Below are 115,343 nucleotides of genomic sequence, written 5' to 3'. Positions count from 1 at the left end.
GCACCTATCCAGAAATAGGCACCGGGGCAGGCTTCCAGCATGCAGGCAAAATCTTCCGACGCCATTGATGGGCTGGTTTCCCAGTGCACCTGTTCTGTCGGCAGTAATGCCAGCGCGCAGTCGCGAACCTGCTGTGCGGCGGCGGCGTGATTGCAGGTCACCGGGTAATCGGTCAGGTAGTCAATGCTGCCGTCAATGCCCAGCGGCGCGGTAAAAGTAGTGACAAAGTCGTCAATCATGCCGCGCACCCGGCTACGCACATCGGCCTGCAGGCATCTTAGCGTGCCGCGAAGCACCACGCTTTCCGGGATAACGTTAATGGCTTCGCCGCCATTAATTTGCGTGATGCTGACTACCGCAGAGGAGAGCGGCGACAGGCGTCGGGCCGGGATAGTTTGCAGCGCAAGAATGAGCTGCGCGGCGGCTACGATCGGATCTGCGCCGTTTTCCGGCATCGCCGCGTGGCAGCTTTTCCCGCGCAGCGTAATTTCGAAAGCGTCCAGCGAAGCCATCATGGGGCCGCTGTTCACCGCCACATGACCGACCGGCAGGCCTGGCCAGTTATGCAGGCCGTAGATAGCGTCCATGGGAAACAGCGTAAACAGGCCGTCGGCGACCATTTTTCTGGCACCGCCCAGGTTTTCTTCCGCCGGCTGGAAAACAAAATGCAGCGTGCCGCTGAACCGCCGCGTGGCGCTGAGATGTTTCGCCGCCGCCAGCAGCATGGCCGTGTGGCCATCGTGTCCGCAGGCGTGCATCACGCCAGGCTGCGAGGAGCGCCACGGCGCATCGCCCAGCTCGGTGATGGGCAGGGCGTCCATATCCGCACGAAAACCGATAGCGGGACCGGGACCGTTCTCCAGCGTGCCCACCACGCCGGTGCCTGCCAGGCCCGTATGCACCTGCAAACCAAACTCGCGCAGCAGCGCCGCTACGCGCTGTGAAGTCTCATCTTCGTGATAGCCCAGCTCCGGCCTTGAGTGAAACTGTCTGCGCCATTCAATGGCTTCCTGAATCAGCGAAACGGGGATCATATCTTCTCCTTTGCGGACGATAAGCCGGAAGGCGAGCGCGGCACTGCTGCCTGACAGGTATTTTTCAAAAGTGAGGGAGCTCAGAGCAACAGGTTCTCTATTTCCTGCCAGTTTTTAACCCGCCTGTAGCCGGTTACCTGCAGGTTGTGCGGAGCGCTATAAAGGATGCCTTCTCCGCAAAACCCTGTGAAATTATGAGCGTTATCATCAATCATATAATCCGCATTGATAATGCTTTTGTTGCCGCAGAACACAATATTACTGGGTTTGATGGCCGGGAAATGGGTATTTAACCAGCGGAATTTTGCATTAAACGAAGAGGGCATCTGCATGGCGGCCGTGGTGATAAAAATCTCGTAACGATGGCTTAGCGCCTCAATCACGCGCTGGCTGTCGGCAATGACGCCCAGATCGCCAAAAAATTCCGCGTCTTCGCTGACCCGGCTAAAAATCTCCTGCAGCATCTCGGGCTTTTCCTCTGCCAGGCTGAACAGATTGAATTCGCTGTGCGCCAGTTCCAGCGAGAAATGGCGGTTAAACGTGGCGACCATTTTAGGATGGAAATCGGCAATGACCTCATCCATATCAATAGCAATTCTCTTCATTATCACTCCATGATGGCTTTCGGGATGCATAACATCATACCAAAAAAAGGTGCGCAGCAGGGTTTCCTGCTCGCGTTGAAAAGCAGAGCTGCGCGTCTAAAAACAGCGCGGGGCGTGGCCGTTCACTCAGGCTTTTCGTGGCTGCGGCCGCTTACGGCGCGGCCGCCAGCATATCTGCGCCAGGCTGCCCGGCGAGCTTGCCTGATAGCAATGCTGTATAAGCTAAAAGAAAGCGATCTAAGCCGCCCTGTACAAGGCGGCACAGAACGGCTCAGGACTGGCGCGCGTCCGGCCGTACCAAATCAAAACGTAAATCGTCGCTAATGGCGTAATAGGCGCTGGGGCCGCCCGCCCGCAATATAGGGTTGGCTTTCGCCGTCTGATAGATGCCGTTTTCCAGCAGCTTGTGATCGATATGTATCGCCACCGCTTCGCCCAGCACCAGCCACTGCTCCAGCTTGCCGCCGTCGGCGTCTTGCAGCTGGATAACCTGCGTCAGCTTGCATTCAAAATTCACCGGGCTTTCGGCTACCATGCTGACCGCTACCTGCGTGCCGGGAATGGGCGTCACGCCGGAAAAAGCGAATTCATCCTCGCCGCGCGGCAGCGAAGCCGAACTTTCATTCATCGCCACGGCCAGCTCGCGGGTAGCCAGGTTCCAGACAAACTCGCCTGTTTCCACGATGTTCGCCACGCTGTCTTTCCAGCCCTGGCTGGAGAAACCAATAATAGGCGGCTTATAGTTAAAGCAGTTAAAAAAGCTGTAGGGCGCCAGATTGCGCTCGCCGCTGGCGCTTTGGGAACTGATCCAGCCGATGGGACGCGGGCCAATAATGGCGTTCAAAGGATCATGAGGCAGACCGTGGCCAAGACGCGGTTGATAAGTATGGCGGGAAGAGGACATCTGAACTCCTGATAAAGGGATAGTTATTACATAGTAGCCGCTTCGCCGTGGGAAAAAAGGCGGGAATTGTTTACGATCTTTACCGCAGCAGGTATCTTACGCGCCTGCAGATAAGAGAGCCGTTCATGAAAAAGATTGTCGAAAAAACCCAGCTTCATCCCCGTAACCGCCATCGTGGCCGCTATGATTTTCCTGCCCTGATTGCCAGTCATCCGCCGCTGGCGGAGTTTGTGGCGGTTAATCAGTACGGTGATGAATCGGTGAATTTCGCCGATCCGGCCGCGGTAAAAATGTTAAATCAGGCATTGCTGAAGCATTTCTATCAGGTTGAACAGTGGGCGATCCCGGATGGTTTTCTTTGTCCGCCGGTGCCGGGCCGGGCTGACTATATTCATCATCTGGCCGACCTGCTGGCGGAAGATAACCGCGCCGTCGCGCCGCGCAATATTAACGTGCTCGATATCGGCTGCGGTGCCAACTGCATTTATCCGCTGATTGGCTATCGGGAATATGAGTGGCGCTTTACCGGCAGCGAAATCAATGAAGAGGCGATGCGCGCCGCTAACGCCATTATCGCCGCCAATCCGGGCCTGAATCGCGGTATTCGCCTGCGTCGTCAGAAAAATACGCAGGCGATTTTTCACGGCGTTATTCATAAAAACGAGCAGTATCATGCCGTGCTGTGCAACCCGCCGTTTCACGCGTCCGCCAGCGAAGCGCAGCAGGGCACCCAGCGCAAGGTGCGTAATCTCGGTCTGGATAAAAACGCGCCGTTAAATTTCGGCGGCCAGCAGGAGGAGCTGTGGTGTGAAGGCGGCGAAAAAGCCTTTATCAGCCGCATGATTAATGAAAGTGTGGATTTTGCGAAACAGTGCGTGTGGTTTACTTCGCTGGTGTCCCGCCGCGAAAACCTGCCCGAGCTGTGGCGTGCACTGGAGCAGGTCGATGCGGTGGCCGTACGCACCGTGGAAATGGCTCAGGGCCAAAAGCAGAGCCGTTTTATCGCCTGGACCTTTATGGAAAAGACGGCTCGCGAACGCCAGATGAGCCGTCTTTAATACCGCCAGTACGGCCGTCCGTTACTCCGGCGCAGGCAACGCAGGCACAGCGGCGGCGGCGTCCAGCCCGCTGCCGTTTTGCATGACCTGCACCGTTGGATGCGGCGCTTTGATCCCCGCCGCATCAAAATGCTTCTTCACCCTATTGTCGAGCGCGAAACGCACCGTCCACTGCTTCAGCGGTTGGGTAGTAAAGGAGACGCGCACGGTAAAGGCCTGGTTGGTCAGCCCGACCAGTCCGGCGAAATTAGGCTCGCCAATAACCATGCCGCGAATGGTTTCGTCCTGCATCAGTTCGTCCACCGCCTCGTGCAGCGCGGCATTCACCTTATCGCTGTCCTCACTGCGATCCACATCGTAATTCGCCACGAAAGAGCCAATGCCGCGCACGAAATTGGCGAAGGTGGTGATCGAAGACCAGGGGATAATATGGTAAGCGCCGGTATCCTGGCGGACGCCCACCGAGCGGATTGACATGCGCTCCACCGTGCCGGTAATGGCGCCGATAGTGACCAAATCGCCCGTGTTCATTCCGTTCTCAAACTGAATAAAAATACCGGTAATAATATCCTTAACCAGGGTTTGCGAACCAAAGGATACCGCCAGGCCCAGCGCGCCTGCGCCCGCCAGCAGCGGCGCGATATTCACGCCGATTTCCGACAACAGGATCATGATAGTGATGGTACTGATGACCACGGCCAGCGCGTTGCGAAACAGCGTCAGCAGTGTGCGAGTTCTGGCGCTGGGCATCGGCCTGCCGTGAGAATCGGAAGCGAGACGGCTCTCGATCAGACTGGCAAGCAGTGTCCAGCCCACCGCCGAGAAAAACAGGATCATGACAATACGGATGATCACATCTACCAGCTTCACGCCTGCGCCGACCGTCAGCCAATGCCAGAGGTCGAAAAGATTCCAGGCGTTCAGCAGCAGTAGGCAGACGGCAAACACCGTCAGCGTACGCGCCAGCTTCAGCATCATGGAAACCCAGCCGTTCACTCTTTTTTGTAGCTCGGGATAGTTGCGACGCAGCTCTGGCGAGAGAATAATGGTTTTTGAGATCCAGCGGCTGAGAACGCCGGAAATCAGCGCGCCCAGCCCTATTATTGCCAGCGAACGCACGGTAGCGGACATCATAAATCTGAGGCTGTCGCCGGGGTTAAAGATCGAGAGCAGAAACAGCGCGATAAAATAGGCGCTGGCAAGCCAGTGCCAGATGACGGCGAAAGCGCGGATAAACAGTGAAAAAAAGCTCATCGAGCGGTCGGCCAGCTGAACCAGCGCCAGCTGCACGGGGCGGCGGTTGCGGAAAATCAGATAAAGCGCCCACCCGGTGATCAGACACATCAAAACCAGGTTAACCAGCGCCGCCGCCTGCACGTTAACCTGATTAGAAACAATAGGCACGATAACCAGCAGTCCGTAGCCGATAACGCTGCTCAGCCAGCTTAGCCGCGTATTCCAGTAGTTAGCGCGCTCGTCAGAAAGATGGAAAAAACGCAGCTGCGGATAGCGCGGGCAGAAAATCAGCCGCAGGATCGCCTTGAAGAATTCAATCAGTGCAAAAGCGCTTAAGAACAGGCCCTGCTGGCGGGCAATCGTCCTGCTACCGGCATTGAGCGTATCGCTGAGCATCTGGCCGACAAACAGCGCGATGCCCAGCAGCAGCAAATCAATGATAAACGCGCCCAGGATCATCGCCGGGAGGTGCAGCCAGCTGGTGCGCTCGCTATTTTTACGGCGGCCCCATGACCCCATGCGGCGATAAAGCGGCGTCGCCGCCCGGCAGAGCAGCCAGTAGAAAGCGAACAGGGCGATGGCCAGCATCGCAAAGTGGCTCAGCGCGTTATAAAAAGTTTTTGGGTTAAAGGTTTTATGAGGAGCGTTAACGATATTGCGGTGGAGTTTTTCTACTTTACCCAGCACCTCGCTGCCAAACTGACGGCTGACGTCGGTGACGCTTTCCAGCACCGTTTTATCTTCTTCTTCATCCGGCGGCGTCAGCACGGGATCTTCAGTTTTAGCAGTGCTTTCGGAAGCGCTCCGTAGCTGGTTAATCAGCTCGGTTCGCGATTGATCATTTTGCAAAATGTTGGCCAGCGCGGCGTAGGCGGCTTTTTTCTCTTCCAGGCTCGGTTCGCCGGAAGCATCGGCCGCGGGTTGCGACCGGGACGCCGCAACGGCGGCGACAGGCAGGCTGACGGCCTCAGCCTGACAGCAAAAAACAGCAGCGACTAACGGTAGCCATCTGAACATACAGCGCCAGAAGGGCGGGGTTCCCGACATCATATTCTCCTTTAACGGCGCAAAGAAACGTCGAGCAGCAAGTATAGCCGGACAAAGAAAAGGAGAGAGGTGGGGGAGGGTTTTTTAAGAGCGGGCCGGGAAAGCGGGGCGGCCTGACCGCCCCAAGAGATCAGGAGACGTGCTGTAAGAATTCCTGCAGGCGTGCGCCCGGCGGGTTATCAATCAGCTCTGCCGGATCGCCGTCTTCCGCAATGCGGCCTTTATCGATAAAGATCAGGCGTGAAGCGACTTTCTTCGCAAAGCCCACTTCGTGCGTCACAATAACCATGGTCATGCCTTCTTCCGCCAGGTCCTGCATTACCTTCAGCACTTCATGACGCAGCTCCGGATCCAGCGCGGAGGTTGGCTCATCGAACAGCATCATCTTCGGCTTGACCGCCAGCGCGCGGGCAATGGCCACACGCTGCTGTTGGCCGCCGGAAAGCTCCGACGGGAAATGGTGCGCGCGTTCGGCCAGGCCGACCTTGCCCAGCAGCTCTTTTGCCAGACGCTGCGCATCGGCTTTGCTGGCGCCGCGTACGCGGATTGGGCCAAAAGCGACGTTATCCAGCGCGCTCATCTGCGGGAACAGATGGAACTGCTGGAACACCATGCCCGCTTCCTGGCGGATCAGGCGATCGTCTACTTTAGGATCGTTGACCTTCAGCCCGTCCACAATCAGCTCGCCGGTGGTGATCTCTTCCAGCTTGTTAATGCAGCGCAGCAGCGTGGATTTGCCGGAGCCGGACGGCCCGATAATCACCACGACCTCGCCCTGTTTAATAGTCAGATCGATATTATGCAGAACCTGCGTTTCGCCAAAATGTTTGGAGACGTTTTTAAATTCAATCACAGGATCTTCATCCTTTTTTCAATGCGACGCAGAACAAAGCTCAGCACCAGCGTAATAAACAGATAGATAACGGCTACGGCGCTCCAGATTTCCAGCGCGCGGAAGTTACCGGCAATGATTTCCTGGCCCTGGCGAGTCAGCTCCGCCACGCCGATAACGATAAACAGGGAGGTATCCTTGATGCTGACGATCCACTGGTTACCCAGCGGCGGCAGCATACGGCGCAGCGCCAGCGGCATGATAACGTAGCGCAGCGTTTCGCGACTGGAAAGACCCAGCGCCAGACCGGCTTCACGAAAGCCCTTATTGATTGACAGCACGGCGCCACGGGTAATTTCAGCGATGTAAGCGCCGGAGTTAATCATGATGGTGACCACTGCCGCGCTAAAAGGGTCGATGCGCAAATCGTTAAAGGCCATCGGCAGCGCAAAATAGATAAACATCACCTGCACGACAATCGGCGTGCCGCGGATCAGTTCAATAAAGACCAGGGCGATATTACGCGACAGCCAGCCGCCGTAAGCGCGGGCAAAACCCGCTATAAGGCCGATAATCAGGCCGCCAATCAGGCCGAGGACGGATATCCACAGCGTCAGGCGGGCGCCCTCGAGCAGGGCCGGAATAGATGGCCAGATGGCGCTCCAGTCAAACTGCATTCTTATTTCTCCGGATCAAAACCATATTTCGTTGGTGTGGAAAACGCAGGCGCACAGCGCGCCTGCGAAAAGTAAAAGCGATTATTTAGGCTCGGAACCGAACCATTTTTTATAAATTGTGTTGTAGGTACCGTTTGCACGCAGCGTTTTCAGCGCGCCGTTTACTTTTTCACGCAGCTCGTCGCTGCCTTTCGGGAAGGCGATACCGTAATCCTGCGCTTCGATCGATTCGCCTACGGCTTTGAACTGGCCTTTGCCTGCGGTGTTAATGAAGTAAAGGATGTTTGGCGTATCGTGCAGCACGGCGTCCGCACGGCCCGTGCCCAGCTCCATATAGGCATTATCGATATTAGGGAACTGGCGCAGATCTTTGGTTTTGATGTGCTGCTTAGCGTAATCCACGGAGCCGGTGCCGCTTTTCACCGCAACGACTTTGCCATCAAGATCTTTCAGACCCTGAATTTTGTCGTTATTGGCTTTGACCATCACCAGCAGACCGCTTTTGTAGTAGCTGTCGGAGAAATCAATCGCCTGCTTGCGGGCGTCAGTGATAGTGATACCGGCCAGCGCCAGATCGACGTTACGCGTCTGCAGACCCGGAATGATACCGCTAAAATCCATTGGTTTAAGGGTATAGTCCAGCTTCAGTTCCTTCGCGATAGCCGCCCACAGCTCCACATCGAAGCCCACATATTGGTTACCCTGTTTGAACTCAAAAGGAACAAAGGCGGTATCGGTGGCGACAACCAGCTTTTTTTCTGCGGCGGTAGAAGAGACGGCAAACGCCAGCGTCAGCGCAGCCAGGGAAAACTTAACAAGTGACTTCATCTTTTTATCCTTATTGCAGTCGGACAAGCGCCTTGTCCGATTGAATGCCAGCAGCCATATGAAAAAACTATGCCAGGTTTTCAAAATATATTGAAAACAGCACGTTGAGTCAATTTAACAGGGATAATTACGCCTTAAGTAGCGCGATGCACCATAATGAGGCACCAAAACAGTGCGCTGGTTTCATTATGGTGCAATCCAGTTTTAACCTGGCGGAGGATAAAAAACAAAGTAAAAAAGGAAAGGGTGCGAGAGCGCTCGCGTGATTAACGCAGCTGGCTGTCTTTACTGCCGCGGCGATTAAAAAGCGTCGACTGCTGCTGTTTGTCTCGCTGTGCCTGGCATTGAATACAATATTGCACGCCGGGCAGGGCCAGACGGCGAGCTTCAGGAATGGCATCCCCGCACTCTTCGCAATATTTTGCGCTGGCGCCATGATGAATGGCGCGCCGGGCGCGATTAACGGCATCTTCTACCGTTGAGTCGATCTGTTCCTGTACGGCATCATCACGTGCCCAACCACTGGCCATCGCTTTCCTCCATATAAGAAGAGCAGATGAAAGGCCTCATCTGCTCGCAAACCACGCTATGAAAAGTGGGGCTACTGAGCGCAGCCCGCATCGACTTACTCGATGTTAGATTCGATAAACCACAGGAATTTATCCAGGTCGCGGGAAGCGGCGGTAAAGATATCTGCGGTGTCTTCGTCTTCAACTTCACTAATCGCTTTACGAGTATCGTTAGCGACAACGGCATAGCGTTCTGCCAGCGCTTTAAGGTGATCCTGAACGGTATGAATGTTCAGCGGATAGCTTTTCAGCGGAGTGCGATCGTTCACTACCTGAGTGGTGCCCAACGCCACGCCGCCCAGCTGGACTACGCGCTCTGCAATGGTGTCCTGATGATCGGTAATCGTAGTGCGGAAACCGTCCAGCATTTCGTGTACGCCAATAAAGTTAGCGCCGCGCATATTCCAGTGCGCCTGTTTGGTAATCAGGGACAAATCAATGAATTCCGTTACCAGACGATTCAACACCTCAATGGTGGCTTTCTTTTCCTCATCGGCCACGTTGTTGCGGGTGTAATGCAGATCGGTCGCAGTCGTTTTTACCAGTTTAGCGGTACTCATCATTAATATCCTCTTAATGGTCAGTTGTCCTGAATGTACCGAATAAGTATAGCAGCGCTTTTCAACATTGCCATCACGATACTGCCTATCGCACAAATAGTAGCGGCCTTAGGGTTTAACTGACTGGTATTAAAGAGGAATAATTTATCGAATGCGATTAATAAATATTCTCATTTAGATTGATAAAGATAAATGACTGATAAAAAATAGATTTTTAATTTATCGTTTCGTTACAAATTGCGTAAAAAACCCTGTTAAAAAGCCACGATTTATTAAATTGGCTCAGAATTATCCGAGCCATATATGACATATTCCTTTTTTAACAGACGCCTCTTTAAATTTGTCTGCCGGGATAAACTTTTCTGAATATAGCTATTCACGCAGCTCGCTAATCGGAACGACTTTTTGCTTAGCGGGACGCAGACTCAGCGTAGCGCCTGCCGAGGCGATAATAATCGACAGCAGGCCCAGCCATTGCGGCAGCGTCAGCAGCTCGCCCAGGAAAATCATGCCGGAAAGCGCGCCCATGGCCGGCTCCAGGCTCATCAGTGTGCCAAACGTCCTGGCCGGCAGCCGGGTCAGCGCGACCATCTCCAGCGTATAGGGGAACGCGCTGGAAAGAATGGCGACAATAAGCGCAACCGGTAAAACTGCCAGGTTCCAGACGCCGCTTTCGGCAAACGTAAAGCCAACAGGGACAAAGACCAGCGAAGCGATCAGCGATCCCATGGCGACGGTAGCAGGGCCGTGCTCCGCTCCTGCGCGTTGGCCGCTCAGAATATAGATGGCCCAGCAGGCACCAGCCAGCAGCGCAAAAAATGCGCCTTTGGGATCGATGCCCGACATGCTCTTGCCAAGAGGCAGCAAAAGCCACAGCCCAAGCAACGCCAGCGCCACCCAGAGAAAATCGCGAGGCTTTCTCGACCCCACCAGCGCCAGCGTCAGCGGACCGACAAATTCCAACGCAACGGCAATGCCCAGCGGGACGGTACGCAGCGCCAGATAAAACGTATAGTTCATGCCGCCCAGCGCCAGGCCATACAAAACCAGAGGTACTACGCGATCGCGGCTGAACCGCAGCCGCCAGGGTTTGAAGATAAGGCAAAGAATAAGCGTGCCCAGCCCAAGACGCAGGGCGGTGATCCCCGGTGCGCCGACTACCGGAAACAGGGTTTTTGCCAGCGCGGCCCCGCCCTGAATTGAGGTCATGGCGAGCAAGAGCAGTAAGACAGGAAACCAGATTGAAGAACCGCGTGAAGAGGGAGACATCCTTTTGACCAACCTTATTTGTCCATCGAACGGGAGAAAAGTTCCCCGAAGTGTACCAACAGATTGTGCAAACCAGGCAAAAATGGCCTGGGAAAACGTTAAAGAAATTCGAAAAATTCGTCGCCAGGCGCACGCAGACGGGTAAAGAAGTGTCAGTTTAATTAAGATTTATCTCAATGAACAAATTTTTACATTGCTGGTCAGGCGAAGCGGCAAAGAGAGAAACATAAGTAAAAAGAATGAGATAGAAAGAATCATTAACGTCCTGTTACACCAAACATTGTCTTGGACAACAAAAACGGGGCAGAGTTTCTGGCTGAGGTTTGTTATATTTTCAGCGTTGTCAGGAGATAAGTACTTTCACATTTGAGGTGGTTATGAAAAAAATTGCATGTCTTTCAGCACTGGCTTGTGTACTGGCAGTTTCTGCTGGTTCAGCGATGGCACAGAGCACAGTTTCCGGTGGTTACGCACAAAGCGATATGCAGGGCGTGGCTAACAAAGCTAACGGTTTCAACCTGAAATACCGCTACGAAAACGGCAGCGATCCACTGGGCTGGATCGGTTCTTTCACCTACACCGAGAAAGATCGTACCGACGCTGGCGTCTATAACAAAGGCCAGTACTACGGCATCACCGGTGGTCCTGCTTACCGTCTGAACGACTGGGCCAGCATCTATGGCGTGGTTGGTATCGGTTACGGTAAATTCCAGCAGAACGCACCAGCGCGTGACAAGTCTGACTCAAGCGACGTAGGTGTTTCCTACGGTGCGGGCCTGCAGTTCAACCCAGGCATCGAAAACGTTGCTCTGGACGTTGGTTACGAGCAGAGCCGCATCCGCAGCGTAGACGTTGGCACCTGGATTGCTGGTGTTGGCTACAGCTTCTAAGATTGCCTGAAACCAGCTTCGGTTGGTTGATAAAAAATCCGCCCACGTGGCGGATTTTTTTTATGGCTGAATCAGCCGCCGGGATTTTTTTCTGCTGTCAGCATCTCCAGCAGCATCAGCCGTAGCGTAAAAGGCGAACGACAGAGCAGCTGTAGTAAAAGTGGTTTTTTCATGGTCTCCTCCGTTCGCTTTATGTACAGGTATAGCACAGGCTATAATTCGTAGCCAGCGCTATTGCGCGAGATTTTGTGCTTCCGTGCGCTTCGTTTACAATGTGGCACCATCAGGCTGATGCGAGCGCCCGCACGCGCCAGAAATAATAATGAGGAAGCTGAATGAGTCGTCGCGCTAAAACCGCAGTGCCTGCGCCACTGAAAGAGATAGAAGAGCATGTCGAAGGCTTCCGTCAGGTCCGTGAAGCCCATCGGCGTGAATTAATTGATGACTATGTTGAGCTGATTTCCGATCTGATCCGTGAATTTGGCGAAGCCCGCCAGGTTGATATGGCGGCGCGGCTCGGCGTTTCCCAGCCTACCGTTGCCAAAATGTTGAAACGCCTGGCTACGGTTGGACTGGTCGAGCAGGTTCCCTATCGCGGCGTGTTCCTGACTGCTGAAGGAGAGGCGCTGGCGGAAGAAAGCCGCAAACGCCACCATATTGTGGAAACGTTTTTGCTGGCGCTGGGCATCAGCCCTGATACCGCCCGCCGCGATGCGGAAGGGCTGGAACATCACGTTAGTGACGAAACCCTGGCTATTTTTCAGCAATTCTACGAAAGCCGTCAGTAATTTCCTCTCAGGTGAGTCCGTATGGCAACGCTGCTCAGGCCTTTTTTGCACGATCGCTTTCTGCATCTGTTAATTTTACTGGGCCTGCTGCTGGCCTGCTTTGCGCCTTTCTCGCTGCGGCAGCTGCCTGCGGCGGTGGACTGGTCGACCATACTGACGCTGGGCGGGCTGTTGATGCTGACCAAAGGCATCGAAGCCAGCGGTTATTTCGACGTGTTGGGACGTCGCCTGGTGCAGCGCTTTCAGTCAGAGCGTTCGCTGGCGCTGTTTCTGACCGCTGCCGCCGCGCTGCTGTCCACTTTCCTGACCAACGATGTCGCACTCTTTATCCTGGTGCCGCTGACGCTGACGCTGCGTCGCTACTCCTCGCTGCCGATCGCCCGGCTGGTCATCTTTGAGGCGCTGGCGGTTAACGCCGGATCGCTGCTCACGCCCATAGGCAATCCGCAAAATATCCTGCTGTGGCAACACGGCCACGTCGGCTTCGCCGGTTTTATCGGCCAGATGCTGCCGCTGGGCGGGGCGCTGCTGGCCAGCCTGCTGCTGCTTACCGCCGTCAGTTTTTCGGCGAAACGGATCGAGCGCTCGTCACATTCGCCGGAAACGCAATGGCAGCGCTCGTTGCTGATTGCCAGCGTCGTGCTCTATTTGCTGTTTATTATCGCGCTGGAGATGGGCTATGCGGGCTGGGGCGTTCTGCTGGTATTTGGCGTTTTCCTGCTGATGGCACGCCGCACGCTGCTGGCGATCGACTGGAGCCTGCTGGCGGTATTTATCGCCATGTTCGTGGATGTTTTTCTGTTAACCCGACTTCCCGCTTTACAGCATCTGCTCCAGCAAATTCCGCAGCTGCCGGAGGGCGGGAAATATCTGCTGGCGATCGGCCTGTCGCAGATTATCAGCAACGTGCCGGCTACTATTTTACTGCTGGCGAATCTGCCAGCCAGCACGCTGCTGGCCTGGGCGGTGAATATCGGCGGTTTCGGGCTGCTGCCCGGTTCGCTGGCAAACCTTATCGCGCTGCGGATGGCGAAAGATCGCTCTGTCTGGCTGCGTTTCCACTTCTACTCGCTGCCCATGCTGCTGTGGGCGATGGCGCTGGGCTGGGTGCTGCTTTTAGGCATTGATGCGCTGTAGCCTGAATCTTTTCTGACTTTGTAAAGAAACACTGGCATTTGTCAATTTAGGCCCTATGTTTATAACAGCGTGAATCTTGCGGGCTCGGCTTGAGCCCGCCGTAACCTGATGAGAACTATGGCTAATCAATCAAATTCTTCCTCAGATGATGACCAGCGTCATCCGCAGAATAATTCGCAGTCTGACGACCAAAACGACAAACCGCAGCAGGACGACCAGCAGCAGGACGAGGGCCAGGCGGAACGTAAACGCCCCGGCAAAAAGCCGCTGATTATTCTGGCGATTGTGGTGATCGTCATGATTATTGTCGGCTTTTACTTCTGGTTTACCGGCCGCAATATAGAAACGACGGACGACGCCTTTACGGAATCGGACGCCGTGACTATTGCGCCTAAAGCCTCCGGCTATGTCACTAAGCTGCTGGTTACCGATAACCAGCGGGTGAAAAAGGGCGATCTGCTGGTAGTTATCGATCCGCAGGATACCCAGGCGCAGCGCGATCAGGCTCAGGCCCAGCTTGGCCTGGCCGTGGCGCAGCTGCATCAGGCGCAGGCTTCTCTGGCGCTGTCTAAAGTGCAGTATCCGGCGCAGAAAGATCAGGCGCTGGCGCAGCAGGCCAAGGCGGAAGCTAACTTCCTTAACGCTCAGGAAGATTACAAACGCCAGCGCGGCGTCGATCCGCGTGCAACCTCGCAGCGTAATATTGATGCGGCCAGCGCGCAGTTAAGAAGCGCGAAGGCCGAGCTGGAAAGCGCGAAAGCGCAGGTAGAAGTCGCTTCGCAAATCCAGCTGCAAATTCGCCAGCAGGAAACCAACGTGGAAGCTCGTCAGCAGCAGGTCGAACAGGCCAAAGCGCAGCTGAACACGGCTAACCTCAACCTTTCCTATACAGAAGTGCGCGCGCCTTACGATGGCTTCGTCACTAAACGTAACGTGCAGGTCGGCACGCTGGTTCAGGCTGGCACCTCGCTGTTTTCGCTGGTTTCGCCAGATGTCTGGATCACCGCCAACTTTAAAGAGTCGCAGCTGGAAAGAATGAACCCTGGCGATAAAGTGCATATTTCCGTGGATGCCTGGCCGGATATGAAGCTGGAAGGGCACGTGGAAAGCATTCAGATGGGTTCAGGCTCCCGTTTCTCTACCTTCCCGTCGGAAAACGCGACCGGCAACTATGTGAAAATTGTCCAGCGCGTGCCGGTCAAGATCGTTATCGATAAGGGACTGGATCCGAACAAGCCGCTGCCGCTGGGGCTGTCGGTGGAGCCTGAGGTAACAGTGGAATGAGTCAAAGCCAGAGCTGGCAGCCGGCCAGTAACCCCTGGCTGGTCGCGATGACGGTGACGCTGGCGGTGTTTATGGAGATCCTGGACACCACCATTGTCAACGTGGCGCTGCCGCACGTCGCCGGTTCGCTCTCATCCAGCTATGACGAGTCAACCTGGGTGCTGACCTCCTATCTGGTGGCGAACGGCATCGTGCTGCCGATCTCCGCCTTCCTCAGCCGCGTATTTGGCCGCAAGCAGTTCTTTCTGATCTGTATTGTGATGTTTACCGTCTGCTCTTTCCTGTGCGGCATCGCTACCGAGCTGTGGCAGATCATTCTGTTCAGGATCCTGCAGGGCTTTTTCGGCGGCGGCCTGCAGCCGGTACAGCAATCGGTACTGTTGGACTACTTTAAGCCGGAAGATCGCGGCAAGGCATTTGGTCTTTCCTCTATCGCCATTATCGTCGCACCGGTGCTTGGCCCGACGCTGGGCGGCTGGATCACCGATAACTACAGCTGGCGCTGGGTATTCTTTATTAATATCCCGGTCGGCATTCTGAGCGTGCTGGCTATCTATCAGCTGCTGGAAGATCCGCCCTGGGAGCGTAAATGGGCCAAAGGGAAACTGAATATCGACTATATCGGTATCGGTTTAATTACCCTGGGGCTGGGCTGTTTGCAGGTCTTTCTCGATCGCGGCGAAGATGACGACTGGTTCAGCTCTAATTTCATTATGACCTTCGCCATACTGAGCGCTATCGGGCTGGTCGGCGCGGTTTACTGGCTGCTCTATGCCAAAAAGCCGGTGGTGGATCTGCACGTGCTGAAAGACCGCAACTTTGCCGTCGCCAGTATTCTGATGTCCGGCATGGCGGCTATTCTCTACGGTAGCTCGGTGGTGATCCCCCAGCTGGCGCAGCAGGATCTGGGCTATACCGCCACCTGGTCAGGGCTGGTGCTTTCGCCCGGTGCGGTGCTGATTGTGCTGACCATTCCGCTGGTGCTGAAGCTGATGCCGATCGTCCAGACGCGCTGGATTATCGCCTTCGGTTTTACCTGCCTGTTTTTCTCTTTTCTCTATTCCGCGAAGCTGACGCCCAATATCGATTTCACCACGCTGGTGATGATGCGCAGCGCGCAGACCATCGGGCTGGGTTTCCTGTTTGTGCCGTTAACGACCATTGCGTTCGTGACTATTCCACAAAAGCTAAATGCGGATGCGTCAGCGCTGTTCACCATGTGTCGTAACGTGGCGGGTTCGATAGGCATTTCGCTTTCTACGGCGATGATTACCGAGCGGGAACAGGCGCGTAGCGCGCACATGGTGCATAACATGACGCCGCTTAACGAGCCGTTCAATCTGACGGTAGAACGCTGGGCGCAGGGGGTCAGAGACTTTACCTCAGCGGTGGGCGATCCGATTACGATAGCGACAGGGCAGGTCTATAAAGAGATGATCGTCCAGGCGCGTATTCTGGCCTATATCGACGTTTTTATGGGCCTGAGCATTGTCGCTCTGGTTCTTATTCCATTTTGTTTACTGCTGGCGCCGATTAAGAGCGAGGGCAGTGCAGGAGCACACTGACATGAACGTTTCTCCTTTATTTACGCGTTCGCGGCTCGGCGTGCTGCTGGTTGCGGCTATTACGCTGTCGGCCTGTAGCGTCGGGCCGGACTACCGGGCGCCGAAACCGACCACGCCCGCTGCTTTCAACTCGCTGGCATCGGATCGCGCGTCTCGTCCCCAGGCCACCGTCACCAATCCGGGCTGGTGGAAATCGTTTAACGATCCGCAGCTAAACAGCCTGATCGATCGCGCCATCGTCGGCAATCTGAGCCTGCAGCAGGCTGTTTTGCGCATCGCCGGTTCTCGTCAGCAGCTTAATCAGGCTCGTGGCGCATGGTTCCCCTCGATCAACGGCGCCGCCTCGGCACAGCGCCAGCAGCTGGGCCTGAAAGGCGAGCTGGAATCGAAAGGCGTTTACAGCCAGCTGGATGAGGTCAGCGGCGATACCGACGTTCGCTCGGCGCTGAACGGGCTGACCAAGCCGGTCGGGCTTTACCAGGGTAGCTTCGACGCCTCCTGGGAGCTGGATCTGTGGGGCAAAGTCCGTCGGCAGGTTGAGGCAGCAGGCGCGCAGCAGCAGGAGTCACTGGAAAGCCGTAACGACGCGCTGGTTTCGCTTGAGGCTGAGGTGGCCCGCACCTATTTACAGCTGCGCGGCGCGCAGCTGATTAGCCAGACGCTGCAAACGCAGATTGAAGTGGCGCAGCAAACGCTGGAGCTGACGCAAAGCCAGCAGCGCAACGGCCTCGCGCCTCAGATGGACGTGGAAAACGCTCGCGCCCAGCTGCATTCTCTGCGCGCGCAGCTGCCGCAGTATGAATCGCAAATGCATCAGGCGATGAACGGGCTGGCGGTGCTGATCGGCAAGCCGCCGGGGGCGCTGGATGCCGAGCTGGCCGCGCCGAAAGCGATGCCGGCCTTGCCAAAAGCGGTATCGGTGGGTCTGCCGTCCACGCTGGCGCGCCGGCGTCCGGACGTGCGTCAGGCGGAAGCGAGACTGCATGAGGCGACAGCCAGTATTGGCGTTTCCGTCGCACAGCTGTTCCCGGATTTCTCGCTGACCGGGCAGTTCGGAATGCGTAATACCGACGCCAGCTATCTGGATAACTGGAGCAGCCATTTCTACAGCTACGGCGCCTCGGTCTCGCTGCCGATTTTCCAGGGCGGCAGGCTGGTTTCTGGCGTAAAACTCGCCAGAGCGGAGCAGGCCAGCGCCGCGCTTGGCTATCGGCAGACGGTTCTGACCGCCTTGCAGGATGTGGAAAACGCGTTAGTCAGCTATCGCACCGATCAGCAGCAGGTGGAAGGGCTGGATCAAACGGTTGACGCGCTGCAAAACGCCTTCGATTTGGCTAACGACAGCTATGGCAAGGGGCTTTCTTCGTTTATCGACGCGCTAACCGCGCAGCGCCAGCTGGCTCAGGCGAAGCAGCAGGCCGCATCTGCCAGGGTGCAGAGCAGCCTGGATCTGGTCGCGCTCTATAAAGCGCTGGGCGGCGGCTGGGAGCTTTATCAAAACGTGCAGCTGCCGGACTACTCCGTTTTCGGCCCCGCAGAAAGCGGCGATACGCCTGCGGGCTGAGACCCTTGCCCGACCGGCGGTAACGCAACGTCGCCGCCGGTCGCCTTACCTGGTTTTGCCCGTTCCTGCCAGTGCCGCCTTTTATGAAAATATCTGCCTCGCCTGTTACAGACGTGTTTCCCTCCACGCTCGAAATGCTTAACGGTCATAAACCGCTCACGGCAAAATTATCCGATGCTTTTTCATTAAAATGAAATAAAAGTTTTAGCTAGATAAGGGCGCGCTTTTCTGTTTTAACCCAGACAGGGTAGGGTGTGGCGACAGGTTGCGCCCCACTTATGATACTTGCGTCACAAAATCAGCGATGCGGTGAGAGCTATCCCGCAAAATTTAATTTTCATTGTTATTTTAAATGAAAGAAATGCACTAAGTTAAGAGCCTGGAGAACACACCAGGCGCCACTTTATTTCTGGCGGCCTGACCTGCGAATAACGAAGAGGTCAACATAATGCCTAAAGAACAATATCTCACGCCCAATCGGGCCTCGGGGCCTAACAGCACGTCGCGAACGGAACCCTTCGTCAAAGTGATCGCCGTTATCGCCACGCTGGGCGGCCTGCTGTTTGGTTACGACACCGGGGTTATTTCCGGTGCGCTGCTGTTTATGGGCACGGAGCTGCATCTTACGCCATTCACTACCGGCCTGGTGACCAGTTCGCTGCTGTTCGGCGCTGCGTTCGGCGCGCTGATTTCCGGTCATTTCGCCGCGGCAGCCGGGCGGAAGAAAATCATTATCGTTCTCGCCGTCATTTTCGCCATCGGCGCACTGGGAACCTCACTGGCACCTGATGTGCACTGGATGATTTTCTTCCGCCTGGTATTAGGCGTGGCGGTAGGCGGCGCGGCGGCAACCGTGCCGGTCTACATTGCCGAAATCGCGCCTGCCAACAAGCGCGGACAGCTGGTTACGCTCCAGGAGTTGATGATCGTGTCCGGTCAGATGCTGGCCTATATTTCCAATGCCGGTTTGAACGCGGCCTGGGGCGGCGAGCAGACCTGGCGCTGGATGCTGGCGGTCGCTACCGTACCCGCCGTAGCGCTCTGGTTCGGCATGATGTTTATGCCCGATACGCCGCGCTGGTACGCGATGAAAGGACGTCTGGCGGAGGCGCGCAAGGTGCTGGAGAGAACCCGTGCCAAAAGTGACGTCGAGTGGGAGATGACGGAAATTGAGGAAACGCTCAGCGAAGAGGAAAACAAAAACAAGCCCAGCCTGAAAGAGCTGCGCAAGCCTTGGCTGTTTAAACTGTTTCTTATCGGGATCGGCGTAGCGGTGATCCAACAGCTTTCCGGCGTAAACACCATTATGTATTACGCGCCTACCATGCTGAAGGCGGTGGGTATGAGCACCGACGCTGCGCTGTTTGCCACTATCGCCAACGGCGTGATTTCAGTACTGATGACCTTTGTGGGGATCTGGCTGCTGGGCCGTTTGGGACGCCGCACCCTGACCATGATCGGTCAGTTCGGCTGCACCGCCTGCCTGCTGTTTATTGGCTGCATCAGCTATTTTATGCCGGAAACGGTCAATGGCCAGCCGGACATGATGCGTAGCTATCTGGTATTGCTGGGCATGCTGATGTTCCTTAGCTTCCAGCAGGGCGCGCTGTCGCCGGTCACCTGGCTGCTGCTTTCGGAAATCTTCCCGACTCGCCTGCGCGGGATTTTTATGGGCGGCGCGGTATTTGCTATGTGGATTGCCAACTTCATTATCTCGCTGGTTTTCCCGATGCTGCTGGCCACGGTAGGGCTTTCCGGCGCGTTCTTTATCTTCGCCTTTATTGGCCTGTTTGGCGCGGTCTTTGTTATCAAATGCGTGCCGGAAACGCGCAACCGCAGCCTGGAGCAGATCGAACATTATCTGCATGACTGGCTGAGTAACGACGTTGAGACACGAGCCGTACGATCGCCGGAACGTAAAGCGGAAAGTCATTAGCGAAATCGGGAAGCTTCAGCGGGCGGCGGTGTATTCGCCGCCCCTTTTTTTTGGCATACTATGCGCTGATTTATTCCCCCATCGTAAATGAAAGGCAATCCTGTGCTAGTTTCCAGCAACGTCACCATGCAGTTTGGCAGTAAGCCGCTGTTCGAAAACATCTCTGTCAAATTTGGCGGCGGCAACCGCTATGGCCTGATCGGTGCCAACGGTAGCGGCAAGTCCACCTTTATGAAAATTCTCGGCGGCGACCTGGTGCCGTCTGCGGGCAACGTGTCGCTCGATCCTAACGAGCGCATCGGTAAACTCCGTCAGGATCAGTTCGCCTTTGAGCAGTACTCGGTGCTGGATACGGTCATCATGGGCCACGGCGAGCTGTGGGAAGTGAAAGAAGAGCGTGACCGCATTTACGCGCTTCCGGAAATGAGCGAAGAAGACGGCTATAAAGTGGCCGATCTGGAAGAAAAATACGGCGAAATGGACGGTTACACCGCAGAATCGCGCGCTGGCGAACTGCTGCTGGGCGTGGGGATCCCGCTGGAGCAGCATTACGGCCCCATGAGCGAAGTTGCGCCGGGCTGGAAGCTGCGCGTGCTGCTGGCGCAGGCGCTGTTCTCTAATCCAGAGATCCTGCTGCTTGACGAACCAACCAACAACCTGGACATCGATACCATTCGCTGGCTGGAGCAGGTGCTGAACGAACGTAACAGCACCATGATTATTATTTCGCACGACCGTCACTTCCTGAATATGGTCTGCACCCATATGGCCGATCTGGATTACGGCGAGCTGCGCGTTTATCCGGGCAACTATGACGAATACATGACGGCGGCAACCCAGGCGCGCGAACGTCTGCTTGCCGATAACGCCAAGAAGAAAGCGCAGATTAACGAGCTGCAATCTTTCGTCAGCCGCTTTAGCGCCAACGCCTCTAAATCGCGTCAGGCAACTTCCCGCGCCAAGCAGATTGATAAAATCAAGCTGGATGAGGTGAAGGCCTCCAGCCGTCAGAACCCGTTTATTCGCTTCGAGCAGGATAAAAAGCTGTTCCGTAATGCGCTGGAGCTGGCAGGGCTGACCAAAGGCTTCGATCAGGGCCCGCTGTTTAAAAACGTTAACCTGCTGCTGGAAGTAGGCGAAAAGCTTGCGATTATCGGGCCGAACGGTATCGGTAAATCCACGCTGCTGAAAACGCTGGTGGGCGAACAGCAGCCGGATAACGGCACGGTTAAATGGTCAGAAAACGCCCGCATCGGCTATTATGCGCAGGATCACGCGCATGATTTTGCCAACGACCTGACGGTGTTCGACTGGATGAGCCAGTGGATGCAGGAAGGGGATGACGAGCAGGCGGTACGCAGCATTCTGGGTCGCCTGCTGTTCAGCCAGGACGATATCAAAAAGCCAGCGAAAGTCCTCTCCGGTGGCGAAAAGGGCCGTATGCTGTTTGGCAAGCTGATGATGGAAAAGCCGAACGTGCTGATTATGGATGAGCCGACCAACCACCTGGATATGGAATCCATCGAGGCGCTTAACATGGCGCTGGAGATGTACGAAGGCACGCTGATTTTCGTTTCGCACGACCGCGAGTTCGTCAGCTCGCTGGCGACCCGCGTGATTGAAATGACGCCGGGCAAAATCCACGACTTTACCGGCAACTACGAAGATTACCTGCGCAGCAAAGGTATCGCCTGAATTAAATAAAAAGGCGGGGCATCTGCTCCGCCTTATTGGCCCGGTAAGCTATCGGGTCAGATTTTCAGGATCGCGGTTTTAACAAACCACAGAAGAACGGCCACCAGCGCCGGTATCATCAGCGTCCAGGTGATCCTGCTGTTGATATCGTTAAACTTCTCAAACATTCGCTCGAATTTTTCATCTATTCGCTCGAATTTTTCGTCTATTCGCTCGAATTTTTCGTCTATTCGCTCGAATTTTTCATCAATCTTTTCAAATCTGATATTAGTGCGCGCTTCGCTGGCCGCTATCTCTTTTATCAACTCGGCTCTGAGTTCCGCCACGTCCGTTTTGGTGGCAAAATTTTCTGAACGGGCCGTAAGCACGGCAAGATCGAGTTTTATTTGTCGCGTATCTTCTTCAAGTCGCTCGACGCGCTGTTCCAGAATATCCATATTTTCTCCGTTTCCTTCGTCCTTATGCCAGACATCACTCATGTCAGACGGGCATAAATAGCTACCCATATCCCTGTTCCTTGTGTCCTGTAAGCTACGCCAGCGGGGCGAGATAAGCAAAGGGCTGGCTGGTATTGGCGCGTAAAGAATAAAGGATAACAGCGCAGAAAAAGGTGAAGGTGCGCAACTATTTGATGTTTTCTGGAAATTACTGGAGTATTTCTACTCTATTCCTTCCGGCTAATTTTGCCTGATAAAGCGCTTTATCCGCCTGGCCTATCAGCGTCTGGCGATCTTCCGGCTGATTGCTCTGCATCACATGGAGACCTATGCTGATAGTCACTACTTTAGCCGCGCTTTCGCTGTTACGATGTGGGATCTCCAGCGCGGCAACGACTTCTCTTATCCTTTCCGCCACTTTCATCGCCGCCTCCTGGCCGCAATCGGTAAGGATCACCGCAAATTCCTCGCCGCCGTAGCGTGCGATCAGGTCATCGGAGCGAAGCCCAATGTTCAACAGGGCGTTGCCGACGTATTTCAAACACTCGTCGCCGGCCAGATGGCCGTAGGTGTCGTTGAACCGCTTAAATGAATCCACATCTATCATCAGCAGCGCCATCGGCGAACGCAGCTTATTGGCGCGCTCCAGGCTGCGATCCAGATAGAGGTCGAACTGGCGGCGATTCGCCAGACCGGTAAGGCTGTCCACCAGCGCCAGCGTTTGCAGCGTACGGTTTATCGCCGTCAGCCGGTCGCGCGCCGTCGCCAGCTCCTCCTGATCGCGGATAGTATGACCAACATTACGCAGCAGCAGCCAGCCCAGCGCGGCAATCACCAGCAGCAGCAGCGCGCACAGCGACAAATAAACCACCAGCTCGGCCAGCCAGGCCTGCACCAGCTGCTTTTTGTCATAGCCGACGGTAATCACCAAGGGATAGCGTTTCAGGCTCGCATAGCCAAAAATACGTTCGACGCCGTCAAGCGCGGCTTTGTAGCTTGCCGTTCCGTTGGAGGAAGTTTTTAACAGATGCGTAAACAGCGGACTGTTGGCTATGTTGCGGTTAAGCAGATTATCGACAAAAGGACGAACGTAAAGAATATTGCCCGTATGGGTCATCAGCGCCAGCAGGCCTTTGTCACCCAGGCTGTAATAGCCAAAAATCTGCCGAAAATAGTCGATGCGCAGCGTAGCCAGCAGCACGCCGCGAAAAGTGCCGTCGCGGTTGTTCAGCCTCATTGAAACGGGAATAACCAGCTCGCCGGTGGTGCGGCTGCGAATGACCTCATCGATATGCAGATCCAAATCGCTATGCTGCTGATGATATTTAAAGTAGGCGCGATCGGCATTATTGCTGCGCTGGTTAAGCATTTCCTGAGAAGTCAGCACCCAGTTGCCTGCGCGGTCGTAGACAAACAGGCCGTGCAGCTGCGGCAGCGAAGCTTTTCGCTCCATTAACAGCGTGCGCAGGTAGTTTTGCCGCTCGGCGTCCAGACCGACCAGCGTAATACGATCGCGTAGATCCTGCAGCGTCAGCTCGACCGGCAGCAGCGTATCTTCGGCTTGTCGTGACAGCGATTGTGATAAATTCCGGGCGTTATTTTGAGTTTCATTCACAATGCGCTGCCAAATACTGTAAACCACCCATCCGTTCACCAGCACAACGGCACAGCCTATCACCAGCAAAAATACAACCAGCAGGCGACGCAGACTCTGCATGCTGACATCCGGTTGCGGGTGATGCTCCTCACTCATGCAATACTCCCTGGCGCGACATTCGCAGTGATCTAACTATAGCGGCAGCCGGAAGAATGGCTTGTTTTTACAGACTAAGCGGGCAAGTAATGAGCGCGCCGTTGCAAAAAAAGGCGCGCTAAGAAGGTCAGCCGCCGCAAACCTCGCAGCAGGGGTCTTTGGCAAGCTTAAGCGTGCGGAACTGTAATGTCATCGCATCATACATCAGCAGTTTTCCCGCCACGCTGTCGCCATATTTGCTCAGCAGGCGGATGGTTTCCATCGCCTGGAGCGAGCCGATGACGCCGACCAGCGGCGCCATCACGCCCGCTTCCACACAGCTGAGCGCGGCATCGCCAAAGAGGCGGCTCAGGCAGCGATAGCAAGGCTCCGCTTCCTGCCAGGTAAAGACGCTAATCTGGCCTTCCATGCGGATAGCCGCGCCGGAAACCAGCGGCGTTTTGCTGGCGAAGCAGAGCCGGTTTAGCTGCTCGCGGGTCGCCACGTTATCCGTACAGTCCAGCACCACGTCATGCCGGGCGATCAGATCGGCCAGTTCTGCCTCTTCAAGCTGGCGATCGATGCTTTCCAGCACGATATGCGGATTGATTTCACCTAGCTGACGGCGCGCGGAGTCAACCTTCGGCAGGCCAACCTGCGCATCGCGATGCAGGATCTGCCGCTGCAAATTAGAAACGGACACGTGGTCAAAATCGAGCAGCGTCAGATGGCCCACGCCAGCGGAAGCCAGATAAGGGCTGGCGGCGCAGCCTAAACCACCCAGCCCAACGATTAATGCTTTTGCCGCCTTCAGCGCTTCCTGGCCGTCGAAATCGAAGCCGCGCAGCACAATTTGCCGGTTGTAGCGCAGCATCTCTTCGTCGCTCAGTTCCGGTTTCATTACCCCTCCAGCAGACTGTTGAACGGCTCAACTTCCACCCATTCCCCGGCCTGTACGTTGCCGCGATCGCGCTCCAGCACGATAAAGCAGTTCGCCTGGCTGAAAGAGCTGAAAACGTGCGAACCCTGCGGGCCGGTGCTGCTGACTTCCAGCTCGCCCAGCGCGTTGCGCGACAGTTTGCCGCGCTGAAAATCGAGCCTGCCCGGCGTTTTTTTCAGGCTGCTGGCGCTTTTCACCCGCTGGCGCGGCGGCAGCGCGGCAGCGGTCAGGCCGCTAAGCTTCGCCAGCAGCGGCTGCACCAGCTGATAAAAGGTCAGCACCGCGGAAACAGGATTGCCCGGCAGGCCGCAGAACCAGCTGTTTTGTAGCCGGCCGAAAGCAAAAGGTTTGCCCGGCTTGATCGCCAGCTTCCAGAAGCCGATTTTGCCCAACTCTTCCAGCATCGCTTTGGTGTAGTCTGCTTCGCCCACCGAAACGCCGCCGCTGCTGATCACCACGTCGGCCCGGCTGTCCGCTTCAATAAAGGCGGCGCGCAGCGCGGCCTGATTATCGCGAATAATGCCAAGATCTATCACCTCGCAGCCTAGCTTTTCCAGCATCAGGCGCACGGCAAAACGGTTAGTGTCGTAGATCTGACCGGCGGCCAGCGGTTCGCCGACCGGCTGAAGCTCATCACCGGTAGAGAATACCGCCACGCGCAGCCGACGTTTAACGGCCACTTTCGGCACGCCCAGCGAGGCCAGCAGCGGCAGCTCCGCCGTGCCCAGACGAATACCTGCGCTCAGCACGCTGGCGCCCTGAGCAATATCCTCACCGGCCAGGCGAATATTCTGCCCGGCGTTGACCGTGGCCAGAAACTTCACCGCTTCGCCAGCCTGTTCGGTTTCTTCCTGCATCACCACGGCCTCCGCACCTGCCGGTACAGGCGCGCCGGTCATAATGCGAATGCAGCTGCCGACCGGCCACTCGCCGCTAAAGGGCGTTCCGGCAAAGGCTTTCCCGGCGACGGGCAGCGGATTTCCCGTCGCCAGGTCGGCCAGGCGTACGGCGTAGCCATCCATAGCGGAGTTGGCAAAGGGGGGAACATCAACAGGAGAGATAACGGCGGCGGCGGTAATTCTGCCCGTGGCCGCGGTCAGCGGCACCGTTTCGGTTTCTGCAACCGGCGTGACGCGATCCAACATGGTAGACAGCGCGTCGTCAAGGGAGATAAGTCCCGCAGTAAAAGCTTCCATAACGTCCTCGGCATGCCCGACAGCCGGGCAGGCGTATACAATCAGATGGCAAATAGTATGGCGTGAATTATTGACGCGGTCACGTAAAGCTACCAACAGGTTATAAACCATAAGCTTTCGTTATTACCGCCGTACCCACTTTCCGCTTTACATCACTTTACAGCCTGCCTATAGTCAAAAACGGTCACAATTTGACAAAACCATTCTAACACAGTGTTTTTCTTGCCGATTTGGCACGCAGGGTAAAAGGATTATGAGCAGAGCAGCAATCGTCATCCATGGCGGCGCTGGCGCTATTGCCCGCGCCAGCCTGAGCGCGGAAAAAGAACGGCTTTATATCGAGGCGCTTTCCGACATCGTCGCCAGCGGACAGGCTATCCTGGCGCAGGACGGCAGCGCGCTGGATGCGGTAACGGAAGCCGTGCGTCTGCTGGAGGAGTGCCCGCTGTTCAATGCGGGAAAAGGCGCGGTCTTTACCCATCAGGGCACCCATGAGCTCGACGCCTGCGTGATGGACGGCAGATCGCTGGAAGCGGGCGCGGTCGCGGGGGTCAGGCAGGTACGCAATCCGGTGCTGGTCGCGCGTGCCGTGCTGGAGAAAAGCCCGCACGTGCTGTTTATTGGCGAGGGCGCGGAGCGGTTTGCCGTTGAGCAAGGCTTCGCGCCGGTGCCGCCCGACTTCTTTTCTACGCCGGAACGCTACGAGCAGTTACAGCGAGCCTTAAAGATGCAGCAAACCATGCTGGATCATGACGGCGCGGCGCAGGCGTCCGACGATCCGCTTGACCCCGATCGTAAATTCGGCACCGTAGGCGCGGTGGCGCTGGATCGGCACGGCAATCTGGCGGCGGCTACCTCAACAGGCGGCATGACCAACAAGCAGGCCGGACGCGTCGGCGACTCGCCAATTGTCGGCGCGGGCTGCTACGCCAATAACGCCAACGTAGCGGTTTCCTGCACCGGCAGCGGTGAAGTTTTTATGCGTACGCTGGCGGCCTACGACATCGCTGCCCTGATGGAGTACGGCGGCCTGTCGCTTAAGCAGGCCAGCGAGCGCGTGGTGATGGAAAAAATCAGCGTGCTGGGCGGCAGCGGCGGCGTGATAGCGATAGATCGCGAAGGCAACATTGCGCTGCCGTTTAACAGCGAAGGCATGTATCGGGGTTTTGGCTACGTGGGCGATGCGCCAAACGTGGGAATCTATCGCGAAGAATAGGGAGTCAGGATGGCCAGTGGATCCGATCTGTCCGCCGGACAGGTTTTGTCGGTCAAAAACTTGAGCGTCAGCTTTGCGCAGGAAGGCGACACCGTGCAGGCGGTGAAAAACCTTTCGCTTGAGGTGCAGCGTGGCGAAACGTTGGCGATAGTAGGCGAATCCGGCTCGGGAAAATCCGTCACCTCGCTGGCGCTGATGCGGCTGGTGGAGCAGGGCGGGGGACGCATCGACAGCGGCGAAATCTGGCTCCGGCGCCGCAACGGCGAAGCGATCGATCTGCTGCGCACGCCGCAGTCGGGGCTGCGCAGAGTACGCGGCGCGGATATGGCGATGATTTTTCAGGAACCGATGACCTCGCTTAACCCGGTCTTTCCCGTCGGCGATCAGATCGCGGAATCGATTGTTCTGCATCAGGGTAAAAGCCACCGCGAGGCGCTGAAGGAAGCCGAACGGATGCTGGATCTGGTGCGCATCCCGGAGGCCAAAAACGTGCTGGGCCGCTTTCCGCATCAGCTTTCCGGCGGCATGCGTCAGCGGGTGATGATTGCGATGGCGCTCTCCTGCCGTCCGGCGCTGCTGATTGCCGACGAACCCACCACGGCGCTGGACGTCACCATTCAGGCACAAATCTTACAGCTGATCCGCGTACTGCAAAAAGAGATGCAGATGGGCGTTATTTTCATCACCCATGATATGGGCGTGGTGGCGGAAATGGCCGATCGCGTGCAGGTGATGTATCGCGGCGACGTGGTAGAAACCGGGCCGGTTGAGGCCATTTTTCAGCATCCGCAGCAGGATTATACCAAAGCGCTACTGGCCGCGGTGCCTAAGCTGGGCGCGATGCGGGGCAGGCCTTTCCCGGCTCGTTTTCCATTGTTAATGGCCGACAGCGAAACGGCGCAGGAAAAACAGGATACCGTGGTGAGCGACGCGCCTCCGGTGCTTCAGGTGCGGGATTTGGTGACGCGGTTCGATATACGCAGCGGCATTCTGAATCGCGTCACGCGGCGCGTTCATGCCGTGGAAAAGGTCAGTTTCGATCTGCGCGCGGGTGAAACGCTGGCGCTGGTTGGCGAATCGGGCTGTGGGAAATCCACCACCGGTCGTTCGCTGCTGCGGCTGGTCGCCAGCCAGGGCGGCACCATCACCTTTAACGGCCAGCGCATCGACAACCTTACCGGCGCGGCGCTTTCTCATCTGCGGCGCGATATTCAGTTTATCTTTCAGGATCCCTACGCTTCGCTCGATCCACGTCTGACGGTTGGCTTTTCTATTATGGAGCCGCTGCTGGTGCACGGCGTGGCGAAAGGCAAAGAGGCCGAGGCGCGCGTGGCCTGGCTGCTGGAGCGCGTCGGCCTGCTGCCGGAACACGCCCGGCGCTATCCGCACGAGTTTTCCGGCGGCCAGCGCCAGCGTATCTGCATTGCGCGAGCGCTGGCGCTTAATCCAAAAGTGGTTATCGCTGACGAATCCGTTTCCGCGCTGGACGTTTCGGTACAGGCGCAAATCGTCAATCTGATGATGGATCTGCAACGGGAGTTTGGCATCGCCTTTCTGTTTATCTCTCACGATATGGCGGTAGTGGAACGGATCAGCCACCGCGTGGCGGTGATGTACCTCGGGCAGATCGTTGAGATAGGTTCGCGCCAGGCGGTATTCGAAAATCCCCAGCATCCCTATACGCGTAAATTAATGTCTGCCGTGCCGGTAGCCGATCCGCAGCATCGCCGTCGCGAACGGGCGCTGCTGGCGGATGAGATACCCAGCCCGATTCGGGCTATCGGCGAAGAGCCTGAAGTCGCGCCGCTGGTAGAAGTCGGCGCGGGGCACTATGTCGCCCGTCATGCCGTCGGCGGCGTCTGAATATGCTGCATAACAAAATCACTGGAGAAAAAGCATGATTATTGAACGCAAGCTGCTGTTGGCTGCCGGGATCCTGAGCAGCCTGACGGCGATCCCGGCCTGGGCGGCAAAAGATGCGGTGATCGCCGTTGGCTCTAATTTCACCACGCTCGATCCTTATGACGCCAACGACACGCTGTCGCAGGCGGTCGCCAAATCTTTCTATCAGGGCCTGTTCGGCTTTGATAAAGAGATGAAGCGGATTAACGTGCTGGCGGAGAGTTTTGACGCCAGCAAGGACGGCCTGACCTACACCATTAAACTGCGCAGCGGCATCAAGTTCCAGGACGGCACCGATTTCAACGCTGAAGCGGTGAAGGTGAATCTGGATCGCGCCAGCAACCCTGATAATCACCTCAAGCGCTACAACCTGTTTAAGTCGGTGGCGACCACGGAAGTGATCGATCCCACTACCGTGAAAATTACCCTGAAACAGCCGTTCTCCGCTTTTATCAACACGCTTGCCAGCCCGGCAGCGGCGATGATTTCACCGACTGCGCTGAAAAAATATGGCAAAGAGATCGGCTTCCACCCGGTGGGCACCGGCCCGTACGAGCTGGAAACCTGGAACCAGACCGATTTTGTAAAGGTGAAAAAATTTGCGGGCTACTGGCAGGCTGGCTATCCGAAGCTGGACAGCATTACCTGGCGGCCGGTAGTGGATAACAATACCCGTGCGGCAATGCTGCAAACCGGCGAGGCGAATCTGGCTTTCCCGGTGCCTTACGAGCAGGCCAAACTGCTGGAAAAAAACAGCAAATTAGATTTGGTGGCCACGCCTTCCATCATGCAGCGCTATATCAGTTTTAACGTCACGCAGAAGCCGTTTGATAATCCCAAAGTGCGCGAGGCCATCAACTACGCCATCAATCGCCAGGCGCTGGTGAAGGTCGCCTTTGCCGGTTACGCCACGCCGGCCACAGGCATCGTGCCGCCATCGATTCAGTATGCGCAAAGCTACCCGCCGCTGGCGTACAACCCGGCGAAAGCGCGCGAGCTGCTGAAAGAAGCGGGCTATCCGAACGGCTTCAGCACCACGCTGTGGTCTTCGCATAACCACAGCACGGCGCAGAAAGTGTTGCAGTTTACCCAGCAGCAGCTGGCGCAGGTAGGCATTAAAGTTACGGTCACCGCCATGGATGCCGGCCAGCGCGCGGCACAGGTTGAGGATAAAGGGCAGAAAGAGAGCGGCGTGAAAATGTTCTATACCGGCTGGAGCGCCTCGACGGGCGAAGCTAACTGGGCGCTGACGCCGCTGTTCGCCACGCAGTCCTGGCCGCCGACGATTTTCAATACCGCTTTCTACAGCAATCCGCAGGTGGATAAAGATTTAGCCGATGCGCTAAACACCACCGACGCTCAGAAGAAAGCCTCGCTCTATAAAGACGCGCAGGATCGCATCTGGAACGATCGCCCGTGGGCGCCGCTGGTGGTGGAAAAGCTGGTTTCAGCCAATACCAAAAACCTGACGGGCTTTTATGTCATGCCGGATACTTCGTTCAGCTTTGAAGAGGCCGATCTGAAGTAACCGCTCCGGCGGCGCCAGGTGTGGCGGGCGCCGCCGTGAACGTGTCAGGAAACCTATGCTTAACTATTTTATTAAACGACTGCTGGGCCTGATCCCCACTTTGCTTATCGTGGCGGTGCTGGTCTTTCTGTTTGTGCATATGCTGCCGGGCGATCCGGCCAGGCTGGTGGCCGGGCCGGAAGCGGACGCCACCGTCGTGGCGCTGGTACGCCAGCAGCTGGGCCTGGATCAGCCGCTGATTCAGCAGTTCTGGCATTTTATCAGCCAGGCGATACGGGGCGATTTTGGTCAGTCGATGGTTTCCCGTCGGCCTGTTTCGGCGGAAATCGCCCAGCGTTTTCTGCCCACGCTGTGGCTGACGCTGAGCAGCATGGTCTGGTCAGTGATTTTCGGCATGACTATTGGCATCGTCTCGGCCGTCTGGCGCAATCGCTGGCCGGATCGTATCGGCATGACGCTGGCCGTTTCCGGCATCTCTTTTCCCGCCTTCGCGCTGGGCATGCTGCTGATGCAAATCTTCTCCGTGGAGCTGGGCTGGTTGCCTACCGTCGGCGCGGATGGCTGGCGCAACTATATTCTGCCTTCCATCACTTTGGGCGCGGCCGTTGCCGCAGTGATGGCCCGTTTTACCCGTGCCTCTTTTGTGGAGGTGATGCAGGAAGATTACATGCGTACCGCGCGGGCGAAAGGCGTGCGCGAAACGTGGGTGGTGATCAAGCATGGTCTGCGCAACGCGATGATCCCGGTCGTCACCATGATGGGCCTACAGTTCGGCTTTTTGCTGGGCGGCTCGATTGTGGTGGAGGTGGTGTTCAACTGGCCGGGACTGGGGCGCCTGCTGGTGGATTCGGTAGAAATGCGCGACTACCCGGTGGTACAGGCCGAAGTATTGCTGTTTTCACTGGAATTTATTCTTATTAACCTGGTTGTCGATATGCTGTACGCGGCGATTAACCCGACTATTCGCTACAAATAAGGACGGGCGATGAAAAACTGGCGACGTAGCGCGGCCCTGGCCGCGATGCCAACGATAAAACAGCATCGCGTACGCACGCCGTGGCGGGAATTTTGGCGGCGCTTTCGTCGCCAGCCGGTGGCGATGACGGCCGGCCTCTTTATTATCCTGCTGATTGCGGTTGCCTTTGTGGCGCCCTGGCTGGCGCCCTTCGACGCGGAAAACTACTTTGATTACGATCGCCTGACGGAAGGGCCATCGGCGATGCACTGGTTCGGCGTCGATTCGCTGGGCCGCGATATTTTTAGCCGCGTGCTGCTGGGAACACGCTTATCGCTGATTTCCGGCTTTTTTTCGGTAGCGATCGGCGCGGCCATCGGTACGGTGCTGGGGTTGCTGGCGGGCTATTATGAAGGCTGGTGGGATCGCATTATTATGCGCATCAGCGACGTGCTGTTCGCTTTCCCCGGAATTTTACTGGCGATTGCCGTGGTCGCTATTATGGGCAGCGGCATGGCGAACGTGGTTATCGCCGTGGCTATTTTCAGTATTCCTGCCTTTGCGCGTCTGGTGCGCGGTAACACGCTGGTGTTGAAACAGATGACATACATTGAATCCGCCAGAAGCATTGGCGCTTCAGATGTCACTATTATCCTGCGCCATATTCTGCCGGGTACGCTCTCCTCTGTGGTGGTCTATTTTACCATGCGTATCGGCACCTCGATTATTACCGCCGCCAGCCTCTCTTTTCTGGGGCTGGGCGCGCAGCCGCCGACGCCGGAATGGGGCGCGATGCTGAACGAAGCGCGCGCGGATATGGTGATGGCGCCGCACGTGGCGATTTTCCCCAGTCTCGCCATCTTTTTGACCGTGCTGGCATTTAATCTGCTGGGCGACGGGCTGCGCGACGCGCTGGATCCTAAACTGAAAAACTGAGCCATGCTGGCGTCTTTTTCTTTTCCTGTGCCAGGCTTACCTCTTTACCCAGAGGTGGGCCGTGAAGGAATTTGATTACGAGCAGGATTTTAAAACCATCGATTTTCGTCAGCATCCTGAGCTTTATCAGGTTGGGCGCGGTGAACAGGGCGTCCTGATGGTCGAGCCTTATAAAGGCGAAATATTACCGCACTGGCGTTTCAGAACGCCCGCCATTGCGGAAGCCTCGGCTAAAAAAATTATGGCGCTGTTCGAAGAGTACCGTGCAAAAGATGATTTTGTCGGTATGGACATGGCGCGAAAATTTATTCAGATGGGCTATACGCGAGCCAGGCGCTACGCCAATCATAAAGGCGGCCGCAAATATGACGAAGATCGGCAGGTACTGCCTTATCACGTGAATGAAGAGAAAGCGGAAGCGGCGGCTATTTTTAAAGTCTGGTGGGATAAGATCCGTGAGGACGAAGATTACCTGAAACGTAAAAAAGCCCATCAGACGAAATATGGCTAACGCGGTTAAACGTTAAAAGGCCGCGGTTAAGCGGCCTGAATACAGCATTATTTTTCCAGCGGAGCGCCCGGCTGGATCTGTTCTTTCTGCGCGCCGGAACCCGGTCTGGCCGGGCCAAGGATAGGTTCCTGTCCCAGGATGTCCGGTTTCTCTTTCGCGGTAAACTGCCCTACGCCGTCGTAGGCCGGGCCTTCACTCCAGCGGCCTTTCGGCAGCGGTTTATCCAGCGAAGTGTTCAGACAGTAATAAGAGTGCTCCTGCGCCTCCTCCGACTGCGGGAAGCTGTTCGGAACAGGCATAGACGCACCGATACCGCCCATATCCTCAATTACCGCCAGCCACTGCTGCTGGTGCATGGTATCGCGGGCAATCAGGAAAGAGAGGAAATCCTTCATGCCTTTGTCTTCCGTCAGGTTATACAGGCGGGTTGCCAGTACGCGGCCGGTAGCCTCTGCGGTAACGTTAGCCAGCATATCCGCAGCGACGTTGCCGGAAGCGTAAATGTGACTCATATCAAAAGACATCCCGTTGGCGTTGACGGGCATGGCCGCCAGGCCTGACGACAGAATATGACGCGGATTCATGCCGCCCAGGATAGCGTTAACTACCGGATCCTTTGCCGACTCTTCCTGATAGGAGAGCGGTGCGCCTTCAAGGTTAAGCGCGACGGCGTGACCAAGCATTTCGATATGAGCCAGCTCTTCGGTAGCGGTGGAGATCAGCAAATCTTTAATGCGTGGATCGCCGCGAGTCCCCATCGCCTGGAAAAAATATTGCATAGCAACGCGTATTTCCCCTTCGACACCGCCGATGGCCTGCTGCAACAGCATGGCAAATTCTGGATCGGGCTTGTCGACTTTTACCGGATATTGCAGTTTCGATGAATGATGAAACATGTTTTCCTCCTGGTAGATTACGTTAGTTAAGCAACGCAATAAGCCTGGTAGAAATTGGTAAAAATGGGAAGGCAAACACGATAGATTCTCATTTACCCACACCGGATGCCCAGAAAACAAGCAGATACAGCGCGCGTCAAAACGTGGCGGAAAGCAGGCATGGCGCTGAAAAGCGCTTAAAACCGAACGGAATATTCCAGATAAGCCTCCCCGCAAAAACAGACTTTTCTGAAGCCTGCAGCGCGTCACAAATCTTCAGGCGGGATGATTAACAGCGGTCAGCTACAACAGGCAACGAGTTTAACCCATATAACTAACTGCAGCCGGTTTCAGGCAGGAAACTGTCAGGCGGAAGGGAGAGTCATAGCATAAACGATGGTTTTGAAAGCCGATTAACTGTACCGGGTTTAAGACAGGATATCAGACAGAATAACCGGCAATCAGGAGGGTTAGCCTCAGCATAAAAGACGGCTCTTAAAGCCGACCAACTGTACCGTGTTCCAGGCGGAATAACCGACAAGCGGAAGGGATAGCCTCCGCATAAACAACGGTTCTGAAAGCGGGCGTGCTGCGGATTATTTTAGCCGGAACATCAGCCACCCGATCAGAGTGACAACACGCTATAACCCAGCCAGTCCATGGCCGATTACTGCTGTTATGCCGCTGCGCCTTTTGGCTGTGCAGCAAGATGCGCTGCCCACAGGTTAGTCACCCATTTCACGCCTTTAGCAGTAAAGCGAGCCTGTGAAAAGGCGTGCAGGTTCTCGCCTACGCTGGTGCGCACCGTAAAGTAGCCCGCCTGCACATGGTGCTGCTGCGGCATCAGCGTGCCGTTGGCGCGGTACATAATATTGCGTTCAAACAGGAACTGACGGAATTCAGGTTCTTTCACCTTCAGCATTTTGCAGAGCTGGCGAAAACCCAGCGAATCTTCCACCTGCACAAAGCGGTCAAAAAACTCCGCCTTTGGGGCGAAAAGGGCAAGCTGCTGCTCGGCTGCCTGGCGCTGTTCAAACTGTTCGGCCCAGGCACGCGCCGCCGCTGCGGGATTGGTGAAATCCGGCAGGCGAGTACTTCTCTCGCGTTCCTGCCAGCTGTCCAGCGCCTGGGTGATAAACGCGGGCGCAAGACGCGCCACAGCCAGTAACGAATCGCGCTTGTTCAGGCAATACTCCTGACGCGTTTCGCCGTCACGCTCGTAAACACCAATCGTCAGCGGTTGAGAAAGACGCTGGGTGGTTTCCAGCGTTTTGATCAGCCGTTTTACTTCGCCGTGCGGAATACCAGCTAACTGAGCGATTTCCCGGCTGCTCATCGTGACCGATTGATTCAGCGAGCTGAGGTTTTCTGTCGAAATCATCATAGGTTTTACCCCCAAGCTTTTCAAAAGACACCCGAGCGGGCAGTAGAAATATTATACAGTTGCCTGTTTAAATATCCAGTACTTTTTTTAAGCGATCGAGTTAATTGAATCTGCTATCAATTTTGAATTTTTGTAAAGGTAGCCCGCCTGAAAAGCATCTCCACTAGAGTTATTTCAGCCCCTTTTATCTGGAGAAAAAGTATGTCCCGACTGCTGCAAACTTGCCTGCTGAGCGCCTCGCTTTTGACCATGGGAACGGCTGTGGCCGAAGAAGTTACCGTGACCGAACTCCAAAAAGGATTAGATCATCCCTGGGGCATCGCCTTCCTGCCGGAGGAGCAGGGATTGCTGATCACCGAACGCGGCGGGCAGCTGCGCCTGTGGCAGCAGGGAAAGGGGCTGTCGGCGCCGCTGACAGGCGTCCCCAAGGTCTGGGCCGAACGACAGGGCGGCCTGCTGGATATCGCGCTGGCGCCTGATTTTGCGCAAAGCCGTCGGGTCTGGCTCAGCTATACGGAAGCAGATAAAGAGGGACGTGCCGGCGCGGTTGTAGGTTATGGCAGGCTGAATACAGCCCATACCGGGCTTGAGAGTTTTCGCGTTGTACTGCGTCAGGAACCGAAACTCTCAGGCGGCGCCAACTTAGGTTCACGGCTGGCTTTTGATGACAAAGGCTATCTCTACATCAGCTTTGGCGATAATTTCCAGGCCGCGACGGCGCAGGATCTTAAAACGCTTACCGGCAAAATTGTGCGGCTGAAAGCGGATGGCAGCGTGCCTGAAGATAATCCATTTGTGCAGCAAAAGGACGCACGGCCTGAAATCTGGACATACGGCATGCGCAATCCGCAGGGGCTGGCGCTGAATCCGACGACGCGGGAAATGTGGGAAAATGAGCACGGCCCGCGCGGCGGCGATGAGATTAATCTTCTGCGTAAGGGAGAAAACTACGGCTGGCCGCTGGCGACCTGGGGCATAGATTATGGCGGCGACAAAGTGCCCGGTTCTCAGGGCGGCGAAGCACCGAATACGGTTCAGCCGCAGCTTTACTGGAAGGTTTCGCCTGCGCTCAGCGGAATGGCGTTTTATCAGGGCGATCGCTTTCCGGCATGGAAAAACTCGCTCTTTATCGGCGCGCTGAAAGACAAAAGTCTTATCCATCTGACCGTGGACGGCGAAAAGGTGACGGAGCAAGCCCGCCTGCTTAAGGATCGCGGCGAGCGCATTCGGGACGTGCGCACCGGCCCTGACGGCTATTTGTACGTATTAACGGATGAAACAGACGGCAAACTGCTGCGCATTGCGCCGAAATAAAACCGGCCGAGGGGCCGGTTTACCAGGGAAAGCGAGGGCAGCCCGCTATTTTATCCAGCGGCACACTTCCCAGCCGCGCTGTAGCGCCAGCTGATAGAGCGGCTCTGCTGGATTAATAACGTGGGCGCGATCGGCACGTTCCAGCAGCGGCAGATCGTTAATGGAATCGCTATAGGCCCAGATTTGCGTAAACCGCGCGTCATCCTCTAGCGCCAGCCAGTCCGTCAGTCTGGCCGTCGCATCCCTGCCGTTATTGCCTACGCTGCAGGGGCGGCCGCTGTAGCGATCGTTGACGATCTCCACGCCGACAGCCAGCGCGCCATCTGCGCCAAGCTGCTGCGCGATAGGCATCGCCAGATGATCGCCGCCTGGCGACATCACCATCACTTTATCGCCACGCTGCTGGTGCCATGCCAGCTTTTCGCGCGCGGCAGGATAGAGGCGAGGCAGGATATCGCGCTGAATAAAGCGCCTGACCCAGCCGGCAACGGTAAGCGTACCCATGCCTGCCAGCGGCGTTAGCGTCGCCTGCATATACTCCTCTGCCGACAGCAGGCCCTCACGATAACGAGCCATTAGCGCTCTTTCCTGCTCTACCAGCACGGCCGGCGCATACCCTTGCGAAACCAGCCAGCGGCACCACAGGCTGGCGCTGTCTTCGCAAATAAGCGTTTCATCAAGATCGAACAGGGCTAAATCCATCATGTTGACTCCACCAAGAGACTGAATTCAGATTAGCGGAGTTTTGTGACGGACTTAACAGCCTGCTGCAAAATCAGACTAACGCCCCTGTGGCGCGGTGAGTTTCTCTAATAAATTTTAAAAAACTTTACTGAATCAAGGTTCTTTTTAGCGGCCATAAACGCTAGCGTAAAAGACCCTTCGCCCGTAAATGCGACAAGCTTTTATTTTTCATAAGGATAGCCAGAAACCGCCATGACCATGATGCGCCTCTCCGCCGGAATTCACGCTGCCACGCTCCCTGTTTTGTTGCTCGTGGCCTCTTTTAGCAGCCGCGCAGCGGAAGCCCCTGTGCCGCCACAGGTTGAGGCCAAAGCCTGGATCCTGATGGACTACTACAGCGGTAAGGTACTAACCGCATCCAATGCGGACGAGCGCCACGATCCGGCCAGCCTGACCAAAATCATGGCCAGCTATGTTATTGGACAGGCGATGAAAGCGGGAAAAATTCACGATGACGATCTGGTCACCATCGGCCAGGATGCCTGGGCTACCGGTAACCCTATACTGAAAGGCTCTTCGCTGATGTTTTTAAAGCCGGGCGATCGCATTCCCGTCGCCGAACTGAACAAAGGCGTGGTGATCCAGTCCGGCAACGATGCCAGCATCGCGCTGGCGGATTACGTGGCGGGAAGCCAGGACGCCTTTGTGGGGCTGATGAACAATTACGTCCAGGCGCTGGGGCTAAAAAACACGCATTTTAAAACCGTGCACGGGCTGGATGCAGACGGCCAGTACAGCACCGCCCGTGATATGGCGCTGCTTGGCCAGGCTTTGATCCGCGACGTGCCGGCGGAATACGCGCTGCATAAAGAGAAAGAATTCACGTTCAATAATATTAAACAGCACAATCGTAACCGTCTGCTGTGGAGCACGAATCTGCAGGTAGACGGCATCAAAACCGGCCATACCGCCGGAGCGGGAAACAACCTGGTCGCTTCAGCGACGCAAGGAGAACAGCGGCTGATCTCCGTGGTGCTGGGCGCAGCAACCGACGCCATACGCTTTCGCGAAAGCGAAAAACTGCTGACGTGGGGTTTCCGTTTTTACGAAACTATCACGCCGATAAAAGCCGACAAACCCTTTGCTTCGCAGCGGGTCTGGTTCGGGGATCGGAAAGAGGTGCGTTTGGGCGTGGCGGAAGATGCAGCGATAACCTTGCCAAAAGATCGGGCAAAGGAGCTGAAAGCGAGCTTTACGCTCAACGAGCCGCAGCTGACGGCGCCGCTAAAGAAAAATCAGATCGTCGGCACCATTGATTTTCAGCTGAACGGTAAAACTATTGAGCAACGTCCGCTGGTGGCGATGGATGAGGTAAAAGAGGGAAGCGTGTTTAGCCGGATGTGGGACTTTGTGCTGATGAAGCTGCAAGGCTGGTTCGGCAAATGGTTAGGCTAAGCGCTTAATATCGACATGCTACGGCGCCATCCGTGGCGCATCCCTGGTCAGAACAGGTCGTAAGCGATAGCCGAAATGGCGATCAGGCCTGTCAGCACCACAAATACGTTGCTGATTTTCCCGCTGTACTGGCGCATCGACGGCACCTTGTTAATCGCGTACATCGGCATCAGGAAAAGCAGCACGGCAATCACAGGCCCGCCCAGCGTTTCAATCATCCCCAGAATGCTGGGGTTTTTGGTTGCTACCAGCCAGGTGGTCAGAAACATAAAGACTGCCGTTATCCGGTTCAGTTTGTTTTCCGCCGGCGGCTGGCGGAAAGTCCTGGCGATCAGGCCGTTAAAGCCTTCGCGCGCGCCCAGATAGTGGCCCAGAAACGATTTGGTGATAGCGACCATCGCGATCAGCGGCGCAAGCCAGCCCATCAGCGGGGTATTAAAATGGTTAGCCAGATAAGAAAGAATAGAGATGTTCTGCTCTTTCGCTTCCGCCAGGTTTTCCGGCGACAGGCTAAGCACACAGCTGAAGACGAAAAACATCACCGTCACTACCATCATCAGATGACTGCGGGCCAGAATGCGCGCGCACTTTTTTGCCGCGTTATCGCCATATTCCTGACGCTTTGCTACCGCAAAAGCCGAAATAATCGGTGAATGATTAAAAGAAAACACCATGACCGGGATAGCCAGCCAGAGCGTCATCCACAGGCCCTTGCTGCTGCCTTCCGCATGATGAAAAATCGTGCTGTTCCAGTGTGGGATCAAAAATAGCGCCAGCGCCATCAGCACCAGGACAAAAGGATAAACCAGCACACTCATGGTTTTAACGATGGTCTCTTTGCCGAAGCGCACGATTGCCATCAAACCTGCAATCAAAATCAGCGACAGCAGCGCTCTGGGCGGCGGCGACAAATGAAGCTGATGGGTGATAAAGCTCTCGACGGTGTTGGTGATAGCCACGCTATAAACCAGCAGGATAGGATAGATAGCAAAGAAATAGAGCAGGGTAAGCAGCGTGCCCGCGCCCGCGCCGAAATGTTCTTCCACCACGCCGGTAATATCCCGATCGCCGCGTCCGGAGAGTACAAAGCGACAGAGACCGCGATGAGCGAAAAAAGTCATAGGAAAAGCGAGAGCCGCCATAATAAGCAGAGGAATCAGCCCGCCGATACCGGCATTGATCGGTAAAAACAGCACGCCAGCGCCGATAGCCGTGCCGTACAGGCCGAGCATCCACGTGGTGTCGCTTTTGCGCCACTCTGTCGACGCGTCCGTTGACGGCAGCGTAGCCGTTTTAGTGGATTCCATTGACAATCTCCCGGTTGAAAATAGTGAGCTAAATAACCTGAACGTAAAGCAGGAAAACGGCGCTCGTCAGCGTAATTAACTACTCTGGCTGAGGCGAGCAACACTCTACCACCAGAAAAAGAAGAAGAAAGGGAAAATTAGAAGGCAGAGATCTCAGATAAAGGGATTACTTTGCGTATTTATAGCGCGATCGTCTGAATGGAAAGGTGAGCACCATAAGAAGTGCTGAGTGGAAGCGGTTACTATAGTCATTAAAACTAAATCTGGCCGCTGCGCGATTGGTTAAATAATGCTCTCTCACGAGCATTTACAGTATTTATGAGTTTTATATAAATAAATCAATAACTTAAAATTAAGATTCAATGCGTAGGGCTAATTTTATTCATTTGCGCAACGGACGAATAAAAAGCGTTTATTATTTCGGCCTGTTGCGCAATATTGTGTCGATAATTTAAGCCGTTGCTTCGGCCTGATTATTACACTTAACCTGGCAAAGTATTATTCACGCACCCAGCCTTTGCGAATAGGGAAAGCAAATAAGAGGCGGTAAAGCGAAGAAATATTATGCAATAAGCGCCGGCCGCAAAAATGCCACGTAACCTGCGCCACCAGGCAGGAAAGCATCCCCAACAGCAGGCCGCCCAGCATATCCATTGGCCAGTGAACGCCCAGGAAGATGCGTGACCAGGCAATTGCCAGGCCGGCCGCCAGCAGCACTACGCCTGACCAGGCGCGATGCCAGCAGAAAAAGGCGATGGCAAAAGTGAAAATAATGGTGCCGTGATTGCTGGGATAGGATTCCGTCGCGTCGTGCGCAAGAAACTGATGGCCCAGTCCGATAACAAAGGGGCGTGGATGAGGATACAGGCTGCCAATCAGCCAGGATACGGTTAAGGCGCAGGCCAAAGCGATAGCGGTTTTCAGGACCAGCCGGCGCTGCGAGCCAACCTGACTTCTCGGCCCCCACAGCCACAGCGCGACAATAAGTACGGGCACAATGGTGATCAGATCGCGAGCCACCAGGGTAGCCAGCGATATCAACCAGGCGGGCGTGTCGGGCGTGGCGTTAATCCAGAGAAACAGCGACCGGTTTAGCGCTTCCAGCATGGTTATTTCCTCATCTCGTTCAGCGGTACCTGACGTACCTGAAAGTAAAAACGGGCCGGTGAGGCCTTAAAGTGTCGCAATCTGCTCAGAGGTTTGCGCGGCGGCCAGCCCGTCACGGCATCCCTGAAGGCAGCCGCATAAGGTAGAAGCGGCCCAATAAAAGTTAAATAGGCTCGCTCTTAATTCCGTTAGCGGTTGTGGTTTCGTTAAGGATTGAGGACAGAAAAAGGGGAACAGGCAGGAAACAGCGGAAAACAAAAAGAAAAAAACCCGTCAATCATAAGATTAACGGGCTCCACAATCTGGGGATTTCAAAGAAAAGCAGTGGCATTAATTATGACTGCGGGCACCAGCAAAAGTTCGCAAACAATCGGAAATTATTTTAGCCACCCATCATTGGCCAGATCAGCACGATTAACGTTCCGGCCAGCGTGAGCAGGACGTTAGCGATAGCGTAAGTTCCCGCATAGCCGAGGGCCGGAATATTGCTGCGGGCCGTGTCGCTGATAATTTCCATGGCTGGCGCGCAGGTGCGAGCGCCCATAATGGCGCCAAACAGCAAGGCGCGGTTCATTTTCAGTACCCAGGCGCCAAAAACAAAGCTGATCACCACCGGCAGCAGGCTGACCGTCAGGCCGGCCGCCAGCATCAGCAGACCGGTATCGCCCATGCCGTGCGAAAGACCGCTGCCCGCGCTTAATCCTACGCCCGCCATAAATACCATCAGGCCAAACTCTTTCACCATCGTTAAGGCGCCCTGCGGGATATAACCAAAGGTCGGATGGTTCGCCCGCAGAAAGCCCAGCATGATCCCGGCGAACAGCAGGCCAGCCGCGTTGCCCACGCTAAAGCTGAAGCGGCTGAACTGAAAGGTGACCATGCCCACCATCAGCCCGATAATAAAGAAGGCGCAAAAGGCCAGCAGATCGGTAACCTGGCTGTGAATAGAGATAAAGCCGATTTTGTCAGCCACCGACTTCACCCGCCGCGCTTCACCGCTGATTTGCAGCACGTCGCCTTTGTTTAAAATAATGCTGTCATCAATAGGCATTTCAATCTGGCTACGGATCACGCGGTTCAGAAAGCAGCCGTGATCCGTCAGCTTGAGCTGGCTGAGCCTTCTGTTCACGGCGTTATTGTTTTTGACCACGATCTCTTCGGTGATGATGCGCATATCCAACAGATCGCGATCGAACACCTCTTTGCCGTTGCGGAAGCTGGGGTCAAGACGGGAATGCGCATCCGGGTAGCCCACTAATGAAATCTCGTCTCCCTGCTGCAGGACGGCATCGCCGTCAGGATTGGCAAGAATGCCGTTGCGGCGGATACGCTCTATATAGCAGCCGGTTTGCCGATAGATGCCCAGCTCGCGCAGGTTCTTACCGTCAATCCAGGCGACCAGCTCCGGCCCTACGCGATAGGCGCGGATCACCGGCAGGTAAACCTTGCGCTGTTCGGCATCCAGGCCACGCTCGCGGGCAATCTGCTGCGCGCTGGTCGGCAGATCCTGGTGCTGAAGCCGGGGAAGATAGCGTGCGCCGAAAATCAGGCTGACCAGCCCGACCAGGTAGGTCAGCGCATAGCCCAGGCTGAGGTTGTTCTGCGCCTGGCTCAGCATCGCACCGCTGGGATAGGTATGGCGCAGCGTGTCGCCAGCCCCCACTAATACCGGCGTGGACGTCATTGAGCCTGCCAGCATACCGGCGGTCAGACCGATATCCCAGCCAAAGAGTTTGCCCAGCCCCAGCGCAATCAGCACCGCGCTGGAAACCATGACCAGCGCCAGCATCAGATAATTTTTGCCGTCGCGGAAGAAAATAGAGAAAAAATTCGGCCCGGCTTCCACACCCACACAAAAAATAAATAACATAAAACCGAGATTAAGGGCGTTGGGATTCATCGTAAAATGCTGCTGGCCAAGCAGAAGAGAAACAACTAAAACGCCAATAGAATTACCCAGTTGGACTGAACCCAGGCGTAATTTACCCAGACAGAGCCCGAGCGCCAGTACGACGAATAATAACAGAATGTCATTTCCACTTAACAAATCTGCGACGTTTATATTCACGGTTTAACTTCTTGTTTACTAGTAACATGTTGAATTAAAGGGTGTTTTACGCTAAATTTATTGCACTGCCATCAGAGCAGCGGCAACATTCAGGAATTTCCGCGAATTACAGCCCAGAGCCAAATAAAACGGTCGTCATTTTAATCGCTTCACGCTTTTTCAGCCAGTAAAAGCCATGGCTTTTGTTTATTTAGAACAGGGAAAATCAGTCCGGCGTCATTCCGGCCAGGTGATAACAACAATTACCGAGAGAAGATCCTATTATGTTTAAGGGTATGTCCTGGACAAGCGTAGCGTTTAGTTTTGTTCTCTACAGCATCGTTTTTCTGGCGGTACGTTACGGTATGGTCATAGAGGGGACGGCCTGGGCACAGGCGAGGCCGGGCCTGTTGATGTTTACTCTGCCGGGCGCTATCGCGGCGCTGACCTCAAAAGAGCACCCGCTGACGATAGCGTTATTGGGCGCTTTACTGGCTACGCCGCTTTGCCTGATTTTTCTGCACTACTATTCGCTGCACTATCACGCACCGTTGCAGGAGCTGGCTTTTGATACCAGCGCGATATTCTGGTGCGGTTCCGGCGCGCTGGCCGTTATGCTCTGCCGCACGCTGTTCTGGCATTCGCACAGCTAAGCGCGGCAGGCAAAAAAAAGAGGGCCGCATGGCGGCCCTCTTTTTTATCATCCCAACAAAAGTCAGGAACAGAAAGTCTTACTGGAACAGGCCCAGGTTTTCTTTGGCGTAGGCTTCAAAATCGGTGCAGCCGCCAATGTGAGTCTGGTCGAGGAAAATCTGCGGTACGGTTTCCACCGGTTTGCCCACGGTTTTTTCCAGATCGGCTTTGGTGATGCCTTCAGCGTGGATATCCACGTAGCGGAAGTTAAAATCTTCACGCTCTTCGGTCAGTTTTTCAGCCAGTTCTTTAGCGCGGACACAATAAGGACAGCCAGGACGTCCAAAAATTACGGCAAACATAGGGTTCTCCTCAAAGGTCAGATTTAGTGTGATGTACATCACAACTTATCATGTAATGGCGCTTATCATGCCCACTTCCGCAGGTGAAAGAAAGAAGGAATTACCTGTCGTTTCGATTCGTTTCATCTATATAGAGATAAACCGGTTACGCTGTATGAACGCTTAACACCCAGAGACGGAGGCGGTATGGGCGGTTTAACCTTCAGTAACATGCCTAAACCAGTGCTGATTGCCGAGGCGCTGGGCGGAATTATCCTGCTGCTCTCTTACTTAGCGCTGCATCAGGTGCTACCCTTGCCTGCATCTTTTTCCGGAGCCTTTGCTGCCACGATCCTGCTTATCGTTGGCCTTATGATGATGCTGCCCGCCGCCATCGTGATGATGTGGCGTACGGCGAAAGCAATGGCGCCGGAGCTGTTTAACTTGTCTGAAAAATCCTCACCAGGAGAGAAGCATGACGCCGACTATTGAGCTACTTTGCTCCCACCGTTCTATCCGATCTTTTACTGATCAACCCATCGGCGAGGCTGAACGAGCAGCGATTATCGCGGCCGCGCAGGCGGCTTCCAGCTCCAGCTTTTTGCAGTGCTCATCCATTATCCGCATCACCGACAAAGCGGTGCGTGAGAAGCTGGTCGAGTTGACCGGCGGACAAAAATATGTTGGCCAGGCCGCCGAGTTTTGGGTTTTTTGCGCCGATTTTAACCGTCATCAGCAGATCTGTCCGGAAGCGCAGCTGGGCCTGGCGGAGCAGCTGCTGCTGGGCTGCGTGGATACCGCGCTGATGGGGCAAAACGCGCTGGTGGCCGCAGAATCGCTGGGGCTGGGCGGCGTTTATATCGGCGGCATCCGTAACAGCATCGCCGAAGTCACCGAGCTGCTGGGTCTGCCGAAGTTCGTGCTGCCGCTGTTTGGGCTGTGCCTGGGCTGGCCTGAGCAGATCCCGCAGTTAAAACCCCGCATGCCGGCCGCTATGCTGGTTCACGAGAATCGCTATCAGCCGATCGACCCGGACACGCTGGCCGCTTATGACGCCCAGCACGAGGCGTATTATCTGACGCGTGAAAGCAACGCGCGGCGTGAAAGCTGGAGCGAACATATCCAGAAAACCATTATCAAAGAAAGTCGTCCGTTTATGCTTGATTACCTGCATAAGCAGGGATGGGCAACCCGTTAAAACCCTTTCGGAGAAATCGGGTGAAAATAGCGATTCTTTCCCGGGACGGCTCGCTCTATTCCTGCAAGCGGCTGCTGGCAGCCGCCCAGCTACGCGGTCACAGCGTTGAAGTTATCGATCCGCTGTCCTGCTATATGAATATCAATCCCGGATCGTCGGCCATTCATTACCAGGGCAGGCAGCTGAGCCATTATGATGCGGTTATCCCGCGTATTGGACCGGCTATCACCTTTTACGGCACGGCCGTTTTGCGGCAGTTTGAGGTTTGCGGCAGCTATCCGCTTAACGAATCGGTCGCTATCACCCGCGCGCGCGACAAGCTGCGTTCTTTGCAGCTGCTTGCCAGGGAAGGCATTCCCATGCCGATTACGGGCTTTGCGCATTCGCCGGACGATACCAGCGATCTGATCGAGATGGTGGGTGGCGCGCCGCTGGTCGTCAAGCTGGTGGAGGGCACGCAGGGCATCGGCGTGGTGCTGGCGGAGACGCGTCAGGCGGCCGAAAGCGTGATTGACGCTTTCCGCGGCCTTAACGCGCATATTCTGGTGCAGGAATTTATCAAGGAAGCCAGAGGCAAGGATATCCGCTGCCTGGTGATCGGCGGCAGGGTAGTGGCGGCTATTGAGCGGCAGGCCAAAGAAGGCGAGTTCCGCTCGAACCTGCATCGCGGCGGCAAAGCGCGCAGGGTGGAGATCACCGACAGCGAGCGCGAGATCGCCGTGCACGCGGCGGCGACGCTGGGTCTGGACGTGGCGGGCGTGGATATTTTACGCGCCGAGCGCGGGCCGCTGGTGATGGAGGTTAATGCTTCACCGGGCCTGGAAGGCATCGAAAAGACCACGGGGAGGGATATCGCCACGCAGATGATCGCCTGGATTGAGCAGCAGGCGAAGCCTGGTTTCTGTCTGAAAACCGGCGGTTGACCTGATATTTACTACACAGTCGTGGTGTTCAGGGGCTTTTTTACGTAAGCTAGGGCGCAATTTTAAGGCAGTAAGAGACCAATTACATGGATTCACTCGTCGTTCCCGATATCGAGCTTTTACGACGTTGGCTGGATCAGCAGAGCATCACCTGGTTTGAGTGCGATTCCTGTCAGGCGCTTCACCTGCCGCATATGCAGAATTTCGACGGGGTGTTTGATGCCAAGCTGGATCTGGTGGACAACGTTATTCTGTTTTCCGCGCTGGCGGAAGTCAAACCCACCGCACTGATCCCGCTGGTGGGCGATCTGTCACAGATCAACGCCAGTTCACTGACGGTGAAAGCTTTCGTTGATATTCAGGATGATAATCTGCCCAAGCTGATTGTCTGCCAGTCGCTTACCATCACGGCTGGCCTGACCTATGGGCAGTTCGTGCATTTTATGAAGCAGAGTGAAGAGCAGATCTCAATGGTAGTGATGGAAGCCTTTGCCAATCATCTGCTGATGATGAGCGAAGAGGAAGATCGCGGCGAAATCATCGCTTCACACTCTATGCTGCACTGATTTTCAGTCACTATTTCAGGGCCTGGCGGCCCTGACGGACGCATATCTCCCTGTTTAAGGCCGCATCCGGCCGTTTCCTTCATTTTTCCCCCGCGCTTTTCCCGCTTTTATGCTGGCTCAGGGCCGTTTTTCCCCTATTTTCTGCGCCGTTTTCCCGCTCCCGGCTCGCTTGCATAGAGTAAAACCAGGCGAATATCGATAAAAGGCGTTTTTTGCGCCCGGCTCTGGTCTGGCCTGCATTGTGGGACTATCCTTGCGAAACTGCATTTTGTGTGCAAGGTCGCAGCAGGTATAGGTTTTTTCTATTTAACAGCGCGGCGGCTAATCCTTACAGTAAGCGAAACGCCGTTGGCCCGCTTTTAGCCGTAATTATCTCTGTTCAGGAGGATGGAAAACATGTTCAACCAGCGTAAAAAATGGTTGTCAGGCTTGGTTGCTGGCATGGTGATGGCGGTTTCAGCTGGCGCCACGGCGGCGGATAAGACGCTGCACGTCTATAACTGGTCCGACTATATTGCGCCCAATACCGTGCCTGATTTTGAGAAGCAGAGCGGCATTAAAGTCGTCTATGACGTGTTCGACTCCAACGAGGTGCTGGAAGGCAAGCTGATGGCCGGCAGCACCGGCTACGATATCGTGGTGCCATCCTCCAGTTTTCTGGCTCGCCAGCTACAGTCCGGCGTGTTTCAGCCGCTGGATAAGAGCAAGCTGCCAAATTATAAAAACCTCGATCCTGATTTGCTGAAAAAGGTTGAGCAGCACGATCCGGGCAACAAATACGCCATTCCCTACCTTTGGGCCACCACCGGCATTGGTTATAACGTCGATAAGGTGAAAGCCGCACTGGGCAAAGATGCGCCGGTTAACAGCTGGGATCTGGTGCTGAAGCCGGAGAATCTGGAAAAACTCAAAAGCTGCGGCGTCTCTTTCCTGGACGCCCCGGAAGAGATTTTTGCTACCGTTCTGAACTACCTGGGCAAAGATCCTAACAGCAGTGATGCCAAAGATTATTCCGGCGCGGCGACCGATCTGCTGCTGAAGCTGCGTCCGAGCATCCGCTACTTCCACTCTTCGCAGTACATTAACGATCTGGCGAACGGCAATACCTGCGTGGCTATCGGCTGGGCGGGCGACGTGCTGCAGGCGAAGAATCGCGCTGCCGCCGCGAAAAACGGCGTGAACATCGCCTATAGCATTCCAAAAGAGGGCGCGCTGGCGTTCTTCGATATGCTGGCCATTCCTAAAGATGCGAAGAACATGGATGAGGCTTATCAGTTCCTGAACTATCTGATGGAGCCAGCCGTGATGGCGAATATCTCCAACAAGATTTTTTACGCCAGCGGCAATAAAGCGTCGGTGCCGTTAGTGGAGGCCAGCGTACGCGACAATCCGGGCATCTATCCCAACGCGGAGACGATGGCTAAATTGTTTGTGCTGAAAGTCCAGGATCCGAAACTCGATCGTGTGCGCACGCGGGCATGGACTAAAGTTAAAAGTGGCAAGTAGCTGAAGCCTCACTGAGTTAGCACAGAGGCGACCCCGCCTCTGTTTTCTTTTTATACGGCATGACCGTTTAAAAGCGCCGGAGTGTAATGGAAGTGAACGACGCGATCCCTCGTCCGCAAAAAAAAGTCAGCAGGGCGGTTACGCCGCTGCTGGAAATTCGCAATCTGACCAAGTCCTTTGACGGACAGCACGCGGTTGACGACGTCAATCTGACAATTTACAAAGGTGAGATCTTCGCGCTGCTGGGCGCTTCCGGCTGCGGCAAATCCACGCTGCTGCGGATGCTGGCCGGGTTTGAAGCGCCTACCTCCGGGCAGATTATGCTGGATGGCCAGGATCTCTCCCACGTGCCGCCCTATCAACGCCCGGTCAATATGATGTTTCAGTCCTATGCGCTTTTTCCGCATATGACGGTAGAGCAAAATATCGCCTTCGGCCTGAAACAGGATCGGCTGCCCAAGGCTGAGATCGCCGAGCGCGTCAGTGAGATGCTGGCGCTGGTGCATATGCAGGAGTATGCAAAGCGCAAGCCGCACCAGCTTTCCGGCGGACAACGGCAGCGCGTGGCGCTGGCCCGCAGCCTGGCTAAACGCCCTAAGCTGCTGCTGCTGGACGAGCCGATGGGCGCGCTGGATAAAAAACTCCGTGACCGGATGCAGCTGGAGGTGGTGGACATTCTGGAGCGCGTTGGCGCGACCTGCGTGATGGTTACTCACGATCAGGAAGAAGCGATGACGATGGCCGGACGTATCGCCATTATGAATCGCGGCAAGTTTGTGCAGATCGGCGAGCCGGAAGAGATCTACGAGCATCCCACGACGCGCTACAGCGCCGAGTTTATCGGTTCAGCAAATATTTTTCAGGGAATGCTGCGCGAGCGCCAGCCAGACGGCCTGATTATCGACAGTCCAGGCCTGATCCATCCGCTGAGGGTTGATTCCGACGCATCCATTGTGGACGGCGTGCCTGTACACGTGGCGCTGCGCCCGGAAAAAGTCATGCTGAGCGATGAAGTGCCCGCCGATGGCTGTAACTTTGCCGTGGGCGAAGTGGTGTATATTGCCTATCTGGGCGATCTCTCCATCTACCATGTGCGCCTGCACAGCGGCCAGATGATCAGTGCGCAGTTGCAGAATGGCTATCGCTTCCGTAAAGGGGCACCGACCTGGGGAGACGAAGTCCGCCTCTGCTGGGATACGGATAGCTGCGTCGTGCTGACGCAATAAGGGGAGGCGTTTATGACTCAAGTTACTGCGTCCAGACGTCCGGCATTGCTGAACAGGCTGCGCTCAAGCCGCAAGCTGGCGATCGCGCTGCCTTATCTCTGGCTGGTCCTGCTGTTTCTGCTGCCGTTTCTGATCGTGCTCAAGATAAGCTTCGCCGATATTGCGCGAGCTATCCCACCCTATACGGACCTGTTCAGCTGGGCGGATGGTCAGCTGACCGCGGTGATCAATTTTGGCAACTATCTGACGCTGACGGACGATCCGCTCTATATCGATGCCTATCTGCATTCGCTTCAGGTGGCGGCAATTTCTACCGTAGCCTGCCTGATTATCGGCTATCCGCTGGCGTGGGCCGTGGCGTACAGTTCGCCTTCTACCCGCAATATCCTGCTGCTGCTGGTGATCCTGCCTTCCTGGACCTCCTTTTTGGTGCGCGTTTATGCCTGGATGGGCATTCTGAACGATAACGGCGTGCTGAACCGTTTTCTGATGTGGAGCGGCATTACCGATCATCCGGTGGCAATCCTTTATACCAATCTCGCGGTCTATATCGGCATTGTCTACTGTTATCTGCCTTTTATGGTGCTGCCTATTTACACGGCGCTTACCCGTATCGACTATTCGCTGGTGGAAGCCTCGCTGGATTTAGGTGCCCGTCCGCTGAAAACGTTCTTTAGCGTGATAGTGCCGCTGACCAAAGGCGGCATTATCGCCGGCTCCATGCTGGTGTTTATTCCGGCAGTCGGCGAATACGTTATCCCGGAACTGCTCGGCGGCCCGGACAGCATCATGATCGGCCGCGTGCTGTGGCAGGAGTTCTTTAACAACCGCGACTGGCCGGTCGCCTCGGCGCTGGCGGTAATTATTCTGCTGATCCTGATCCTGCCTATCATCTGGTTTCATAAGCATCAGAACAAAGAGCTGGGAGAAAAAGCATGAGTGCTTTGCCGACCGTGCGCTCCCCGTGGCGTATTGCAATCCTGATAGTCTGCTTTTTCTTCCTGTACGCGCCGATGGTGCTGCTGGTGGTCTATTCCTTTAACTCATCGCAGCTGGCCGCCTGGGAAAGCTTCTCGCTGCACTGGTACAACGTGCTGTTCCACGATGGCGCGATGATAAGCGCGGTCACGCTGAGTCTGACCATCGCCGCGCTGTCGGCAACGGCCGCGGTGATTTTGGGCACGATGGCGGCGGTAGCGATCGTCCGCTTCGGCCGCTTTAAGGGATCAACCGGCTTCGCCTTTATGCTTACCGCACCGCTGGTGATGCCGGACGTGATCACCGGGCTGTCGCTGCTGCTGCTGTTTGTGGCAATGGGCAATACCTTTGGCTGGCCTGGCGATCGCGGCATGCTCACTATCTGGCTGGCGCACGTTACTTTCTGTACGGCCTATGTAGCGGTAGTGATCAACGCCCGTCTGCGCGAGCTGGACCGCTCTATTGAGGAAGCGGCAATGGATTTAGGTGCCACGCCGCTGAAGGTCTTCTTCGTGATCACCGTACCGATGATCGCGCCCGCGATCGTCACCGGCTGGCTGCTGGCCTTTACGCTGTCGCTGGACGATCTGGTGATTGCCAGCTTCGTTACCGGGCCGGGCGCGACCACGCTGCCAATGCAGATTTTCGCCACCGTGCGGCGCGGCGTTAATCCGGAGATTAACGTGCTGGCGTCGCTGATCCTGTTTGTGGTGGGTATTGTTGGCTTTATTGCCTGGCGGTTTATGGCGCACGAAGAGAAACAGCGCATTCGGGATGCGCAGCGCGCGCAAAAAGGTCACTAACGGCAGGCCGATCAGGGACGATCGGCCTGGCGGCGCCGCCAGCCTGAATGGCGGCGCCGCCAGCCTGAATGGCGGCGCGACTAGCCTAAAATCTTTATCACGCAGGCCTTAAAGATTTTTACCCCGACCGGCAGCGCATCCAGGTCAAAACGCATATCCGGATGGTGCAAACCCGGCGTCAGGCCGGTGCCCAGCCCCCAAAACCCTGCTTTGATTGCCGGACGCTGCACGGGATAGTGGAAGAAATCTTCACTGCCCGGCGTTGAGCGTACCGGCATTAACGCCGCTTCACCCAATACCTCTTTGATCGCTTCCGCCACCAGCGCCGTCATCTCCGCATCGATCTCAGCGGCGGGCATCGCTTTCAGCACTGCAATTTTAGCGGTAGCGCCGTAGGCCGCCGCGCTTTGCGTTATCGCTCGCTCCACCCGACTTTGCAGCTGCGTCATATCCTCGTTTTCCGCCGCGCGCAGGTCAAACACTACGCGGGCCGTGTCGGGAACGGAGTTAGTGACGCCCGCATCGCATAAAAACCGGGTGGCCTTGGCGCTCCAGCTTTTACCCGGCGCCATATGCACGGCGTTAACAGCCTGTACGGCGCTGACCGCGGCATCCAGCGCGTTGATGCCCAAATGCGGCCGCGCGGCGTGAGCGGTTTGCCCACCTATGGTGGCTTCAAAAGTGACGCAGGCGGAATAGTACATGGCGGGGATCGCGGTGCCGACGGCGCACTCCTCCGCCGGACGAAGATGAAAGCCCAGCAGCATATCCACATCCTCGACCGCGCCGCCTGCTACCATTGCCAGCGCGCCGGTGCCCAACTCTTCCGCTGGCTGGAAAATGAGCTTCAGGCGGCCTCGTTTAACTGCGTTCTCTGCTTTTAGCTCCTGCGCGGCGGTCAGCACCACGGAAGAGTGCGCGTCGTGCCCGCAGGTATGGCGCGCGCAGGCCTCGCCGTCGATGATATGCCCCAGCGCGTCCATATCGGCGCGCAGCGCCAGCGTTGGGCCGGGTACGCCGCTGTCGAGCAGGGCGACGATACCGGTTGTGCCGTTGACGTTTTCCGTCACCTGAAACCCGGCAGCTTTCAGCTGCTGACCCAGGTAAGCGGAAGTCTTAAACTCCTCAAATCCCAGCTCCGGGATTTCATGCAGAAAGGCGTAATGTTCCAAAACTTTTAACACGATAAAGCCTCCATTAAGCGATAAAACGCATCACCAGCATGGCGATAACGGCATTCAGAACGCTGGTCAGCATCAGTAGCGGCCAGTGCTTTTTCGGCACGTCGGCCACGCCCAGCAGGCGACCCATATATTGCAGCTGCGATCCCATCAGAAAGATGGCCGGCGCCAGGATGGTAATATCGGCGCCGGTCAGCACGCCTTTCGCCAGTAGGCTTACCGCCACGCCGGTTCCGGCCGACGACGAAAGCCAGGCGGTAAGCAGCACCGTCACGGCTTCGCCCGGTAGCCCAAACAGGCCCATTACGGGCGCAAAGACCTTGCCGATAAAGGCCATCACGCCCAGCAGGTTAAGCATCTCGGCAATCACGTACGCCATAATGACGTTAGGCATTAAATTATGAATAGCGATATGAAACCCTTTGCGCGCGCCAACCACGAACACATCAAAAGGATTATGGGAAACGGCAACGGGCGGATTATTTTTCATGCTGGAAATCCTGCTTATAAACAGTAGCTAACACCAGGCGCACCACGGCAGCGCCAACAAACTTTAATACAAACATCAGCACCAGCGGCACCAGCACCGGGACGGAAAGCGAGACGAACAGCGCCGAGCCAATGGCAAAATAGTTGTTAATCAGCCCCGCGCCGGAGTATTGCCAGGCGGCCATAATCACCACGTCCTTTTTACCTATCTGTTTCTCATCGTGCAGCTCTTTGGTCAGCGCCGCGCCCGCGTCGGTGCTTTGCAAATCGGTGATCAGCGCCAGCCCGCAGCGGCCCGGAATGCCGAGCAGGGGTTTTAACAGCGGCGTCAGCAGCTTATGAGCGGCGCGGATGGCGCCATAGTGGGTGAAGATTTCCAGCAGGCCCAGCGCCAGCATCACCGTCGGCACCAGCGAAAGCGCAAACAGAAAACCGGCTTTAGCGCCCGTGCCGCCCTCACCGAGAAAGGTGGCGCGCGCGGCATCCTTAATGGTGCCGAACTTGCCGCCGAGGGTGGTGAAGTCAAACGCGCCCAGCCATTTTGCCCCTTCCACGTTTAAAAACAGGCCGGAAAAAAAGAGAATAGCCACGATCAGGGCCAGATAAGCGCCAATGCCTGGCGTCCAGTTTTCACGAGCTTTTGCCGATCCAGTCTCCATTTCTGTCTCCCGAGTAGCGATCCGAAAAATCTTATCCAGTGGCAATTGTGCGTAAACTGGACTAAACATAAATTGCTGCCAATTCAACAGGTGAGAAGCAGTTATCGTGCCAGGAAAGAGGATCGAGCAAAGAAAGCCTCGCGCTTTCTTTTTCTCTGGCGCTAACGAAGCGACAGCCGTGGCCGAAAGCACGGCAAACGAGGGCAGGGGAACGCTGCACGGGCATACCTGCACTAAAACGGAGCATGGACGGGAGAAAATGATGTCAGAGGTGCTGAAACAGGAGCCAGCCTGCGAGATCCCCGTCCCGGTGGTGGTGGCGGCAATCGCTATCATTATGACACGCTGCCTGAGCGTCGCGCTGGAAGTGCATGAAATGGGGCTGAATACGCTGCTGAATGTTATCCATCTTGCCGCGCAAAGCTGGAGCGCCACCCTGATATTTATCGCCAGCCAGCTGCTCTTTTTTATTGAGCTACGCTGTGCGCTTGCGCTATTGCATGGCCGCCGCTGGGGACGTCTGGGCTACGGCTGTTCGCAGCTAATAGTGATCGGTTATATGCTGATGGCGTCGGCGGGCTGGATCGGCCCGGAAATATTTTCTTTACACGGCGAGCAGGGGCATCTGCTGCTCTCGCAAAAGCTGCCTGACCTGCTGGTGCTGGGGCTGCTCTTTTTCCCTGCCAGCAGCCGGGAATTTTTTCAGCAGCGCTGATCCCACAGTGGTACAATCCCCGCCCGCTTTTGTTTGACGAGATTTGACATGCACTGCGCCCTTTATGATGCCGATCGCTGCCGCTCCTGCCAGTGGCTGGATCGCCCCTATTCGCAACAGCTGAACCAGAAGCAGTCTGAGCTGCAACAGCTTCTGTCCGCGCAGGCGGTCAGCGAATGGCTGCCGCCGGTCACTTCGGCGCAGCAGGGTTTTCGCAACAAGGCGAAAATGGTGGTCAGCGGCAGCGTGGAGCGCCCGCTGCTCGGCATTGTGCATCGCGACGGGACGCCAGTCGATCTTTGTGGCTGTCCGCTTTATCCCGACAGCTTCGCCGCGGTATTTGCGCAGCTGAAACCCTTTATCGCCCGCGCGGGTCTGACGCCGTATAACGTGGCGCGCAGGCGCGGCGAGCTGAAGTTTATCCTGCTGACGGAAAGCAGCCGCAGCGGCGAGCTGATGCTGCGCTTTGTGCTGCGATCCAAAGAGAAGCTGGCCCAGCTCACTAACGCGCTGCCCGCCCTGCAGGCGCAGCTGCCGCAGCTGAGCGTGATTTCAGCCAATATTCAGCCGGTGCATATGGCGATTCTGGAAGGCGAAGAAGAGATCCCGCTAACGGAAAATCAGGCGCTGGCCGACCAGCTGAACGACGTGCCGCTGTGGATCCGGCCGCAGAGTTTTTTTCAGACCAACCCGGCGGTAGCCGCCTCGCTGTACGCTACGGCAAGAGCATGGGTAAGCGAGCTGGGCGTCAAAAGCATGTGGGATCTGTTCTGCGGCGTAGGCGGCTTCGGCCTGCATTGCGCCACGCCAGAGATGTCGCTGACCGGCATTGAAATCAGCGCGGAGGCCATTGCCTGCGCTAAACGGTCAGCGGAAAAGATGGGGCTGGAGAAAGTCAGCTTCGCCGCGCTGGACTCTACGGCGTTTGCTACCGGCGAAGGCAGCACGCCCGATCTGGTGCTGGTCAATCCGCCGCGTCGCGGTATTGGCGCCGCACTCTGCGAGTATCTGAGCCGCATGGCGCCGCCGTTCATTCTTTATTCCAGCTGCAACGCGCAGACCATGGCTACCGATATCGCCCGCCTGAGCGAATATACCCTTGTTAAAGTGCAGCTGTTCGATATGTTCCCGCATACCGCGCACGGCGAAGTGCTGACGCTGCTACGGCATCTCTGACTCGGCGGGCAGGTCAGCCGCCGGGCCAAGCCAGCGCTGCTTCAGCATGTGCAGCGTACCGTCATCGCTCAGGCTTTGTAGCGCGCCATTCAGCTGCTCCAGCAGCGCCTTATCGCCTTTACGTACCGCGATACCCAGGCCTGCACTGAAATAGCGATTATCCGTAATCGGCTTGCCTACGGCGTCCAGGCCGGGATTGCTTCTCAGGATGGTCTGCATGGAAGGCGTCTCGCCAAAAATGGCGTCGAGCCTGGCGCTGCGGATATCCAGAAGCGCATTCTGATAGTTGTCGTACGCGACAGGAATGATATCCGGCCACGAACTTTGCAGCCAGGCCTGTAAGGTTGTGGCATCGGCGACGCCAACGCGCTTGCCGCGTAGCTCCGCTAAAGAGGCGTAGCGGCCTTTAACCGCAATCACCATGCCGGAACTTTCCAGATAAGGCTGGGTGAAATCCGCCTCTTCCCGGCGCTCTTCGGTAATATCCAGGCCGGAAATCACCGCGTCATAGCGGTTGAATTTTAGCGAAGGCAGCAGGCGGTCAAAATCATTATTGGTAAAGAGACACTGCCGCGCTATTTTTTCGCACAGGGCTTTTGCCAGCTCGATATCAAACCCCACCAGCTGATGCCCGGCATTCAGGTAGACAAAAGGCGGATAGGTCGCCGAAGTGGCAAAGCGAAGCGGGCCGCTGGCCAGCGCGTTGGCAGCAAATGCGACAAGCAGAAAAACGCAAACCTTAAGCATGTCTCCGGCCCTTGCGTGAATATTATCGGGATAGTATGACGGCTGCCGCCGCGGCGTTATGCGCGGATTAACTGACGGTTAAGCGCTGTTATTTGGCGAATGCCGACGACCGATGCCGTCGGCATGGTTTAGCTACGGCGCTCGAAAGCCAGCGCTCGTCGTTCTATCAGGCGCATCATCAGCGTCAGCAGGCCGTTAACGCACAGGTAAATGACGCCCGCTGCGGCAAAAACCGTCACGTCGTAGGTACGCCCGTAAAGCTGCTGTCCCTGGCCCATCACTTCCATTAGCGTAATGGTATAAGCCAGCGAGGTGCTCTTAAATACCAGTACCACCTCGTTGGAATAAGAGGAAAGCGCGCGTTTAAACGCGTAGGGCAGCAGAATACGCAGCGTATCTTTACGGTTCATCCCCAGCGCGGCACAGGATTGCCACTGACCGGCAGGAATAGCTCTGACCGCGCCGTAAAACAGCTGGGTGGTATAGGCCGCGCTGTTAAGCGAAAGCGCGAGCAGGGCGCAAAGCCATGGCTGCGACAGCCCGTTCCATAGCCACGGGATCGCCTGAATGGAAGGAAACTGTCCCGGCCCATAGTAAATCAAAAAGATCTGCACCAGCAGCGGCGTGCCGGTAAACAGCGTAATATAACCGCGCACGACCTGGCTTAGTACCGGGATCTTCAGCGACAGGATCACCGTGAACAGCAACGCCAGCAGCAGCGCCAGCAGCAGCGAGGCTACCGTCAGCGTCAGGCTGGTATGCAGCCCTTTCAGCAGCTCGGGTAAATAGCTCAGCATCCGTTATTCCCCTGCTCAAAACGGGTGGTACGCGCTTCGATACGCTTTAAAACCTGTTGGCTGAGCAGCGTGATAATTAAATAAATCGCCGCCGCCACCATGTACCAGGTAAAAGGTTCCTGCGTGCGTGAGGCGATGCTTTTGGTTTGCAGCATAATATCGTTGACGCTGATCAGCGATACCAGCGCCGTATCCTTCAGCAGCACCAGCCACTGGTTGCCCAGGCCCGGCAGCGCGTGACGCCACATTTGCGGCAGGATCAGACGGAAGAATATCGCCGGCGTTTTCATGCCCAGCGCCTGGCCCGACTCCCACTGTCCCTGAGGCACCGCCTTCAGCGCGCCGCGCAGCGTCTGTGAAGCGTAAGAAGAATAAAGGATCGACAGCGCGATAACGCCGCAGAGAAACGGGCTGACGTCGAAATTTTCAATCGTCATCTGTACCGGCAATGAAGCGAAGCCCAGATGCAGCGTAAAGCCGTCGGAAAGCGTCAGTAACAGCTGCGAGGCGCCAAAATAGACGAACAGCACCACCAGAATTTCCGGCAGCCCGCGAAACAGCGTCACCAGCGCGGTGCCGAGCCAGGCCACCGGCCGCCAGCGGGCGGACTCCCAGACGGCGAAAATCATCGCCAGAATCAGGCCTGCGGCCAGCGCAGAAACGGCAAGGCCGACGGTCATCCCGGCGGCGCTTGCAAGAGGATAAAATTCGTTCATTCCGTTATTGCTGGAACCATTTGCTGTAGATGGTTTTATAGGTGCCGTCGGCTTTCACTTTATCCAGCGCGGCGTTGAATTTGCCCTGAAGCTGGGTGTTGCCCTGGCGCAGGGCGATACCCAGTCCGGTGCCGAAGTAGTCTTTGTCGGTGACTTTCTCGCCAACCGCGGCCAGCGAGGCGTTCTGCTTCAGCCACTCGTTAACCACCGCCGTGTCGCCGAATACGGCATCAATACGGCCGTTTTTCAGATCCAGAATGGCGTTCTGATAGCTGTCGTAAGGCACGGTTTTCACCTCCGTCAGTTTCTCGGTCAGGTATTTCTGGTGCGTGGTGCCGTTCTGCACGCCGACGCGTTTGCCTTTCAGCGCGGCTACGTCAGCAACTTTGCCTTTCTGCGCGATAAATAAAGCGGAATTATCGTAATAGGCTTTGGTAAACAGCACCTGTTTTTCACGCTCGGGCGTAATATCCATTCCGGCCATCACCGCGTCGAAGCGACGGAACTTCAGGCTTGGGATCAGGCTGTCGAAGGCCTGATTGGTAAAGGTGCAGGTCGCGTCCATCTCTTTACACAGCGCGTTCGCTAAATCGACATCAAAACCCTGAATTTTGTTGTCGGAATCGACAAATTCAAAAGGAGGATAGGAGGCTTCAGTAGCAAAACGGATGGTCTGCGCGGCGCTGGCGCTCAGGCTTACACCGGCTAACAGCGCGGCAAGTACGATTTTTTTCATCATTATGTCCTGCATCAGTGCGAAAGATAATTGGCAAACGCTTCGGTTTGCGGCTGTGTAAAGCGGCTGGCGTCACCCTGTTCCACGATATAACCATTCTCCATATAGACGACGCGGCTGGCCGTTTTGCGCGCCACTTCGACCTCATGGGTAACGATCACCTGGGTGATATTGGTTTCAGAGAGTTCCTGAATAATCGCCACGATCTGCGCCGTGATTTCCGGATCCAGCGCCGCCGTTGGTTCATCAAACAGCAGCACGGCCGGTTCCATCATTAATGCGCGGGCGATAGCAACACGCTGCTGCTGTCCGCCGGACAGGTGCAGAGGAAAACGGTCGGCGAATTTGGTCAGGCGCAGGCGTTCCAGCAGTTTTTCGGCACGAGCCAGCGCCCGATCCTTGCTTAATCCCAGCACGCGGCAGGGCGCTTCGATCAGGTTCTGCATCACCGTCAGGTGCGGCCAGAGATTGTACTGCTGGAACACCATGCCAACGTTTTGACGCAGCTCGCGGATAGCCGCGTCGCCCGGCGCTTTGCTGAAGTCGAAATGGTGACCGGCGATCCCCAGCGTGCCGGAGCGCGGCATTTCCAGCAGGTTCAGCACGCGCAGCAGCGAGCTCTTGCCGGCGCCGCTTGGGCCGAGCAGCACCAGCGTTTCGCCTTCCGGGCAGGTTAGCTGAATATCAAAAAGCGCCTGATGGGCGCCATAAAAGCAGTTTACAGCGTTTAGTTGAATACTCATGCGCAAAAAGTGAATAGCGATTAGTTCTGCGAATCTTAACGTTGACGGCATAGTTATGCAATCAGCGCGGCGAAAAATTCGCTTATGCAGGCAAGTTAACTACAAGGCTAGCACAAAATGAGGGAGGCTGGATGAAAATGCAGCAGGGGAAAGAGGCGCACCGCTCGTCGGCGGTGCGCGGAAAACACTATCGCAGCAGGCGCTGGCTGAGGGAGCCGCCTTCAATATGCGGCGCGGGGCCAAGATAGCGCACGTCGTCCACCGCCCAGCAGGTGCCCTCATGGATCATCAGCACTTCATCCTGCCAGCTTTGCGGCTTGTCACCGTCGCGGCTGAGCTTAACCCGCAGCGGAATATTGCGCGCGTCGTGGTTAGGGATTGACGATGAATCCGCTACGCTCGCCGAGGTGGCGCCCGCCGCCTGGCTTGAGAAGATATCCCCGCGCAGGGTCGCTTCTTTTTGCGGATCGCTATCGGCCTTCAGCAGCGTCTGATAGAGCCTGTCGCTGAGGTAAGGACGATATTTAGCCAGCTGGGTGGCGTTCGGCAGGCCCTGAGCAGGCTGCTCAAGGCGCAGATCGTAAAACGCCTGGGCAACAGAATCCGGGCCGCCTTCGACGCAGGGAGAGGTGCGGCTGCCATTATCCTTAAAGACGGGTTGTACCGTGGTACAGGCGCTGAGCAGCAGCGCCAGCGGAGCCAGAGCGGCAAGCTGTAACTTCATCTTGATTTCCTTATGGTTTCTGGATGGCGTTTTTTAGCATAAAGTATAGCTGGTCTGCCTGGCCATAAGAGCTAAAACCCTGGATTGAAGTTAAGGAGAAAATCATGCAATTTTCCACTACCCCAACGCTGGAAGGCCAGCCCATAACGGAATACTGCGGCGTCGTGACCGGCGAAGCGATACTGGGCGCCAATATCTTCCGCGATTTCTTTGCCGGCATTCGCGATATCGTCGGCGGCCGTTCCGGCGCATATGAGAAAGAGTTACGCAAAGCGCGCCAGATAGCCTTTGCCGAACTGGAAGAGCAGGCGAAGGCCATGGGCGCGGACGCCGTGGTCGGGATTGATATCGATTACGAAACCGTTGGCAAAGACAGCAGTATGCTGATGGTCAGCGTCAGCGGCACCGCGGTTAAAACACGCCGTTGATGCGCCTGCTGACGGCGCTGGCGGCGGCCATCGTACTGAGCGCCTGTACATCCGGTCTGGAAAAACAGAATGGCTACGTAGTGGATACGCGCCACGCCGCTTACGGGGCTCGTCCGCGTATTAAGGTGCTGGTTATTCACTATACCGCTGAGGATTTTCCCCGCTCGCTGGCTACGCTGACCGACCGGGAAGTCAGCGTGCACTATCTTATTCCGGCCAAACCCTTCCAGCATGGAAAGCAACCGGTGGTGCTGCGGCTTGTGCCGGAATCCGAGCTGGCGTGGCACGCGGGCATCAGTTTCTGGCGCGGCGCGACGCGGCTCAATGATACCTCGCTCGGTATCGAACTGGAAAATCCGGGCTATCGCCGCACGCCGCAAGGGCGAGCCTGGTATCCTTTTTCCCGCGAGCAGATGGCCGCGCTGATGCCGCTGGCGCGGGATATCACCCGGCGCTACGGTATTCGCCCGCAGGATGTCGTCGGACACAGCGATATCGCGCCGCAGCGCAAGCAGGATCCCGGCCCGCTGTTCCCGTGGCGCTGGCTTTATCAACAGGGCATTGGCGCGTGGCCGGACGAGGCTCGCGTAAGCTATTACCTGGCGGGAAGAGCGCCTGGCCAGCTGACGGACAGCGGGCATCTGCTGTCGCTGCTGGCGCGCTACGGCTATGAATCGACGCCTGATATGTCGGCCACGCAGCAACAGCGGGTGATTGCCGCTTTTCAGATGCATTTCCGGCCCGCTGACTATTCAGGCGTGGCGGACGCGGAAAGCGAGGCTATCGCCGAGGCGCTGTTAGAAAAGTATGGCGGTTAGTCCGGCTGGCTGGCCAGAAACGCTTTCCATTCCGCGACCACTTTTTCCAGCGCCGGACGATCGACATCCAGATGCGTGACCAAACGCGTCACCGCGCCGGTATGCAGAACGATGCCTTTGCCACGCATCCAGGCTTTAAGCGGCTCAGCCTGATGTGCCGGCAGACGCACAAACACCATATTGGTGTTCTGACTGGAAACCTGCACGCCAGCGGCCTTTAGCTGCGCAGCCAGCCAGGCGGCGTTATCGTGATCGTCCTGGAGCCGCGTGACGTTGTGCTCCAGCGCGTAAAGCCCGGCCGCCGCCAGAATGCCCGACTGCCGCATGGCGCCGCCGGTCATTTTGCGCCAGCGCTTCGCGCGCTCGATATAGTCTTTGCTGCCGCACAGCAGCGAGCCGACCGGCGTACCCAGACCTTTCGACAAACAGATTGTCAGCGTATCGCAATACTGCGTAAGATCGCGCAGCGTGACGCCCAGCGCCACGGCCGCATTGAAAATGCGCGCGCCGTCCACATGCAGCGCCAGCTTATGGCTGCGCGTGAATGCCCAGGCTTCCTGCAAATAGGCCAGCGGCAGCACTTTACCGTTATGGGTGTTTTCCAGGCTCAGCAGCCGGGTCATTGCAAAATGAAAATCATCCGGCTTGATAAACTGTTCGACCACGTCCAGCGGCAGCGTACCGTCTTTTGCTGCAAGGATCGGCTGCGGCTGAATACTGCCCAGCACCGCCGCGCCGCCAGCTTCATATTTGTAGTTATGCGCCAGCTGGCCGACGATATATTCTTCGCCGCGCTGGCAGTGGCAGAGCAGCGCCACCAGGTTGGCCTGGGTGCCGGTCGGCAGAAAAAGCGCGGCCTCTTTCCCGCTGAGTGCGGCCGCTTTGGCCTCCAGCGCGTTAACCGTAGGGTCGTCGCCATAAACATCGTCGCCGGTTTCCGCCGCCATCATTGCGGACAACATCGCGGCGGAAGGGCGGGTTACCGTATCACTGCGTAAGTCGATCACCGTTGCGCTCCTTAAAGGGCAAAACGGACGCCGCAGCGTCCGTGAGACAGACCAATGTTTTACCGCAGCCAGTTGGTTTTAGCCAGCTCGACCACTTCGTCGCCGCGACCATTGATCAGCGCGCGCAGCATATAGAGGCTAAAGCCTTTCGCCTGCTCCATCTTGATCTGCGGCGGCATCACCAGCTCTTCGCTGGCGGTGACCACATCCAGCAGCACCGGGCCGTCGTGCGCCAGCATCTCTTCGATGGCGCCGGTCAGCTCGGAAGCGCGCTCCACGCGAATGCCCTTTACGCCACAGGCGTTGGCGATATCGGCAAATGCCGGGTTTTGCAGTTCGGTGCCGTCGGTCAGATAGCCGCCGGACTGCATTTCCATCGCCACAAAGCCCAGCACGCTGTTATTAAACACCACCAGCTTCACCGGCAGCTTAAGCTGTGCTACCGACAGGAAATCGCCCATCAGCATAGAGAAGCCGCCGTCGCCGCACATCGCTATCACCTGGCGCTGCCTGTCAATAGCCTGCGCGCCCAGCGCCTGCGGCATGGCGTTGGCCATGGAACCGTGGTTGAACGATCCCAGCAGACGACGTTTGCCGTTCATTTTCAGATAGCGTGCGGCCCAGACGGTAGGCGTGCCGACGTCACAGGTAAAAATCGCGTCTTCGCTGGCCAGCTCGCTAAGCTGCTGCGCCAGGTACTGCGGGTGGATCGCCTGTTTGTCATTGGCGGTCGCCAGCTCGTCCAGACTCTTTCTGGCTTCCTGGTAATGCTTCAGTGCCTTATCCAGAAACGCGCGATCCTCTTTTACTTCGAGGCGCGGCAGCAGCGCGCAAAGGGCGGCCCGAACGTCGCCGACCAGCGCCATATCCACATGGCAATGCGACCCGATACTGCCCGGATCGATATCAATCTGGATAATTTTCGCTTTTTCAGGATAAAAAGCGCGGTAAGGGAAACGCGTTCCCAGCAGGATCACCGTATCGGCATTCATCATGGCGTGATAGCCGGATGAAAAGCCAATCAGGCCGGTCATACCGACATCGTAAGGGTTGTCGTACTCAATATATTCTTTGCCGCGCAGCGCGTGAACGATGGGCGCTTTCAGCGTTTCCGCCAGCTGCACCACTTCCGTATGCGCGCCCGCACAGCCGTAGCCGCACATCAGCGTGATATTTTTTGCTTCATTAAGCAGCTGCGCCAGCTTGTCCAGTTCGCTGGCGGGCGGCTGCACGATAGGGAACTGCGGCGGATACCATTCGGCGCGAGCGTTTTCCGGCGCGGGCTGTAGCGCCACGTCGCCAGGAATAACCACGACCGACACGCCCCGATTGATAATAGCTTTACGCATCGCGATGCCCAGCACCTGTTGCAGCTGCTCGGGATTGGAAACCAGCTCGCAGTAGTGGCTGCACTCTTTAAACAGCTCCTGCGGATGCGTTTCCTGGAAATAGCCGCTGCCGATCTCGCTGGAGGGAATATGCGCGGCAATCGCCAGCACCGGCACGTTGTTGCGGTGGCAGTCGTACAGGCCGTTGATCAGATGCAGGTTGCCCGGCCCGCACGAACCGGCGCAGACGGCAAGCTGACCGCTGATTTGCGCTTCGGCCCCGGCAGCGAAAGCGGCGACTTCCTCATGACGAGTCGGCATCCATTCGATGGTGCCCATGCGGTTCAGGCTGTCGCTCAGCCCGTTAAGCGAGTCCCCGGTTACGCCCCAAATGCGTTTTACGCCGGCGTTTTCAAGTGTTTTCGCCACCAGTGCGGCTAGCGTTTGCTTCATTTCTGCTCCTTTAAAGCTTTAATCAGTGTCCCGAAGGGAGAGATCTTCAGCAAAAAGCATAGTCGAGGCTGAGCAAAGGGTAGGGCATTATACGGCGCGCGCCGCAGGCGAAAATAATGCGGCAAGGCATCAATGCAGCGCCGTTGCCAGATCTGCGGGTACGGAAGATGTCGGCCGCAGACCAAACTCTTTTTTCAGCAGCGCCTGAAGATTATCCGTGAGAAAACCCGGCGCCGTCGGGCCGGTGTAAATGTTTTTTACCCCAAGGGACAAGAGTGTCAGCAGCACGACAATCGCTTTCTGCTCAAACCAGGAGAGCACCAGCGATAAAGGCAGATCGTTAATGTCGCAGTTTAATTTTTCCGCCAGCCTGACCGCCAGCACGATAGCCGCATAGCTGTCGTTGCACTGGCCCACATCCAGCAGACGAGGCAGGCCGCCCAGCGTGCCGAAAGCCAGTTTGTTAAAGCGATATTTACCGCAGCCCAGCGTCAGGATCAGACAGTCATCGGGAATGGCGGTGGCCAAATCGGTAAAGTAGCTGCGCTGCACGCGATTGCCGTCGCAGCCGCCTACCAGAAAGATATGCCTCAGCTGATGCTGTTTCACCAGCTCAATCACGCTGTCGGCGGCGTCAAGCAGCGTCTGGCGGCCAAAGCCCGTAGTAATGGTGCGGGGGATCTCGCTGGTGGAGAAGCCCGGCATCTGCTGCGCCTGCGCGATAACGGCAGAAAAGTCGTCGTCGTGCAGGTGATTCACGCCGGGCCAGCCGACAATGCTGCGGGTCCAGATACGCTGCTGATAATCGCCTCTGAAAGGATCGATAATGCAGTTGGAGGTCATAACGATCGGGCCGGGAAAGGCGGCGAACTCTTTTTGCTGGTTCTGCCAGCCGCTGCCATAGTTGCCGACCAGATGCGCATAGCGCTTCAGTTGCGGATAGCCATGTGCCGGCAGCATTTCGCCATGCGTGTAAATGTTGATACCGCTGCCTGCGGTTTGTTCCAGCAACAGTTGCAGATCCCGCAGATCGTGCCCGGAAATCAGGATCGCTTTTCCCGCCACCGGCCGGGTATTAACCGCCACGGGCTGCGGCGAACCGTAAGTGGTGGTCTGCGCCTTATCCAGCATCGCCATGATGGCGAAATTCATTTTGCCGATATCCATCGCCGCCGCCAGCAGATCGCTGGCGCTGTCCGGCTGCGCACCCAGCCAGACCATGATCTGATGAAACTGTTGGTAAATGGTGTTATCGAAGTAGCCGTGAACATGGGCATGTTCCATATAGGCCGCCGCGCCTTTCAGGCCATACAGGCACAGCAGGCGCAGACCGATAATATCCTCATGCGCATGGCCGCGATTGGGGCGCCACGCCAGCGCCTGTTGCTGTAGCTGCCCAGGGTCATCGCTTTCCAGGACTATTGCCGCCGCAGGATAATTTTCTGCGCTGCAAGGAAGCTTGCAGCACGCTTTTAGCTGTTCCCGGTAGCTGGTGGCCTGACGGGCAAGCGCTACGATGCGTGAGGAATCAAAATTGACGTTAGTTAGCGTGGCAAACAGCGCCTTTGGTATGAAACTGTCGATATCATGCAGAATAATACCCTGCTGTCGCGCCACCAGCGCCCAGGCGGAAAGCCCCTGAAGCGTGGCAATCAGCAGATCCTGCAAATCTGACGTTTGTGCCAGTTTCCCACAGGCGCCGCGCACGCCGGTACAGCCGTTACCCGTAAGACGGCGTTGAGTTTGTTCACATTGCACGCAAAACATAGCCTTATCCTTTAAAGTTGCATTTAAAATGCAACATTAATCCTTCAGGACATAATCTGTCCTGAAAAAACGCAGCCAGGTTGATTTAACGCAAATTTACTGCGCTGAAACGCGGCGGAGGGCAAGAAGCGAGGATGAAAATTAATTTCGTGCAAAAAGGGGGCTTGAAAAATGACAGGACGGCGCCACTTTACTAAGGTTGGTAAAAGTTGCCCATAAAAATGCCAGCGACGCTGGCTGGCATTTTATTGCAAGGTTGGTCAGAATATCACTAAGCGGTCAGGCGCTGACAGCAACTGCCGCTTCGGCATTAACGGGGACAATCAGGCTGGCGTGATTGCCTTTTGGCCCCTGGTGCACATCAAACTGAACCTGCTGCCCGGCTTTCAGCGTTCGGTAGCCATCCATCTGGATAGTGGAATAATGAGCAAAGATATCTTCGCCGCCACCGACCGGACAGATAAAGCCGAAGCCTTTGGCATTGTTGAACCATTTAACAGTACCCGTCTCCATGCTTTTGGATCCCTCGCAAGACATTCAAATGGGTGAGGTAGTGAGGCATTGGCCTCCAGGCTGGTTAAAACGCATCCAGCATACGCCTGTACTGTAGAGAAATCGTACCAGGCGTCAAGCGAATGAAGAGGAGATGCCGGGATGAATTCATCAAAATTTGAAGCAGTTAACGCTATTGCTATTTTTGTGATGAAGGTCGCGTAGTTGCAGGTTGGTGCAAAAATTCACCGGCTTCGGACAGCATTTCGGGCGTGCTAAACTTACGCTTAAGGGTGTTAGTCTGATGCAGGCAGGCAACGTTTTCATATTGGGTACGTATGGGAAACACTAACGATTGGCTTAATTTTGAACATCTTGCAGAAGACAAACTCCGCGAAGGTCTCAAGCCTCCTTCGATGTATAAAGTTATTCTGAATAATGACGATTATACACCTATGGAATTTGTTATTGACGTACTGCAAAAGTTCTTTTCTTATGATGTTGAACGTGCAACGCAACTGATGCTGACGGTTCACTACCAGGGAAAGGCAATCTGCGGTGTCTTTACCGCCGAAGTGGCGGAGACCAAGGTCGCGCATATCAATAAATATGCGAGGGAGAACGGACATCCGTTGCTGTGTACGCTGGAAAAAGCCTGAATAAGGCGATCTAATGGGGGAGGTGCCTATGCTCAATCAAGAACTGGAACTCAGTTTAAATATGGCTTTCGCCAGAGCGCGCGAGCACCGACATGAGTTTATGACCGTCGAGCATCTGCTGTTGGCGTTGCTCAGTAACCCATCAGCAAGAGAGGCCCTTGAAGCCTGCACGGTGGATATTGTGGCTCTGCGGCAGGAGCTCGAAGCCTTCATTGAACAAACAACCCCGGTGTTGCCGGTCAGCGAAGAAGAGCGCGACACACAGCCTACGCTCAGCTTTCAGCGCGTTCTACAGCGCGCCGTTTTCCATGTGCAGTCATCCGGCCGCAGTGAAGTAGCGGGCGCTAACGTGCTGGTCGCTATCTTCAGCGAACAGGAATCCCAGGCTGCCTATCTGCTGCGCAAGCATGAAGTCAGCCGCCTTGACGTGGTTAATTTTATTTCTCACGGCACGCGCAAAGATGAGCAGGGGCCCGCTTCGGGCGCAGAAAACCCTGTTAACGAAGAGCAAGCAGGCGGGGAGGAACGTATGGAAAACTTCACCACCAATCTTAACCAGCTTGCTCGCGTAGGCGGTATCGATCCGCTGATCGGGCGGGATAAAGAGCTGGAGCGTACCGTTCAGGTTCTCTGCCGCCGCCGGAAAAACAATCCGCTGCTGGTGGGCGAATCGGGCGTGGGTAAAACCGCGATCGCCGAAGGGCTTGCGTGGCGTATCGTGCAGGGCGACGTGCCTGAAGTGATGAAAGACGCCACCATCTACTCGCTGGATATCGGGTCGCTGCTTGCCGGTACTAAATACCGCGGCGATTTCGAGAAGCGCTTTAAGGCGCTGCTGAAACAGCTTGAGCAGGATAACAGCAGCATTCTGTTTATCGATGAGATCCATACTATCATCGGCGCCGGTGCCGCTTCCGGCGGGCAGGTAGATGCCGCCAACCTGATCAAACCGCTGCTTTCCAGCGGCAAAATTCGCGTGATGGGTTCCACCACCTATCAGGAATTCAGCAATATCTTTGAGAAAGATCGCGCGCTGGCGCGTCGTTTCCAGAAAATCGATATTACCGAGCCTACGGTAGATGAAACGGTGCAGATCCTGAACGGCCTCAAGCCGAAGTATGAAGCGCACCATGACGTCCGCTATACCGCAAAAGCAGTACGTGCAGCGGTTGAGCTGGCGGTGAAATATATCAACGACCGTCATCTGCCGGATAAAGCGATTGACGTGATTGACGAAGCGGGCGCGCGCGCACGTTTGCTGCCGGTCAGCAAGCGCAAGAAAACGGTTAACGTGGCGGATATTGAATCCGTGGTTGCCCGTATCGCGCGTATTCCTGAGAAGAGCGTTTCCGCCACGGATCGCGACACTTTGAAAACCCTCGGCGACCGGCTGAAAATGCTGGTGTTTGGTCAGGACAACGCTATCGAAGCCTTAACCGAAGCGATCAAGATGAGCCGCGCCGGTCTGGGGCAGGATCGCAAGCCTGTTGGTTCCTTCCTGTTTGCCGGCCCTACGGGCGTGGGTAAAACAGAGGTCACCGTACAGCTGGCGAAAGCGCTGGGCATTGAGCTGCTGCGTTTCGATATGTCGGAATATATGGAACGCCATACCGTCAGCCGTCTGATCGGCGCGCCTCCGGGCTATGTCGGTTTCGATCAGGGCGGGCTGCTGACGGACGCGGTGATCAAGCATCCGCACGCCGTGGTGCTGCTTGATGAGATCGAGAAAGCGCATCCGGACGTCTTCAACCTGCTGCTGCAGGTGATGGATAACGGGATGCTGACCGATAACAACGGGCGTAAAGCCGATTTCCGCAACGTGGTGCTGGTGATGACCACGAACGCTGGCGTACGTGAAACCGAACGTAAATCTATTGGTCTGATCCATCAGGACAACAGCACCGATGCGATGGAAGAGATCAAAAAGATCTTTACGCCAGAGTTTCGTAACCGCCTGGATAACATTATCTGGTTCAAACACCTCGACAGCGAGGTTATCCATCAGGTAGTGGATAAGTTTATCGTTGAGCTGCAGGCGCAGCTGGATGCGAAAGGCGTCTCGCTGGAAGTCAGCGACGAAGCGCGCAACTGGCTGGCAGAAAAAGGCTACGATAAAGCGATGGGCGCGCGTCCAATGGCGCGTACGGTGCAGGAAAACCTGAAAAAACCGTTGGCGAACGAGCTGCTGTTTGGCTCCCTGGTGGACGGCGGGTCGGTTTCGGTGGCGCTCGACAAAGAGCAGAACCAGCTGACTTACCAGTTCGTGAGCGCCGAAAAGCGCAAAACGGAAGGCTCTGTACATTAGGCGTAAAAAAACTAAAGGCCGAAGATTCTTCGGCCTTTTTTTTACCCGTGCGGCGCATCAGGCGCCAGCATCTGCAGTAAAGTAGGTTAGCGGATACGGAAGGTGATACGACCTTTGTTCAGATCGTATGGGGTCAGTTCTACGGTAACCTGGTCGCCCGTTGAGATACGGATATAGTTTTTGCGTATCTTACCGGAGATATGCGCAGTAATGACGTGTCCATTTTCCAGTTCAACACGGTACATAGTGTTAGGTAATGAATCCACTATCTTACCCTGCATTTCAATATTATCTTCTTTGGCCATCAAATCCTCTGGGTGTTATAACCTTTGTCTCGAATCAGCAAATAATGCCGATTTAAGAACGTTATGTAAAGAATAGCTGATGATTCCACCAGCGTCGGCCTCCCTGCGGCATAAGCAGCGCACGGAAACGCGTAATCAAGAGTTGGTACAAAACCGGGGGGAAAGTGCGGTCTTCAAAAAGGCTTATACACGCATACCAAGCTCTCATATTATACCATTATTATCCTGGTCTGCGTGGAAAACATCACCGTACGGTCTTAAAAAAGGGTCTGCTGACGCCAGCATTCGGGCGGAAGCGGCTGTTTGGCCAGCAAATCAAGCTGTTTAAGATAGTCAGCGCGGGACATCTCTTCGGCGCCAAGCGAAGCGGTATGGGGATTCAGCACCTGGCAATCGATCAGCCTGCCGCCCTGCTGTAGAAAATAGCGGCTGAAAACCAGCAGCGCCGTTTTTGAGGCATTTTCACAGCGGCTGAACATCGATTCGCCGCAAAAAATCTGTCCCAGCGCCAGGCCGTACATACCGCCAACCAGTTCTTTGTCGTGCCAGACCTCGATGGATTGCGCTTCGCCAGCATCAAACAGCTGCTGCCAGGCGTGCTTCACGGCGGGCGTGATCCAGGTGCCTTCCTGACGATCGCTGGCGCAGCCTTCCACTACTTCGCTAAAGCTTTGATTCAGCGTCACGCGATAGGGCGATCGCTGATGAAAACGCTTCATGCTGCGGCTAAGGTGAAACTTTTCCGGCCACAGTACCGCGCGCGGATCCGGCGACCACCATAAGATAGGATCGCCTGGCGAAAACCAGGGAAAAATCCCGCGCTGATAGGCGCTGAGCAGGCGGGGCAGACTTAAATCGCCGCCCATTGCCAGCAGGCCGTTCGGTTCACGCAGCGCCATCTCCGGCGGTGGAAAATTAAGTGATTCTCTTGAGAGCTGCATCAGGCGCATAGTCACTGTCTCAGTAATGCGAGAAGGCTATGACTATACCGTAATCCGCTGCAGGAAAGCGCTGTAACGGCTGCGTTTTGAGATTAATTCGACGTGCGTTCCCTGTTCGACCACGGTGCCGCTTTCCATAAGGCAAATTTTGTCGAAATGGCGTAGCCCCTGCGGACGATGCGTGACCACGATCATCGTTTTGCCGCGGGCGGCTTCCCGCAGCAGGGTAAGGATCTGCCGTTCGGTGTGGGTGTCCAGCCCTTCCGTCGGCTCGTCGAGCAGCAGTAAAGGGCCGTCGTGCAACAGCGCGCGGGCCAGCCCCAGCCGACGCCGCTCGCCACCCGACAGCTGACGGCCGCCTTCGCCCAGCCAGGCATCGAGGCCTTCAGCGTTAATCAGCGTTGTCAGCCCGACTTTTCGCAGCATGGCGAGCAGCTCGTCGTCATGGCGATGCGGCGCGGCCAGCAATAAATTATCGCGTAACGTGGCGTTAAACAGATGCACGCGCTGCGTCACAACGCCGGTAGCCCTGCGTAATGTGGCTTCATCCCACGCGGCCAGCGGACGATCGTTTAACCGGATTTCGCCGTTTGTCGGATCCCATGCGCGGGTGAGCAGCTGAAGCAGCGTGGATTTACCGCAGCCGCTGCTGCCCAGCAGCGCAACGTGTTCACCTTGCGCAATGTCCAGGGAGATCGAGCGCAGCACGGGAAAACCTTCGTTATAGCTGAAGCTGACATCATGCAGCTTTAGTCGGATACCGGCAGGGCTTTTGCCCTGCTCAGCCGGAAAGTTCACGGCCGGATTTTGCAGAATCACTTCATTAACGCGACGGGCAGAGGCGAAGACTTCGCCCAGATGCAGAAAGGCACCGCCAACCGGAGCCAGGGCTTCGAAGGCCGCCAGCGCGCAAAACAGGAACAGAGCGAGCGTGGCGTCATGAAACAGCGCTGAGGCTGACCAGAGCAGTAAAACGGCCGTCGCGCCGGTAATAATCGTCAGCAATCCCTGCGATAAGCCGGTAAGACGGGCGCGGAAGCGCTGAGCGCCCAGCCAACGCGCTTCCGTGTTATCAAGCCGGGCGCGAAAGCGCTGCACGCCGCCATAAATTCGCATCTCCGCCTGGCTTTGCAGCCATCCCGTCAGCTGGCTACGATACAGGGCGCGCAGGTGCGCCAGCGCTTCGCCTTCTTTCCGTCCCAGGCGGTAAAAGATTGGCGGCAGCAGCAGCAGCGTCGCCAGCATGATACCGCCCAACATCAGCGCCAGCGGCCAGTTCAGCGAGCCGAGCAGAAGCGTTACCGTCACAATCGCGACAAGCGCGCCGAGTAGGGGAGAGAGCAGGCGCAGATAAAGGTGATCGAGCGTATCCACATCGGCTACCAGCCGATTCAGAAGGTCGCCCCGCTGGAAACGAGCCAGCGCGCCGGGCGAAAGCGGGATCAATTTATTAAAAGTGAACACGCGTAAATCTTCCAGAATACGAAAAGTACCGTCATGGCTGACCAGCCTTTCCGCATAGCGAGCGACGGTGCGTAAAATTGCGGCACCTCTTACGCCAGCCGCAGGAAGCATATAGTTAAAACTGTAAAGCCCGGCGGCGCCCGCCAGCGAGCAGGCCGCAAGAAACCAACCGGAAAGCGTCAGCAACGCGATGCTCGCCAGCAGCGTCACGACCGCCAGCAAAATGCCCAGCATCAGGCGCGGAGCGTGCGGGCGCAAAAGCGCAAGCCAGGGTCGGATTAGCTTCATGCCTGCGCCTCCTCAACCAGCGCTTTAAAGGGGCCGGGCCGTTGCAGCAGCTGCGCTTTACTGCCCTGCTGGACGATTTCTCCCGCCTGGAGCAGCCAGACTTCATCCCACTCCGCTAAGCGATCGAGCCGATGGGTAATAAACAACGTGGTCTGATTGAAAGAGGCGGCCAGCAGCGCCCGGTTTACGTGCTCGCCAGCCGGGCCGTCAAGGCTGGCATCAGGCTCGTCCAGCAGCAGCAGTCGACAAGGCTTGTAAAGCGCTCTCGCCACAGCGATGCGCTGCGCCTGCCCTACGGAGAGGGCCGCCGCCTGTTCGCCGACCGCGCTTTCCAGGCCTTCAGGCAGGCGCGCCAGAAACTCGTCCACGCCCGCCAGCTCGCAAACCTGCTGTAACCTGAGCGGATCGCCCTCGCCATGCGCAACAATATTTTCGCGTACGGTCTGCGCAGGTAAATGCGGGTTCTGTCCCACCCAGGCAAGCTGCTGTTGCCACCAGGACGGCAGAATATCACGCAGCTCCGTATCGTTTATTTTCAACGATCCCTGATAGGGCAAATACCCGGCCAGGACGTTCAGCAAAGAGGTTTTGCCCGCGCCGCTTCGCCCAATCAGCGCCACTCTTTTCCCTGCGCTAAGGGTAAAATTGAGCGGCCCGACAAGCTCTATCCCCTCGTGCGTCATAATCCGCAAATCAGCGGCGGTAAGCGTCATACCTTGCTCAACGTTGGGCGTCAGCGTGCCGGATGATGCCTGAAGCCGTTCCGCTGTCAGGAATTTCTCCAGCGCGTCAGCGGCGCCTGTAGCCTGCGCTTTGGCATGATAAAACGTGCCCAGCTCTCTGAGCGGTTGAAAAAATTCCGGCGCAAGGATAAGCGACAGAAAGCCGGCAAAAAGCGTGATGCCGGTGCCGTAATGGCCGAAGTTCAGCTCGCCGAGGTAGGAAAAACCAAAATAGACCGCCACCACTGCTACAGAAACGGCAGCAAAAAACTCCAGTACGGCCGAGGAGAGAAAGGCCAGCCGCAGTACTTCCATGGTTCGTTGACGAAAGCTGGCCGAAGCGGTGCGAATACGATCGGTTTCCGCGTCGGCCTGATTAAACAGCCGCAGCGTTTCCATGCCCTGAAGGCGGTCGAGAAAATAGCCGCCGAGCCGTGCAAGGGCCTGAAAATTACGCCGGTTAGCGTCGGCCGCGCCCATACCGGCCAGCGCCATAAACAGCGGAATAAGCGGAGCCGTCAGCAGCAGGATCAGCGCTGCCACCCAGTTTACGGGAAACAGAACAGCAAGGATCAGGCAGGGGATGAGCGCGGCCAGCAGCGTTTGCGGCAAATAACGCGCGTAGTAATCCTGAAGGTTATCAATTTGCTCCAGCAAAAGCGTGGTCCAGCTTCCGACAGCCTGACCCTGGATAACGGCGGGGCCAGCCTTAGTCAGCTTGTCCAGAATATCGCGGCGCAGTTTCTCCCGGATGGCCCGGCCCGAAGCGAACCCGGCCAGCTCACGCAGCCACAGCAATACGCCGCGCAGCACAAAACAGGAAAGCAGCAGAATAAATTGCGGAAGAAGCGCATCGCGAGAAAGATGATCAACGATCAGCCCTTGCAGCAGCGTGGCCAATAGCCAGGCCTGGTAAACAATAAGCAGCGCGCCGACCAGGCCGATTAGCAGCGATAGTCTGAACCAGAAATTGCCGTAGATACGCTGTTTTTTTAGCCAGGAAAGGAGCTGTTGCTGTCGGAATTTATCCATGCTGTACCAATATGCCGCGCGTTGGGGCAGGTAAAATTGCAATGCCATGCCCTTAGTAAGGGTAATCGCGAGCAATGGTACAGCGCAGAAAATAAAAAGGCGACCTTAACAGGTCGCCTTTACCGAGATCGCATCAAAGCAGTAACGATTACTGAGATTCTTTAACTAAACCATCCAGATAGCGTTCCGCATCCAGCGCGGCCATACAGCCGGTGCCGGCAGAGGTAATCGCCTGACGATAGGTATGATCCATAACGTCACCTGCGGCGAACACGCCCGGAATGCTGGTTTGCGTTGCATTACCGTGCAGGCCTGACTGCACTTTGATGTAGCCGTTTTCCAGATCCAGCTGATCTTTAAAAATTGCCGTATTCGGGCTGTGGCCGATAGCGACAAACAGACCGGCAACGCTCAGTTCCTGCTGCGACTCGTCCAGCGTGGAGCGCAGGCGCAGCGAGCTGACGCCCATCTGATCGCCCATGACCTCGTCCAGCGTCTGGTTGGTATGCAGCACGATATTACCGTTACGCACTTTTTCCATCAGGCGATCGATAAGGATTTTCTCCGCGCGGAAGCTGTCGCGACGGTGGATCAGATGCACTTCCGACGCAATATTCGCCAGATACAGCGCTTCTTCTACGGCCGTATTGCCGCCGCCGATCACGGCTACCTTCTGATTACGGTAGAAAAAGCCGTCACAGGTTGCGCAGGCTGAAACGCCGCGGCCTTTAAACGCTTCTTCAGAAGGCAGGCCAAGGTAGCGAGCGGAGGCGCCGGTAGCAATAATCAACGCATCTGCCGTGTATTCACCGCTGTCGCCGATCAAACGGAAAGGGCGATGCTGTAAATCAACGCTGTGAATATGATCGAAGATAATTTCAGTATTAAATTTTACCGCATGTTCATGCATGCGTTCCATCAGACCCGGACCGGTCAGATCGTGCGGGTCGCCGGGCCAGTTTTCCACATCCGTGGTGGTGGTCAGCTGGCCGCCTTTTTCAAGCCCGGTGATCAGCACGGGGTTGAGATTAGCGCGCGCTGCGTAAACAGCCGCCGTGTATCCAGCGGGGCCGGAACCTAAGATAAGTAATTTACTGTGTCTGGCCGTGCTCATGAGACCCTCATTATTTAGCTGCCAACTATGTTGCGATTGTAGGGAATTTAGGTCGGCAACAAAAGCGTTCTGCGATTTTGTTAGCGATGGTTGCAAAAGGTTTAACCGATTTCCCTTAGGGAGCAACGGCACCACTGCGCCAAAGCAGGGCGAAACGCGCTGTAAAATAGTGCAATGAGTAAATTTTTTCATTATAAAACAGTCATGCAGCGCAACATCTGGCATGTTGTACTGATTTTGGTTGTTTTACTTTGACAATCGGCTGTGCTTTTGCGAAAACAGTGGGGGAAGCAGAGGACATTTGAGCTTACAAGACAGATTTTTCCTGTTTTGGGACATCCGGCTCAATAAACTCAGTCTGTCATTGGTCATGACGCATGGTGTGGACAGACAACATGCGTCATACGGATGGGCGTGATAACACCGCAACAGGCTCCAGACTTCACTTAGAACAACCCTGCGATAATGATTTCGTTCAGGGTGTGGCAGGCAAAGGGAAGGCATTAAGAGAGACAATAATAATGGTAGACAATAAAAAACGGCCTGGAAAAGATCTCGACAGAATCGATCGTAATATCCTTAACGAACTGCAAAAGGATGGACGTATCTCCAACGTCGAGCTTTCCAAACGCGTAGGTTTATCACCTACACCATGCCTTGAGCGCGTTCGTCGTCTTGAAAGACAGGGGTTTATCCTTGGCTATACCGCCCAGCTGAATCCGCACTATCTGGATGCCTCGCTGCTGGTATTTGTTGAGATTACTCTGAATCGTGGCGCGCCCGACGTGTTTGAACAATTTAACGCCGCAGTGCAAAAACTTGAGGAAACTCAAGAGTGTCACCTCGTTTCAGGCGATTTCGACTACCTGTTGAAAACGCGCGTGCCGGATATGTCCGCCTACCGTAAATTGCTGGGTGAAACCCTGCTGCGCCTGCCCGGCGTAAACGATACGCGGACCTATGTGGTCATGGAAGAAGTGAAACAAAGTAACCGCTTAGTCATTAAGACGCGGTAACACAGGGCAGGTGCAAAACCTGATAGGTTTCGGTACACTCCTGTGAATTCATACAGTTTCAGCGTCGGGCCTGCCCGACGCTGTTGCCTCCATTGTTTACAGGCACCTGGAGAGTACTCTTGAGCCAGGAATATACAGAAGATAAAGATGTTTCCCTACAGTCGCTGAGCAGCGGTCGCCGCCTGCTTGAAGCGTTACTGATTGTTGTGGCGCTTTTTGCCGTCTATTTGATGGTGGCGCTGTTGAGCTTTAACCCCTCCGATCCCAGCTGGTCGCAAACTGCCTGGCATGAACCCATCCATAATTTGGGCGGCGGCATTGGCGCATGGCTGGCAGATACGCTGTTCTTCATTTTTGGCGTGATGGCCTACGCCATTCCTGCGGTTATCCTGGGACTATGCTGGATCACTTTCCGCCAGCGGCATTCGCAGGATTACATTGATTACTTTGCCGTGGCGCTGCGCCTGATCGGCGTACTGGCGCTCGTGGTCACATCATGCGGCCTGGCGGCGCTAAACGCTGACGATATCTGGTATTTTGCTTCCGGCGGCGTAATTGGCAGCCTGCTCAGCAATGCAATGGCGCCATGGTTTAACGCCGCAGGCGGCACCCTGACGCTGCTGTGCGTGTGGGCGGCCGGTCTGACGCTTTATACCGGCTGGTCCTGGCTGACCATCGCTGAAAAAATTGGCGCGGCTGTCATGGGCGTGCTGACTTTCGCCAGCGGGCGTTCGCGCAGTGACGAATACAGATATGATGATTATGACGATGAGCCGGATGAAAAACCGGTTCCGAAGCAGCGTGCCCGCTACGATGATGAAGACGATATCCTGCTGGCAGTGCCGGCAACGGCCGAAGAGGACGACAACGATCCGCTGCTGAGCAAGCCTGCGGCAGCCCCGACGGCAGCCGCTGCCGCTGCACAGACGGTTTCCACGGCAGCACCTGTGGCGCCGGTAGCGTCCGCAGCTACCGCAACGCCGGCTTCCACAGTTACTGTAGCGCCCGGGAGCGCTCAGCAACAGGCCGAGCCTGCTGCACAGGTTTCCACGCCGTCAGCAGCGGCAGAGCCTGAACTTTATCGCTTCGAGATGCCGGCGGAAACGCCTGCGCCATCGGTTCCTGTCGCTGATGAAGATGATGCTCCCCGCATGGGCAACTGGCGGGAAGCGGATGCCTCACCTTTCGATTTCTCTACGACGCAGCCGGCTCAGCCGCAGCAGGTCGCACAGGATCTGGCCAGCGCGGCGCAGTCTGCCGCCGCCCCCACGGCGTTTATGCCAGGCTTCAGCGCCACCAGCGAGGCGGCTCCGGCTAATCCGCAGGTCAAGCAGGGTATTGGCCCCGCTTTGCCGCGGCCGAATCCGGTTAAGCTGCCGACGCGTCGCGAGCTGGCTTCCTATGGTATTAAGCTGCCTTCGCAGCGTATAGCGGAAGAAAAAGCGAAAGAAGAGGAGCAGCGTCTTCAGGCTTCTGCGCCAACAGGGGCGGAAGAGCCGGGCCAGGATGAAAGCCATCTGCGCGACGCTTTTGCCGCTCAGCAGCAGGCGCGTTACGCTGCGCCTGATAGCGCAGCAAACAGCGCGCCTGTAGCAGAAAGCGCTGAGGAAGATGAAGAGGAAGCGCGTCATCAGGCCGAGCTTGCCCGTCAGTTTGCCGGACAGCAAAGCCAGCGTTATGGACAGCCGCAGCAAAGCGCACCTGCCTCCACGCTGGATACCGGTGGCGCATTTGATTTCTCGCCTAAAGAAGATTTGGTTGATGATGGCGCAGGCGAACCGCTGTTTACGCTGCCGCCTGAAAATCAACAGAGCAGGCCCGCTGCGCAGTGGCAGCAGCACAGCCAGCCTCAGGAACCTGTAAAACAGGCTGCACCAACGTGGCAGTCAGCCGCTCAGGAGCCCGTACAACCTGCCGCGCCAGCATGGCAGCCAGCCGCTCAGGAGCCCGTACAACCTGCCGCGCCAGCATGGCAGTCAGCCGCTCAGGAGCCCGTACAACCGGCCGCGCCAGCATGGCAGTCAGCCGCTCAGGAGCCCGTACAACCGGCCGCGCCAGCGTGGCAGCCAGCCGCTCAGGAGCCTGCGCAACCGGCGGCGCCAGCGTGGCAGCCAGCGGCTCAGGAGCCTGTACAACCGGCGGCGCCAGCATGGCAGCCAGCGGCTCAGGAGCCTGCACAACCGGCTGCGCCAGCATGGCAGCCAGCCGCTCAGGAGTCTGCACAACCGGCTGCGCCAGCGTGGCAGCCAGCGGCTCAGGAGCCTGCACAACCGGCCGCACCAGCATGGCAGCCAGCGGCTCAGGAGCCGGTACGCCAGGCTGAACAAATCCAGCCGGAAGTCAAGCCACAGGATAGCCTGTTCCATCCATTCCTGGTGCGTCATGAGCAGCCGCTTGAGAAACCAACCACGCCGCTGCCTACCCTGGATCTACTGACGGCACCGCCAGCGGAAGCCGAACCCGTCGATATGTTTGCTCTTGAGCAGACTGCCCGCCTGGTGGAAGCCCGCCTGGCCGACTATCGGGTTAAAGCCGAGGTGGTTGGTATCTCTCCAGGGCCGGTTATTACCCGCTTTGAACTGGATCTTGCGCCTGGCGTGAAGGCCGCGCGTATTTCCAATCTGTCGCGCGACCTGGCCCGCTCGCTTTCTGCCGTAGCGGTTCGTGTGGTGGAGGTGATCCCCGGCAAGCCTTACGTTGGACTGGAGCTGCCAAACAAGCATCGCCAGACCGTTTATATGCGTGAAGTGCTTGAATGCGATAAGTTCCGCGACAATCCGTCGCCGCTATCGGTGGTGTTAGGAAAAGATATCGCAGGCCAGCCGGTGGTGGCCGATCTGGCGAAAATGCCGCACCTGCTGGTCGCCGGTACAACTGGTTCCGGTAAGTCCGTTGGCGTTAACGCCATGATTATTAGCATGCTTTATAAAGCCACGCCGGAAGAAGTGCGCTTTATTATGATCGACCCGAAAATGCTTGAGCTGTCGGTCTATGAAGGCATCCCGCATCTGTTGACCGAAGTGGTCACGGATATGAAAGATGCCGCCAACGCGCTGCGCTGGAGCGTCGGCGAAATGGAGCGTCGCTATAAGCTGATGTCGGCGCTGGGCGTGCGTAACCTGGCGGGTTATAACGAAAAAGTTAAGCTGGCGGAAGAGATGGGGCGGCCTATTCCCGATCCGTTCTGGAAGCCGGGCGACAGTATGGAAACATCGCCGCCGATGCTCGAAAAACTACCTTACATCGTAGTGCTGGTGGATGAGTTCGCCGATCTGATGATGGCCGTGGGTAAAAAGGTGGAGGAGCTGATTGCGCGTCTGGCGCAGAAAGCGCGTGCCGCCGGTATTCACCTGGTGCTGGCGACGCAGCGTCCGTCGGTGGATGTGATCACCGGCCTGATTAAGGCTAACATCCCAACCCGCATTGCGTTTACGGTTTCCAGCAAGATCGACTCGCGCACCATTCTTGATCAGGGTGGCGCGGAATCGCTGTTGGGCATGGGCGATATGCTTTATATGCCGCCGAACTCTTCAATGCCGGTGCGCGTACATGGCGCCTTTGTGCGGGATGAAGAAGTTCACGCCGTGGTACAAGACTGGAAGGCGCGTGGTCGTCCGCAATATATCGAAAGCATTACCGCTGGCGAAGAGAGCGAAAGCGCGTCGCTGGGGCTGGATGGCGATGAAGAGCTCGACCCGCTGTTCGACCAGGCGGTCGCCTTCGTGGTAGAAAAGCGTCGTGCGTCTATTTCCGGCGTGCAGCGGCAGTTCCGTATCGGTTATAACCGTGCAGCCCGTATCATTGAACAGATGGAGGCGCAAAGTATCGTGTCGCCGCCTGGTCATAACGGCAACCGCGAGGTGCTTTCGCCACCGCCGCACGAGATGTAATATTTTGTCAAAAGCAGCGGGTCGGTTATGCCGACCCGTTGAATTCCAGCGCTTTGTCCCCATCTCCGATCTATCGCAATCAGCTTATTCCCCTGTTGCTTTCTTTGCTGCCTGGCTACAGTTAAGCCTGCCCGCTAATCGGGATACAAAAGTTTCAATAAGGATGTCGTAAATGAAAAAACTCACTATCACATGCTGTCTGCTTGCTACTTTTGCCTCTGCCAGCGCTTTGGCGGACGCTTCTTCCGACCTGCAGCAGCGTCTGGATAAAGTCACCAGTTTTCACGCCAGCTTCCAGCAAAAAGTCACCGACGGCAGCGGCCAGTCCGTGCAGGATGGCGAAGGCGAGCTGTGGGTTAAACGTCCCGATCTTTTCAACTGGCATATGACCGCGCCGGACGAAAGCATCCTGATTTCGGATGGCAAAACGCTGTGGTTCTATAATCCCTTTGTCGAGCAGGTCAGCGCGACATGGCTGAAAGACGCCACCAGCAATACGCCGTTTATGCTGATTGCCCGCAACCAGCGCAGCGACTGGAAGCAGTACAACATCAAACAGCTTGGCGATAACTTCGAGCTGACGCCAAAATCAGCCGATGGCAACCTGAAGCAGTTTACGATTAACGTCTCCGCCAGCGGCACCATCAATCAGTTCAGCGCCGTTGAACAGGACGGGCAGCGCAGCAGCTATACGCTGAAAAGCCAGCAGAACACTGCGGTCAGCCCCGACAAATTCCGTTTTACGCCGCCCAAGGGCGTGACGGTGGACGATCAACGTCAGTGAGGTCAGCGTGAGCACACTCTCTCTGGATTTCTCTCATAACGAGTTTCAGCCTCTGGCCGCGCGTATGCGGCCACGCACGCTGGCGGAATATATCGGTCAGCAGCATCTGCTGGCGACGGGGAAGCCGCTGCCGCGGGCCATTGAGGCAGGGCACCTGCACTCAATGATCCTTTGGGGGCCGCCAGGTACCGGCAAAACCACGCTGGCAGAAATCATTGGTCGCTACGGTCAGGCGGATGTCGAACGCATTTCTGCCGTCACTTCAGGCGTAAAAGAGATCCGTGAGGCCATTGAGCGTGCGCGGCAGAACCGCAATGCCGGACGTCGCACTATCCTGTTTGTCGATGAAGTGCATCGCTTTAATAAAAGCCAGCAGGACGCCTTTCTCCCGCATATTGAAGACGGCACTATTACCTTTATTGGCGCTACGACGGAAAACCCTTCTTTCGAGCTCAATTCCGCTCTGCTTTCCAGGGCGCGCGTCTACCTGTTGAAGTCTCTGACCGTTGAAGATATAGAAAGCGTGCTGGATCAGGCGATGCAAGACAGCGAGCGGGGCTACGGCAAGCAAAACATCGTGCTGCCTGATGCTACGCGCAGAATGATTGCGGAGCTGGTCAACGGCGACGCTCGCCGCTCGTTAAATACCCTGGAAATGATGGCCGATATGGCCGAGGTCAGCGACAAAGGCGAGCGTCTGCTAACGCCGCAGCTGCTTAACGAAGTTTCCGGTGAACGTAGCGCCAGGTTCGATAATAAAGGCGATCGCTTTTACGATCTGATCTCCGCCCTGCACAAATCGGTGCGCGGCTCTGCGCCCGATGCTGCGCTTTACTGGTATGCCCGTATTATTACGGCAGGCGGCGATCCGCTTTATGTGGCCCGTCGCCTGCTGGCTATCGCCTCCGAAGACGTGGGCAACGCCGATCCGCGTGGCATGCAGGTGGCTATTTCCGCCTGGGACTGCTTTACGCGTGTAGGGCCGGCCGAAGGCGAAAGGGCTATTGCTCAGGCGATTGTTTATCTTGCCTGTGCGCCGAAAAGCAATGCCGTTTATACCGCCTTTAAGGCAGCGATGCGCGACGCGCGCGATCGGCCGGATTACGATGTGCCTGACCATCTGCGTAACGCGCCTACAAAGCTGATGAAAGAGATGGGGTTGGGCGCCGAATACCGCTATGCGCATGACGAACCCGGCGCCTACGCCGCGGGGGAGAACTATTTCCCGGGGGAAATGGCGCAGACGCGCTATTATCAGCCGACCTCGCGCGGGCTGGAAGGAAAGATTGGCGAAAAGCTGGCCTGGCTTGCTGAACAGGATCAAAATAGCCCGACAAAACGCTATCGTTGATCCGGGCGTTGCGGTAAGGTTAGCAAGGAATTCAATGCATTCGCCTGGCGAATGCGCCCACTTTTTTTACTGATCACAGGACAAGCATGCTCGATCCCAATCTGCTGCGTAATGAGCCAGACGCAGTCGCTGAAAAACTGGCACGCCGGGGCTATAAGCTGGACGTTGAAACGCTGCGCTCGCAGGAAGAGCGCCGCAAAGTTCTGCAGGTCGAAACCGAAACGCTGCAGGCTGAACGTAACTCCCGATCCAAATCTATCGGGCAGGCCAAAGCGCGTGGGGAAGATATCGAGCCGTTACGTCAGGAAGTGAACGCGCTGGGCGAACGCCTGGATGCGGCCAAAGCGGAACTGGATGCGTTACAGAACGAAATTCGTGATGTCGCTTTAGCGATCCCTAATATTCCCGTTGACGAAGTGCCGCTGGGCAAAGACGACAGCGAGAATCAGGAAGTCAGCCGCTGGGGCGAGCCGCGCAAATATGATTTTGCCGTGCGTGACCACGTCGAGCTGGGCGAAATGGCCGCCGGTCTGGATTTTGCCGCCGCTGCCAAACTGACCGGTTCGCGCTTTGTGGTGATGAAAGGGCAAATTGCGCTGATGCATCGTGCGCTCAGCCAGTTCATGCTCGATCTGCATACCGAACAGCATGGCTATCTGGAAACTTACGTCCCTTATCTGGTTAACCACGCCACGCTTTACGGAACGGGCCAGCTGCCGAAGTTCGGCGAAGATCTTTTCCATACTCGTCCGCTGGATGAGGAAGCCTCGGCCAGCGATTATGCGCTGATCCCTACCGCAGAAGTGCCGCTGACCAACCTGGTTCGTGATGAAATTCTGGAAGAAGAGTCGCTGCCGTTGAAACTGACCGCGCATACGCCTTGCTTCCGCTCTGAAGCTGGCGCCTACGGTCGTGATACGCGCGGGCTGATCCGCATGCACCAGTTCGACAAGGTTGAAATGGTGCAGATCACGCGGCCGGAAGACTCCATGCAGGCGCTTGAAGAGCTGGTAGGCCATGCGGAGAAGGTGCTGCAGCTGCTGGAGCTGCCTTACCGCAAGGTGCTGCTGTGCACCGGCGATATGGGCTTCGGTTCATGCAAAACTTACGATCTGGAGGTTTGGCTGCCCGCGCAGGATACCTACCGTGAAATCTCTTCCTGTTCCAATATGGGCGATTTCCAGGCTCGTCGTATGCAGGCGCGCTGCCGTAGCAAAACGGAGAAAAAACCGCGTCTGGTGCACACGCTCAATGGCTCTGGCCTGGCGGTAGGCCGCACCCTGGTTGCCGTTCTGGAAAACTATCAGCAGGCAGACGGCCGAATTCAGGTGCCGGAAGCGCTGCGTCCTTATATGAAAGGCCTTGAGTTTATCGGCTAATCTTCGGGACAGCTAAAAAACCTGTGGTTCATACCCACAGGTTTTTTTTGCCTGCGGTTTTAGCAGCCCTTAACCATGCAGGCTATCCAGCAATAAATATCATCGATAAAGAAACCCGTTTTCGTTATTAGCTATTAATTATCAAAGGGTTAAACAGGTATGGGTTGCCTTTTAATCAGTGCTTACAGAGCTGCGGATAAAAAATTTAAATCACCGCACGGCAAATTGTGCGGTGCCCCAAAACGCCCCGTTGACAATAATTCGGCCAGTGGCATTATGCGCGCAAAATCTTCCTTTATTTTGGTCATTTCTGACTATGTCTACCTGGTCCCGTCCCGTTATTGTGCTGCTTTGCGGCCTGCTGCTGCTGACTATCGCCATCGCCGTGCTCAACACGCTGGTGCCGCTCTGGCTTACTCATGAGGCTCTGCCTACCTGGCAGGTCGGCACGGTCAGCTCCGCTTATTTTACGGGAAACCTGATCGGCACCCTGATAGCTGGCTGGCTAATCAAGCGGCTGGGCTTTAATCGCGCTTACTACATTGCTACCGCGCTGTTTGCCCTGGCTACGGCCGCGCTGGGCTTCGAACACGGTTTCTGGGCATGGTCCGTCTGGCGTTTCGTCGCGGGTATCGGCTGCGCTCTGATATGGGTAGTGGTTGAAAGCGCCTTATTGTGCAGCGGCACCCTGCGTAATCGCGGTCAGCTGCTGGCAGCCTATATGATTGTCTATTATGTGGCGACGGTGATTGGTCAGCTGCTGGTCAGCAAGGTGTCAACGGAACTGCTGCATACTCTGCCCTGGGTAACTGGTTTTATCGTGGCGGCTATTCTGCCGCTGGTTTTTACCCGAATTACCGCCAGCGGCGAGGGGGAAGAAGCTCCCGCCGGGCGCATGTGGTCTATGCTGCGTCGACGCAGCGCACGCCTGGGGATCAACGGCTGCATTATTTCCGGGATCCTGCTGGGATCGCTGTACGGCCTGATGCCGCTGTATCTTTCCCATCAGGGAATGAACGACTCCGCCGTCGGCTACTGGATGGCGCTGTTGGTCAGCGCCGGCATTATCGGACAGTGGCCGGTAGGGCGCCTGGCCGATCGCTATGGGCGGCTGCTGGTGCTGCGCGTGCTGGTGTTTGGCGTCATCCTGGGCGCGGTAGCGATGCTCAGCAATGCGGCTATGGCACCCGCGCTCTTTGTGCTGGGTTGTTCAGGCTTTACGCTTTACCCTGTCGCGATGTCCTGGGCCTGCGAAAAAGTGGCGCATCATGAGCTGGTGGCGATGAATCAGGCGCTGCTGCTGAGCTATACCACCGGTAGCCTTGCAGGACCGGCGCTGACCTCAATGTTGATGCAGAGCTATTCTGACCGTGTACTGTTTGTGATGATTGCGGGCGTGGCGTTGGTTTATCTGATGATGCTGCTGCGCAAGGCCGATCGTCATGCCACGCCGATCGCACATGCCTGATAACTGAAAAGTAAAATAACGAGCGGGTCACCGCTCGTTAATACATCACTTTATGCCCGTATCCTTCGAGGATATGTTTGACCCGCTCCATCGTCTCTTTCCTGGGGGGATGGACGCCGTCCAGCTTATACTCCTCACCCATTGCCAGCCACTTGTGTTTACCCAGCTCGTGATAGGGTAACAGCTCTATTTTCTCGACGTTGCCCATGTCGCGGGTAAATTCGCCCAGCCTGTGTGCGGAGTCATCATCATCGGAATAACCGGGGACGACCACATAGCGTATCCAGGTACGGATATTCTTTTTGGCCAGATAACGGGCAAAATCCAGCGTGCGATGGTTAGAGACGCCGACGAGGATTTGGTGAACATCATCATTGATTTGCTTGAGATCAAGCATCACCAGATCGGTTACTTCCAGCAGTTCATCAATAACCGGATCGTAGCGGCGAACAAAGCCGTTGGTATCCAGACAGGTATGAATGCCTTCTGCATGACAGGCGCGAAACCAGTCGCGGACAAACTCAGCCTGCAGGATAGCTTCACCGCCCGAAGCAGTAACGCCGCCGCCTGATGCGTTCATAAAATGACGATAGGTGACAACTTCTTTCATCAGCTCTTCCACCGTAACCTCTTTACCGCCGTGCGTATCCCAGGTATCCCGGTTATGGCAGTAGAGGCAGCGCATCAGGCAGCCCTGAAAAAAGGTGATAAAGCGGATGCCGGGGCCGTCAACGGTCCCGCAGGATTCGAACGAGTGGATACGGCCTTTAACTGACATTGCGGTGAATTCTCCATAGTCATGCCGCTTGTAGCGGCTGCGCAGTCTGAAGCTGCGTTAAGTCTGTTTTGCCAGCCGCCTGCAAATGAAGAGGGCTGGCAAAGCAGGCTGGGCTCCGGCGAACCGGAGCCCTGAGGCTTACATCGTTTGCGTAAAGGTACGGGTAATCACATCCTGCTGCTGCTCTTTGGTCAGCGAGTTAAAACGCACCGCATAACCCGAAACGCGAATGGTCAGCTGAGGATATTTCTCAGGATTATCCATCGCTTCCAGCAGCATTTCGCGATTCATCACGTTAACGTTCAGGTGCTGACCGCCCTCAATGCTGGATTCATGATGGAAATAGCCATCCATCAGACCGGCAAGGTTGGCTTTACGTACGTCGTCATCTTTACCTAACGCGTTTGGCACAATAGAGAAAGTGTAGGAGATGCCGTCTTTAGCGTAGGCAAATGGCAGCTTCGCAACGGAGGTAAGCGAAGCCACAGCGCCTTTCTGATCGCGGCCGTGCATTGGGTTAGCGCCTGGGCCAAAAGGTGCACCGGCACGGCGACCGTCTGGCGTGTTGCCGGTTTTCTTACCGTATACCACGTTAGAGGTGATAGTCAGTACCGACTGAGTCGGGACAGCATCACGATAAGTTTGCAGCTGCTGAATTTTCTTCATAAAGCGTTCAACAAGGTCACAGGCAATATCATCTACGCGTGAGTCATTGTTGCCGAACTGCGGATATTCACCTTCAATTTTGAAATCAACGGCCAGTCCATCTTCGTCGCGAATAGGGGAAACTTTGGCATATTTGATCGCGGAAAGTGAATCGGCAGCGACGGACAGACCGGCAATACCGCAGGCCATGGTGCGATAGACATCGCGATCGTGCAGCGCCATCAAAGAAGCTTCGTAGCTATATTTGTCATGCATATAGTGAATGATGTTCAGCGCGGTAACGTACTGTTTCGCCAGCCAGTCCATAAAGTGATCCATGCGATCCAGCACTTTTTCATATTCCAGCACGTCGTCCATCATCGGCGGATCTTTTGGGCCTACCTGCATTTTAAGTTTTTCATCCACGCCGCCGTTGATAGCGTAAAGCATGGTTTTAGCGAGGTTGGCGCGGGCACCGAAGAACTGCATCTGCTTGCCGACGATCATCGGGCTGACGCAACAGGCGATAGCATAATCGTCGTTGTTGAAGTCAGGACGCATCAGATCGTCGTTTTCGTACTGAACGGATGAAGTATCGATTGAAACCTTGGCCGCAAATTTCTTGAAGTTCAGCGGCAGTTTTTCAGACCACAGGATGGTCATGTTTGGCTCTGGCGAAGGACCCATAGTGTACAGGGTATTCAGGAAGCGGAAGCTGTTTTTGGTTACCAGCGTACGGCCGTCAACGCCCATACCGGCCAGCGATTCCGTTGCCCAGATTGGGTCGCCGGAGAACAGCTCATCGTATTCAGGCGTACGCAGGAAGCGCACCATACGCAGCTTCATCACCAGGTGGTCAATCAGTTCCTGTGCATCCTGCTCGGTGATTTTGCCCGCCTGCAGATCGCGTTCAATGTAGATATCCAGGAAGGTGGATACGCGACCAAAAGACATTGCCGCGCCATTTTGCGATTTAACGGCGGCCAGGTAGCCAAAGTAGGTCCACTGCACGGCTTCCTGCGCCGTTGTGGCCGGGCCGGAAATATCACAGCCGTATTTGGCAGCCATTTCTTTAATCTGCTGCAGCGCGCGATGCTGGTCGGCGATCTCTTCACGCAGACGGATTGTCGCTTCAAGATTGACGCCATTTTCAAGATCGCTTTGCAGCGAGGCAAACTGGGCGAATTTATCTTTCATCAGCGCATCAATGCCGTAAAGCGCAACGCGACGGTAGTCGCCAATGATGCGGCCGCGGCCGTAGGCATCTGGCAAACCGGTAAGCACGCCGGACTTACGGCAGCGCAGAATATCCGGCGTATAAACATCGAATACGCCCTGGTTATGCGTTTTGCGGTACTCGGTAAAGACTTTTTTCAGGCCGGCGTCCAGCTCGCGTCCGTAAACTTTACAGGAGCCTTCCACCATCTTAATGCCGCCAAAAGGGATCAGCGCGCGTTTCAGCGGCGCTTCAGTCTGTAAGCCGACAATGGTTTCCAGTTTGCGGTCAATATAGCCAGCGTCATGGGAGGTAATAGTAGAGGCTAAATCGGTATCGAAATCGACCGGCGCGTGGGTGCGGTTTTCGAGCTTGATGCCCTCCATTACCTTATCCCACAGCTTAGTGGTCGCTTCAGTTGCGCCGCTCAGGAAGGATTCATCACCTTCATAAGGCGTATAGTTTTTCTGAATGAAGTCACGGACGTTGATGCTGTTCTGCCATTCGCCCTCTGCAAAGCCTGCCCAGGCAGCAGCCTGGTTTACATTTTGCTCGCTCATGTGATCACCTTTTCAATGAAGTTCTTTCGTTCCTGCTGCAGCACAGCAGGGCTTAATCCTGTTGTCGGCAATCAGTGATGATCGCCGTCCCGCAAATAGATAACCCAGTAGGTCAGGCCGACCAGCAATCCACCGCCAATAATGTTGCCAAGCGTCACGGGGATAAGATTGTCAACAATGAAGTTGCCTACTGTCAGACTGGAAAAGTGTGCTGCCGTGGTTCCCGTGGCCTGCCAGAACTCCGGTGCGGCGAAATCTTTAATAACGATCGCCATGGGGATAAGGAACATGTTGGCGATACTGTGCTCAAAACCACTGGCGACAAACATCGCTACGGGCAGCACCATCGACAGCATTTTGTCCGTCAGGCTGCGGCCGGAATAGCTCATCCAGACCGCCATGCAAACCATCAGGTTAGCGAGGGTGCCGAGGCAGACAGCTTCAATAAAAGTATGGTGCATCTTATGGTCAGCCGTTTGCAGAACATTTAACCCCCATGCACCATTTGCCACCATATACTGGCCGGCAAACCAGATCAGCCCGACAAAAAACATCGCGCCGAAGAAATTCCCTATATAGACATTGAGCCAGTTGCGCGCCAGCTGACCCCAGGTAATCCGTCCGCTGGCTTTAGCCACCATGGTTAACACGGTCGAGGTGAAAAGGTCGGCACCGCAGACCACGACCAGCATCAGCCCCAGCGAAAAGCAGATGCCGCCAATAAGCTTCGCTACGCCATAAGGGATAGTTTCAGTCCCGGTTGTGGCCGTGATATAAAAAACAAACGCGATGGAAATAAAAACGCCTGCGGTAATCGCCAAAAAAAACGTGGTGAAGGGGTGCTTTTGAGCTTTATAGACACCAGCTTCCTCAGCAACTTTAGCCATTTCAGACGGTAAAAGTAAATCGAACGGATTGCCAGCTTTCACACTAACGTCTCCTGAAGTTTATCAACAACGAAATACTAACAAAGCAGTATAGGTGAGAAATTGATGTGGATCATATTGACGCCGGACATTGTCGGAACGAGTTAAAAAACAGGCGTGTAAGGTGGGTTAATTTATTGATTTTATTAGTTAAAATTTATTTTAATTTATCTATTATTTTTTAAATAGCATCTGCTTTTCTGGTTAACAACTGCAATAAAATAGATCCCGAATAAATAAATTTTTTAATACCTGGAAATAAATAAACTACTTTTTATTAACCTTAAGAAAAATTAATGGATTAATTAGCGTTAAAACTGGCCCTGATAAAAGGCCCGCTTTTGTCGAGCGGGCCAAAAATATTATTTCCAGTAACGGCGTTTCGCCTGCTGCAGCTTTTCATAGGCAGCCAGCAGCGACTGATGAGCCGGGAAGGCCAGCAGCTCTTCATCCACGCTCTGCAACCCGTAGAAAGGCGCTTCACCGCTAATGGCGGCAGATGCCGCGTCTACGGCTTCCTGTCCATACATACGTACGAAAGCAGTATGATATTGCACAGGATCGCGTTCATCCTCAAGGCTCAACAGCAGCAGCGTTTGCAGACAGCGATAGTAGTTGGCGCGGGCGGGTGAAAACAGGGAGGCATTAAACTCCATAGTCCATTCCGTCCAGATCAGCGCCTGATCGATATCGCCGCCTGCCAGGGCCAGCATCGCTTTCAGCTCGCCGATACGCAGCGTGTACCAGCCGTTGTCTTTGCCTGTTGCCAGGCCCAGCAGCTCGCGTACGCGGGTAAAGTCGTCATGGCCGTCTTCGTCCAGGCGTTCAATCAGCGCCAGGTAATCCTCTTTTTCCCACTGGCTGTCGGGCAGTGATAACAGCGTATCGCGCAGGTAAGCGCCCATGCTGTTATTAGCCAGCAGCAAATCTTCCGCAGGATAGATATCTGACATGCCTGGCACGATGATACGGCAGGCATACACGTCCAGATGCTGATAGTCAGCAATATAGACTTCTTTATCTTCCGCTTTAAAGATGGCCATCAGCGTGGCGAATTCTTCCTGCGTGGTGCCTGCAAAGCTCCAGTCGACAAAAGGATAATCCGCCTCGTCCTTGAACATATCCCAGGAGATCAGACCGCTGGAATCGATAAAGTGCGTTTCCAGATTAGCGTGCTCGGCGACTTCTTCATCATCAAAGGTTGGCGGCGTAAAGACATCCAAATCTTTCAGCCCGCGTCCCTGCAGCAGTTCTGTCACGGTACGCTCCAGCGCCACGCCAAAATCAGGATGCGCGCCGAATGAAGCAAAACAGGTACCGTTTTGCGGGTTGAAGAGCACCACGCAAATAACCGGATAGTTGCCGCCCAGTGAAGCGTCGTAAGCAAAGATTGGGAAGCCTTCAGCTTCCAGTTTAGCAATGGACTCCACTACGCCCGGATAGCGGTTAAGCACCTCCTGCGGGATGGCCGGCAGACTGATAGATTCGGCGATAATGCGGTTTTTGATATAGCGCTCGAAGACTTCAGAAAGGCCCTGAACGCGCGCTTCGTTGGCCGTGTTGCCTGCCGACATGCCGTTAGAGACGTAGAGGTTACCGATGATGTTCATCGGAATATAAACCGTTTGCCCATCGGACTGACGCGTGAACGGCAGGCCGCAGATGCCGCGTGCGGCATTGCCGGACTGCAGATCGATCAAATCGCTGGCGCTAAGTGCCTGCTCAGGATCGTAAAACGCCTTCAGTCGCGCATCGAGAATGCCTTCCGGCAGGCTGTCGTCATCCGGCAGCGGAAACCATTTTTCGTCAGGATAATGCACGAAATCGCCGTTGGCGATCGCGTTACCTAACCAAAAATCAGCAAAGAAATAGTTGGTCGACAGACGCTCAAAATATTCACCCAATGCCGAAGCCAGCGCCGCTTTTTTGCTGGCGCCTTTACCGTTGGTGAAGCAGAGCGGGCAGTCGCGGTCGCGAATATGGACCGACCAGACATGAGGAACCGGATTCAGCCAGGAGGCCTCTTCAATATGGAAGCCAAAATCCTGTAATTTTTGCTGAAAGCGTGCGATGGAATCTTCCAGTGCGGCGTCTTTGCCTGGAATATAAGTTTGCGTCATAGTGCCCACTCGTTTTTGGGTTGTGCCGAAAACGCGCCATGATACGGGGTTTCCCGACCATTCGCTATCCGACGAACTGTTTTACCCGGCTATTGTGGCATTTTTGCCTGCGCAGATCGGCCATAAAAAAAGCTAACCGGAAGACGCCTCACAAAATATCGTGGTCACTATATTTCACGCTACAAGCTGTTGCGGCGCAGGCCGCATAACTGGTCGGCTGACCCGATTAAACATTGCAGCGCCAGGGTGGCAATGATAAAACCGGTAGCAGACTCGAAATCGATTGATCTGAAAGTGGTGAGGGGAAATGAGCCAGGTTTTCAATTTTAGCTCCGGTCCAGCAATGCTGCCGGTAGAAGTGCTACGTCGTGCCGAACAGGAACTCTGCAACTGGCAGGGTTCAGGAACTTCCGTGATGGAGATCAGCCACCGCAGCAAGGAGTTTACGCAGGTGGCCGTGGAAGCGGAAAAAGATTTTCGCGATCTGCTGAAAATCCCCTCAAATTACAAAGTATTATTCTGCCACGGCGGCGCGCGCGCGCAGTTTGCTGCCGTTCCGATGAACCTGTTGGGCAGCCAGAGTACGGCAGACTATGCCGACGGCGGCTACTGGGCGCACAGCGCGATTAAAGAGGCGGAAAAATACTGTACGCCTAACGTCATTGACGTGAAAACAACCGTTGACGGGCTGCGCACTATTACGCCTATGAGCCAGTGGGCGCTTTCAGATAAAGCAGCCTATGTTCACTATTGTCCAAACGAAACCATTGACGGTGTTGCTATTAATGAAGAGCCGGACTTCGGCGATAAGATTGCCGTAGCCGATCTCTCTTCCACTATTCTTTCCCGTCCGTTGGATATCAACCGCTATGGCGTCCTTTATGCCGGTGCGCAGAAGAACATTGGGCCAGCTGGCCTGACGCTGGTGGTCGTACGTGAAGATCTGCTGGGCAAAGCCCAGAAAGCGCTGCCGTCAATCCTGGATTACACGGTATTAAACGAAAACGACTCCATGTTTAACACGCCGCCGACTTTTGCATGGTATCTTTCCGGCCTGGTCTTTAAATGGCTGAAAGAACAGGGCGGCGTAGCGGAAATGGACAAGCGGAATCAGGCTAAAGCCGATCTGCTTTACGGTATCATTGATAACAGTGATTTTTACCGTAACGATGTGGCTCACGCTAACCGCTCGCGCATGAATGTGCCTTTCCAGCTGGCTGATGCAGCGTTGGATAAGGTTTTCCTCGAAGAATCATTCGCGGCTGGCCTGCATGCGTTAAAAGGTCATCGTGCCGTAGGCGGAATGCGCGCTTCAATTTACAATGCTATGCCGCTGGCAGGCGTTAAAGCGCTAACCGAATTTATGACTGATTTTGAACGTCGTCACGGTTAATTAGCCGGTACGGTTTTGATAGTAAAACCTCGCCCGGTGCGGGGTTTTGTTGCATTTTATCTGGAGAAGAAGTCTCACATGCAGGAATCCCTGACTTTACAACCCGTCGCGCGAGTAGAAGGTACCATTAACCTACCTGGTTCCAAAAGCGTCTCAAATCGCGCTTTGCTGCTCGCTGCGCTGGCAAAAGGCACTACTCGTCTGACCAACCTTCTGGACAGTGATGACGTGCGTCATATGCTGAACGCGCTAAAAGCGCTGGGCGTAAGCTTTACGCTTTCTGAAGACCGCACAGAGTGTGAAGTGACTGGTCAGGGCGGCCCTCTGCAGTCGACGCAGCCGCTGGAGCTTTTTTTAGGCAATGCCGGGACGGCGATGCGCCCGCTGGCCGCCGCGCTTTGCCTGGGTTCTAACGATATTGTGCTGACCGGAGAGCCGCGGATGAAAGAACGTCCGATTGGTCATCTGGTCGATGCGTTGCGCCAGGGCGGCGCGCAGATCGACTATCTTGAACAGACGGATTATCCGCCGCTGCATATCAAAGGCGGCTTCAGCGGGGGCGAAGTGGCCGTCGACGGTAGCGTCTCCAGCCAGTTCCTGACCGCGCTGCTGATGACCGCGCCGCTGGCTCCACAAAACACGACCATTGCCATTAAGGGCGAGCTGGTTTCAAAACCTTATATCGATATTACCCTGAACCTGATGCAGACCTTTGGCGTCACGGTAGAAAACGATAATTACGCTGTATTTCGTATCAGGGGCACCCAGAACTATACCTCGCCAGGCGATTATCTGGTGGAAGGCGATGCCTCTTCCGCCTCCTATTTCCTCGCAGCGGCCGCAGTCAAAGGCGGTACGGTTAAAGTCACAGGTATCGGTCGAAAAAGTATGCAGGGCGACATTCATTTTGCCGACGTGCTGGAAAAAATGGGCGCGGTTATTGAATGGGGCGACGACTATATCGCCTGCACGCGCGGCGAACTGAACGCTATCGATCTGGATATGAACCATATTCCGGACGCGGCGATGACTATCGCCACGGCGGCGCTGTTTGCCAAAGGCACTACGGTAATGCGTAATATCTACAACTGGCGCGTGAAAGAAACCGATCGTCTTGCGGCAATGGCGACCGAGCTGCGTAAAGTTGGTGCTGAAGTCGAAGAAGGGCATGACTATATTCGCATCACGCCGCCTGAAACTATTCAGTATGCTGAAATCGGCACCTACAACGATCACCGTATGGCGATGTGCTTCTCGCTGGTGGCCTTGTCTGCTACGCCAGTGACCATTCTCGATCCGAAATGCACGGCCAAGACCTTCCCGGATTATTTCGAGCAGTTTGCACGTCTCAGCCAGCCGGCATAACGAACGCCCCCGCTGCATAGCTGTGCAGCGGGTTGCGATCTGCTTCACGCTCCTGGCATTGGTTTCCTGGGAAATCCTTTTGCGGCTCTCGATTAATTTCAGCCCGTCTACGCTTAAGGGGTAACGATCGTCAGTAGAGCAGCGTATAATATGCGTCGTTATTTGCCTGAGCAGGTTAAGCAGGCATTCCACCAACAGGAGAACGACATGACGCCTATAGCCCAGGTGATCACCATTGATGGTCCAGGCGGAGCCGGTAAAGGGACCTTGTGCAAGGCAATGGCTGAGGCATTAAACTGGCATCTGTTGGATTCAGGCGCTATTTATCGCGTGCTGGCGCTGGCCGCGTTACACCATCAGGTAGACATGACTTCTGAAGAGGCGCTGGTCCCTATCGCGGCGCATCTGGATGTTCGCTTTGTGCCCAGCGATGGCGAGATGGAAGTCATCCTTGAGGGCGAAAACGTCTCAAGCGAAATTCGCACTCAGGATGTCAGCAATACGGCTTCGAAAGTCGCCGCTTTCCCGCGCGTACGTGAAGCGCTGCTGCGCCGTCAGCGGGGATTCCGGGAAGCGCCAGGCCTTATTGCGGACGGAAGAGATATGGGTACGGTGGTTTTTCCGGACGCCCAGGTAAAGATTTTTCTGGATGCCAGCCCTGAAGAGCGTGCGCATCGCCGTATGCTACAGTTGCAGGAGAAGGGCTTTAGTGTTAACTTTGAACGCCTTTTATCTGAGATAAAAGAGCGTGACGATCGCGATCGCAACCGTGCTATCGCACCGTTAAGACCGGCAGAAGACGCGTTAGTGCTGGATTCAACCAGCATGTCAATCGAGCAGGTGATTGAAACTGCTCTGAATTATGCGCGCGAAAAACTTTCTCTGCCGCAGTAGCATCGCAGAACCGATTTTTTTAACCCTTTGATATGGATATCACAGGGCATGTGAAACAACCCCACCCGGCAGGATGTCAGGTGGACGTTAAATTGAAGAATCCTGAAGATTATCAATATGACTGAATCTTTTGCTCAACTATTTGAAGAATCCTTAAAAACAATCGAAACCCGCCCGGGTTCCATCGTTCGTGGCGTTGTTGTCTCTATCGACAAAGACGTAGTTCTGGTTGATGCGGGTCTGAAATCTGAATCTGCAATTCCTGCAGAGCAGTTCAAGAACGCAGCCGGCGAACTGGAAATCCAGGTAGGCGACGAAGTTGACGTTGCTCTGGACGCAGTGGAAGACGGCTTCGGTGAAACCCTGCTGTCCCGTGAGAAAGCTAAGCGTCATGAAGCCTGGATCACGCTGGAAAAAGCTTACGAAGATGCTGAAACTGTTACCGGTGTTATCAACGGCAAAGTGAAAGGTGGCTTCACAGTTGAGCTGAACGGTATTCGTGCGTTCCTGCCAGGTTCCCTGGTTGATGTTCGTCCAGTACGCGACACGCTGCACCTGGAAGGCAAAGAGCTTGAATTCAAAGTAATCAAGCTGGATCAGAAACGTAACAACGTGGTGGTTTCACGTCGTGCGGTTATCGAATCCGAAAACAGCGCAGAGCGCGATCAGCTGCTGGAAAACCTGCAGGAAGGCATGGAAGTTAAAGGTATCGTTAAGAACCTCACTGACTACGGTGCATTCGTTGATCTGGGCGGCGTTGACGGCCTGCTGCACATCACTGACATGGCCTGGAAACGCGTTAAGCACCCAAGCGAAATTGTCAACGTTGGCGACGAAATCACTGTTAAAGTGCTGAAGTTCGACCGCGAACGTACCCGTGTTTCTCTGGGTCTGAAACAGCTGGGCGAAGATCCATGGGTCGCAATCGCTAAGCGTTACCCGGAAGGCACCCGCCTGACTGGTCGTGTAACCAACCTGACCGACTACGGCTGCTTCGTTGAAATCGAAGAAGGCGTTGAAGGCCTGGTGCACGTTTCAGAAATGGACTGGACCAACAAAAACATTCATCCGTCTAAAGTTGTTAACGTGGGCGATGTTGTTGAAGTTATGGTTCTGGACATCGACGAAGAACGTCGTCGTATCTCCCTGGGTCTGAAGCAGTGCAAATCTAACCCATGGCAGCAGTTCGCAGAAACCCACAACAAGGGCGACCGCGTTGAAGGTAAAATCAAGTCAATCACTGACTTCGGTATCTTCATCGGCCTGGACGGCGGCATCGACGGCCTGGTTCACCTGTCTGACATCTCCTGGAACGCTACCGGAGAAGAAGCAGTTCGTGAATACAAGAAAGGCGACGAAATCGCTGCTGTGGTTCTGCAGGTTGACGCAGAGCGCGAGCGTATCTCCCTGGGCGTTAAGCAGCTGGCAGAAGATCCGTTCAACAACTACATCTCTCTGAACAAGAAAGGTGCCATTGTTAACGGTAAAGTAACTGCAGTTGACGCTAAAGGTGCTACAGTTGAACTGGCAGACGGCGTTGAGGGTTACCTGCGCGCTTCTGAAGCTTCAATCGACCGTGTAGAAGACGCTACGCTGGTTCTGAACGTTGGCGACGACGTTGAAGCTAAGTTCACTGGCGTGGATCGCAAAAACCGCGTAGTGAGCCTGTCTGTTCGTGCTAAAGACCAGGCTGACGAGAAAGAAGCTATCAATACTGTTAACACCAAACAGGAAGAAGGCAACTTCTCTAACGCTATGGCTGAAGCATTTAAAGCAGCTAAAGGCGAGTAATTGCGTTTGCATCAGGGCGGCTTAAGCTGCCCTGAACCAGCCGTGATTGCCAAAGCTTTTTCCAACAGGGATTAACCGGAGGATTTATGACCAAGTCAGAACTGATTGAAAGACTTGCTGGCCAGCACTCTCATATTCCGGCGAAAGTCGTTGAGGATGCGGTAAAAGAGATGCTTGAGCACATGGCCACTACGCTTGCCCAGGGCGAACGCATCGAAATCCGGGGCTTCGGCAGTTTTTCTTTGCACTATCGCGCTCCCCGTACCGGTCGTAACCCTAAAACGGGTGACAAGGTTGAGCTGGAAGGTAAATACGTTCCGCACTTCAAACCGGGCAAGGAATTACGCGATCGCGCGAATATCTACGGCTAAGGTTTCGCATTACCACGCAATAAAACGACACTTCGGTGTCGTTTTTTTTTGCCTGCAGCATAGCTGGATCCAGTCCGATAGTGGATTAACCAGAGCCTCCTCGCAAACCCTGTATTGCTTTCTGCAACCTGATAAAAATGTTGCGCTACGTTTCTGAAGACTGAGAAATGCTGGCTGCGCCCGTAATGAAACCCCGTCAGACTTCCGTCATGCGTAACGGAGGTAGCATTATGTCCTATAGCCTTAGCCGACTCTCGCTGTGGATGATTATCGCAGCGCTGCCGCTTTGTTGGTTGCGGGCGCTGCCTGATACAGCCGCCATCCAGCTTTTGCTGGGGCTGATTGCGCTCCTGTTGATAACCCGACAGCGCTGGTTAAGAGAAAGTGCCCTGGTTCTGCTGCTTTTTATCTGGGCCGTTATCCCGGCAAAAACGCTTCTACAACAAACCGCCTTTCTCTCAGCGGCTCCTGTTGAAGCCGTAGTGGGCATTGAACAGCTACAGCCGCAGTCGCAACGCGTCAAAATACGCATTGAAAGCGTGGCGGAGAAACGTCTTTTTCCACCTGTTTACGCCCTGATCGCTATACCGGGTACCCAAACGTTTTGTCCGGGCCAGCATTGGCGTATGAAGCTCAGGCTGCGGCCCGTGCATGCGCGCCTTAACGAGGGCGGCTTCGATGCGCAACGTTTCGCGCTGGCTGTCAGCACGCCGCTGACGGGCAGGGCGCTGACATGGCAGATTGTCGACAGCCGCTGTGGCTGGCGTGAAAAAGTCATGCAGAAAAGTCGTGACTATTTCGCCGCCTTGCCCTGGCATAGCGTTATCCTGGCGTTGACGTTTGGTGAACGTAGCGAACTAAGCAGCGAGACAAAAGCGTTGCTGAGGGAGACCGGGACGGCGCATTTGATGGCGATTTCAGGCATGCATATAGGCCTGGCTGCGAGCGTAGGCTGGCTGATAGCGCGAATTTTCCAGCCTTGCTTCCGCGCCAGCTGGATAGAGTATCGTTTTCCCCTGTTTAGCGGCATCGCGCTGGCGCTGATCTACTGCTGGCTTTCCGGCGGAAGCCCTCCGGCGCTGCGGGCGATAGTGGCGCTGCTTAGCTGGAGCCTGCTGCGCCTGAAGGGGCGTAACTGTAGCGGCTGGCAGGTTTGGCGGCTGTGTATCGGTGCTATTTTGTTTTTCGATCCCTTAAGCATTTTGTCGGACAGCTTATGGTTGTCAGCTGTTGCCGTCGCCGGGTTACTTCTCTGGTATCAATGGTTTCCGCTTTCCGGACGCTTTATCGGGAAAAAACGCTGGCTGCCGTTACAGCTGCTGCACTTACAGACCGGGCTGTTTTTATTATTGATGCCGCTACAGATCTTTATTTTTCACGGCGTGAGCGTCAGCGCGCTGCTGGCTAACCTGTGGGCAGTGCCGCTGGTCACGTTGCTTACGGTACCGCTGATCCTTGGCGCCGTTTTATCGCTGCCTGTCGCATCGCTAAGCCAGCTGCTCTGGTGGGCGGCGGATCGCTCATTGGCGCTGGTTTTTTATCCCTTACGGCAGCTGCCCGACGGCTGGCTTACCGTCAGCCAGCAGGCATTATGGCTCAGTCCCGTGTGCCTGCTGCTGCTCTTTGCCTGGCGCTTTCACTGGTGGCGAAGTTCCCCTTTTACGCTGGCCAGCTTATGTCTGGCGCTGCTGTGCTGGCGGCTGCACGTCAGGCAGCCAGAGTGGCGTATGGATATGCTGGATATCGGTCATGGACTGGCCGTAGTAATTTCGCAGCGGGGAAATGCGGTTGTGTATGATACCGGCAACAGATGGGCAGGGGGCGACGCGGCCTCAAGCCAGATTATTCCCTGGCTTCGCTGGCAGGGCATAAGCCTACAACACATTATCTTAAGCCACGGCCATCTCGACCATATCGGCGGCCTGGAAAGCCTGCACAAGGCGTTTCCCGCAGCGAAAATCCATAGCGATTTGGGCGTATCGGGACATTTACCCTGCTATCAGGGCCAAAACTGGCGCTGGCAGACGTTAAATTTTCAGGTTCTCTGGCCGGAGCGACCGCAGAAAGAGCACGGTAATAATCAGTCCTGCGTCGTAATGGTGACGGATGGTAAATGGCGGGTTTTGCTGACCGGGGATATTGAGACGCCCGCAGAGCTACAGCTTGTCAGGCGCTATGGCGAAGCGTTACGGGCGGATCTATTACAGGTGCCGCATCACGGTAGTGGAACGTCGTCTTCGCCGCCCCTGCTGCGAAGGGTGGCTGGCCAGGCCGCGCTGGCTTCCGCTGCCCGCTATAGCGCCTGGAAGCTACCGGCGGAAAGGATAATTACCCGCTATCTGAAGAACAATTACAGCTGGTACGACACGGCTGTGGCAGGGCAAATCAGCGTAGAATTTTCTAAGGATAACTGGCGTGTTTTAAGCTTAAGAGCGCAAATAATGCCCCGTTGGTACCATCAGTGGTTTGGCGTAACACGTTATTCCAGTTAGAATGAGCGGCTATTTCAATTGGAAGCTGGTTAACACATGCATCAGGACAAAGATCTCTCCACCTGGCAGACCTTTCGACGCCTCTGGCCGATGATCAAACCCTTTAAACCGGGGCTGGCCGTCTCCTCCGTTGCTCTTATTATTAACGCAGCGGGCGACGTGCTGATGATGTCCTTACTTAAGCCGCTGCTGGACGATGGTTTTGGTAAAGCGGACTCCTCCGTACTGGTCTGGATGCCCCTCGCCGTTATCGGCCTGATGCTGGTACGCGGCATATCAAGCTATATCTCAAGCTACTGCATCTCCTGGGTATCGGGGAATGTGGTGATGTCGATGCGTCGGCGTCTTTTCAGCCATATGATGGGGATGCCGGTCGCTTTCTTCGATCAGCAATCTACCGGCACGTTGCTGTCGCGCATTACTTATGATTCCGAACAGGTCGCCTCATCGTCTTCCAGCGCGCTGGTAACGGTAGTGCGCGAAGGCGCATCCATTATCGGCCTGTTTATTATGATGTTTTACTACAGCTGGCAGCTGTCGCTAATCCTGATCCTGCTGGCGCCGGTCGTCTCCTTTGCAATCCGTATGGTGTCAAAACGCTTTCGTAATATCAGCAAAAGCATGCAAAACACCATGGGCCAGGTGACCACCAGCGCAGAACAGATGCTGAAAGGGCATAAAGAAGTGCTGATCTTTGGCGGACAGCAAATCGAAACCCAGCGTTTTGACCGCGTCAGCAATCGGATGCGTCAGCAGGGGATGAAACTGGTTTCCGCTTCTTCCGTGTCCGATCCTATTATTCAGCTTATCGCTTCGCTGGCGCTGGCTTTTGTTCTGTATGCTGCCAGCTTCCCAAGCGTAATGGCAACGCTGACACCGGGCACGATTACCGTCGTCTTTACCTCTATGTTTGGTTTGATGCGCCCGCTGAAATCGCTGACGAACGTTAACGCCCAGTTCCAGCGCGGCATGGCCGCCTGCCAGACGCTTTTCTCCATTCTCGACAGCGAGCAGGAAGTTGATACGGGCACGCGCGTGATTGAGCGCGCTCGCGGCGATGTGGAGTTCCGCAATGTGACCTTTACCTATCCGGGACGCGAAACGCCTGCGCTGCATAATATCAACCTGGCGATCCCGGAGGGCAAAACCGTTGCGCTGGTGGGACGGTCTGGATCGGGTAAATCCACGATTGCCAGCCTGATGACGCGTTTTTACGATATCCAGCAGGGCGAAATTCTGATGGATGGTCACGATCTGCGTGAATATACGCTCAGCTCGCTGCGAAATCAGGTCGCTTTAGTCTCGCAAAACGTGCATCTGTTTAACGACACGGTAGCCAATAATATCGCCTACGCCCGCAACGAGCAGTACAGCCGGGAAGATATCGAAAAAGCGGCAACGATGGCGCACGCTATGGACTTTATCAGTAAAATGGATAACGGCCTGGATACGGTCATCGGTGAAAATGGCGTGCTGCTTTCCGGCGGCCAGCGCCAGCGTATTGCCATTGCCCGCGCGCTGCTGCGTGACTGTCCGATCCTGATCCTGGATGAGGCTACTTCCGCGCTGGATACCGAGTCGGAGCGCGCTATTCAGTCAGCGCTGGATGAGCTGCAAAAAAACCGTACCTCGCTGGTTATTGCGCATCGCCTCTCCACTATTGAAAAGGCAGATGAAATCGTTGTGGTTGAGGATGGCCATATCGTGGAGCGCGGCAGCCATACCGAGCTGTTAGCGCGCCAGGGTGCCTATGCTCAGCTTCATAAAATGCAGTTTGGTCAATGATTGAGCGCCTCTGGAGTGGTCGGTCCGGCCTCTGGCGGCTGCTGCTGCCGTTCAGCTGGCTGTACGGGCTGATCACCAGCCTGATCCGCTTTAGCTATCGTCAGGGCTGGCGAAAGGCCTGGCGCGCGCCGGTGCCCGTGGTCGTGGTCGGGAATCTGACGGCTGGCGGCAACGGCAAAACGCCGGTGGTGATTTGGCTGGTGCAGGCACTGCAGCAGCGTGGTCTGCGCCCCGGCGTGGTATCCAGAGGCTACGGCGGTAAAGCGGAAGCTTATCCGCTGGTGCTTGATGGCAATACGACCACTAGCGAGGCGGGTGATGAACCGATACTGATCTATCGCCGCACCGGCGCGGCGGTGGCCGTTTCACCCCGCCGTAAAGACGCCGTGCAGGCGCTGCTGGCGCAGGGCGAGGTGGATATTATTATCACCGACGACGGCCTGCAGCATTACGCGCTGGCCAGAGATTTTGAAATAGTCGTTATTGATGGTCAGCGTCGATTTGGCAACGGCTGGTGGCTGCCGGCCGGTCCAATGCGCGAGCGGGCATCACGCCTGCAAACGGTGGACGCGGTCATTACTAACGGCGGCGCGGCGCTGGCTGATGAAACAGCGATGCGCCTGACGCCCGGCCTTGCTGTCAATCTGCAAACCGGCGAAACCCGCCCTGCGGCATCGCTTGGCGACGTGGTCGCTATGGCAGGTATCGGTCATCCGCCGCGTTTTTTTGCCACGCTGCGTCAGCTGGGCGTTATCCCGATTAAGGAAGTCTCTTTCGCCGATCACCAGGCCTACAGCGAGGCGCAGCTGGCCCCGCTGGCGACTGCACACCAGGCGCTGCTGATGACGGAGAAGGATGCGGTTAAAGCCAGCCGCTTTGCCGCGGCTAACTGGTGGTATCTGCCGGTGGACGCGGCGCTGCCGACGGATCGGGCTGACGCGCTGCTGAACCGCATTATTGCCCTTACGCAAAAATAACTCGCTAAACTGAATGCACTATGTGAATACAGGTGCATTATGTCGATTTCTCTCTCACTAATTCAGGCCCGCCATATTCATCTTGCCGCTCAGGGGCTGCTTCGTCCGTCGCAGCGCAAAGCACGATTTACCGATCTGCTTAATTGCGTGCGGCAAATGTCTCTGCTGCAAATCGACACTATCCATGTAGTCGCCCGCAGCCCTTATCTGGTGCTGTTCAGCCGACTTGGCGACTATCCGTCCGCGTGGCTGGAAGAGGCGTTGGCTACCGGCAGGCTGTTTGAATACTGGGCGCATGAGGCCTGTTTTATTCCTGCTGAGGATTATCCGCTGCTGCGCCACCGTATGCTTTCGCCGCAGGCTATGGGCTGGAAATATAACGGCGCATGGGCAGAGACGCGGCAGCAGGAGGTCGCGCAGCTGCTGGCGCATATCAAAGATCACGGGCCGGTAAGATCGGCCGACTTCGCCGCGCCGCCGGGCCAGCAGTCCGGCTGGTGGGCGTGGAAACCGCACAAGCGCCATCTGGAAAACTTATTTACCGCCGGGGAATTGATGGTGGTCGAACGGCGTAATTTCCAGCGGGTTTATGACCTTCGTCAGCGGGTGCTGCCGGAATGGGATGATGCGCTGCACGCGCTGGAAGAGAAAGAGGCGGTCAGGCGAATGTTGTACAACAGCGCGCAAAGTCTGGGGCTTTTCCGGGCCGAGTGGCTGGCAGATTACTATCGGCTGAAGCGTGCGCCGGTAAAAGAGCAGCTGGCAGAGTGGATTGAGGCGGGCACGGTAGTGCCGGTGGAGGTCGAAACGTTAGGGCAGTGCTATCTCCATCACTCACAGCTGCCGATGCTGGAGCAAAAAAGCCAGGCCACGCATACTGCGCTGCTGTCGCCTTTCGATCCGGTGGTGTGGGATCGCAAGCGGGCGCTGGAACTGTTTAACTTCGCCTATCGTCTGGAGTGCTATACGCCGGAAGCGAAGCGGCAGTATGGCTACTTTGTTTTGCCGATACTGCATCGCGGCGCGCTAAAAGGGCGCCTGGATGCCAAAATGCAGCGCAAAGAAAAAGTTTTGCTGATCAGGCAACTGTGGCTGGAGCCAGGCGTGAGGATCACCGCCGGGCTGCTGACCGATCTTCAGCAGGCCATCAGCCGTTTCGCCCGCTGGCAGGGCGCGCAAAAAGTACATCTGCTAAACCTGCCTGCGGAACTGGCCGCGATCTGGCCAAAAGAATGGGCGCTTTAAGCCGACGGGGAGGTTAACCGCTCAACCGCGAGCTATGATATTCTAACGTTCTGTCTGATCGGATCCACCAGGGAGACACCATGGATCATCGTTTGCTTGAAATCGTTGCTTGCCCGGTTTGTCACGGTAAGCTGTATTACAATAAAGATCGTCAGGAACTTATCTGCAAGCCTGACGGGCTGGCTTATCCGGTGCGTGACGGCATCCCCGTTCTGCTTGAAACGGAAGCGCGCTCGCTGACGCTGGAAGAGACGCATCCATGAGTTTCGTCGCAATTATTCCGGCGCGCTACGCTTCCACCAGGCTGCCCGGAAAACCGCTGGTCGATATCCACGGCAAGCCGATGATCGTGCATGTTATGGAACGCGCGCGTGAATCAGGAGCCGAGCGCGTGATTGTCGCTACGGATAATAATGACGTCGCGCGTGCTGTAGAAGCAGCGGGCGGCGAAGTTTGCATGACGCGAGCCGATCATCAGTCCGGCACGGAAAGGTTGGCCGAGGTGATTGAGAAATACCGTTTCCCTGACGAGACGGTGATCGTCAACGTGCAGGGCGATGAGCCGATGATCCCGCCGGTCATCATCCGGCAGGTAGCGGATAATCTGGCGAAAAGCAGCGTAGGTATGGCGACGCTGGCGGTACCAATCGAGTCAGCGGAAGAAGCGTTTAACCCTAACGCCGTGAAGGTGGTCAGGGATGCGCAGGGCAACGCGCTCTATTTTTCGCGCGCGACCATCCCGTGGGACCGCGAGCGGTTTGCCGTTTCGCAGCAGGCGATTGGCGATCATTTTCTGCGCCATATCGGCATTTACGGCTATCGTGCCGGCTTTATCCGCCGCTATGTCAGCTGGCAGACCAGCCCGCTGGAGCAGATTGAGCTGCTCGAACAGCTGCGGGTACTGTGGTACGGCGAAAAAATCCATGTTGACGTGGCGCAGGCCGTTCCGGGCGCGGGTGTTGATACACCGGAAGATCTGGAACGTGTGCGGGCAGCCATGCAGTAACTATTTTCAGGGCCGGCAGCGGCCCTGGTTCTCTGCTTCTTGCTATTACCAGGAAAAAAACGGCAATCCGACTTCGCTTGCGATCAGGAGCAGCAGATGGAACATCTTCGTTCAGAACTTTCGATAGTGCTGGGTGAGACGCTAAGCCGTCTCGAATGCATCAGCGAACAGCCTTATGCCAGCCTCTACTCGCTTTACGATGGGAAAGGCCACTCTCTGCCGCTGATGGCAAAATACTTCAATACCAAAGGAATCGCCTCGCAGGAAGCCTATAAGCTGTCGATGCTGGCGCGCGAAAGCACCGTGCGTATGCCGACGGTATACGGGCTGATCGTCAGCCAGCTGCCGCCGCAGCATGAGATCCTGCTGATTGAGCGCATGGGCGGCGTTTCGGTCGAAGCGCCCACCCGCACGCCGGCTCGCTGGCAGCAGCTGCAGGATCAGATCGTCGCCGCGCTGCTGGCCTGGCATCGCATCGACAGCCACGGTCTGGTCGGTACGGTAGACAGCACGCAGGAGAATAACTGGCCCGCCTGGTATAAACAGCGGGTTGAGGTGTGGTGGTCAACGCTGAGCTATATGCGCCCGGAGCGGCTGACGATGGAAGATCACCGTTTTCTCTTTCGCTGTCGCCAGAACCTCTGTGCGCTTTTTGACGACTTCGACGATCCCTGCGTGCTGGTGCACGGCAACCTGTCGCTCAGCAATATGCTGAAGGAGGCCTGGAGCGACCAGCTGCTGTCGATGATCAATCCCGGCAGAACGCTCTGGGCGCCGCGTGAATACGAGCTGTTTCGCCTGAGTGAGGAAGGCCTGGCGGAAACGCTGCTGTTCCGCTATCTGCAACAGGCGCCCGTCGCGGAAGGATTTATCGCCAGACGCTGGCTCTATATGCTGTGGGAAGAAGCGGATCGGCTGATCCATACCGGCCGTTTCAACCGCGCCCGCTTCGATTTAGCCGCTCGCTCCCTGCTGCCCTGGCTTGAGTGAAGGCGACGTTATCTTTTGCCAGAGTCGTCCCAGCGTCTCATAGATGGCGCGCTCGCTGTGACCAAGCCACAGCGAGGAGGGAATGGCTTTCTCCCACGCGTTCAGCGGCGAAGCGATAGCCAGCTGATTAGCTGGCGCGGGCAGCGGATCCAGCCCCTGCTGCTGAAAAAACAGCATGGCGCGCGGCAGATGCGAGGCGGAGGTCACCAGCAGGAAAGGGCGGCGGCCAACCACTTTAGCCACCTCCCGCGCTTCCTGGCTCGTATCGCGCGGCTTATCCAGCGTAATGATGGCGCTGCGCGGTACGCCCAATGACTGCGCCACTCTGGCCGTGACTTCCGCCGAGCTGACGGGATTGTTCTGCGCGGCCGCGCCGGTAAAGATCAGCGTCGATCCTGGATTTTCATGCCACAAACGGATCCCTTCCACCAGCCTTGGCAAACTGTTGCCGATCATATTCGATCCCGGCGCCCACTGCGGATTCCACGTATAGCCGCCGCCCAGCACCACAACGTAGTCCACCTTCCGGCTCTCCTGCCACGTAGCGAAACGGTTCTCAACAGGGGACAGCAGGCTATCAGCAACAGGCTGAAGGCTGATCAATAACAAGATTAGCCAGGCAGAAGAGAGTATAATTTTCCCGGTTTTTTGCCAGCGGCTGCGCCAGAGCAGAAAAAGCCCGACCGCCATCACTAACAGCAGCAGCGGCAAGGGCATCAGCAGGCCGCCAATCGCTTTTTTAAGCGTAAAAAGCATAAAAACAGCTTCCTTTTGTCCGAAAAAACGCCACCCGAAAGCGAAGCAGTGACGGAAAGGTTCATTCTCCCTCAGTGTATGCCAAAATAGCCGCCGGATTCACCCTTTTGCCCAGCCCGGAGCCCGCTTATGCAGGATCGCAACTTTGATGATATCGCGGAAAAATTTTCGCAGAATATCTACGGCACCACCAAAGGCCGCATTCGCCAGGCCATCGCCTGGCAGGAGCTGGAGGCGATTCTGGCGACGCTGCCGCAAAGGCCGCTGAGCGTGCTGGATGCGGGCGGCGGCGAAGGCCAAATCAGCTGTGGGCTGGCGAGCCTTGGCCATCAGGTTCTGCTGTGCGATTTATCCGAAGAAATGCTGCAGCGCGCGCGCCTTAACGCCAGCGAGCAAGGTGTGAGCGACCACATGGAATTCAGACAAATCAGCGCGCAGGAAGTCGGTCAGCATTTGGTTCAGCCTGTCGATCTGGTATTGTTTCACGCTGTGCTTGAATGGGTTGCCGAGCCGGAAGCGGTGCTGGCCGCGCTTTACGATACGCTGGCGCCCGGCGGCGTGCTCTCGCTGATGTTTTACAACCTCAACGGGCTGATGATGCAGACGCTGGTGCTGGGCAACTTTGGCTATATGCAGGCCGATTTGCGCAAGCGCAAACGTAAAACCCTGTCGCCGGACTATCCGCGCGACCCGGAGCAGGTCTATCGCTGGCTGGCGGAGATCGGCTTCACCGTCGAAAGCAAAGCCGGCGTGCGCGTTTTTCACGACTATATGCGCGATAAGCACAAGCAAACAGAACGATTTGACGAGATCCTGGCGCTGGAAAAGCGCTTTTGCCGCCAGGAGCCATTTTTAAGTTTGGGTCGCTATATCCACGTAACAGCGCGGAAGCCCATAAAGGACGAAGCATGAGTGAATTTTCCCAGACAGTACCGGAGCTGGTTGCCTGGGCGCGAAAAAATGATTTTTCCGTCTCGTTGCCTACCGAACGTCTGGCTTTTTTGCTGGCGGTCGCCACGCTTAACGGCGAGCGCATGGATGGCGAGATGAGCGAAGGCGAACTTACGGACGCCTTCCGTCACGTCAGCGAAGGATTTGAACAGACCAGCGAAACCGTCAGCGTCCGCGCCAACAACGCTATCAACGACATGGTGCGGCAGCGTTTGCTTAATCGCTTTACCAGCGAACAGGCTGAAGGGCAGGCCATTTACCGCCTGACGCCGCTCGCGATCGGCATCACCGATTACTACATTCGCCAGCGTGAGTTTTCTACGCTGCGGCTCTCCATGCAGCTTTCTATCGTGGCAAGCGAACTGAAGCGCGCGGCGGATGCGGCGGATGAAGACGGCGATGACTTTCACTGGCACCGCAACGTCTTCGCGCCGCTAAAATATTCCGTTGCCGAGATTTTTGACAGCATTGATATCACCCAGCGCATTATGGATGAGCAGCAGCAGGCGGTGAAAGACGATATCGCGCAGCTGCTCAACAAAGACTGGCGCGCGGCGATTGAAAGCTGCGAGATGCTGCTGAATGAAACCTCCGGCACGCTGCGCGAACTGCAGGATACGCTGGAAGCCGCAGGCGACAAGCTGCAGGCCAACCTGCTGCGGATCCAGGACGCCACTCTGGGCAGTCCCGACCTCGGCTTTATCGACAAGCTGGTGTTCGATCTGCAAAACAAGCTTGACCGCATTATCAGCTGGGGCCAGCAGGCCATCGATCTCTGGATTGGCTACGACCGCCACGTGCATAAATTTATCCGTACCGCGATTGATATGGATAAAAACCGCGTCTTCGCTCAGCGCCTGCGTCAGTCGCTGCAAAACTATTTCGACGCGCCGTGGGCGCTGACCTATGCCAATGCCGAACGCCTGTTTGACGTGCGTGACGAAGAGCTGACGCTGCGTAACGAAGAGGTGATGGGCGAACTGCCTGCCGAACTGGAATACGAAGAGCTGAGCGAAATTCGCGAGCAGCTGGCCGCCATGATCGAAGAGGCATTGGCCATCTATAAAGCCCAGCAAAAACCGCTGAATCTGGGCGTGGTGATGCGCGACTATCTGGCGCAATATCCCCGCGCCCGCCATTTTGACGTGGCAAGGATCGTGGTCGACCAGGCCGTGCGTTTAGGCGTCGCCGAAGCTGATTTTTCCGGTCTGCCCGCCGAGTGGCAGGCCATTAATGATTACGGAGCCAAGGTACAGGCGCATGTCATCGATAAATATTGAACAAGTGATGCCGGTTAAGCTGGCGATGGCGCTGGCTAATCCGTTATTTCCCGCGCTCGACAGCCAGCTGCGCGCGGGCCGCCATATCGGTATTGAGGAGCTGGACAACCACGCTTTTCTGATGGATTACCAGGAATATCTGGAAGAGTTTTATCTGCGCTATAACGTGGAGCTTATCCGCGCGCCGGAAGGCTTTTTCTATCTGCGTCCCCGCTCTACCACGCTGATTGCGCGCTCGGTGCTTTCCGAACTGGATATGATGGTGGGCAAAGTCCTGTGCTGGCTTTACCTCAGCCCCGAGCGGCTGGCCAATGAAGGCATCTTCACCCAGCAGGAGCTGTACGACGAACTGCTGACGCTGGCGGATGAAAGCAAGCTGCTTAAGCTGGTAAACCAGCGCTCAACCGGTTCGGATCTGGACCGTCAGAAGCTGCATGAAAAAATGCGCGCCTCCTTAAGCCGCCTGCGTCGTCTGGGCATGGTGTGGTTTATGGGCCATGACAGCAGCAAGTTCCGCATCACCGAATCCGTGTTCCGCTTTGGCGCCGACGTGCGCAGCGGGGACGATCCTCGCGAAGCGCAGCTGAGAATGATCAGAGACGGCGAGGCAATGTTTACGGAAAGCGGCCAGGCCCGCCAGAACGAAGAAGAGCAGGGTAACGACGCCGGCCAGGCGGAGGAAGAAGAATGATTGAACGCGGAAAATTTCGCTCGCTAACGCTGGTTAACTGGAACGGCTTTTTTGCCCGAACCTTCGATCTTGACGAACTGGTTACCACGCTGTCCGGCGGTAACGGCGCGGGGAAATCGACCACGATGGCCGCTTTCGTTACCGCGCTGATCCCCGATCTGACGCTGCTGCACTTTCGTAACACTACGGAAGCGGGCGCGACCTCCGGCTCGCGCGACAAAGGCCTGCACGGCAAGCTCAAGCCGGGCGTCTGCTATGCGGCGCTGGACGTGGTTAACTCGGTGCACCAGCGCGTTATCGTCGGCGTGCGCCTGCAGCAAATCGCCGGCCGCGACCGCAAAGTGGATATCAGACCGTTCAGTATTCACGGCCTGCCGACGTCCATTAACCCGACGGAGATCCTGACCGAAACGGTTAACGCTCGTCAGGCTCGCGTGCTGCCGCTCAGCGAGCTGAAAGAGAAGTTTGAAGCGATGGAGAGCGTGCAGTTTAAGCAGTACAACTCCATTACTGAATACCACTCGATGATGTTCGATCTGGGCATTGTGGCGCGTCGTCTGCGCTCTGCGGCGGATCGCAGCAAATACTACCGCCTGATCGAGGCGTCGCTGTACGGCGGCATCTCCAGCGCCATTACGCGCTCGCTGCGTGACTACCTGCTGCCGGAAAACGGCGGCGTGCGTAAGGCTTTCCAGGATATGGAAGCGGCGCTGCGTGAAAACCGGATGACGCTGGAAGCGATCCGCGTAACGCAGTCCGATCGCGATCTCTTTAAGCATCTTATCTCAGAAGCGACCAGCTACGTGGCCGCCGACTATATGCGCCACGCCAACGAGCGCCGCGTTCATCTGGACGGCGCCATGCTGCAGCGCAGCGAGCTTTTCGGCAGCCGTAAACAGCTGGCCGCCGAGCAGTATCGTCATGTAGAAATGGCGCGCGAGCTGGCGGAGCATAGCGGGGCGGAAAGCGATCTGGAAACGGATTACCAGAGCGCCAGCGATCACCTTAACCTGGTGCAGACCGCCATGCGCCAGCAGGAAAAAATCGAGCGTTACGAAGGCGATATCGATGAGCTGACCTATCGTCTGGAAGAGCAGAACGAGGTCGTTGCTGAAGCGCGCGAAGTCCATGAAGAAAACGAAGCGCGGGCGGAAGCCGCCGAGCTGGAAGTGGACGAGCTGAAAAGCCAGCTGGCCGACTATCAGCAGGCGCTGGATGTACAGCAAACGCGCGCTATTCAATACCAGCAGGCGCTGGCGGCCTTACAGCGCGCTCAGGAAATTTGCCAGATCCGCGAGCTGACTATTGAGAACGCTCAGGAATGGCAGGAAACCTTCCGGGCGAAAGAGCAGGAAGCCACGGACAGGCTGCTGATGCTGGAGCAGAAAATGAGCGTGGCGCAGGCCGCGCACAGCCAGTTCGAGCAGGCGTTTGAGCTGGTGACGCGTATTGCCGGGCCGGTGAGCCGCAGCGAAGCCTGGCAGACCGGCCGCGAGCTGCTGCGCGACGCCGGCAATCAGCGCTATCACGCCGATCAGCTCCAGTCGCTGCGCTCGCGTCTTTCAGAGATGGAGCAGCGGCTGCGCGAGCAGCAGGAAGCCGAGCGGTTGCTGAACGAGTTCTGCAAAAAGCACGGTCAGCAGTACGCGCCAGAAGAGCTGGAAGCATTGCAGTATGAGCTGGAAGCGCGCATTGAGCAGCTTGGCGAGAGCGTTGCCGACGCGGGCGAACGACGTCTGGCGATGCGCCAGGAGCTGGAGCAGGTGCGTGAACGTATCGCCCGCCTGACGCGACAGGCGCCGCAGTGGCTGAACGCGCAGGAAATTTTAACACAGCTGCGCGAGCAAACCGGCGAGGCGCTGGAAAACGGCCAGCAGGTAACCGAGCATATGCAGCGCCTGCTGGAGCGCGAGCGTGAAACCACCGTTGAGCGTGATGAAGTCGCCAGCCGCAAACGCGAGGTGGAAAGCCAGATCGATCGGCTGAGCCAGCCGGGCGGATCGGAAGATGCGCGCCTGAACCAGCTGGCCGAGCGTTTCGGCGGCGTGCTGCTTTCTGAAATTTATGATGACGTCACCATTGAGGACGCGCCTTACTTCTCCGCGCTGTACGGCCCTGCGCGCCACGCTATCGTGGTGCCGGATCTGTCGCTGGTGCGTGAACAGCTGGACGGGCTGGAAGAGTGCCCGGAAGATCTCTATCTGATCGAAGGGGATCCGCAGTCGTTCGACGACAGCGTCTTCAATGTTGAAGAGTTACAAAAAGCGGTCGTGGTCAAAGCGGGCGATCGTCAGTGGCGCTATTCCCGCTTTCCGAAAGTCCCGCTGTTTGGCCGCGCCGCTCGTGAAAACCAGCTGGAGCTGCTGCGTGCCGAGCGCGAAACGCTGGCGGAACGCTACGCCACGCTCTCCTTCGACGTGCAGAAAACGCAGCGCCTGCATCAGGCGTTCAGCCGCTTTATCGGCGGCCATCTGGGCGTGGCCTTCGAGCCGGATCCGGAAGCGGAAATTCGTCAGCTGAATGGCCGCCGCGGCGAGCTTGAGCGCGCCATCAGCTCACATGAAAGCGAAAACCAGCAGCAGCGCCAGCAGTTTGACCAGGCGAAAGAGGGTGTCGCTCAGCTTAACCGACTGATGCCGCGCGTTAGCCTGCTGCTGGACGAAACGCTCCAGGATCGTCACGAAGAGCTGCTGGAGCGCCTGGACGAAGCGCAGGAAGCCGCACGCTTCCTGCAGCAGCACGGTGCCGCCCTCGCTAAGCTGGAGCCGCTGGTGGCGGTGCTGCAAAGCGACCCGGAACAGCATGAGCAGCTCAAGCTGGATTATCAGCAGGCGCAGCAGGCGCAGCGCGATGCGCGTCAGCAGGCTTTCGCCATCACCGAAGTGGTGCAGCGACGCGCGCATTTCAACTATGCGGACTCGGCCGGAATGCTTGACGGCAACAGCGACCTCAACGAGAAGCTGCGTCGTCGTCTTGAGCAGGCAGAGGCCGAACGTGCGCGTGCGCGCGAGCAGCTGAGAAACCATCAGGCGCAGCTGACGCAATACAGCCAGGTGCTCGCCTCGCTGAAAAGCTCGTATGATGCCAAGCGAGATATGCTGAAGGAGCTACAGCAGGAAATGCAGGCTATCGGCGTGCAGGCGGATGCCAGCGCGGAAGAGCGCGCGCGGCTGCGTCGCGACGAGCTTTATACGGCGCTGAGCAATAACCGCAGCCGCCGCAACCAGCTGGAAAAACAGCTGACCTTCTGTGAAGCGGAAATGGACGCGCTGCAGAAAAAACTGAAGCGCGTCGAGCGTGATTATCACCAGAGCCGCGAACAGGTGGTCAGCGCCAAAGCCGGTTGGGTCGCCGTTCTGCGCATGGTGAAAGATAACGGCGTCGAACGTCGTCTGCATCGCCGCGAGCTGGCCTATCTGGGCGGCGACGAGCTGCGCTCCATGTCGGATAAGGCGCTGGGCGCGCTGCGTCTGGCGGTCGCCGATAACGAGCACCTGCGTGATATCCTGCGCCAGTCGGAAGATCCTAAGCGGCCTGAGCGTAAAATTGAGTTCTTTATCGCCGTTTATCAGCATCTGCGCGAGCGTATCCGTCAGGATATTATCCGCACGGACGATCCGGTAGAAGCGATCGAGCAGATGGAAATTGAGCTGAGCCGTCTGAGCGAAGAGCTGACCGCTCGTGAGCAGATGCTGGCTATCAGCTCGCGCAGCGTGGCGAACATCATTCGCAAAACCATCCAGCGCGAGCAGAACCGTATCCGCCAGCTGAACCAGGGCTTGCAGAGCGTCAGCTTTGGTCAGGTACACAGCGTGCGGCTGAACGTCAACGTGCGGGAAACGCACGCCACGCTGCTGGACGTGCTTTCAGAGCAGCACGAACAGCATCAGGATCTGTTCAAGAGCCAGCGTCTGACCTTCTCCGAAGCGCTGGCGAAGCTCTATCAGCGACTGAATCCGCAGATCGATATGGGACAGCGCACGCCGCAAACTATCGGCGAAGAGCTGCTGGACTACCGCAACTACCTTTCTATGGAAGTGGAGGTTAACCGCGGTTCTGATGGCTGGCTACGCGCGGAAAGCGGGGCGCTGTCGACGGGCGAGGCGATCGGCACCGGGATGTCGATTCTGGTGATGGTGGTGCAAAGCTGGGAAGAAGAGTCTCGCCGCCTACGCGGTAAAGATATATCGCCTTGCCGCCTGCTGTTCCTGGATGAGGCGGCGCGTCTGGATGCCAAATCTATCGCCACGCTTTTTGAACTGTGCGATCGCCTTGAAATGCAGCTGATTATTGCCGCGCCGGAGAATATCAGCCCGGAGAAAGGCACGACCTATAAGCTGGTGCGTAAGGTTATCAACAACAGCGAGCACGTTCACGTGGTTGGCCTGCGCGGCTTCGCGGCCGAGCCTGCCAATATTTCGGCAGAGCCTGCCGAACTCTCCTCCTGAGTCGAACAGCACAAAATAATCGGCGGCACGTATAGCAAAATCCGTGCCGCCGAATTACTCTCTCAGGCGCGCCGCTGCATACGCGCGCCGTTTTCTTTTCTATACTAATAACATTATTCAGGCGTCGATCGTTCAGACCCGCTACAGGAGGCAAGGGATGTTGCTGACAGGAACTCATTTTGCAAAGCTTAGCCTGGCCTGCTGCCTGGCGTTAGCGCTGGGGCAAGCCGTACCCGCCGCTGCGGCCATGCCGCATTCGGCCGCCGTTTCCGCTTCGCAGGCGCAGGTAAAGCTACAATCGCTGTTTACTAACGGCTACCGGCCTTTTTATCTTAAAACGCTGGCATCGTTATATGCTACGCAGCATATGCAGCCTCTGTGGCAGGATCGCCAGGCCGTGCAGCAGTTTCAGCAGCAGCTGGCGGAAGTCGCGATTTCCGGCGTACAGCCGCAGTTCACGCAGTGGGTTAAATTATTAACCGATCCTGCGGTAACAGGTTTGGAACGAGACGTCGTGCTTTCCGACGCTATGCTTGGCTATCTGCAATTCGCTTCGACGGTGCCGGCTAAAGGCGAAACCTGGCTTTACAGCAATGTCCCCTACAAGCTGGAAGTTCCTGCCTTATCGGTGATTAACCAGTGGCAGCGGGCAGTTGAGCATGGCGCCACGCATGCTTTTGTCGCCTCTTTGGCGCCGCAGCATCCACAGTATCCTTTAATGCACCAGGCGTTAAAAGATTTGCTGGCGGACAACCGCGCCTGGCCGCAGCTGACCGACAGACAAAGCCTGCGCCCTGGGCAGCTGAGCGACGATGTGCCTGCGCTGCGAGAGATTTTGCAGCGCACCAATATGCTGACGCCCGGCAGCGATACGCCAAAACCTGATGACGATGCGGTGCCGACCACGCCGGTCCCGGCTTCCTTCGTAGATGAAGAAATCGCGGTCAGCCCTTCGGCCTCTCCCGCTGAGCAAACTCCGCAGGCGAATACGCCGGAGCAGGCCGGCCACGTAGAAAGTGGTACGCTCAGTAATCCTGCCCATATCTATTCTGAAGATTTGGTGGCGGGCGTGAAACGCTTTCAGCGCTGGCAGGGCCTGGAGGCCGATGGCGTTATCGGGCCAAGAACGCGTGAATGGCTAAACGTTTCTCCGCAGCTGCGGGCCTCGCTGCTGGCGCTGAACATTCAGCGGCTAAGGCTGCTGCCGGATGATATGCATAACGGCATCATGGTGAATATTGCCAACTACTCGCTGAAATATTATCTGAATGGCAATCAGATCCTGGATTCCCGCGTTATCGTGGGCCGTCCGGATCGTAAAACGCCGCTCATGCGCAGTGCCTTAAACAACGTGGTGCTTAATCCGCCATGGAATGTACCCACCACGCTGGTGCGCAAAGATATTATCCCGAAGGTAAAACAGGATCCGAGCTACCTGTATAAGCACAACTACACGCTGCTTTCCGGCTGGAGCAGCGATGCTGAAGTGATCGATCCTTCCATGATTGACTGGCGGATGGTTTCGGCAGCTTCGTTCCCGTATCGTATCCGTCAGGCGCCAGGGGCAACGAACTCGCTGGGTCGTTATAAATTTAATATGCCAAGCTCGGACGCTATCTATCTGCACGATACGCCTAACCACAATCTTTTCCAGAAGGATATCAGGGCGCTGAGTTCCGGCTGCGTCAGGGTAAACAAGGCGTCTGATTTGGCTAATCTGCTGTTACAGGATGCGGGCTGGAATGATTCGCGTATCTCCAGCACGCTGAAGCAGGGTGATACCCGTTATGT

98 protein-coding genes and 1 pseudogene (2 of these 99 cut by a window edge) are annotated in these 115,343 nt (G+C 56.1%); 55 read left to right on the top strand and 44 right to left on the bottom strand.

Going from position 1 to position 115,343, the window contains the following annotated elements; all coding sequences use genetic code 11:
* The 3 genes from AB6T85_RS04975 to AB6T85_RS04965 form a co-directional block, all read right to left on the bottom strand.
* A protein-coding gene (locus AB6T85_RS04975; protein ID WP_301251258.1) for a M20 aminoacylase family protein crosses the window boundary here: on the bottom strand, nt 1-1,034 show its 5' portion. It extends 121 nt beyond the left edge of the window; only the first 1,034 of its 1,155 coding nucleotides appear in the window; the start codon lies at nt 1,032-1,034; the stop codon falls past the left edge of the window.
* An 80-nt stretch (nt 1,035-1,114) separates the two neighbouring features.
* Complete coding sequence (locus AB6T85_RS04970) at nt 1,115-1,639, bottom strand: 5' nucleotidase, NT5C type (RefSeq protein WP_253454785.1); 525 nt, start codon at nt 1,637-1,639, stop codon at nt 1,115-1,117.
* A gap of 271 nt (nt 1,640-1,910) precedes the next feature.
* Nucleotides 1,911-2,543 (bottom strand): flavin reductase family protein, encoded by a 633-nt coding sequence (locus tag AB6T85_RS04965; RefSeq protein ID WP_253454784.1) that lies wholly within the window; start codon nt 2,541-2,543, stop codon nt 1,911-1,913.
* 125 nt (nt 2,544-2,668) lie between these two features.
* Here AB6T85_RS04965 and rlmF point away from each other — a divergent pair, with 125 nt between their 5' ends.
* Complete coding sequence (gene rlmF / locus AB6T85_RS04960) at nt 2,669-3,601, top strand: 23S rRNA (adenine(1618)-N(6))-methyltransferase RlmF (protein ID WP_253454783.1); 933 nt, start codon at nt 2,669-2,671, stop codon at nt 3,599-3,601.
* Nucleotides 3,602-3,622: 21 nt separating this feature from the next.
* Here rlmF and ybiO read toward each other — a convergent pair whose 3' ends face one another.
* The 7 genes from ybiO to rhtA form a co-directional block, all read right to left on the bottom strand.
* Nucleotides 3,623-5,854 carry a mechanosensitive channel protein gene (gene ybiO / locus AB6T85_RS04955; RefSeq protein ID WP_369895047.1) on the bottom strand — a complete coding sequence of 744 codons (2,232 nt, stop codon included), beginning with the start codon at nt 5,852-5,854 and terminating at the stop codon, nt 3,623-3,625.
* A gap of 160 nt (nt 5,855-6,014) precedes the next feature.
* A complete protein-coding gene (gene glnQ / locus AB6T85_RS04950) occupies nt 6,015-6,737 on the bottom strand; it encodes a glutamine ABC transporter ATP-binding protein GlnQ (RefSeq protein WP_125288793.1) in 723 nt (240 codons plus the stop codon).
* On the bottom strand, nt 6,734-7,393 hold the full coding sequence (gene glnP, locus AB6T85_RS04945) for a glutamine ABC transporter permease GlnP (RefSeq protein ID WP_125288792.1): 660 nt from the start codon (nt 7,391-7,393) through the stop codon (nt 6,734-6,736). Before glnP ends, glnQ begins: the two co-directional genes overlap by 4 nt.
* 81 nt (nt 7,394-7,474) lie before the next feature.
* Entirely contained in the window at nt 7,475-8,221 is a 747-nt protein-coding gene (gene glnH, locus AB6T85_RS04940; protein ID WP_253454782.1) for a glutamine ABC transporter substrate-binding protein GlnH, read from the bottom strand.
* Between the two features lie 266 nt (nt 8,222-8,487).
* Nucleotides 8,488-8,751, bottom strand: a complete 264-nt coding sequence (locus tag AB6T85_RS04935) for a DksA/TraR family C4-type zinc finger protein (RefSeq protein ID WP_253454781.1) — start codon at nt 8,749-8,751, stop codon at nt 8,488-8,490.
* A 95-nt stretch (nt 8,752-8,846) separates the two neighbouring features.
* Nucleotides 8,847-9,350, bottom strand: a complete 504-nt coding sequence (gene dps, locus AB6T85_RS04930) for a DNA starvation/stationary phase protection protein Dps (protein ID WP_125288897.1) — start codon at nt 9,348-9,350, stop codon at nt 8,847-8,849.
* Nucleotides 9,351-9,722: 372 nt separating this feature from the next.
* On the bottom strand, nt 9,723-10,619 hold the full coding sequence (rhtA, locus tag AB6T85_RS04925) for a threonine/homoserine exporter RhtA (protein ID WP_301251257.1): 897 nt from the start codon (nt 10,617-10,619) through the stop codon (nt 9,723-9,725).
* 377 nt (nt 10,620-10,996) lie between these two features.
* Here rhtA and ompX point away from each other — a divergent pair, with 377 nt between their 5' ends.
* The 8 genes from ompX to AB6T85_RS04885 all read left to right on the top strand — a co-directional run bounded on the left by ompX (nt 10,997) and on the right by AB6T85_RS04885 (nt 21,478).
* Nucleotides 10,997-11,509 carry an outer membrane protein OmpX gene (gene ompX / locus AB6T85_RS04920; protein ID WP_253454779.1) on the top strand — a complete coding sequence of 171 codons (513 nt, stop codon included), beginning with the start codon at nt 10,997-10,999 and terminating at the stop codon, nt 11,507-11,509.
* 335 nt (nt 11,510-11,844) lie between these two features.
* Nucleotides 11,845-12,297: a manganese-binding transcriptional regulator MntR gene (mntR, locus tag AB6T85_RS04915; RefSeq protein WP_253454778.1), complete on the top strand. Its 453-nt coding sequence runs from the start codon at nt 11,845-11,847 to the stop codon at nt 12,295-12,297.
* A 21-nt stretch (nt 12,298-12,318) separates the two neighbouring features.
* On the top strand, nt 12,319-13,434 hold the full coding sequence (locus tag AB6T85_RS04910) for an SLC13 family permease (RefSeq protein ID WP_301251255.1): 1,116 nt from the start codon (nt 12,319-12,321) through the stop codon (nt 13,432-13,434).
* A 108-nt stretch (nt 13,435-13,542) separates the two neighbouring features.
* Nucleotides 13,543-14,718: an HlyD family secretion protein gene (locus AB6T85_RS04905; RefSeq protein WP_253454776.1), complete on the top strand. Its 1,176-nt coding sequence runs from the start codon at nt 13,543-13,545 to the stop codon at nt 14,716-14,718.
* Entirely contained in the window at nt 14,715-16,283 is a 1,569-nt protein-coding gene (locus AB6T85_RS04900; protein WP_369894936.1) for a DHA2 family efflux MFS transporter permease subunit, read from the top strand. Before AB6T85_RS04905 ends, AB6T85_RS04900 begins: the two co-directional genes overlap by 4 nt.
* A gap of 1 nt (nt 16,284) precedes the next feature.
* A complete protein-coding gene (locus AB6T85_RS04895) occupies nt 16,285-17,847 on the top strand; it encodes an efflux transporter outer membrane subunit (RefSeq protein ID WP_369894935.1) in 1,563 nt (520 codons plus the stop codon).
* 448 nt (nt 17,848-18,295) lie between these two features.
* Nucleotides 18,296-19,783 (top strand): sugar porter family MFS transporter, encoded by a 1,488-nt coding sequence (locus tag AB6T85_RS04890; RefSeq protein ID WP_369894933.1) that lies wholly within the window; start codon nt 18,296-18,298, stop codon nt 19,781-19,783.
* A gap of 102 nt (nt 19,784-19,885) precedes the next feature.
* Nucleotides 19,886-21,478: an ABC-F family ATPase gene (locus tag AB6T85_RS04885; protein WP_253454772.1), complete on the top strand. Its 1,593-nt coding sequence runs from the start codon at nt 19,886-19,888 to the stop codon at nt 21,476-21,478.
* A 56-nt stretch (nt 21,479-21,534) separates the two neighbouring features.
* Here the strand turns inward: AB6T85_RS04885 and AB6T85_RS04880 are convergent, their stop codons facing one another.
* The 4 genes from AB6T85_RS04880 to moeA all read right to left on the bottom strand — a co-directional run bounded on the left by AB6T85_RS04880 (nt 21,535) and on the right by moeA (nt 25,783).
* Nucleotides 21,535-21,984, bottom strand: coding sequence for an emp24/gp25L/p24 family protein (locus AB6T85_RS04880; protein ID WP_369894931.1), 450 nt, complete (start codon nt 21,982-21,984; stop codon nt 21,535-21,537).
* Nucleotides 21,985-22,123: 139 nt separating this feature from the next.
* A complete protein-coding gene (locus tag AB6T85_RS04875) occupies nt 22,124-23,668 on the bottom strand; it encodes a GGDEF domain-containing protein (RefSeq protein ID WP_369894929.1) in 1,545 nt (514 codons plus the stop codon).
* A 127-nt stretch (nt 23,669-23,795) separates the two neighbouring features.
* Complete coding sequence (gene moeB / locus AB6T85_RS04870; protein WP_253454769.1) at nt 23,796-24,548, bottom strand: molybdopterin-synthase adenylyltransferase MoeB; 753 nt, start codon at nt 24,546-24,548, stop codon at nt 23,796-23,798.
* Nucleotides 24,548-25,783: a molybdopterin molybdotransferase MoeA gene (gene moeA / locus AB6T85_RS04865; RefSeq protein WP_369894926.1), complete on the bottom strand. Its 1,236-nt coding sequence runs from the start codon at nt 25,781-25,783 to the stop codon at nt 24,548-24,550. The genes moeB and moeA overlap by 1 nt, the downstream gene beginning before the upstream one ends.
* Before the next feature lie 253 nt (nt 25,784-26,036).
* Here moeA and AB6T85_RS04860 point away from each other — a divergent pair, with 253 nt between their 5' ends.
* From AB6T85_RS04860 to AB6T85_RS04835, 6 genes are all read left to right on the top strand, one after another.
* On the top strand, nt 26,037-26,999 hold the full coding sequence (locus AB6T85_RS04860; protein WP_253454767.1) for an isoaspartyl peptidase/L-asparaginase: 963 nt from the start codon (nt 26,037-26,039) through the stop codon (nt 26,997-26,999).
* Nucleotides 27,000-27,008: 9 nt separating this feature from the next.
* Nucleotides 27,009-28,862, top strand: coding sequence for a glutathione ABC transporter ATP-binding protein GsiA (gene gsiA, locus AB6T85_RS04855; RefSeq protein WP_301729790.1), 1,854 nt, complete (start codon nt 27,009-27,011; stop codon nt 28,860-28,862).
* A 34-nt stretch (nt 28,863-28,896) separates the two neighbouring features.
* Nucleotides 28,897-30,429, top strand: a complete 1,533-nt coding sequence (gene gsiB / locus AB6T85_RS04850) for a glutathione ABC transporter substrate-binding protein GsiB (protein WP_253454765.1) — start codon at nt 28,897-28,899, stop codon at nt 30,427-30,429.
* A gap of 55 nt (nt 30,430-30,484) precedes the next feature.
* The gene (gene gsiC / locus AB6T85_RS04845) at nt 30,485-31,405 is read left to right on the top strand and encodes a glutathione ABC transporter permease GsiC (RefSeq protein ID WP_253454763.1); all 921 of its coding nucleotides are present in this window, start codon (nt 30,485-30,487) and stop codon (nt 31,403-31,405) included.
* A gap of 9 nt (nt 31,406-31,414) precedes the next feature.
* On the top strand, nt 31,415-32,320 hold the full coding sequence (gsiD, locus tag AB6T85_RS04840; protein ID WP_253454762.1) for a glutathione ABC transporter permease GsiD: 906 nt from the start codon (nt 31,415-31,417) through the stop codon (nt 32,318-32,320).
* Between the two features lie 61 nt (nt 32,321-32,381).
* Complete coding sequence (locus AB6T85_RS04835) at nt 32,382-32,831, top strand: DUF4385 domain-containing protein (RefSeq protein WP_253454761.1); 450 nt, start codon at nt 32,382-32,384, stop codon at nt 32,829-32,831.
* Between the two features lie 47 nt (nt 32,832-32,878).
* Here AB6T85_RS04835 and AB6T85_RS04830 read toward each other — a convergent pair whose 3' ends face one another.
* Together AB6T85_RS04830 and AB6T85_RS04825 are read right to left on the bottom strand one after the other, a co-directional pair.
* On the bottom strand, nt 32,879-33,727 hold the full coding sequence (locus tag AB6T85_RS04830; protein ID WP_253454760.1) for a manganese catalase family protein: 849 nt from the start codon (nt 33,725-33,727) through the stop codon (nt 32,879-32,881).
* 655 nt (nt 33,728-34,382) lie between these two features.
* Nucleotides 34,383-35,090 carry a phage antirepressor KilAC domain-containing protein gene (locus AB6T85_RS04825; RefSeq protein WP_253454759.1) on the bottom strand — a complete coding sequence of 236 codons (708 nt, stop codon included), beginning with the start codon at nt 35,088-35,090 and terminating at the stop codon, nt 34,383-34,385.
* Nucleotides 35,091-35,291: 201 nt separating this feature from the next.
* On the opposite strand from AB6T85_RS04825, the gene AB6T85_RS04820 reads away from it, so the two are divergent.
* On the top strand, nt 35,292-36,404 hold the full coding sequence (locus AB6T85_RS04820) for a PQQ-dependent sugar dehydrogenase (RefSeq protein WP_301251245.1): 1,113 nt from the start codon (nt 35,292-35,294) through the stop codon (nt 36,402-36,404).
* 45 nt (nt 36,405-36,449) lie between these two features.
* Here AB6T85_RS04820 and AB6T85_RS04815 read toward each other — a convergent pair whose 3' ends face one another.
* A complete protein-coding gene (locus tag AB6T85_RS04815; RefSeq protein WP_369895046.1) occupies nt 36,450-37,106 on the bottom strand; it encodes an HAD family hydrolase in 657 nt (218 codons plus the stop codon).
* 234 nt (nt 37,107-37,340) lie between these two features.
* Between AB6T85_RS04815 and AB6T85_RS04810 the strand changes: the two genes are divergently transcribed.
* Nucleotides 37,341-38,543 (top strand): serine hydrolase, encoded by a 1,203-nt coding sequence (locus tag AB6T85_RS04810; protein ID WP_369894921.1) that lies wholly within the window; start codon nt 37,341-37,343, stop codon nt 38,541-38,543.
* Nucleotides 38,544-38,590: 47 nt separating this feature from the next.
* On the opposite strand, the gene AB6T85_RS04805 is transcribed toward AB6T85_RS04810, so the two are convergent.
* From AB6T85_RS04805 to AB6T85_RS04795, 3 genes are all read right to left on the bottom strand, one after another.
* Nucleotides 38,591-39,850 (bottom strand): HAAAP family serine/threonine permease, encoded by a 1,260-nt coding sequence (locus AB6T85_RS04805; RefSeq protein WP_301251244.1) that lies wholly within the window; start codon nt 39,848-39,850, stop codon nt 38,591-38,593.
* Nucleotides 39,851-40,348: 498 nt separating this feature from the next.
* Nucleotides 40,349-40,954 carry an undecaprenyl-diphosphate phosphatase gene (gene ybjG / locus AB6T85_RS04800; RefSeq protein WP_253461051.1) on the bottom strand — a complete coding sequence of 202 codons (606 nt, stop codon included), beginning with the start codon at nt 40,952-40,954 and terminating at the stop codon, nt 40,349-40,351.
* A gap of 385 nt (nt 40,955-41,339) precedes the next feature.
* On the bottom strand, nt 41,340-43,025 hold the full coding sequence (locus AB6T85_RS04795; protein ID WP_253454756.1) for an aspartate:alanine antiporter: 1,686 nt from the start codon (nt 43,023-43,025) through the stop codon (nt 41,340-41,342).
* 263 nt (nt 43,026-43,288) lie between these two features.
* Here AB6T85_RS04795 and ybjM point away from each other — a divergent pair, with 263 nt between their 5' ends.
* A complete protein-coding gene (gene ybjM, locus AB6T85_RS04790) occupies nt 43,289-43,657 on the top strand; it encodes an inner membrane protein YbjM (RefSeq protein ID WP_253454755.1) in 369 nt (122 codons plus the stop codon).
* A gap of 78 nt (nt 43,658-43,735) precedes the next feature.
* Here ybjM and AB6T85_RS04785 read toward each other — a convergent pair whose 3' ends face one another.
* Nucleotides 43,736-43,999: a GrxA family glutaredoxin gene (locus AB6T85_RS04785; RefSeq protein WP_125288765.1), complete on the bottom strand. Its 264-nt coding sequence runs from the start codon at nt 43,997-43,999 to the stop codon at nt 43,736-43,738.
* A gap of 186 nt (nt 44,000-44,185) precedes the next feature.
* Here AB6T85_RS04785 and AB6T85_RS04780 point away from each other — a divergent pair, with 186 nt between their 5' ends.
* The 8 genes from AB6T85_RS04780 to potI all read left to right on the top strand — a co-directional run bounded on the left by AB6T85_RS04780 (nt 44,186) and on the right by potI (nt 51,178).
* Nucleotides 44,186-44,470 carry a DUF1418 family protein gene (locus AB6T85_RS04780; protein ID WP_301251242.1) on the top strand — a complete coding sequence of 95 codons (285 nt, stop codon included), beginning with the start codon at nt 44,186-44,188 and terminating at the stop codon, nt 44,468-44,470.
* On the top strand, nt 44,454-45,176 hold the full coding sequence (gene nfsA / locus AB6T85_RS04775; protein WP_253454753.1) for an oxygen-insensitive NADPH nitroreductase: 723 nt from the start codon (nt 44,454-44,456) through the stop codon (nt 45,174-45,176). The genes AB6T85_RS04780 and nfsA overlap by 17 nt, the downstream gene beginning before the upstream one ends.
* A 20-nt stretch (nt 45,177-45,196) precedes the next feature.
* The gene (gene rimK / locus AB6T85_RS04770) at nt 45,197-46,099 is read left to right on the top strand and encodes a 30S ribosomal protein S6--L-glutamate ligase (protein ID WP_253454752.1); all 903 of its coding nucleotides are present in this window, start codon (nt 45,197-45,199) and stop codon (nt 46,097-46,099) included.
* 86 nt (nt 46,100-46,185) lie between these two features.
* On the top strand, nt 46,186-46,665 hold the full coding sequence (locus AB6T85_RS04765) for a YbjN domain-containing protein (RefSeq protein WP_253454751.1): 480 nt from the start codon (nt 46,186-46,188) through the stop codon (nt 46,663-46,665).
* A gap of 396 nt (nt 46,666-47,061) precedes the next feature.
* A complete protein-coding gene (potF, locus tag AB6T85_RS04760; RefSeq protein ID WP_253454750.1) occupies nt 47,062-48,171 on the top strand; it encodes a spermidine/putrescine ABC transporter substrate-binding protein PotF in 1,110 nt (369 codons plus the stop codon).
* A gap of 92 nt (nt 48,172-48,263) precedes the next feature.
* Complete coding sequence (gene potG, locus AB6T85_RS04755) at nt 48,264-49,397, top strand: putrescine ABC transporter ATP-binding subunit PotG (protein ID WP_369895045.1); 1,134 nt, start codon at nt 48,264-48,266, stop codon at nt 49,395-49,397.
* A 12-nt stretch (nt 49,398-49,409) separates the two neighbouring features.
* Nucleotides 49,410-50,336, top strand: coding sequence for a putrescine ABC transporter permease PotH (gene potH / locus AB6T85_RS04750; RefSeq protein ID WP_367652763.1), 927 nt, complete (start codon nt 49,410-49,412; stop codon nt 50,334-50,336).
* Nucleotides 50,333-51,178: a putrescine ABC transporter permease PotI gene (potI, locus tag AB6T85_RS04745; protein ID WP_369894918.1), complete on the top strand. Its 846-nt coding sequence runs from the start codon at nt 50,333-50,335 to the stop codon at nt 51,176-51,178. Before potH ends, potI begins: the two co-directional genes overlap by 4 nt.
* An 80-nt stretch (nt 51,179-51,258) precedes the next feature.
* Here potI and AB6T85_RS04740 read toward each other — a convergent pair whose 3' ends face one another.
* From AB6T85_RS04740 to AB6T85_RS04730, 3 genes are read right to left on the bottom strand one after another with little or no spacing between them, the layout of a single operon-like run.
* Entirely contained in the window at nt 51,259-52,362 is a 1,104-nt protein-coding gene (locus AB6T85_RS04740) for a M20 peptidase aminoacylase family protein (protein ID WP_369894916.1), read from the bottom strand.
* 13 nt (nt 52,363-52,375) lie between these two features.
* Nucleotides 52,376-52,849 carry a YjiG family protein gene (locus tag AB6T85_RS04735; RefSeq protein ID WP_253454747.1) on the bottom strand — a complete coding sequence of 158 codons (474 nt, stop codon included), beginning with the start codon at nt 52,847-52,849 and terminating at the stop codon, nt 52,376-52,378.
* Nucleotides 52,839-53,507, bottom strand: a complete 669-nt coding sequence (locus AB6T85_RS04730; protein ID WP_301251239.1) for a nucleoside recognition domain-containing protein — start codon at nt 53,505-53,507, stop codon at nt 52,839-52,841. Before AB6T85_RS04730 ends, AB6T85_RS04735 begins: the two co-directional genes overlap by 11 nt.
* Nucleotides 53,508-53,769: 262 nt before the next feature.
* On the opposite strand from AB6T85_RS04730, the gene AB6T85_RS04725 reads away from it, so the two are divergent.
* Nucleotides 53,770-54,222: a YbjO family protein gene (locus AB6T85_RS04725; RefSeq protein ID WP_301251309.1), complete on the top strand. Its 453-nt coding sequence runs from the start codon at nt 53,770-53,772 to the stop codon at nt 54,220-54,222.
* Between the two features lie 48 nt (nt 54,223-54,270).
* Entirely contained in the window at nt 54,271-55,398 is a 1,128-nt protein-coding gene (rlmC, locus tag AB6T85_RS04720; protein ID WP_369894913.1) for a 23S rRNA (uracil(747)-C(5))-methyltransferase RlmC, read from the top strand.
* Here the strand turns inward: rlmC and AB6T85_RS04715 are convergent.
* The 6 genes from AB6T85_RS04715 to AB6T85_RS04690 form a co-directional block, all read right to left on the bottom strand.
* Nucleotides 55,384-56,145 carry a transporter substrate-binding domain-containing protein gene (locus AB6T85_RS04715; RefSeq protein WP_301251236.1) on the bottom strand — a complete coding sequence of 254 codons (762 nt, stop codon included), beginning with the start codon at nt 56,143-56,145 and terminating at the stop codon, nt 55,384-55,386. The genes rlmC and AB6T85_RS04715 overlap by 15 nt on opposite strands.
* Nucleotides 56,146-56,273: 128 nt before the next feature.
* Entirely contained in the window at nt 56,274-56,942 is a 669-nt protein-coding gene (gene artM, locus AB6T85_RS04710) for an arginine ABC transporter permease ArtM (RefSeq protein ID WP_253454743.1), read from the bottom strand.
* Complete coding sequence (gene artQ, locus AB6T85_RS04705; RefSeq protein WP_125288751.1) at nt 56,936-57,658, bottom strand: arginine ABC transporter permease ArtQ; 723 nt, start codon at nt 57,656-57,658, stop codon at nt 56,936-56,938. Before artQ ends, artM begins: the two co-directional genes overlap by 7 nt.
* Before the next feature lie 4 nt (nt 57,659-57,662).
* A complete protein-coding gene (gene artJ, locus AB6T85_RS04700) occupies nt 57,663-58,394 on the bottom strand; it encodes an arginine ABC transporter substrate-binding protein (protein ID WP_125288750.1) in 732 nt (243 codons plus the stop codon).
* Between the two features lie 14 nt (nt 58,395-58,408).
* A complete protein-coding gene (artP, locus tag AB6T85_RS04695) occupies nt 58,409-59,137 on the bottom strand; it encodes an arginine ABC transporter ATP-binding protein ArtP (RefSeq protein ID WP_253454740.1) in 729 nt (242 codons plus the stop codon).
* Nucleotides 59,138-59,324: 187 nt separating this feature from the next.
* Entirely contained in the window at nt 59,325-59,861 is a 537-nt protein-coding gene (locus AB6T85_RS04690) for a lipoprotein (RefSeq protein ID WP_253454739.1), read from the bottom strand.
* Nucleotides 59,862-59,965: 104 nt separating this feature from the next.
* Between AB6T85_RS04690 and AB6T85_RS04685 the strand changes: the two genes are divergently transcribed.
* Nucleotides 59,966-60,289: a heavy metal-binding domain-containing protein gene (locus AB6T85_RS04685; protein WP_125288747.1), complete on the top strand. Its 324-nt coding sequence runs from the start codon at nt 59,966-59,968 to the stop codon at nt 60,287-60,289.
* Nucleotides 60,289-61,107 (top strand): N-acetylmuramoyl-L-alanine amidase, encoded by an 819-nt coding sequence (locus AB6T85_RS04680; protein ID WP_301251233.1) that lies wholly within the window; start codon nt 60,289-60,291, stop codon nt 61,105-61,107. The genes AB6T85_RS04685 and AB6T85_RS04680 overlap by 1 nt, the downstream gene beginning before the upstream one ends.
* On the opposite strand, the gene ltaE is transcribed toward AB6T85_RS04680, so the two are convergent.
* From ltaE to cspD, 4 genes are all read right to left on the bottom strand, one after another.
* A complete protein-coding gene (gene ltaE, locus AB6T85_RS04675) occupies nt 61,104-62,114 on the bottom strand; it encodes a low-specificity L-threonine aldolase (RefSeq protein WP_253454736.1) in 1,011 nt (336 codons plus the stop codon). The two genes, AB6T85_RS04680 and ltaE, sit on opposite strands and share 4 nt — an antisense overlap.
* A gap of 59 nt (nt 62,115-62,173) precedes the next feature.
* Nucleotides 62,174-63,895, bottom strand: coding sequence for a ubiquinone-dependent pyruvate dehydrogenase (gene poxB, locus AB6T85_RS04670; protein ID WP_369894912.1), 1,722 nt, complete (start codon nt 63,893-63,895; stop codon nt 62,174-62,176).
* Nucleotides 63,896-64,024: 129 nt separating this feature from the next.
* Nucleotides 64,025-65,662 (bottom strand): hydroxylamine reductase, encoded by a 1,638-nt coding sequence (hcp, locus tag AB6T85_RS04665; protein WP_369894911.1) that lies wholly within the window; start codon nt 65,660-65,662, stop codon nt 64,025-64,027.
* A gap of 279 nt (nt 65,663-65,941) precedes the next feature.
* Nucleotides 65,942-66,175, bottom strand: a complete 234-nt coding sequence (cspD, locus tag AB6T85_RS04660; protein WP_125288742.1) for a cold shock-like protein CspD — start codon at nt 66,173-66,175, stop codon at nt 65,942-65,944.
* Nucleotides 66,176-66,492: 317 nt separating this feature from the next.
* Here cspD and clpS point away from each other — a divergent pair, with 317 nt between their 5' ends.
* Both clpS and clpA read left to right on the top strand, forming a co-directional pair.
* Nucleotides 66,493-66,813 carry an ATP-dependent Clp protease adapter ClpS gene (gene clpS / locus AB6T85_RS04655; RefSeq protein ID WP_125288741.1) on the top strand — a complete coding sequence of 107 codons (321 nt, stop codon included), beginning with the start codon at nt 66,493-66,495 and terminating at the stop codon, nt 66,811-66,813.
* Between the two features lie 28 nt (nt 66,814-66,841).
* On the top strand, nt 66,842-69,118 hold the full coding sequence (clpA, locus tag AB6T85_RS04650; protein WP_125288740.1) for an ATP-dependent Clp protease ATP-binding subunit ClpA: 2,277 nt from the start codon (nt 66,842-66,844) through the stop codon (nt 69,116-69,118).
* 86 nt (nt 69,119-69,204) lie between these two features.
* Here the strand turns inward: clpA and infA are convergent, their stop codons facing one another.
* The 5 genes from infA to trxB all read right to left on the bottom strand — a co-directional run bounded on the left by infA (nt 69,205) and on the right by trxB (nt 74,984).
* On the bottom strand, nt 69,205-69,423 hold the full coding sequence (gene infA / locus AB6T85_RS04645; protein WP_125288739.1) for a translation initiation factor IF-1: 219 nt from the start codon (nt 69,421-69,423) through the stop codon (nt 69,205-69,207).
* A 257-nt stretch (nt 69,424-69,680) separates the two neighbouring features.
* A complete protein-coding gene (gene aat / locus AB6T85_RS04640) occupies nt 69,681-70,373 on the bottom strand; it encodes a leucyl/phenylalanyl-tRNA--protein transferase (RefSeq protein ID WP_253454730.1) in 693 nt (230 codons plus the stop codon).
* A 33-nt stretch (nt 70,374-70,406) separates the two neighbouring features.
* Nucleotides 70,407-72,116 carry a heme ABC transporter ATP-binding protein/permease CydC gene (gene cydC / locus AB6T85_RS04635; protein ID WP_369894910.1) on the bottom strand — a complete coding sequence of 570 codons (1,710 nt, stop codon included), beginning with the start codon at nt 72,114-72,116 and terminating at the stop codon, nt 70,407-70,409.
* Nucleotides 72,113-73,870, bottom strand: coding sequence for a heme ABC transporter permease/ATP-binding protein CydD (gene cydD / locus AB6T85_RS04630; RefSeq protein ID WP_369894907.1), 1,758 nt, complete (start codon nt 73,868-73,870; stop codon nt 72,113-72,115). Before cydD ends, cydC begins: the two co-directional genes overlap by 4 nt.
* 148 nt (nt 73,871-74,018) lie before the next feature.
* Nucleotides 74,019-74,984 carry a thioredoxin-disulfide reductase gene (gene trxB, locus AB6T85_RS04625; RefSeq protein ID WP_125288736.1) on the bottom strand — a complete coding sequence of 322 codons (966 nt, stop codon included), beginning with the start codon at nt 74,982-74,984 and terminating at the stop codon, nt 74,019-74,021.
* Between the two features lie 521 nt (nt 74,985-75,505).
* Between trxB and lrp the strand changes: the two genes are divergently transcribed.
* The 6 genes from lrp to AB6T85_RS04595 all read left to right on the top strand — a co-directional run bounded on the left by lrp (nt 75,506) and on the right by AB6T85_RS04595 (nt 84,872).
* On the top strand, nt 75,506-76,000 hold the full coding sequence (gene lrp / locus AB6T85_RS04620) for a leucine-responsive transcriptional regulator Lrp (protein ID WP_006118610.1): 495 nt from the start codon (nt 75,506-75,508) through the stop codon (nt 75,998-76,000).
* A gap of 119 nt (nt 76,001-76,119) precedes the next feature.
* Nucleotides 76,120-79,890: a DNA translocase FtsK 4TM domain-containing protein gene (locus AB6T85_RS04615; protein ID WP_369894905.1), complete on the top strand. Its 3,771-nt coding sequence runs from the start codon at nt 76,120-76,122 to the stop codon at nt 79,888-79,890.
* A 172-nt stretch (nt 79,891-80,062) separates the two neighbouring features.
* Nucleotides 80,063-80,674: an outer membrane lipoprotein periplasmic chaperone LolA gene (lolA, locus tag AB6T85_RS04610; protein WP_301251222.1), complete on the top strand. Its 612-nt coding sequence runs from the start codon at nt 80,063-80,065 to the stop codon at nt 80,672-80,674.
* A 7-nt stretch (nt 80,675-80,681) separates the two neighbouring features.
* On the top strand, nt 80,682-82,025 hold the full coding sequence (locus AB6T85_RS04605; RefSeq protein ID WP_253454720.1) for a replication-associated recombination protein A: 1,344 nt from the start codon (nt 80,682-80,684) through the stop codon (nt 82,023-82,025).
* An 86-nt stretch (nt 82,026-82,111) separates the two neighbouring features.
* A complete protein-coding gene (serS, locus tag AB6T85_RS04600) occupies nt 82,112-83,404 on the top strand; it encodes a serine--tRNA ligase (protein WP_125288732.1) in 1,293 nt (430 codons plus the stop codon).
* Between the two features lie 316 nt (nt 83,405-83,720).
* On the top strand, nt 83,721-84,872 hold the full coding sequence (locus AB6T85_RS04595) for an MFS transporter (RefSeq protein ID WP_253454718.1): 1,152 nt from the start codon (nt 83,721-83,723) through the stop codon (nt 84,870-84,872).
* 37 nt (nt 84,873-84,909) lie between these two features.
* Here the strand turns inward: AB6T85_RS04595 and pflA are convergent, their stop codons facing one another.
* The 4 genes from pflA to ycaO form a co-directional block, all read right to left on the bottom strand.
* A complete protein-coding gene (pflA, locus tag AB6T85_RS04590; protein WP_369894903.1) occupies nt 84,910-85,650 on the bottom strand; it encodes a pyruvate formate lyase 1-activating protein in 741 nt (246 codons plus the stop codon).
* Nucleotides 85,651-85,788: 138 nt separating this feature from the next.
* Nucleotides 85,789-88,071 carry a formate C-acetyltransferase gene (pflB, locus tag AB6T85_RS04585; RefSeq protein WP_301251220.1) on the bottom strand — a complete coding sequence of 761 codons (2,283 nt, stop codon included), beginning with the start codon at nt 88,069-88,071 and terminating at the stop codon, nt 85,789-85,791.
* A gap of 71 nt (nt 88,072-88,142) precedes the next feature.
* Nucleotides 88,143-89,000 carry a formate transporter FocA gene (gene focA / locus AB6T85_RS04580; RefSeq protein ID WP_253454714.1) on the bottom strand — a complete coding sequence of 286 codons (858 nt, stop codon included), beginning with the start codon at nt 88,998-89,000 and terminating at the stop codon, nt 88,143-88,145.
* Nucleotides 89,001-89,359: 359 nt separating this feature from the next.
* Nucleotides 89,360-91,117, bottom strand: a complete 1,758-nt coding sequence (gene ycaO, locus AB6T85_RS04575; RefSeq protein WP_369894902.1) for a 30S ribosomal protein S12 methylthiotransferase accessory factor YcaO — start codon at nt 91,115-91,117, stop codon at nt 89,360-89,362.
* Between the two features lie 307 nt (nt 91,118-91,424).
* Here ycaO and serC point away from each other — a divergent pair, with 307 nt between their 5' ends.
* From serC to AB6T85_RS04515, 12 genes and pseudogenes are all read left to right on the top strand, one after another.
* On the top strand, nt 91,425-92,510 hold the full coding sequence (gene serC / locus AB6T85_RS04570) for a 3-phosphoserine/phosphohydroxythreonine transaminase (RefSeq protein ID WP_369894900.1): 1,086 nt from the start codon (nt 91,425-91,427) through the stop codon (nt 92,508-92,510).
* A 78-nt stretch (nt 92,511-92,588) separates the two neighbouring features.
* Nucleotides 92,589-93,875, top strand: coding sequence for a 3-phosphoshikimate 1-carboxyvinyltransferase (aroA, locus tag AB6T85_RS04565; protein WP_369894899.1), 1,287 nt, complete (start codon nt 92,589-92,591; stop codon nt 93,873-93,875).
* Between the two features lie 207 nt (nt 93,876-94,082).
* Complete coding sequence (cmk, locus tag AB6T85_RS04560) at nt 94,083-94,769, top strand: (d)CMP kinase (protein ID WP_125288724.1); 687 nt, start codon at nt 94,083-94,085, stop codon at nt 94,767-94,769.
* A 117-nt stretch (nt 94,770-94,886) separates the two neighbouring features.
* On the top strand, nt 94,887-96,560 hold the full coding sequence (gene rpsA, locus AB6T85_RS04555; protein WP_125288723.1) for a 30S ribosomal protein S1: 1,674 nt from the start codon (nt 94,887-94,889) through the stop codon (nt 96,558-96,560).
* A gap of 71 nt (nt 96,561-96,631) precedes the next feature.
* A pseudogene (gene ihfB, locus AB6T85_RS04550) lies at nt 96,632-96,931 on the top strand (integration host factor subunit beta); the annotation flags it as partial.
* Nucleotides 96,932-97,161: 230 nt separating this feature from the next.
* On the top strand, nt 97,162-99,423 hold the full coding sequence (locus tag AB6T85_RS04545) for a ComEC family protein (RefSeq protein ID WP_369894898.1): 2,262 nt from the start codon (nt 97,162-97,164) through the stop codon (nt 99,421-99,423).
* A 36-nt stretch (nt 99,424-99,459) separates the two neighbouring features.
* Entirely contained in the window at nt 99,460-101,208 is a 1,749-nt protein-coding gene (msbA, locus tag AB6T85_RS04540; RefSeq protein ID WP_253454708.1) for a lipid A ABC transporter ATP-binding protein/permease MsbA, read from the top strand.
* Nucleotides 101,205-102,185 (top strand): tetraacyldisaccharide 4'-kinase, encoded by a 981-nt coding sequence (gene lpxK / locus AB6T85_RS04535; RefSeq protein WP_253454707.1) that lies wholly within the window; start codon nt 101,205-101,207, stop codon nt 102,183-102,185. Before msbA ends, lpxK begins: the two co-directional genes overlap by 4 nt.
* A 39-nt stretch (nt 102,186-102,224) precedes the next feature.
* On the top strand, nt 102,225-103,430 hold the full coding sequence (locus AB6T85_RS04530) for a winged helix-turn-helix domain-containing protein (RefSeq protein WP_369894897.1): 1,206 nt from the start codon (nt 102,225-102,227) through the stop codon (nt 103,428-103,430).
* A gap of 80 nt (nt 103,431-103,510) precedes the next feature.
* On the top strand, nt 103,511-103,693 hold the full coding sequence (locus AB6T85_RS04525) for a Trm112 family protein (protein WP_125288718.1): 183 nt from the start codon (nt 103,511-103,513) through the stop codon (nt 103,691-103,693).
* Entirely contained in the window at nt 103,690-104,436 is a 747-nt protein-coding gene (gene kdsB, locus AB6T85_RS04520; protein ID WP_253454703.1) for a 3-deoxy-manno-octulosonate cytidylyltransferase, read from the top strand. The genes AB6T85_RS04525 and kdsB overlap by 4 nt, the downstream gene beginning before the upstream one ends.
* 96 nt (nt 104,437-104,532) lie before the next feature.
* Complete coding sequence (locus AB6T85_RS04515; RefSeq protein WP_369894895.1) at nt 104,533-105,426, top strand: YcbJ family phosphotransferase; 894 nt, start codon at nt 104,533-104,535, stop codon at nt 105,424-105,426.
* Here the strand turns inward: AB6T85_RS04515 and elyC are convergent.
* Nucleotides 105,391-106,182, bottom strand: coding sequence for an envelope biogenesis factor ElyC (gene elyC / locus AB6T85_RS04510; protein ID WP_369894894.1), 792 nt, complete (start codon nt 106,180-106,182; stop codon nt 105,391-105,393). The genes AB6T85_RS04515 and elyC overlap by 36 nt on opposite strands.
* Nucleotides 106,183-106,311: 129 nt before the next feature.
* On the opposite strand from elyC, the gene cmoM reads away from it, so the two are divergent.
* From cmoM to ldtD, 5 genes are all read left to right on the top strand, one after another.
* Complete coding sequence (gene cmoM / locus AB6T85_RS04505; RefSeq protein ID WP_301251211.1) at nt 106,312-107,094, top strand: tRNA uridine 5-oxyacetic acid(34) methyltransferase CmoM; 783 nt, start codon at nt 106,312-106,314, stop codon at nt 107,092-107,094.
* The gene (mukF, locus tag AB6T85_RS04500; RefSeq protein WP_125288713.1) at nt 107,091-108,413 is read left to right on the top strand and encodes a chromosome partition protein MukF; all 1,323 of its coding nucleotides are present in this window, start codon (nt 107,091-107,093) and stop codon (nt 108,411-108,413) included. Before cmoM ends, mukF begins: the two co-directional genes overlap by 4 nt.
* Nucleotides 108,394-109,104, top strand: a complete 711-nt coding sequence (mukE, locus tag AB6T85_RS04495; protein ID WP_125288712.1) for a chromosome partition protein MukE — start codon at nt 108,394-108,396, stop codon at nt 109,102-109,104. The genes mukF and mukE overlap by 20 nt, the downstream gene beginning before the upstream one ends.
* Entirely contained in the window at nt 109,101-113,552 is a 4,452-nt protein-coding gene (gene mukB / locus AB6T85_RS04490) for a chromosome partition protein MukB (protein WP_369894892.1), read from the top strand. The genes mukE and mukB overlap by 4 nt, the downstream gene beginning before the upstream one ends.
* Nucleotides 113,553-113,709: 157 nt before the next feature.
* On the top strand, nt 113,710-115,343 hold the 5' portion of the coding sequence (gene ldtD, locus AB6T85_RS04485; RefSeq protein ID WP_369894890.1) for a L,D-transpeptidase. The gene runs 157 nt beyond the window's last position; only the first 1,634 of its 1,791 coding nucleotides appear in the window; it begins with the start codon at nt 113,710-113,712; its stop codon lies off the right edge, out of view.

This window comes from Erwinia aeris (assembly GCF_041224955.1).
Taxonomy (GTDB): Bacteria; Pseudomonadota; Gammaproteobacteria; order Enterobacterales; family Enterobacteriaceae; genus Erwinia; species Erwinia aeris.
This window is presented reverse-complemented; position numbering and strand designations above follow the sequence as displayed.

Excerpts from the sequence above, each read along its gene's own strand:
- AB6T85_RS04970 (WP_253454785.1), bottom strand. The coding sequence starts at position 1,639 with ATGAAGAGAATTGCTATTGATATGGATGAGGTCATTGCCGATTTCCAT.
- AB6T85_RS04965 (WP_253454784.1), bottom strand. The coding sequence starts at position 2,543 with ATGTCCTCTTCCCGCCATACTTATCAACCGCGTCTTGGCCACGGTCTG.
- rlmF (WP_253454783.1), top strand. The coding sequence starts at position 2,669 with ATGAAAAAGATTGTCGAAAAAACCCAGCTTCATCCCCGTAACCGCCAT.
- ybiO (WP_369895047.1), bottom strand. The coding sequence starts at position 5,854 with ATGTTCAGATGGCTACCGTTAGTCGCTGCTGTTTTTTGCTGTCAGGCT.
- glnP (WP_125288792.1), bottom strand. The coding sequence starts at position 7,393 with ATGCAGTTTGACTGGAGCGCCATCTGGCCATCTATTCCGGCCCTGCTC.
- glnH (WP_253454782.1), bottom strand. The coding sequence starts at position 8,221 with ATGAAGTCACTTGTTAAGTTTTCCCTGGCTGCGCTGACGCTGGCGTTT.
- AB6T85_RS04935 (WP_253454781.1), bottom strand. The coding sequence starts at position 8,751 with ATGGCCAGTGGTTGGGCACGTGATGATGCCGTACAGGAACAGATCGAC.
- dps (WP_125288897.1), bottom strand. The coding sequence starts at position 9,350 with ATGAGTACCGCTAAACTGGTAAAAACGACTGCGACCGATCTGCATTAC.
- rhtA (WP_301251257.1), bottom strand. The coding sequence starts at position 10,619 with ATGTCTCCCTCTTCACGCGGTTCTTCAATCTGGTTTCCTGTCTTACTG.
- ompX (WP_253454779.1), top strand. The coding sequence starts at position 10,997 with ATGAAAAAAATTGCATGTCTTTCAGCACTGGCTTGTGTACTGGCAGTT.
- mntR (WP_253454778.1), top strand. The coding sequence starts at position 11,845 with ATGAGTCGTCGCGCTAAAACCGCAGTGCCTGCGCCACTGAAAGAGATA.
- AB6T85_RS04910 (WP_301251255.1), top strand. The coding sequence starts at position 12,319 with ATGGCAACGCTGCTCAGGCCTTTTTTGCACGATCGCTTTCTGCATCTG.
- AB6T85_RS04905 (WP_253454776.1), top strand. The coding sequence starts at position 13,543 with ATGAGAACTATGGCTAATCAATCAAATTCTTCCTCAGATGATGACCAG.
- AB6T85_RS04900 (WP_369894936.1), top strand. The coding sequence starts at position 14,715 with ATGAGTCAAAGCCAGAGCTGGCAGCCGGCCAGTAACCCCTGGCTGGTC.
- AB6T85_RS04895 (WP_369894935.1), top strand. The coding sequence starts at position 16,285 with ATGAACGTTTCTCCTTTATTTACGCGTTCGCGGCTCGGCGTGCTGCTG.
- AB6T85_RS04890 (WP_369894933.1), top strand. The coding sequence starts at position 18,296 with ATGCCTAAAGAACAATATCTCACGCCCAATCGGGCCTCGGGGCCTAAC.
- AB6T85_RS04880 (WP_369894931.1), bottom strand. The coding sequence starts at position 21,984 with ATGGGTAGCTATTTATGCCCGTCTGACATGAGTGATGTCTGGCATAAG.
- AB6T85_RS04875 (WP_369894929.1), bottom strand. The coding sequence starts at position 23,668 with ATGAGTGAGGAGCATCACCCGCAACCGGATGTCAGCATGCAGAGTCTG.
- moeB (WP_253454769.1), bottom strand. The coding sequence starts at position 24,548 with ATGAAACCGGAACTGAGCGACGAAGAGATGCTGCGCTACAACCGGCAA.
- moeA (WP_369894926.1), bottom strand. The coding sequence starts at position 25,783 with ATGGAAGCTTTTACTGCGGGACTTATCTCCCTTGACGACGCGCTGTCT.
- AB6T85_RS04860 (WP_253454767.1), top strand. The coding sequence starts at position 26,037 with ATGAGCAGAGCAGCAATCGTCATCCATGGCGGCGCTGGCGCTATTGCC.
- gsiA (WP_301729790.1), top strand. The coding sequence starts at position 27,009 with ATGGCCAGTGGATCCGATCTGTCCGCCGGACAGGTTTTGTCGGTCAAA.
- gsiB (WP_253454765.1), top strand. The coding sequence starts at position 28,897 with ATGATTATTGAACGCAAGCTGCTGTTGGCTGCCGGGATCCTGAGCAGC.
- gsiC (WP_253454763.1), top strand. The coding sequence starts at position 30,485 with ATGCTTAACTATTTTATTAAACGACTGCTGGGCCTGATCCCCACTTTG.
- gsiD (WP_253454762.1), top strand. The coding sequence starts at position 31,415 with ATGAAAAACTGGCGACGTAGCGCGGCCCTGGCCGCGATGCCAACGATA.
- AB6T85_RS04830 (WP_253454760.1), bottom strand. The coding sequence starts at position 33,727 with ATGTTTCATCATTCATCGAAACTGCAATATCCGGTAAAAGTCGACAAG.
- AB6T85_RS04825 (WP_253454759.1), bottom strand. The coding sequence starts at position 35,090 with ATGATGATTTCGACAGAAAACCTCAGCTCGCTGAATCAATCGGTCACG.
- AB6T85_RS04820 (WP_301251245.1), top strand. The coding sequence starts at position 35,292 with ATGTCCCGACTGCTGCAAACTTGCCTGCTGAGCGCCTCGCTTTTGACC.
- AB6T85_RS04815 (WP_369895046.1), bottom strand. The coding sequence starts at position 37,106 with ATGGATTTAGCCCTGTTCGATCTTGATGAAACGCTTATTTGCGAAGAC.
- AB6T85_RS04810 (WP_369894921.1), top strand. The coding sequence starts at position 37,341 with ATGACCATGATGCGCCTCTCCGCCGGAATTCACGCTGCCACGCTCCCT.
- AB6T85_RS04805 (WP_301251244.1), bottom strand. The coding sequence starts at position 39,850 with ATGGAATCCACTAAAACGGCTACGCTGCCGTCAACGGACGCGTCGACA.
- ybjM (WP_253454755.1), top strand. The coding sequence starts at position 43,289 with ATGTTTAAGGGTATGTCCTGGACAAGCGTAGCGTTTAGTTTTGTTCTC.
- AB6T85_RS04785 (WP_125288765.1), bottom strand. The coding sequence starts at position 43,999 with ATGTTTGCCGTAATTTTTGGACGTCCTGGCTGTCCTTATTGTGTCCGC.
- AB6T85_RS04780 (WP_301251242.1), top strand. The coding sequence starts at position 44,186 with ATGGGCGGTTTAACCTTCAGTAACATGCCTAAACCAGTGCTGATTGCC.
- nfsA (WP_253454753.1), top strand. The coding sequence starts at position 44,454 with ATGACGCCGACTATTGAGCTACTTTGCTCCCACCGTTCTATCCGATCT.
- AB6T85_RS04765 (WP_253454751.1), top strand. The coding sequence starts at position 46,186 with ATGGATTCACTCGTCGTTCCCGATATCGAGCTTTTACGACGTTGGCTG.
- potF (WP_253454750.1), top strand. The coding sequence starts at position 47,062 with ATGTTCAACCAGCGTAAAAAATGGTTGTCAGGCTTGGTTGCTGGCATG.
- potH (WP_367652763.1), top strand. The coding sequence starts at position 49,410 with ATGACTCAAGTTACTGCGTCCAGACGTCCGGCATTGCTGAACAGGCTG.
- potI (WP_369894918.1), top strand. The coding sequence starts at position 50,333 with ATGAGTGCTTTGCCGACCGTGCGCTCCCCGTGGCGTATTGCAATCCTG.
- AB6T85_RS04735 (WP_253454747.1), bottom strand. The coding sequence starts at position 52,849 with ATGAAAAATAATCCGCCCGTTGCCGTTTCCCATAATCCTTTTGATGTG.
- AB6T85_RS04730 (WP_301251239.1), bottom strand. The coding sequence starts at position 53,507 with ATGGAGACTGGATCGGCAAAAGCTCGTGAAAACTGGACGCCAGGCATT.
- AB6T85_RS04725 (WP_301251309.1), top strand. The coding sequence starts at position 53,770 with ATGTCAGAGGTGCTGAAACAGGAGCCAGCCTGCGAGATCCCCGTCCCG.
- rlmC (WP_369894913.1), top strand. The coding sequence starts at position 54,271 with ATGCACTGCGCCCTTTATGATGCCGATCGCTGCCGCTCCTGCCAGTGG.
- AB6T85_RS04715 (WP_301251236.1), bottom strand. The coding sequence starts at position 56,145 with ATGCTTAAGGTTTGCGTTTTTCTGCTTGTCGCATTTGCTGCCAACGCG.
- artM (WP_253454743.1), bottom strand. The coding sequence starts at position 56,942 with ATGCTGAGCTATTTACCCGAGCTGCTGAAAGGGCTGCATACCAGCCTG.
- artQ (WP_125288751.1), bottom strand. The coding sequence starts at position 57,658 with ATGAACGAATTTTATCCTCTTGCAAGCGCCGCCGGGATGACCGTCGGC.
- artJ (WP_125288750.1), bottom strand. The coding sequence starts at position 58,394 with ATGAAAAAAATCGTACTTGCCGCGCTGTTAGCCGGTGTAAGCCTGAGC.
- artP (WP_253454740.1), bottom strand. The coding sequence starts at position 59,137 with ATGAGTATTCAACTAAACGCTGTAAACTGCTTTTATGGCGCCCATCAG.
- AB6T85_RS04690 (WP_253454739.1), bottom strand. The coding sequence starts at position 59,861 with ATGAAGTTACAGCTTGCCGCTCTGGCTCCGCTGGCGCTGCTGCTCAGC.
- AB6T85_RS04685 (WP_125288747.1), top strand. The coding sequence starts at position 59,966 with ATGCAATTTTCCACTACCCCAACGCTGGAAGGCCAGCCCATAACGGAA.
- AB6T85_RS04680 (WP_301251233.1), top strand. The coding sequence starts at position 60,289 with ATGCGCCTGCTGACGGCGCTGGCGGCGGCCATCGTACTGAGCGCCTGT.
- poxB (WP_369894912.1), bottom strand. The coding sequence starts at position 63,895 with ATGAAGCAAACGCTAGCCGCACTGGTGGCGAAAACACTTGAAAACGCC.
- hcp (WP_369894911.1), bottom strand. The coding sequence starts at position 65,662 with ATGTTTTGCGTGCAATGTGAACAAACTCAACGCCGTCTTACGGGTAAC.
- cspD (WP_125288742.1), bottom strand. The coding sequence starts at position 66,175 with ATGGAGACGGGTACTGTTAAATGGTTCAACAATGCCAAAGGCTTCGGC.
- clpS (WP_125288741.1), top strand. The coding sequence starts at position 66,493 with ATGGGAAACACTAACGATTGGCTTAATTTTGAACATCTTGCAGAAGAC.
- clpA (WP_125288740.1), top strand. The coding sequence starts at position 66,842 with ATGCTCAATCAAGAACTGGAACTCAGTTTAAATATGGCTTTCGCCAGA.
- infA (WP_125288739.1), bottom strand. The coding sequence starts at position 69,423 with ATGGCCAAAGAAGATAATATTGAAATGCAGGGTAAGATAGTGGATTCA.
- aat (WP_253454730.1), bottom strand. The coding sequence starts at position 70,373 with ATGCGCCTGATGCAGCTCTCAAGAGAATCACTTAATTTTCCACCGCCG.
- cydC (WP_369894910.1), bottom strand. The coding sequence starts at position 72,116 with ATGAAGCTAATCCGACCCTGGCTTGCGCTTTTGCGCCCGCACGCTCCG.
- cydD (WP_369894907.1), bottom strand. The coding sequence starts at position 73,870 with ATGGATAAATTCCGACAGCAACAGCTCCTTTCCTGGCTAAAAAAACAG.
- trxB (WP_125288736.1), bottom strand. The coding sequence starts at position 74,984 with ATGAGCACGGCCAGACACAGTAAATTACTTATCTTAGGTTCCGGCCCC.
- lrp (WP_006118610.1), top strand. The coding sequence starts at position 75,506 with ATGGTAGACAATAAAAAACGGCCTGGAAAAGATCTCGACAGAATCGAT.
- lolA (WP_301251222.1), top strand. The coding sequence starts at position 80,063 with ATGAAAAAACTCACTATCACATGCTGTCTGCTTGCTACTTTTGCCTCT.
- serS (WP_125288732.1), top strand. The coding sequence starts at position 82,112 with ATGCTCGATCCCAATCTGCTGCGTAATGAGCCAGACGCAGTCGCTGAA.
- AB6T85_RS04595 (WP_253454718.1), top strand. The coding sequence starts at position 83,721 with ATGTCTACCTGGTCCCGTCCCGTTATTGTGCTGCTTTGCGGCCTGCTG.
- pflA (WP_369894903.1), bottom strand. The coding sequence starts at position 85,650 with ATGTCAGTTAAAGGCCGTATCCACTCGTTCGAATCCTGCGGGACCGTT.
- pflB (WP_301251220.1), bottom strand. The coding sequence starts at position 88,071 with ATGAGCGAGCAAAATGTAAACCAGGCTGCTGCCTGGGCAGGCTTTGCA.
- ycaO (WP_369894902.1), bottom strand. The coding sequence starts at position 91,117 with ATGACGCAAACTTATATTCCAGGCAAAGACGCCGCACTGGAAGATTCC.
- serC (WP_369894900.1), top strand. The coding sequence starts at position 91,425 with ATGAGCCAGGTTTTCAATTTTAGCTCCGGTCCAGCAATGCTGCCGGTA.
- aroA (WP_369894899.1), top strand. The coding sequence starts at position 92,589 with ATGCAGGAATCCCTGACTTTACAACCCGTCGCGCGAGTAGAAGGTACC.
- cmk (WP_125288724.1), top strand. The coding sequence starts at position 94,083 with ATGACGCCTATAGCCCAGGTGATCACCATTGATGGTCCAGGCGGAGCC.
- rpsA (WP_125288723.1), top strand. The coding sequence starts at position 94,887 with ATGACTGAATCTTTTGCTCAACTATTTGAAGAATCCTTAAAAACAATC.
- AB6T85_RS04545 (WP_369894898.1), top strand. The coding sequence starts at position 97,162 with ATGTCCTATAGCCTTAGCCGACTCTCGCTGTGGATGATTATCGCAGCG.
- msbA (WP_253454708.1), top strand. The coding sequence starts at position 99,460 with ATGCATCAGGACAAAGATCTCTCCACCTGGCAGACCTTTCGACGCCTC.
- lpxK (WP_253454707.1), top strand. The coding sequence starts at position 101,205 with ATGATTGAGCGCCTCTGGAGTGGTCGGTCCGGCCTCTGGCGGCTGCTG.
- AB6T85_RS04530 (WP_369894897.1), top strand. The coding sequence starts at position 102,225 with ATGTCGATTTCTCTCTCACTAATTCAGGCCCGCCATATTCATCTTGCC.
- AB6T85_RS04525 (WP_125288718.1), top strand. The coding sequence starts at position 103,511 with ATGGATCATCGTTTGCTTGAAATCGTTGCTTGCCCGGTTTGTCACGGT.
- kdsB (WP_253454703.1), top strand. The coding sequence starts at position 103,690 with ATGAGTTTCGTCGCAATTATTCCGGCGCGCTACGCTTCCACCAGGCTG.
- AB6T85_RS04515 (WP_369894895.1), top strand. The coding sequence starts at position 104,533 with ATGGAACATCTTCGTTCAGAACTTTCGATAGTGCTGGGTGAGACGCTA.
- elyC (WP_369894894.1), bottom strand. The coding sequence starts at position 106,182 with ATGCTTTTTACGCTTAAAAAAGCGATTGGCGGCCTGCTGATGCCCTTG.
- cmoM (WP_301251211.1), top strand. The coding sequence starts at position 106,312 with ATGCAGGATCGCAACTTTGATGATATCGCGGAAAAATTTTCGCAGAAT.
- mukF (WP_125288713.1), top strand. The coding sequence starts at position 107,091 with ATGAGTGAATTTTCCCAGACAGTACCGGAGCTGGTTGCCTGGGCGCGA.
- mukE (WP_125288712.1), top strand. The coding sequence starts at position 108,394 with ATGTCATCGATAAATATTGAACAAGTGATGCCGGTTAAGCTGGCGATG.
- mukB (WP_369894892.1), top strand. The coding sequence starts at position 109,101 with ATGATTGAACGCGGAAAATTTCGCTCGCTAACGCTGGTTAACTGGAAC.